Raw genomic sequence first — 114,316 nt, 5'->3', positions numbered from 1 at the left:
GGCGATAGTTCATGGCATCTCAGGAAGTGTTGCTGGCGTTTGTCCAGGCGGCGACTCAAGGTTCGTTTTCGGCGGCGGCGCGCAAACTCGGGCGCAGTCAGTCGACGGTGAGTGCGGCGGTGGCCAGTCTTGAGATCGATCTGGACCTGGTGCTGTTCGACCGCAGCAGCCGCAAGCCGACGCTGACCCCGGCCGGCCACGTGATGCTACAACGGGCCGAGGCGATTCTGTCGGCCACCAGCCGACTGGAAATGACTGCCCGGCAATTGGCCCAAGGTGTTGAGCCGAAACTCACGGTGGCGATTTCCGACACTTATCAGTCCGACCGTTTCGAAGCCGCATTGGTGGGTTTCGAGCAGCGTTATCCGGATCTGGAACTGGAATGCCTGATCGCCGAGTGCGATGACCTGGTCGAACTGGTGCAGCGCGGTCGGGCGCATCTGGCGTTTGCCGAGATGCAGGACAACTACCCGCCGGACCTGGCAACCGCGACCGTCGCCGAGCGCACTGAAATCGCCTTGTTTGTGGGTCGTGGGCATCCGTTGGCGACTCAGGAATCCATCGATCAAACGGTCCTTGAGCAGCATCGCGAACTGCGCCTGGCCACCATCGTCAATCCCTATGACAGTCGCGGCAAAGGCCGGGTGTGGTCGGCACCGAGTTACCTGATGCTGCTGGAAATGGCCGAGAAAGGTTTTGGCTGGGCCCCGCTGCCACGCTGGCTGGTGGAGCGTTTCGGCAATGATTTGCTGGTGGAACTGAAGGTGCGCGGCTGGCCGAAACCGGTGTTCGTCGATGCGCTGTGGTCGCGGCTGTACCCGCCGGGGCCGGCGGGCAGCTGGTTGCTGAGCAAGATGCTGGAATAGCTCAGGCCGCCTCGATGGCTAGCGGGCGGTTCACCTGAAAATACGCGTGCAACCCGCGCATCGTCGGCAACTCCAGCGCTTGCGCTGCATAGCACAATCCCACCCGCCGGGTCGGCGCCGGCAGGTGCAGCGCGCGCACGACGATGCGTTCATGCCTGCTGACAAGCGACTGCGGCAACATCGCCACGCCGACACCCGCCGCCACCATGTGCAACGCCTGTTGCAGTGAACCGGCATGCCCCGCCACCGCTTCCGGCGAGCGTCCGTACAGCGCCATCAACCGCTGATGTGAAGGATGCTGTGGGCAGGTGATCCAGTCCTCGATCGGCGCCCAGCCGGCCTGCGCGTTTGCCATCGGATGATCGAGAGGCAGCGCCATCACATAGGACTCTTCCCACAGCGGCAGGAACAGTTCGTCCTCGCAGCACATTTCCTCGACCGCCAATCGACCATCGCCGTGACAGCCCTCTTCCAGGGTCAGCAACAGATTGGGCAACGCCTGATGGGCCATCCGCACGAAGGCTTCGATGTGACTGGCGGCGATGTCGCCTTCGATGCCGAGGGTCAGCGGCGCACGGTTTTCGCGGCCGCGAAACATCCGGCTCAGTGCCTCGGACTCGGCCACCATCCGCCGTGCCTGCGGGTATAGAAGACGCGCTTCGTCGCTGACTTCCACACCACGGGGCTGACGCACGAACAGCGTCGCGCCGAGTTCTTCTTCCAGCTGTTTGATGGTCACCGACAACGTGGGCTGACTGATGAACAGCCGTTGCGCGGCGGCGGTGATGTTGCGTTCCTCGAACACCGCGAGGAAGGCTTTGAGATGGCGGATATCCATAGGAGATTCCGATAGCAGACAGAGGAATAAGGCATTTTTCAGCCTCCAGCGGACTAAATATACTGCGTCACGAATCTGGTTATTTGTTTTTCTTATCTCAGGAGTTCAACCATGAGCAAGCCATTGATCATCATCACCGGCGCCAGCTCGGGCATCGGCGAAGCCACCGCCCGCCGCTTGAGCGCTGCCGGCCATCCGCTGCTGTTGCTGGCCCGGCGCATCGAACGCCTCGAAGCACTGGCCCTGCCGAACACCCTCAGCCGCCGCGTCGACATCACCGACCGCGCCGCGTTGCTGGCCGCTGTGGCCGAGGCGGAAGCGCAGTTCGGCCCTGCCGATGCACTGATCAACAACGCCGGGGTGATGCTGCTGGGCGAGATGAGCAAGCAGGACCCGGCGCAGTGGGACCAGATGCTCGACGTCAACGTGAAGGGCCTGCTCAATGGCGTGCACGCGGTGGTCGCCGGGATGATCGAGCGCAAGCACGGCACGATCATCAACGTCAGCTCGGTGGCCGGACGCAAGACGTTCCCGAACCATGTGGCGTATGTCGGCACCAAGTTTGCGGTGCATGGGTTGTCGGAGAATCTGCGTGAAGAGTTGTCGCCGCATAACGTGCGGGTGACCACGATTGCGCCGGGTGCGGTGGAGACCGAGTTGCTGAGCCATACCACGGATGAGGCGATCAAGACCGGGTATCAGGCCTGGAAGCAGGACATGGGTGGCACGGTGTTGAGTGCCGAGGATGTGGCGACGGCGATTGCTTATGCGTATGGGCAGCCGCAGGGGGTTTGTATTCGCGAGATTGTGATGGCTGCGACTCGGCAGCAGGCCTAAAAGCTAAAGGCGAAAGGCAAAATCAAAAGCGCCCTCACCCTAACCCTCTCCCGAAGGGAGAGGGAACTGACCGAGGTGTCTTACGTCATACATCGACTTGAAATATCGAGTCGATTATGGATTCAGAGCAAATCTCTCACGTCGGCGCATATCTCCAATATTCCCGGATCGGTTCCCTCTCCCTCCGGGAGAGGGCTAGGGTGAGGGCAAGCGATCCAAAGCCGAAAGCCGCCCCTCGATAAACCGCCGCTCCGGCTCTTGCCGCGTCAATTCCAGGGCACGCCGATAAGCCGCCCGCGCCTCCTCAACCCGCCCCAACTGCCGACAAAACTCCGCCCGCGCCGAATGCGCCAAGTGGTAATCCTGCAATTCTCCACGGTCCAGAATCCCTTCAACCAGGGTCAACCCTGCCAGCGCCCCATCACGTTTGGCCACCGCCACCGCCCGGTTCAACTCGATCACCGGCGACGGCACCGCCCGCAGCAACACGTCATACAGCCCGACGATCTGTTCCCAATCCGTCTCCCCTGCCGTGGGCGCCTCGGCATGCACCGCCGCAATCGCCGCTTGCAGGCAGTACGGCCCGAAACGTCCCGTGGTCAGCGCTTTTTCCACCAGTTCACAGCCTTCGGCAATCAGCTCGGCATTCCACAATCCGCGATCCTGATCATCCAGCAAAATCAGTTCACCGCTTGGCGTCGAGCGCGCCGACCTCCGCGACTCATGCAACAACATCAACGCCAGCAGCCCCATAACTTCCGGATCCGGCAATAACTCCAGCAACAACCGCCCGAGGCGGATCGCCTCGCGGGTCAGGTCTTCGCGGGTCACCTGAGCGCCGCCGGACGCCGAATAACCCTCGTTGAACACCAGATAAATCACCCGCAACACGCTGTCGAGGCGCTCGGGCAATTCGCTCAGGCTCGGCACTTGATAAGGGATTTTCGCGTCACGAATCTTCGCCTTAGCGCGCACGATGCGCTGGGCAATCGCCGCCGGGGCCGAGAGAAATGCGCGGGCGATTTCTTCAGTGGTGAGGTCGCAGACTTCACGCAGGGTAAGCGGTACTTGCGCGTCCGCCGCCAGCGCCGGGTGGCAGCAGGTGAAGATCAGGCGCAGGCGATCGTCTTCCACGTCTTCGGCGTCCCATTCGGACTGTTCCAGTTCTTCCAGTTGCGCCAGCAATAACGGCTGCGAGGCCTTGAACCGTGCGCGGCGGCGCAGCACGTCGATCGCCTTGAAGCGCCCGGTGGACACCAGCCAGGTTCGCGGATTGTCCGGCACGCCGTCGCGCTGCCAGCGCTCGACCGCGACGAAGAACGCCTCGTGCAGGGCTTCTTCGGCGAGGTCGAAATCGCCGAGCAGGCGGATCAGGGTCGCGAGGATCCGTCGCGAGTCTTCGCGATAGACCTGCTCGACCCGCGCCCGGACCTCAGACATTCAACTGGCGCACGGGACGCACTTCGACGCTGCCGACCCGGGCCGCCGGAATGTTGCCGGCGACCTGAATCGCTTCGTTGAGATCCCGCGCGTCGATCAGGTAGAAACCGGCCAACTGCTCCTTGGTCTCGGCGAACGGGCCGTCGGTGATCGACAGCTTGCCGTTGCGCATGCGCACCGTGGTGGCAGTCTGCACCGACTCCAGCGCTTCGGCGGCGACCATCCGGCCGCTGCCCTGGATCGACTCGGCGTAGGCCCAGCACTCGGCATCTTCCGGGCTGTCGGGCGACGAATGCAGCAGGCGCTCATCGCTGTAGACCAGGCATAAATACTTCATGGCGTTCTCCTGAATCGGACGGATCAACTATGGCTGAAGATCAGGGTTGCACATCGAACAGGGTCGCGCCGCTCATCGGGTCGAACGGTGCTGACCAGTGTTCGTGGGCGATCTTCCACGCCCCGCCCACCTGCCGGTAGCACGCGGTGACGCGCATCCAGCAACTCTGGGTTTCGCCCTTTTCATTGGTCCCGCCGCAGTTGGCGACCCAGTGGGCGAAAGCGATGTTGTCGGCGGTCTCGATGGCGATTTCGTGGAATTCGAAAATGTGCGGGCCGGGGCACATTTCCATGCAATCCACCCAGTGCGCGCGGTAGGCCGGTTTGCCCTTGAATTGCAGGGCCTTGATCGCATCGAAGGAGACGATGTCGTCGGCGTACAGGGCCATGACTTTTTCCGCGTCCTTGGTCATCACCGCCTCGCGGTAGGTGTCGATCAGGCTTTGAATCTGCGCTTGCGTACTCATGGGGTTTCTCCCTGGTTTTTGTTGTGAAGACACCCTTAGTCGTTCGGCGATTTGCCGGATCGACAGTTGAAACAAAAAAATTCCGGAGAAGACAAAATCGCTAGAATCCGAGGCTCATCTTTGTAGGAAAAAGGAAATTCCCGTGTCAGCCAAACTCGTACCGTACGAGAGCCTTAACGCCTTGCAGCGTCAGCAAGTCGAAGCGATTGAAATCCACGCCGAGCAGATCAAGTTCTCCGGCGATATCCACGGCGCCCTGCATACGCTGCTGTCGAAACCCGGTCCTGGCGTGAAGGGTTTTGCCCTGCTGGCAGAAGATGAGCCAGTGGCGTTCCTGCTGCTCAAGCGCCCGCCGGTTCTGCCGGACTGGGCCGATGAACACAGCGCCACCCTGCATGCGTTGCAGGTCGATCACCGCGCCCAGGGCAAGGGTTATGGCAAGGCCTGCCTGCTGGCGTTGCCGGAAGTTGCGCGCCAGGCCTGGCCGGAGATCAAAGGGCTGGAACTGTCGGTGGACGCCGACAATGACGCCGCGATTGCGCTGTACGCCAAGTACGGCTTTGTCGACAGCGGCGAAGCGTACAAGGGCCGCATCGGTTACGAGCGGCGCATGGGGCTGTTCTTCTAATCGTCGAGGGAGCAACGATGATCGATTCAACCGAAGCGCTGGAAGCCATCTACGGTTTGCCCCACGAACGAGCGGTGCGCAAGCAGATCGGCTTTCTCAACGAGGACTATCAGGCGATGGTCCGGGTCTCGCCGCTGGTGATTGTCAACTCGGTGGGTGCCGACGGCATCGACGGTTCTCCGCGCGGCGACGCGCCGGGGTTTGTGCGGATCATCGACGAGCGCACCCTGGCCCTGCCGGATCGCCCCGGCAACAACCGCATCGATACCTTGCGCAACGTGCTGCACGATCCGCGGGTGTCGCTGCTGTTCATCATTCCGGGGATTGGCGAAACGTTGCGGGTCAATGGCACGGCGACCATCAGCGCTGATCCCGAATTGCTGGAAAGCTTCGCGGTGAACGGCAAACCGGCGCGCACGGTGTTGCTGGTGGCGGTGGAGGCGGCGTTCTTTCATTGCTCGAAAGCGTTTGTGCGTTCGGATGCGTGGAACCCTGAAACCCACTTGCCGCGCTCGGCGCTGCCGACCGCAGGGGCTTTTCACAAGCGGCTGAATGATGGGCAGTTTGATGCCGAGGCCTATGATCGCGAGGCCCCGGCCAGAGTACGTGACACCCTCTACTGACCCCGCCCACCGATCGTTCCCACGCTCTGCGTGGGAACGATCAGGTCAGGGGTTCTTCTTCAAAGGGTCAGGATCATCTCGTGCCACGCCATCCCGCCGTGGTCGGATTCGGACGGTTTGATGTAGGCAAAACCGAATCCGGCGTACAGCGGGATATGCCGTTCCTTGCACATCAGGTGGATCGTCGCCTTGCCCTGCTCGCGCATGCGTTCGATGAACTCGCCCAGCAGGCGCTTGGCCAGACCCAGGCCCTGATAATCCGGGTGCACCACCACCGACATGATCACCACGTTCGGCCCCGCCGGGTCGTGGCCGATCAGTTCCTTGAATGCCTCGTCGGACATCTGCACATCAAACGCTGCACCGGAGTTGATGAACCCGGCCACCTGCCCGTCCACCTCGGCGACGATGAAACCGTCCGGCCAGGTGGCGATGCGCGTGGCGATCTTCTCGCGGGTCGCGGCTTCGTCGCCCTCGTAGGCGAGGGTTTCGATGGCGTAGCAGCGGTCCAGGTCGGCGGCGGTGACGTGGCGGATGACGGTGTTCATGGCGGCTCGAAATCAGTGGAAACAAGGCCGCCAAGGATAAAGGAATAAGGTGTTCATATCGATCCGCACGGGCAGCGTAAAGCCTGCGTATAAGCGCTTTTCTTCGGAATCGGGACGGTCTATTTCTGACGCCTGTCTCTGATCACCCGAGGAGGGAACCGTTTATGAGCAGCGTGGAAATCGGTTTGTTGATGGTGTTGGGCATCAGCTTCTTCGGCTTCATTACCTTGGGCATCGACCTGTTGCGGGCACGACGGATCAAGGGCAAGTGAAACTCGACCGGCAGCGCGAAGCGGGTTCGCGCTGCCGGTTGCCGATCAGGTTTTCTTTTCCACCGGGACGCAGATTTCCAGCTTGCCGGTATTGAGCTTCGGGTTGAAATCGGCGCTGTAGCGTTCCAGCTCCGGGGCGTTGAGCCCTTTGTATTCGGAATTCGGGAGCCAGGTGTTGTAGATGTAGTCAATGGTCTGCGGCAACTGATCCAGCGAACCCTTGTGTTCGAACACCGCGTACTGACGCGGCAGGACTTCGATCCACGGATACTTTTCCTGCGGGAAGTCGTCCAGCTTGCGGATTTCGACCCCGGCCATGTAATCGAAACCGCCGTTGCCGTCGAAATTGCTGCAGACACCGTAGGTCACTTCACCCTTCTGCCCCGGAATATTTCCGATGTGCGGGATCAGTTTTTCCCACAGCGCAGGGATGTCCTGAACGGTCTCTTGAGTGAAGCGATCGCGAAATCCTGCAATCAGCAGGAAGTGTCCATGTTCGAAGCGAGGTTCAGCCACTTCGACGCGTTTTTGCTCATCCATGACTCGACTCCTTGAACGAAAAAAGTGGGTTCGGCTGGGAGTATAGAAGCCAAACCCGATTCGCACATTTACAGCGTATGCAGGGCCTCGGCGGCGCCGGAACCGACGAACTCGTTATAACCGGATACGATCACGTAGACCGCTAAATAGCAGAAGATCGCTGCAGATGCCATGTAGGAATAGCGCAGGAGTTTGTCGCCCAGCAACTTGCCGCCATGGCTCGCGGCGAAGCACAGGCCTGCCGACCACAACAGCCCGGCGCACAGGAAGCCGCCGAGGAACAGCGCCGAGCTCAAAGGACCGCCGCCGCCGGAACGGGCGATCAACGTGCCGCCCACTGCCGCGAACCAGAGGATGGCGCTGGGTGACGACATGGCGAGAAAGATCCCACGGAAGAATTCCTTGCGATGGGAGTTCTGGCCGACCTCGGCGATCGCCGCCAGTTGCGCCTCGTGGTGGATCGCCGAATAGATCATCTTCGCCGCGAAGTAGATCAACAGCGCTGAACCGCCGATCCACAGCACCCAGCGCACGGTTTCGTATTGCAGCAGAACGGTCATCCCGGCCAGCGCCAGCACCGCGTAGATCAGGTCGCCGACGCAGGTGCCGAGACCCAGTGCGAAGCCCTGAAAATAGCCGCGCTGCATCGCCAGGGTGATCATCGCGATGTTGGCCACGCCGATATCCAGGCACAGCGAAAGGCTCAACAAAAAGCCGCTGGTGAATTCCATTAACCGTTTTCCTTGGGAAAAAATTGTTGTCGTGCACGCTGGACAGTCTGCCATCGCTGCCCTTATCGTCCGCCACAGGTCACCGCAGTGACCAGCGTCGCTCGGACGGTTCCGGGCGCTTACGTTATCCGAGGCAACAATGGCTGAACAAGGTTCGCCGCGCCGCTTTGCGCGCATAGATCGACTCCCCCCTTACGTTTTCAACATCACCGCCGAGCTGAAGATGGCCGCCCGACGTCGTGGCGAAGACATCATCGACTTGAGCATGGGCAACCCCGACGGCGCCACGCCGCCGCACATCGTTGAAAAACTGGTGCAGGTTGCACAACGCGAAGACACCCACGGTTACTCCACGTCCAAGGGCATTCCGCGCCTGCGTCGGGCGATTTCCAACTGGTACAAGGAACGCTACGAGGTCGAGATCGACCCGGAAAGCGAAGCCATCGTCACCATCGGTTCCAAGGAAGGCCTGGCGCACTTGATGCTGGCGACCCTGGATCAGGGCGACACGGTACTGGTGCCTAACCCGAGCTACCCGATTCACATCTACGGTGCCGTGATTGCCGGCGCCCAGGTGCGGTCGGTGCCGCTGGTGCCGGGCGTGGACTTCTTCGCCGAGCTGGAACGGGCGATTCGCGGCTCGATCCCGAAACCGAAGATGATGATCCTCGGCTTCCCGTCCAACCCGACCGCGCAGTGCGTGGAACTCGATTTCTTCGAGCGGGTGATTGCTCTCGCCAAACAGTACGACGTGCTGGTGGTGCACGACCTGGCTTACGCCGACATCGTCTACGACGGCTGGAAAGCCCCGTCGATCATGCAGGTGCCGGGTGCCAAGGACATCGCGGTGGAGTTCTTCACCCTGTCCAAGAGCTACAACATGGCGGGCTGGCGCATCGGCTTCATGGTCGGCAACCCGGAACTGGTCAGCGCTTTGGCGCGGATCAAGAGCTACCACGACTACGGCACGTTCACCCCGCTGCAGGTGGCCGCGATTGCTGCGCTGGAAGGTGATCAGCAGTGCGTACGCGACATCGCCGAGCAATATCGCCAGCGCCGCAACGTACTGGTCAAAGGCCTGCATGAACTGGGCTGGATGGTCGAGAACCCGAAAGCTTCGATGTACGTCTGGGCGAAGATTCCCGAAGCCTACGCGCACCTCGGCTCGCTGGAATTCGCCAAGAAGCTGCTGGCCGAGGCCAAGGTCTGCGTCTCGCCGGGTGTCGGCTTTGGTGAGTACGGCGACGATCACGTGCGCTTTGCGCTGATCGAAAACCAGGACCGGATTCGCCAGGCAGTACGCGGGATTCGCGGGATGTTCCGCGCGGATGGCCTCGTGACCAAATCCTGAGGTGATGATCGTTCCCACGCGGAGCGTGGGAACGATCCAGGCACAAAAAAACCGCATCGCTGCGGTTTTTTTGTGTCTGGCGTTCGAGGTTAAACGAACAGCGACAGCAACAGAATAAAGCCCAAACCCACCACCGACAGGATGGTTTCCATCGCCGTCCAGGTCTTGAAGGTCTCGGCCACGGTCATGTTGAAGTACTGCTTCACCAGCCAGAAACCGGCATCGTTGACGTGGGACAGGATCAGCGAGCCAGCACCGGTGGCCAGCACCAGCAACTCACGGTTCACGCCCGGAATCATCCCCACCACCGGCACCACAATGCCCGCTCCCGTGATGGTCGCCACGGTGGCCGAACCGGTCGCGATGCGGATCACCGCTGCCACCAGCCACGCCAGCAGGATCGGCGAGATCTGCGCGCTGACCGCCATGTGGCCGATCACGTCGCCCACGCCGCTGGTCACCAGCATCTGCTTGAAGCCGCCGCCGGCACCGATGATCAGGATGATCGCGGCAGTCGGCGCCAGGCTCGCGTCGAGCCATTTGAGCATCTGCTGAGAACCGATGCCCTGCTTGTAGCCGAAGGTGTACAGCGACAGTAGCAATGCCAGCAACAGTGCCGAGATCGGGTGACCGATCATGTCCATCCAGGTGCGGAAGAAATGACCGTCCGGCAGCGCCACGTCGGCGAAGGTTTTCAGCAGCATCAGGAACACCGGCAGCAGCACGGTGACCAGGGTGATGCCGAAACTTGGCAGATCCTGCGAGTCCGACTCACGGGCAAGTTGATCGACCAGTTCCTGATTTGGCGTACCGGGAATGTGCTTGGCGATGAACGTACCGAAGATCGGACCGGCAATGATGGCGGTCGGCAGCGCGACGATCAGACCGTACAGAATGGTCTTGCCGATGTCGGCACCGAACACGCCGATGGCCAGCAGCGGGCCCGGGTGCGGCGGCACCAGGCCGTGCACGGCGGACAGGCCGGCGAGCAGCGGGATACCGATCTTGATGATCGACACACCGGTGCGGCGAGCCACGATGAACACCAGCGGAATCAGCAGCACGAAGCCGATTTCGAAGAACAGCGGAATGCCCACCAGGAACGCGGCGAACATCATCGCCCACTGAACCTTGTCCTTGCCAAAGGCGCGGATCAGGGTCTGGGCGATCTGATCGGCACCGCCGGATTCGGCCATCATCTTGCCGAGCATCGTACCCAGCGCAAGGATGATGCCGACGAAACCGAGCACGCCACCGAAGCCGTCCTGGAACGCCTTGATGATGGTGCCGATCGGCATGCCGGACGTCAGGCCGAGGAACGCAGCGGCGATGGTCAGGGCAATGAAGGGATGGAGCTTGAACTTGGTGATCAGGACGATAAGCCCGATCACCGTGACTACTGCATCGAGCAGCAGATAGGCGTCATGGGACATGCCAAACATTGGGGGTGTCTCCTGGTTTGTTGTTGTTATTAAAGCGGGTTAATCAGAAGTCGAAAGGACAGCGCTATCTTCGCAATCACACTCATACCGCCTGTTTCAGGCCATGGGCCTGCCACCAGACGTGGGCTTGCGACGCCAGTTCTTCAACGCTGTGGATCGAAGCATTCAGGGCCAGGGTCAACGGCTCGCCCTTGGGCGATTCGAGGGTGGCGAACTGGCTTTCGATCAAAGTGGCTGGCATGAAATGGCCCGGACGGTGGGACACACGTTCGGCGGCCACTTCAGGCGTCAATTCGAGGAACACGAAGCCCAGGCCCGGCAAGGCGCTGCGCAGACGTTCGCGGTAAATGTGTTTGAGGGCCGAGCAGGTCAGCACCGGGCGTTCGCCCAGGGCATCGACGCGACGCAGTTCATCGCACAGGCTGTCGAGCCAGCCGGCACGGTCTTCGTCATTCAGGGGGATCCCCGCGCTCATCTTTTCGATGTTCGCGGCCGGATGGAAAGTATCGCCTTCAATGGCAGTGGCGCCGCTCAATTGGCACAGGGCCTCGCTGACGCACGTCTTGCCGCAACCGGCAACGCCCATGATGACCAGGGCGGTGATGGGATGATTCATGTAACACCTCAGCGCGCAGACAGCGCTACCTTTGCTAGCTATGACTCTAGTGCACAGGCAGAAGTTGCCGACGCCTTCTTGTCGTTTTTTTGGGTTGCAGCAGGTTTTGTCGGTACGCCAAAAAGCGAGGATCAGGCAGGACCTCGCTTACGCATTTGCAGCTGCATAAGGACAGCGCTACCTTAGTGCCTTGATTTTTGTTTGGCAAGCCGCCCGATGACCACCCCTAAAAACGATAAAAACACCCGCACCACCGGCCGTCCCACCCTCAATGAAGTCGCCCGTCTGGCCGGCGTCAGCCCGATTACCGCCTCGCGCGCCCTGCGTGGGGTCAGCACGGTTGCCACCGAACTGGTGGAGAAAGTCCAGAAAGCCGCGCTGGAACTCAACTATGTGGTCAACCCCGCCGCCCGCGCTCTGGCCTCGGCCCAGAGCCATTCGGTGGTGGTTCTGGTGCCTTCGCTGTCCAACCTGTTGTTCATCGACACCCTGGAAGCCATTCATCGGGTACTGACGCCCAAAGGTTTCGAGGTGCTGATCGGCAACTTCCACTATTCCCGCGATGAAGAAGAAAACCTGCTGCGCAACTACATGGCCTATCAGCCACGCGGTTTGCTGCTCACCGGCTTCGACCGCACTGAAAGCTCGCGGCGGATGATCGAGGCCAGCAACATTCCCTGCGTGTACATGATGGAGCTGGACAGCGCGGCCGGGGTGAACTGCGTCGGTTTCTCCCAGCTCAGCGCCGGGGAAACGGCTGCCGAACATTTGCTGTCCCGTGGCCGCAAGCGTCTGGCGTACATCGGCGCGCAGCTCGATCAGCGCACCCTGCTGCGTGGCGAAGGCTTTCGCAAAGCGCTACAGAAGGCCGGTCGCTACGACCCGGATCTGGAAGTGCTGACCCCGCGTTCATCGTCCGTGGGCCTGGGCGGCGAGTTGTTCCTGCAACTGCTGGCGGCGCATCCGGATGTCGATGCGATCTTCTTCGGTAACGACGACCTGGCTCAGGGCGCCCTGCTCGAAGCGCTGCGCAACGGGATCAGGATCCCCGAGCAAGTGGCGATCCTCGGCTTCAACGACCTGCCGATGTCGGAACACATGGTGCCGCGCCTGAGCAGCATCAACACGCCCCGCGAAGCGATCGGCAAGCGAGCGGCGGAGCAGATGCTGACGCTGATGGCCGGCAATAGCGTGGCGCGGCCGGTCGAAGACATGGGGTTCGAGCTGAAGATTCGCGAGAGCACCTGACCCCGCACGGCAATAACCTGTTGATCGTTCCCACGCAGAGCGTGGGAACGATCACCGGCCGAGTATTTCAACAAGCGCCAGCGCCCCCTTCTGCAACGGCTGGCTCTTGAGCCACACCGCGTGCACCGGCAGCACCAGGCCGTTTTCGATATTGCGGAAGTTCAACCGTTTCAGCCGTCCGCTATCGAGCCACGGCTGCACCACCGACAGCGGAAAATTGCCCCAGCCCAACCCAGCCTCGACCATTTCCAGTGCTGTCTCCAGATTGTCGGTGCGCCAGTGGGATTCGGCCACCAGCGGCCGGGTTTCGCTGATCGGCAAGTCGCGGCTGCCGACGACGATCTGCCGCACATGCACCAGGTCCTCAAGAAACAGATCCTGCCCCTGCAACAACGGGCTGTCCGCCGCCAGCGTGGCGATCATCCGCTCACTGCCGACAAACTGAAAACGCTCCAGCACATTCACGCTTAACCCGGCGAACGCCAGACACACGCTGACCCGGCCACTATGGAGCATCGCCAGCACATCATCCTGCGGCGCGGTCAGCACTTCGATGTAGAGCAGTGGATGACGCTCGCTGAGATCCTTGATCGCCGTCAGCAACCGTCGGCGATCGATATCCGCCGCCACGCCAATCGACAATTTGCTCTCAAGCCCCAGCGACAACTGCACCGCATGCACCTGCAATTGCTTGAGCTGATCGGCGATCAACCGAGCATGGGGCACCAGCGACAGCGCCATTGCCGTGGGTTGCGGTTCGCGGTGACTGCGATCAAACAGCGAGTAACCGAGTTCCGCCTCCAGATTGCCGATGGCCATGCTCACCGCCGACGGGACTCTGCCCAATGCCCTCGCAGCGGCGGAAAACGAGCCGCGTTCGATCACGGCGAGAAACAGCTCGATGCTTTCACTGTTGAAATTCACTTCGCACACCTATCAATAAAACTGAAAGCTACTGACTTTTTCTGTCATCTATATTGAAGCTATCTTTCGTCGCCTTCGCCAGTCCCATTGGCCACAAGTCGCAAGAAAGAGGCAATTCCCCATGCAAGGCGTCAAACGCAAACTGGTCTATGTGTCGCTCTATGAAGTGATCGGCATGACCTTCTCGGCCCTCGGCCTCGCCCTGTTGTCCGGCACATCGCCCGGCAGCACCGGTCCGCTGGCGGTGATCATCACCACCATCGCCGTGACCTGGAACTTCATCTACACCTCGCTGTTCGAGCGCTGGGAAAGCCGCCAGGTGTCACGCACCCGCACGGTGAAACGGCGCATCGCCCACGCCGTCGGGTTCCAGCTGACGCTGATCGTATTCCTGATTCCGCTGATCGCGTGGTGGATGAACATCAGTCTGGTGCAGGCCTTTTTGCTGGATCTGGCGCTGATCGTGTTCATCCCTTGCTACACCTTCGCGTTCAACTGGCTGTTCGACCGGGTATTCGGCTTGCCAGCGTCTGCGCTGCCCGATCCGGCGCCCGCGACATAAATCGTTAATTGGTAAGCGGATATTGCAAGAAATCGGCGGTTTTACCGCGCCAACCACCGATATAAACAATCCTTGATTTCCGATAGCCGGCTAAGCTTTTCCATCAATAAAAAATGGATCAGCCCATGACTGCACACGCCCCCGCCGCGCAACGCGACGGTATCGACCCGATACGCGCCGCCGAGATTTCCGCCCGCATCGACCGCCTTCCGGCCGTCGCCACGATCTGGCGGCTGGTGGCGCTGCTGTCGATCGGTGGTTTCTTCGAACTCTACGACCTGTTCCAGACCGCCTATATCAGCCCCGGCCTGATCCGCGACGGCATCTTCGCCACCGGCAATCAGGGCGTGTTCGGTTTCTCCGATCAGGCTGCGTTCGCCTCGGCGACGTTCCTCGGTTTGTTTCTCGGCGCCAGCCTGCTGAGCCCGATGGCGGATCGGTTCGGGCGGCGCGCGATCTTCACCTTCGCGCTGGTTTGGTACACCGTGGCCACGGTGCTGATGGGCGTGCAGAGTTCGGCACTGGGGATCATCTGCATGCGTTTTCTGGTGGGCATCGGCCTCGGCATCGAACTGGTAACCATCGACGCCTATCTCTCGGAACTGGTGCCCAAACGCATGCGCAGTTCGGCGTTTGCCTTCGCGTTTTTCGTGCAGTTCCTGTCGGTGCCGGCGGTGGCGTTGATGTCCTGGTGGCTGGTGCCGCAGGCGCCGTTCGGGGTGTCCGGCTGGCGTTGGGTGGTGTTGGCGAGCGCGGTGTTTGCGCTGTTCATCTGGTGGCTGCGCAAGCGTCTGCCGGAGTCGCCGCGCTGGCTGGCCCAGCATGGCCGCTTTGATGAGGCCAACCGGATTCTCGACGGCATCGAGGCACGCTGCGAGAAAGATCACCGCCAGCCACTGGACGCGCCGGAAGCGGTAGCCGTCGATGTCGAAGGTAAGGGCCGTTTCGCCGATATCTGGCAACCGCCCTATCGCCGCCGCGCGTTGATGCTGATTGTCTTTCACATCTTCCAGGCCATCGGTTTCTTCGGCTTCGGCAACTGGCTGCCGGCGCTGCTTTCCGGTCAGGGCGTCAGCGTCACTCACAGCCTGATGTACGCGTTCATCATCACCCTCGCTTACCCGCTTGGGCCGTTGCTGTTCGTCAAATTCGCCAACCGCTTCGAGAACAAGTGGCAGATCGTCGGCTCGGCACTCGGTGCCATGACCTTCGGCACCTTGTTCGCGTTGCAGACCAGCGCCTTCGGCCTGATTTTCTGCGGTGTGATGATCACCTTCTGCAACGCCTGGCTGAGCTTCAGTTATCACTCCTATCAGAGCGAACTGTTCCCCACCAACATCCGCGCCCGGGCGGTGGGCTTCTGTTACTCGTTCAGTCGTTTGTCGACGGTGTTCAGCAGCCTGTTGATCGGTCTGTTCCTCGATCACTTCGGCACGCCGGGCGTATTGGCGTTCATCGTCGCCAGCATGCTGATCGTGATGCTGACCATCGGCTACTTCGGCCCTCGCACCCGTAACCTGGCGCTGGAAAACATCGCCCATCGCTGACGGACAACGGTCATCCTCTGCCGCCCTCCGGCAAGGGATGACCGCTTCATCGGGTTATGCTTGAACCCAAACAACTGAAATAAAATGACTTTTTCGAAAGGCACGGTATTTGCTGGCGTAGGACTGACAGTCATTACCTACAGGTCCTTTCATCATGTTGGTCAGTGCAAAACAACAGCAACTCATCCACCTGCCCAAGCATCTGAATGACGATGCAACCACCACCGCAGCGGCCGGTCTGCAAGGCGGACTGCATGGCGCGATGCTGCAGACCCTGCAAAACCAGGCCCAGGCGCAAACCGCCGAAGCCACCGTCAAAGTGCAAGAATCGGCCACCCAACTGGCGACCCAGCAAGTCAGCGAAGCCACACGCATCAGCGACAATGTCGACGAAGCGTTCGCCAAGACCCGAGTCGCCCTGCAAACCTCCGATACTTCGCAGACCAAATCCACAGGCTCATCGGCCCTGGACGAGTTCAAGGACTACATGAGCAAAACGCCGGAACAGCGTCTGCGCGACAGTATCCTCAAGGAGATGGGCCTGACCGAAGACGACATCAAAGCCATGCCGCCGGAGAAACAACTGGCCATCGGCAAAGAGATCGCCGAACGCCTGCAAGACAAGATGAAGCTGGCCGAAGCGGAGAAGCAGAACAAGCAAGACGCCAACTCGGCGAAGATCAGCGACGAGTCGGCAGACAAGTTCCTCGCTTCGCTCTGACCCGCATCACGCTGCGCAGCGGCGCAATAAAAAAGGATCCCCACGGGGATCCTTTTTTTCAGCCGTGAAACCGTCAATTCAACTGCAACGTCTCGTTGAATTGACTGATCGCATCCACCACATGCCGCGAGCCCTGCTGAATCTCCCGGATCGCGTCGCCCGCCTCGTTCGCCAGTTCCACCCCGAGCCCGGTGCGGCTCAGGCTCGACTGCATGCTCGACACTGCGCTCAATGACAACTCGTGGTTCTTGCGCACCACGTCGACGATCTCCAGGGTCGCTTGGCTGGTCCGCGCCGCGAGGCTGCGAACCTCGTCCGCCACCACCGCAAAACCACGCCCGTGCTCGCCCGCCCGCGCCGCCTCGATGGCCGCGTTGAGCGCCAGCAGGTTGGTCTGGTCGGCGATCCCGCGAATGGTCTGAACGATGGTGCCGATGATGTCCGACTGCTTGCTGACTGCATCGATGCTCAGCGCCGCTTCGTTGAGGTCGCGGGAAATGTCCTGAATGATCTGCACCGTTTGCTGCACGACCTGTGAGCCTTTTTGCGCGCAGGCGTCGTTTTGTACCGAAGTGCTGTGGGCCGATTCCGCAGCGGTCTGCAAGGTGGTCATCTGGTGAGTGATGTCGCTGGCGAACTTCACCACTTTGTACAACCGGCCCTTGGCGTCGAACAGCGGGTTGTACGAGGCTTCGAGGTAAACGGTCTGACCGGACTTGTTCTTGCGCTCGAAGCGGTGCGAGTGATATTCGCCGCGATTGAGCGATGCCCAGAAGGCCTTGTATTGCGCAGACTCGGCTTCAACCCGGTGACAGAACAGACTGTGGTGATGACCGACGATTTCGTTGAGCGAGTACTGCATGGTCTTGAGGAAGTTGTCGTTGGCCGTGATCACATTGCCTTCCGGAGTGAACTCGATCACTGCCATCGACCGGCCGATGGCAGCGAGCATGCTTTCTTCTTCCTTTTCCTTGTTCACGCGCGCCGTTATGTCCGACGCCACTTTGATCACACTGCGGACCTGTTTGTCCGGGCCATACACCGGCATGTAACTGGCTTCGAGCCAGATCTCCCGACCGCTTTTGTTCAAGCGCAGGAAAGTCCCGCTGATGGGTTCGCCACGGGCCAGGTCACGCCACAACTTGGCGTATTCCTCGCTGCGATAAAATTCTTCTTCACAAAAAATCCGGTGATGTTTGCCACGCACTTCTTCGGCGCTGTAGCCCATGGTCTTGCAGAAGTTGTCATTGGCATCCAGCACGATGCCCTCGGGGGTGAATTCGATCATTGCCATCGAACGGCTGATCGCCTCCAACTTGGCGTTGGCTTCGGTCAGGGCACAACTGAAACGTTCGATTTCCTGCAGATCAGCCTTGTGATGTAGGTTGAACATGTCTCGATCACCTTCCGCGCGTTCTTTTGATTTGATGAAAGTTCAGGTCTTTCAGAATCCACCACTACGTTCCACAGAACAGGCACACGCCTTCCTCCACGGGAGGAAGTTGTCAGGTGATAAACGATGATTAATCGGAGAGTCCATGCGACGACGCTCTAATCAAGACATCCTTCTCTTGATAGCCCGCGGGCGGGCCATTCCTAACATGCAGAAGAACTTCCATTTAAAAAACAGCTCCTTGTCGGTCAAGTGTCGGTGCCTTGGATTGCGCACTCTGGCAGCTTTGAGATCGGTAACCGCTAGCGGTCGTAGCGCATTGGATGGCGTTCGACATAGTTAGTTATGAATGAGCATAGACAGCACGAAGCCTTGCGCAAGGCCACTAGTCGGCCAGTACTGAGGGAATTCGGACAGGAAGCGGACGAGAAACGGTTCAGCGCAAAAAAGTTTTGTCTGGTCGAACGCCATCGCGGGCAAGCCACGCTCCCACAGGTACCACGCAGGCTTGAACATCGCGCAGAACCTTGTGGGAGCGGGATTGCCCGCGATGGTATCGGTGCAGCACTACAGAAATATCAGAAACGAACTACAGACTCCCGCTCACCTTGTTTGCCACATCACCCGGCACCCAAGGCTTCCACACTTGCGGCTGATCGCGCAGGAACGCCTCGGCCACCTGCCGTGGTTGCTGGCGTTTCTCGCTCATCCCGGCCAGGGTCTGGTTCAGCAGATCGATCGGCAAATCGACTTTCTCAAAGAACGTCACCAGCTCCGGATACTGCGCCTTGAACGGCGCCGACACGCCAATCGCCAGGCTCGCCGGCATCGAGCGGGTGCCTTTCGGGTTGGGGTTGTTGGCGTCGGCCAGGGTTTTCCAGGCTTCGGCGTCGAACGGCGGCTCTTCCAGCTTCACCAGTTTGAAGCGACCGAGCAGTGGCGTCGGCGACCAGTAGTAGAACAGCACCGGTTTGCCGCGCTTGATCGACGACGCCACCTCGGCATCCAGCGCCGCGCCGGAGCCGGTGCGGAAGTTGACGAAGGTGTCGTTCAGCGCATACGCCTTGAGCTTCTGGCTGTTGACGATTTCCGAGGTCCAGCCGGTCGGGCTGTTGAGGAAGCGCCCACGGCTCGGGTCTTCCGGGTCCTTGAACACATCCTTGTAGCGCGGCAGGTCGGCCACCGATTTCAGCTCCGGTGCCAGCGGTTTGATCCCGCGCTCGGGATCGCCCTTGATCACGTACTCCGGCACCCACCAACCCTCGGTGGCGCCCTTCACCGTGTCACCGAGGCCGAACACTTTGCCCTCGGCGGCAGCCTTGACCCACGCCGGACTGCGCCCGGCCCACTCTTCGCCGATCACTTGAATATCGTTTTTCGCCAGCGCCGCTTCCAGGCTGACGGTGCTGCCCGGCAGCGTGTCCGTCGGGTAGCCGTAGCCTTTTTCGACGATCAGGCGCAGCACTTCGGTGATGAAGCTGCCGCTTTCCCAGGTGATGTCGCCGAAGTGGATCGGCGCGGTTTTTTCCGCTGCCACGACGTGCCCGGCAGTCAGGGTCAGGGCCAGCAGCGAACTGCCGAGCAGGGTTTTGATCGATCTCATGCGGACCTCTTGTTCTGGGAGGAAATCAGGGTTTGGTTGGCGCTATGGCGGTTGCACAGGGCCTGGGAACGGGTCATGTACAGGCTCACCGAACGCTGGGAGATGCCCAGTTCGGCAGCGATTTGCGGGTAGGTCAGGCCGTCGATGCGCGCCAGCAGAAAGGTCGAGCGCACCTTGCCTGGCAGGCGCCGGAGTGTCCGGTCCAGGTGCTTGAGGCTCTGCGACAGGTCGGCGAGTTCTTCGGGAGACGGCGCGTGATCGAGGTCACCTTGTTGCAGTTGGTGCAGATGCCGACGCTCCAGATCGCCCCGCCGCCAGCGCTCATACAGCAGACGTTGGGCGATGGTGGTGAGCAAGGCGCGGGGTTCGCGGATGGCGGTCAGGCCGGGGGCTTCGAGCAGTTGCGCGAAGGTTTCGGCGGCGATGTCTTCGGCCGTGGCCGCATCATTCGATTGCCGACGCAGACGTGTGCACAACCACTGGTAGTGGTCGCGAAACAACGTGTTCACATGATTGCGATGGGATGAGTCGGCGCCGGACATGGGGGCTCCTTGGTAAAGGGTCGCTGAATGTCCGGTCGTCCGGTGGCGCGATCCTAGCAAGGTGCCTTATGCGTTAAAAATACTTAAAAAGAATTTTTATATTCCATTAGTGAATTACAAGAAGTCGCTAACGCAAGCGGCCATAACCCAGTTCTTCGGCCTCGCGCTGGTAATCCAGCAAGACGAGGTAATCGCTTTCGCTGGCGGGCAATACTTCGGGCAAACCGAGGGTGCGGGCCACATCGGGCAGGTCTTGAAGACTGCGGTTCATGGCCCGGCGCAGGTGTTCGATCTGTCCGTCAGTCGTGCTGGCCGAAGTGATGAAGGGCAATGTCGGACTGAACGCGCTGCGCGCTACCACTCGCAATCCGCTGACCTCTTCGGCGGCGTACTGCGCCAGGTACGCAAAGGTCACGCTGTCGATGGCCGCCAGATCGGCACGGTCTTCGCGCAACCAAAGCAGGCTTTCGCGGTGACCGCCACTGATGCCGACCGAGGCGAAAAACTGGCCGTCCCGGTGCAACGGCGCCAGACGCTGACGCAACAGGTTCATGCCGCTGTTGGAGTCTTCGCTGTTGATCACCCCGCGACTGTCGAAGAACTCCGCCAGGCTGCGGCGTGGATCATCGGCGCGGGCGAGGATCAGGCTGCAATGATTGCCGGCGCTGGCGTCCGGCAATTCGTAGCGCGGACGGCCGACAATCCTCACCTGCCCACGCAGCGCGGTCATCAGCGGATAGCCGCAGGTCTGGGTCAGCAGCAACTCAGGCGAGCGCCAGAGTTCGAGCAACGACTGACCGTCGGCATCAAGCCGCGAACGGCCGAGGTGTTCAAGGATCCGCGCCAGCCACTGCTCGTTCGCCGCGCGGATCGGCTCGGGTGCGATGTACATCAACAGCTCTGCGTAACCTGACGTCATGGTCGCCTCAAATAAACGGATGCTGCGGGCTGTCGATCGGCTTGATGCCGTGCCGGCGCCACAGTTGCCCATAACCTTGCACCAGAAATCCGCCGCTGCGCGCCACCCATTGTTCCCGGCGCATGCGGTAGGCCTCGGGCAAGTCGTACCACGAAAGCTTCGGCAAATCGTGGTGCACCAGATGGAAATTCAGGTTCAGGAACAGCCAGCGCCACGGCCATCCGGCTTCGTTGAGCACCGTGCGCTGCTCCGGTTGCGTGTGCGGCCGGTGTTCATAGTAGGAGCGGATCATCGCGATCGACAGCGCCGGCACGCTGATCAAAAACAGGTAATGCCAGATCGGCAACACGCTGTAGCGGGCGATGAAAAACAGCATCAGCACGGTCAGGGCGCCGTGGGTCAGCCACATCAGCCAGGCCTGGCGTTCACGGTTTTTCAGGCGTTGCAGTTCTTCGCCGGCCAGCGCCAGCAACGCCAGCGGCGCGCCAAGAATGAAGCGGCCCAATACGGTTTTGTTCAGCCAGTGCAGGCTGCGTTCGAACAGCGAACTGCCCTGCCAGCGTTCGGCGCTCAGATAACGGCTTTCGGGATCGACGCCGGGAATCGTCAGGTCCTCATCGCGATGGTGCTGCAAATGGCTGTCGCGATAGAGCGTGTACGGATACCACACCGCGAATGGTGCATAGCCGAGGACTTTGTTGACGAAGGTCCAGCGCGTCGGATGTCCGTGGAGCAATTCGTGCTGAGCCGACAGCCACAACACCAGCAACGGAATCAGCAGCAGCGTGCTCCACCAGAGGCCAAGCCATTCGCTGCCCAGCACAATCGCAAACCAGCCGCCGTACACGCCGACCAGCAGCAGCCAGGTCGGCCACTCGGTGCGGGCGGTGAAGCGCTGGCGCAGGGTTTCGATTTGCTGACGATGCTGATCGTCAAAGTAATGGGCCATGGCGTTGCTCGGAAAAGGAGTCCATTCCTTCTGTGCAACGACAACGGAAATTCTTGCAGTTTATTTTTTCAGTCTGTTTTCAAGGACAAGACAGGAGCCCGGATCCGGGCTCCCGAACGGCGTGATCAATGGCCAAAGATGTCGACTTTCTTCGCCCTTTTCTCGTGGCGTTTTTCGATGGCGGTCTTGGCCGGTTTCTTCTTCGCGGCTTTCTTCGAATCCATACCTTTGGACATGATGCGTACTCCACTCAGAGGGGATGTGAGATCAGGTATACACCTATCCCGGCGGGCACGTTGTTTTATAATCCGCGGCTTTTGCACCGGCAGTCCGATTCATGACCGACATCCGTTACAGCCAGCTCGACGACCTGTCCTGGCCCTTGATGAACAAGTTCTACCGCCAGCATCAATCGTCGATGAAAGCGGTGCGCGAGGCGCAATTGTGGGTGGCGCGGCGGGAGGAAATCGTGGCGGCGCTGTGTCTGCGACCGGTGTTCGGCGGGCATTGGCTGACCGGACTGTTTGTTGATCCGGCCTACCGTGAGCAAGGCATCGCCGCGCAGTTGATTGCCGAAGCAGTGAAGGGTGTCGAGGCGCCGGTATGGCTGTTCTGCCACCCGGACTTGCGCGGTTTCTACGAGCGGCGCGGCTTCACTTTCGACCCCGCCCTGCCCCAAGCCATGGCCGAGCGCTTGAGCCGTTATGCGCGGAGCAAGCCGATGATTGCCATGGAGCTGGCACCGCGCGCGGACTAGTCAGTCATCGGCGTTGGGATCGAGGTCCGGGAACATCACTTCGGTGAAACCGAACTTGCTGAAATCGGTAATGCGCGACGGGTACAGCCGCCCAATCAGGTGATCGCACTCATGCTGCACCACCCGCGCATGGAATCCCGAGGCCACACGCACAATCGGCTCGCCCTTCGGATCCACGCCTTCGTAACGAATCTGCTGATAACGATCCACCGCGCCCCGCAGGCCAGGCACCGACAGGCAGCCCTCAAAACCCTCTTCCATCAGCGGACTGAGCGGCGTGATCAGCGGGTTGATCAGGATCGTCTGCGGCACCGCTTCGGCGTCCGGGTAGCGTTCGCTGTGCTCGAAACCGAAGATCACCAGTTGCAGGTCGACACCGATCTGCGGCGCGGCCAGGCCGACCCCGCCGACGCTTTCCATGGTCTGGAACATGTCGTCGATCAGTTGCCATAGTTCCGGGCTGTCGAGCATTTCGGCGGGCACTGGCGGGGCGATGCGCAGCAGGCGTTCGTCGCCCATCTTCAGGATTTCACGGATCATGATCAGGCTTCGTCAGTGTTCGGCTTGAGCGAGTGATCGCGCCCTAGGCCGGAAACGTGTTGTTTGGGATGTTCATCGAGTTCGCCGGGGACTTTCTCGCCCGAATCCTTGCCCTCGCTGGACATATGTTCGATTACCGCATTCATCTCCGCGCCGAGCAGCAACACGGCGGCGGAAATGTAGAAATACAGCAACAGCACGATGATCGCACCGATGCTGCCATACATGGCGTTGTAGTTGGCGAATGTCTTGACGTAGAACGCGAACCCCAGGGACGCGATGATCCACACCACCACCGCCAGCACCGAACCCGGGGTGATGAAGCGAAACTCCTGTTTGACGTCTGGCATCACGTAGTAGATCAGCGCCACGGCCACCATCATCAGGATCACGATCACCGGCCAGCGGGCGATCGTCCACAAGGTGACGATGACTTCTTCCAGCCCGACCTGCGCGGCGATCCAGCCCATCACCTGCGGCCCGAGCACCATCAGCGCCGCGGCCACCAGCAACATGCCGGCGATGCCGACGGTGTAGATGATCGACAGCGGGAAGCGCTTCCACAGGGGCCGGCCCTCGACCACGTCGTAGGCGGCGTTCATCGCGCTCATCATCAGGCGCACGCCGGCGGACGCGGTGTACAGGGCGATGACGATACCCACCGAAAGCAGGCCGCCCTTGGATTGCTGCAACTGATCGATCACCGGGTTGACCTGCTCCAGCGCCTGGGGCGGCAACACCAGCTCCGATTGCAGGCGCAACCAGGAGAAGAAGTCCGGCAGGTGCAGGAAACCGATCAGGGCAATAAGAAACAGAATGAACGGGAACAGCGAGAACAGCATCTGGTAGGCCAGTGCCGAGGCATAGGTCGACATCTCGTCGTCGACGAATTCAGTGACCGTGCGCACCATCACCCGGTGCAGGGGCAGACCTTTCATGTCGGGAAAAATCATTCGCGTCTCCTTTCGCCGCAAAACAGGTTGAAGTCGTGGCGACTCAGGGGCCGTTTTTCTCTCATCAAAGTAGCTTACTTGGCGACTTTGAAACACTGTGATCCGTGACCGCATATGAACGGGACACGAAAACGGCCATCCTTGGATGGCCGCTTCGTTGTTTCGTTCAAGGCTCTATCAAGCCTTGTCGACGCCTTTCTTGACCGCGTCCTTGGCTTTGCCCACCGCTTGCTGGGCCTCGCCTTTCTTCTCTTGCACTTTGCCTTCGGCCTGCAGTTTGGTGTTGTCGGTGGCTTTGCCGACACCTTGCTTGATGTTGCCGACGGCTTCGTTGGCCATGCCTTTCACTTTATCGCTCGTGCTACCCATGGTGATTCTCCTTGGAACATTAACGGGGAAAGTCAGTACGTAATGATTGACTGGCCCGGTTTGCGCCAAGTTTCATTTATTTTCACGGCTTCATTTCGTCGCGGCGTGCAGGTTGGGCTTTATGTTTGCGAGCGTACCCCCGAGAATGCCCACCATAAGGGCGCCATGCGCCACAGAACCGATCCCGCAGGAATGTTATGAAACTCGATAAAAAGCAGGCCATCGCCCGTCGCAACCAGGAACTGGGCGGTGCCGTGCTCGGCACCAACAACTGCCACTTCGCCGAACTGAACCGCAACCGCAACATCTGGTGGTTCGACTTGCCGGTGTCGCGCCTGGCCATCGGTCAGTACGAGTGGATTCACCTGTTGATGCACACCCCGGCCACCGACGAACTGCTGCACCTGAAAGTGCCGACCGTGTTCCTGCGCGAAAAGCTCGAAGGCCTGGTGATCCGCAATGAAGGCAAACGCAAGGCAGCCCTGAGCCTGGAACTGAGCGCCGACAAGGACTCGTACCTGCAGGACATGCGTCCGGCGGGCACCAATGTGAACTTCGCGCCGTTCCGCCAGTAAGATTTCGGGGGCCCCTCCCCCCTCACCCTAGCCCTCTCCCAGAGGGAGAGGGGACCGACCGAGGTGATTGGACAAGGTACGTCGACCTGAGATATCGAGCCGAACTCGGGTTTTGAACAGCCCCCCCGATCGGCTCCCTCTCCCTCGGGAGAGGGCTGGGGTGAGGGGCAGGTTCACCGCATAATCCAGGCCCTGCTCTGCACCAACAAAAAGCCCCGCATCTGCGGGGCTTTCTGTTTTATGCGGCGCTTTTCGCCTTGATCTTCTTCAGCTCTTCGTCGCGCAGTTCGCGACGCAGGATCTTGCCGACGTTGGTGGTCGGCAACGCATCGCGGAACTCAACGGAACGCGGCACCTTGTAGCCGGTGACATTGGCGCGCATGTGCTCCATCACCTGTTCCTTGGTCAGCGTGACACCCGGTTTGGCGACGATGAAGATCTTGATCGCCTCGCCGGACTTCTCGTCCGGAACGCCGATGGCTGCGCACTGCAACACGCCCGGCAGGGCCGCCAGCACGTCTTCCAGTTCGTTCGGATACACGTTGAAACCGGACACCAGAATCATGTCTTTCTTGCGATCGACGATGCGCATGTAGCCGTCCGGCTGGATCAGCGCGATGTCACCGGTTTTCAGCCAGCCTTCGCTGTCGAGCATTTCATCGGTGGCTTCCTGACGCTGCCAGTAACCCTTCATCACTTGCGGGCCCTTGACGCACAGCTCGCCGATTTCGCCCAGCGGCTGCTCGACACCGGCATCGTCGATGACTTTGCACAGGGTCGACGGCACCGGAATGCCGATGGTGCCGATCTGGATGTTCTGGATCGGGTTGACCGTGGCCACCGGGCTGGTTTCGGTCATGCCGTAACCCTCGCAGATCGGGCAACCGGTGACCGCTTTCCAGCGCTCGGCCGCGGCCAGTTGCAGGGCCATGCCGCCGGACAGGGTGACTTTCAGCGCCGAGAAATCCAGCTTGCGGAAACCTTCGTTGTTGCACAGGGCCACGAACAGCGTGTTGAGGCCAACGAAGCCACTGAACTTCCACTTCGACAGTTCCTTGACCATCGCCGGCAGGTCGCGCGGGTTGCTGATCAGGATGTTGTGGTTGCCGATCAGCATCATCGCCATGCAATGAAAGGTGAACGCATAGATGTGGTACAGCGGCAGCGGGGTGATCAGGATCTCGCAACCTTCATTGAGGTTGGAGCCCATCAGCGCCTTGCACTGCAGCATGTTGGCGACGAGGTTGCGATGGGTGAGCATCGCGCCCTTGGCCACGCCGGTGGTGCCGCCGGTGTATTGCAGCACCGCGACGTCGCCGCTGTCCGGGTTGGCTTCGGCGACCGGCTGGCCCTGGCCCTTGCTCAGCACGTCGTTGAACTTGACGGCTTTTGGCAGGTGATAGGCCGGAACCATTTTCTTCACGTACTTGATGACGCTGTTGATCAGCAGGCGCTTGATCGGCGGCAGCAGGTCGGCGACTTCGGTGACGATGACGTGCTTGACGCCGGTTTTCGGCACCACGGCTTCGGCCAGGTGCGCCATGTTCGCCAGGCACACCAGCGCCTTGGCACCGGAGTCGTTGAATTGGTGTTCCATTTCCCGCGCGGTATACAGCGGGTTGGTGTTGACCACGATCAGCCCGGCGCGAATGGCACCGAAGACGGCGACCGGGTACTGCAACACATTAGGCAGTTGCACGGCGATTCGATCACCGGGCTGCAAATCGGTATGCTGTTGCAGATAAGCGGCAAACGCACCGGACAACTCGTACAGTTCACCGTAGGTGATGGTCTTGCCCAGGTTGCTGAACGCCGGTTTGTCGGCGAAGCGTTGGCAGGATTGCTTCAACACTGCCTGAATATTCGGGTACTCGTCTGGATTGATGTCGGCAGCAATTCCAGCGGGGTACTTATCCTTCCAAAAGTCTTCGATCATGGAAGCCCACTCCTCAGCAACGCGAATTCAGCACCGCATTTGATGCGATTATTATTGGTGTTTGTTTATTGGTGAGTCTGGCTTTTTACAAGGCCGAGAAGTCACAAAGCGCGCCGAGAGTAGCAGCTTTGCCAAGGGTCGACTAGAGCCAAAAGCGGCCCCTACAGTCATTTTAATGACTCAAGAACTACTGGCAGTCATTTTAGAGCAAAAATCCTATAACACCTTGAAAGTCCCGGTTTTCGGGGACAACGTCGCGGATAGAAAGCAAAAATCGCAGCCTCCCGCAGCTTGAGGTAGCCGCCAGAGACTGCGATCTTTCGTGCTCAACGGGTACGCATCACCGATCAGGCGATATCGCGCAACTCTCTGCGCAGGATTTTCCCGACGGGCGTCATCGGCAACGACTCACGCAGCACGATGTGTTTCGGCACCTTGTACGCCGTGAAATTCTCTTTGCAGTAAGCCTTCAGCTCTTCCAGGCTCACCCCGGTTTCCCGCGCCACCACAAACAGCTTCACCGCCTCACCGGAACGCTCATCCGGCACGCCGATCACTGCGCAGTTGGCGACTTTCGGGTGAGCCATCACCACATCTTCGATTTCGTTCGGGTACACGTTGAAACCCGAGACGATGATCATGTCCTTCTTGCGGTCGACGATGCGCACGAAACCGTCCGGGTCGATTACCGCGATGTCGCCGGACTTGAACCAGCCCTCGGCATCCAGCACTTCGGCGGTGGCCTCGGGCTTGTTCCAGTAGCCCTTCATGATCTGCGGGCCCTTGATGCACAACTCGCCGCGCTCGCCCAGCGGCTGCTCGACGCCGTCGTCATTGATGACTTTCAAGCGGGTGCCCGGCACTGGCAGGCCGACCGTGCCGATCCGCGACAGCTCGCCGTACGGGTTGGTGCAGGCCACCGGCGAGGTTTCGGTCAGACCGTAGCCTTCGGTGATCCGGCAACCGGTGATCTGCTCCCAGCGCTCGGCGGTGGCCTTGACCAGCGCGGTGCCGCCGGAGTTGGTGAGCTTGAGGGTGGAGAAGTCCAGTGTCTTGAAGTCCGGGTGATCCATCAACGCGACGAACAGGGTGTTGAGCCCCAGCAGCGCCGAGAACTTCCAGTTCTTCAGCTCCTTGATGAAGCCGCCGATGTCACGCGGGTTGGTGATCAGTACGTTGTGATTGCCCGACACCATCATGCACATGCAATTCGCGGTGAACGCATAGATGTGGTAGAGCGGCAGCGGCGCGATCATCACCTCCTGCCCTTCGCGCAACAACGGCTGGCCGTCGCTGCCGAACTGACCGAGACAGGCACGCACCTGCTGCATGTTCGCCACCAGATTGCCGTGGGTGAGCATCGCGCCCTTGGCCAGGCCGGTGGTGCCGCCGGTGTATTGCAGAACGGCGATGTCATCCAGGCCGACCTTCAACGGCTTGATGCCCAGGCCCCGGCCCATGCGCAACGCGCTCTTGAAGGAAATCGCCTGGGGCAGCGAATACGCCGGGACCATTTTCTTCACTTTGCTGACCACGGTGTTGACCAGCCAGCCCTTGGCGGTGGGCATCAGGTCGCCCATCTTCGCTTCGATCAAGTACTGGATGTCGGTGTCCGGCAGCACTTCCTGAACCTTCTGACCGAACATGTTCAGGTACACCAGCGCCCGGGCGCCGGAGTCCTTGAACTGGTGACGCATCTCCCGCGCGGTGTACAGCGGGTTGGTGTTGACCACGATCAGCCCGGCACGCAAGGCGCCGAACACGGCAATCGGATAATGCAGGACGTTGGGCATCTGCACCGCGATGCGATCCCCCGGCACCAGGTCGGTGTGGGCTTGCAGATAACCGGCGAACGCGGCGCTCTGGCGCTCCAGCTCGGCATAGGTCAGGGTCACGCCCATGTTGCTGAACGCCGGGCGATCAGCGAATTTCTTGCAGGAACGCTCGAACACCTCGATCACCGACTTGAACTCACCCGCGTCGATGTCCAGGGGTACGCCCGCCGGGCGTTTGTCATTCCAGAAATCAGGTTGCATTGTTCTTGTCCTCTTTACCTGAGCCGATCCGGGGCCGCTTCGCTGTCATTTCTTTCTGTCCCTGAAAAAGTCGAGAGCAAAAAGCGGGGCTTCACGGACACTAGCAGCTATGGTCAATCAGGCAAATATGGGCAAGGTCGTCATTGATCGTGTGAATCTTCCTGCCGTGGCATGAGCTGATCGGACGCGCTATACAATGCAACCTCTGCACGACGCTTGAGCAAAAACAGGCCGCAAAAGGAATCGCCATGATCCACGACACCTTCTGGCTGGACGCGAGTGACCGCAGCCGCCTCTACGTCAACCTGTGGCTGCCGAACGCGCCGCTGAAGGCGGTGATTCTGCTGGCCCACGGCATGGCAGAACACAGTGCCCGCTATGCAAGGCTGGCAGAAGCATTCTGTGCTGAAGGCTACGGCGTGTACGCGCCCGACCAGCGCGGCCATGGCAAAACCGCCGATCATGGGACGCTGGGGCATTTCGCCGATGACGATGGCTGGTGCAAGGTGGTCGGTGATCTGGCCAGCCTCAACCAGCACATCGGCCAGCGCCATCCGGGGGTGCCGATCGTGCTGCTCGGGCACAGCATGGGCAGCTACATCGCCCAGGCTTATCTGCTGCATCACAGCGCCAGCCTGCATGGCGCGATTCTCAGTGGCTCGAATTTCCAGCCGGTTGCGCTGTATCGCGCGGCCCGGCAGATCGCCCGGTTCGAAAAGCTGCGCCAGGGCGCCAAGGGTCGCAGCGCGCTGATCGAATGGCTGTCGTTCGGCTCGTTCAACAATAAATTCAAACCGGCGCGCACCGCGTTTGACTGGCTGAGTCGCGACCCGGCCGAGGTCGACAAGTACGCCACCGACCCGCTGTGTGGCTTTCGCTGCACAAATCAACTATGGATCGACTTGCTCGGCGGGTTGCAGCAAATCAGCAAAGCGTCCAATCTCGCCCAGATCGATCCGGGCCTGCCGCTGCTGGTGATCGGCGGCGAATGTGATCCGGTGAGCGAAGGCAAGCGTCTGACTGATCTGGCCAACGCCTTGCGCGCGGCCGGCAGCCAGAACCTGCAACTCAAGATCTACCCGCAGGCGCGGCACGAATTGTTCAACGAGAGCAACCGCGACGAAGTGACCGCCGATGTGCTGGTCTGGATCGACCAGGCCCTGAGCCATCGCCGGCCGCACCGCAGCGAATAATTTTTTGTGGATTCATTTCATCCGTCACAGGAATTCAGACCCATGACCCAGGTTACCAATATCCCTTACGAAGCCCTCGAAGTGGGCCAGACCGCGAGCTACAGCAAGACTGTCGAGGAACGCGACATTCAGCTGTTCGCCGCGATGTCCGGCGACCATAACCCGGTGCACCTGGACGCCGAGTTCGCCGCCGCCAGCATGTTCAAGGAACGCATCGCCCACGGCATGTTCAGCGGCGCGCTGATCAGTGCGGCAGTGGCTTGCGAGCTGCCAGGACCGGGCACCATTTATATCGGCCAGCAGATGAGCTTCCAGAAGCCGGTGAAGATCGGCGACACCCTGACCGTGCGCCTGGAAATCCTCGAGAAACTGCCGAAGTTCCGCGTGCGCATCGCCACTCGCGTATTCAACCAGCGCGATGAGCTGGTAGTAGATGGCGAGGCCGAAATTCTGGCGCCGCGCAAGCAGCAGACTGTTACCCTGCCGACGTTGCCGGCCATCAGCATCGGCTGATCGTCCTCGGTTAAATCCGGACACAAAAAAACGCCAGACCAGCTGGCGTTTTTTGTGGGCTTCGAACGCTTACGAGCGTGCGCGAGCCTGGTTACGCAGCGCCTTCACCTGATCGTGATTGCGTTGTACGCCGTGGTACTGGCGTTCGACCAGATCACGAATGCCGACCAGGTTGTGCTTGTTGATCTTCTCGATCGCTTCACGATAAGCCTTCAGGGCGTGGTCTTCACCGCGCTCGGCTTCGTTGAGCACCGCTTCTTCATCTTTGCCGGTGAACATCGCTTTGACGTCGACCCAGCGACGGTGCAAATCACCGCTGACACTGGTCGAGGTTTCCGGATCGCCACCCATCGAACGCACCGCGGCTTGCAGCTCGGCCGCAGCCGTTGCGCAATCGGCGGAGCGTTTCACGAACAGGGTTTTCAGCTCTGGGTGCTTGATGTCTTCAGCGCAGGTCTTGAAGCCTTCCTGACCGTCCTTGCTGGTTTCGATCAGGTCGTTGAGGACGGAGATGGCTTCTTTATTCATGTCAGTCATTTTTCAATTCCTTGCGTGGGTGAAAGATGCAAGGAGTATTGCAGTGGTCATGCCAGCTTTTCGAAAAGAAATTAATCGTTAATTTTCAATAACTTATAAATAAAACGAAAATCTGTATGCCTGTTATTTGCATGATCTGTCATTTGGCCTGCATGCAGAATGCCTGTATTTTCCGAAGTGTTTTCAAAGCCAGACGATTCCAACGATGAACCCTGAAAAGCTCGAACTGCTGATCACCCGCGAAATGCCCTTCGGCAAATACAAGGGCCGGATCATTGCCGACCTGCCGGGCCCCTACCTGAACTGGTTTGCCCGGGAAGGATTTCCCCATGGCGAACTGGGCGGGCTGTTGGCATTGATGCAGGAAATCGATCACAACGGCCTGTCGGAACTGCTCGAACCGCTGCGCGCCAAACACGGCAAACCTGCCCCACGCCACTAAGGCGTCACCCTGATCCGAGTCGAGTCGACCATGCCCGATAACACCCGCCGTGCCCGAGACGAAGCCTTCTGGCAAACCTTCGCCGACCGTTACGACCGCCACCCCGGCCCCGTGAATCTGGAGAATGGCTACTTCGGGCGCATGTCGCGCACGGTGGTCGAGGAGTACCAGCGCAACATCGAGCTGATCAACAACAGCAACTCGATCTACGTGCGACAGCGTTTCGAGCAGCACGACAGCCTCGACATCCGCGCGCAACTGGCCGAGCTGATCGGCGTCCGCGCGCAAAGCGTGGCGTTCACCCACAACGCCACTGCCGGCCTGCAATCGCTGATCCGCAACTACAACCGTCTGCAGTTTGGCGACCAGGTGCTGATCTGCGATCTGGAGTACGACACGGTCAAGGGCGCCATGCGCTGGCTGGCAAAGCATCGCGGGGTCGAGGTGATCGAGATCGAGCACGCCCACCCCGCCACCTTCGACAGCCTGCTGGCGACTTACCGCGAAGCCTTCATCCGCTATCCGAAGCTCAAGCTGATGGCGCTGACCCACGTCACCCACCGCACCGGGCTGGTGATGCCGGTGCAGGCCATTGCGTCGCTGGCCAAGGAGCACGGCGTCGATATCATCCTCGATGGCGCCCATGCCCTTGGTCAGATCGAGTTCGACCTGGAAGCGCTCGGCATCGCCTTCGCCGGGTACAACCTGCACAAGTGGATCGGCTCGCCGCTGACCCTCGGCTTTATCTACATCGCTCCACAGCGCCTGGCCGACATCGATCCGGACATGGGCGAGATGCATTTTTCGGCTGGCGACATCCGTTCGCGCACGCCTTACAGCACGCCGAACATTCCGGCGCTGATGACCTTGCCACTGGTGTTCGAGGAACACCGCGCACTGGGTGGCGCGGCCGCCAAAGGCGCGCGGGTGAATTACCTGCGCAACCTGTGGGTCAGCGCCGTGCGCAATCTGCCGGGCATCGAAGTCACGACCCCGGACGATCCGCGCCTGTACTGCGGCATCACCTCTCTGCGCTTTACCCGTCATGCCGACCAGCAGGCGATGGTCGAACGCCTGCTCAACGACTACGACCTGTTCACTGTCGTGCGCAACGGCGCAGCCTGCGGGCCGTGCATCCGTGTCACGCCGTCGCTGACCACCACGGCGGCGGAGATTCAGTCGCTGATTCAGGCGCTGAACGAACTGCGTTAAACCGTGTACTTGTCGAAGTCCTCGGGCTTGATCTGCGACGACACAGCAAAGGTGTCGATGCCGATCGTGAGGTGGCCGAAGTAACCGTCCTCGTGCGAATCGCGGCTGATCGGCCACACCGTCAGGGTCGACTCTTCACCGCCCATGTTGGCGTAATAGGCATCGTCGGTGTTGCACACCGGCAGCGAGCTGCGCCCGCGATAGGCCTTGGCATTGAGCACGCCACGGGACACCATCTCCGGAAAATAAAGCTGCCCGACCCAGGCCACGTTGCGCTCCTCGAGGTACTCATTGCCGGCAACGATGCGTACCGCCACGTGAATGTGCAGCGCTCGCCCGGCATAGAAACCCGGATAGATCGTGGTGAAGCGCACCCTGCCCTTGTGGTCGCTGAACTGGCCGCCGCGCAGATAGGTGTCGTCGTCGGTTCGCGGGATCGCGCCAATGTCCTCGACGTCGACTTCCAGATCCGGGTTCACCCGACTCCAGCCGGAATACGCGCCGCGTGCGTTGCAGTGCCAGATATCCACCAGCGCACCGCTGACCGGCTCGGCGGTCATGGCATCGACGATGGTCAGGCGCAGCAACAGCGGCAGGCCTTCGGCGCCTTCACTGATGTTGCGGCGCAGCAGTTTGGGATTGCGGAAATACGGCCCGGCGACTTGCTCGGGGGCCAGTTGATAAACCGATGGAGCTGAAGGCTGGTTATCCATGACGCGTTCTCTCTTCCTTAAGATGAACGCAGGTTAACGCCACGCGCGCAGCCAGGTGCGGTAACTATGTATCTCCAAATAACGTATCTCCAGATAACGAAGTTTTTTACGGGCAAAAAAAAACGGTGCACCGACCAAGCGCACCGTAAAGCCGTAGAACACACAACGAAGTGTCGGGTGAAGCGATCAGTCCAGCAGCGCCAACGCCTCGGCGGTGCATTCCTGAATACGGGCCCAGTCGCCGTTCTTGATCCACTCAGGATCGAGCATCCAGCTACCGCCCACGCACATGACGTTTTTCAGCGCCATGTAGCTCTTGATGTTGGCAGGGCCGACGCCGCCGGTCGGGCAGAATTTCACTTCGCCGAACGGGCCGCCGAGTGCCTTGATTGCAGCCACGCCGCCGCTGACTTCCGCCGGGAACAGCTTGAAGCGGCGATAACCCAGGCCATAACCTTCCATGATGCCGGAGGCATTGCTGATGCCCGGCAGCAGCGGGATCGGGCTTTCGACGCTGGCTTCCAGCAGGTCACGGGTGATGCCCGGAGTGACGATGAATTGCGAACCGGCGGCTTCGGCCGCAGCCAGCATGTTGCGGTCGAGCACGGTGCCGGCACCGGTCACCAGTTCCGGGCGCTGTTCGCGAAGGATCTGGATCGCCTTGAGGCCGAACTGCGAACGCAGGGTCACTTCCAGCGCGGTCAGACCACCGGCGGCCAGGGCGTCGGCCAGCGGCAGCACGTCCTGTTCACGGGCGATGGTAATCACCGGCAGGATCCGCGCCTTGGCGCAGAGGCTGTCGATCAGGGCAACTTTGTCCGCCATGGAAACGGTCGGGGATGGGGTTTTCATAGCGGCTGTTCCTTGGCTCATGGGCACCAGTAAATCTCTAACGTAGGTTGCAGAAACGCGCGAACCGGCATGGCGGCGACGTCGTTGGATGCCAGTGCGGCATTCAGGGTGGTCAGTTTCGACTGACCGGAAATCGACAGAATCTTGTGCCGGGCCGAGGCCAGCAGTGCGCGGCTCATGGTCAGGCGCTGACGCGGCACGCTTGGCGCGAGCATCGGCCAGCAGCGACGGGTGCCGTCGGCTTGCAGGGCTTTGGCCAGGTTCGGGCTGTCCGGGAACAGCGACGCGGTGTGACCGTCATCGCCCATGCCCAACACCAGCACGTCGATCGGCGGCAACTCGGCGAGCAAACGATCGGCCTGCTCCGCAGCCTGCTCGACGTTGGCCGCCGCGCTGTAGAGGCTGAGGAACTGCGCCTTGGCCGCCGGGCCCTTGAGCAGATACTGCTTGAGCAGACCGGCATTGCTGTCGGCATGTTCGACCGGTACCCAGCGCTCGTCAGCCAGAGTCACGACGACCTTCGACCAGTCCAGTTCCTGCTTGGCCAGGTGCTGGAAAAACGCCACCGGGCTACGACCGCCGGACACCACCAACACGGCGTTGCCACGTGCCGCCAGCGCTTCGCTCAATTGCTTGGCGACATTCAGCGCCAGGCCTTCGGCGAGCAGCACCGGGCTCTTGAATTCGCGGGCATTCACGCCCTCGGGCAATTTCACATCAGATATCGCCATACCACGACCTCCCGTCCCGCGTGATCAAGGCAATGGAGCTCATCGGCCCCCACGACCCGGCCGCATACGGCTTGGGCGCGTCACCGGATTTTTTCCACCCGGCGATCAGCTGGTCACACCATTTCCACGCGGCTTCGATTTCATCTTTACGGACAAACAGGTTCTGATTGCCGTTCATCACTTCCAGCAACAACCGCTCGTAGGCATCGGGGATCCGAGCGCTGCGCCAGGTGTCGGAAAAATTCAGTTGCAGCGGGCCGCTGCGCAGTTGCATGCCCTTGTCCAGGCCTTGCTCTTTGGTCATCACGCGCAAGGAAATACCTTCGTCCGGTTGCAGGCGGATGATCAGTTTATTGCTGATCTGCAGGCGCTGCTCGGGGGCGAAGATGTAGTGCGACGGTTCCTTGAAGTGGATGACGATCTGCGACAGTTTTTGCGGCATGCGCTTGCCGGTACGCAGGTAGAACGGCACGCCGGCCCAGCGCCAGTTGCGGATGTCGGCACGCAGGGCAACGAAGGTTTCGGTGTCGCTCTGGGCGTTGGAATTCGGCTCTTCAAGGTAGCCCGGCACGGACTTGCCTTCGCTGTGCCCGGCGATGTACTGGCCGCGCACCACTTGCGTGGTCAGGCCTTCCGGACTGATCGGCGCCAGGGCTTTGAGCACTTTCACTTTTTCATCACGGATGCTGTCGGCGGACAGATCGGCCGGCGGATCCATGGCGATCAGGCAGAGCAGTTGCAGCAGGTGGTTCTGGATCATGTCCCGCAGCTGACCGGCCTTGTCGAAGTAACCCCAGCGGCCTTCGATGCCGACCTTCTCGGCCACGGTGATTTCCACGTGGGAGATGTAGTTCTGGTTCCACTGGGTTTCGAACAGGCTGTTGGCGAAACGCAGGGCGATCAGGTTCTGAACGGTCTCTTTGCCCAGGTAGTGGTCGATGCGGTAGGTGCGGTTCTCCGGGAAGAACTGCGCCACGGCGTCGTTGACCTTGCGCGAGGATTCCAGGTCGGAACCGATCGGCTTTTCCAGCACCACGCGGGTGTTTTCCGCCAGACCGACGTTCGCCAGGTTCTCGCAGATCGCGCCGTACACCGCCGCCGGGGTGGCGAAGTAGGCAATCATGCGTTGCGTGCTGCCGGCCAGTTCGGCCAGCGCCACATAATCTTCAGCCTTGAGGAAGTCGACGTGCAGGTAGGTCAGACGCGCCAGAAAGCGCTCGGCCACGGCCTCGTCCAGTTCCTTGCCCACGTAACGGCGCAACTCCGCGGCGATGAACGCCAGGTGCTGCTGCTCGGTGCCCGCCTCACGGGCCAGTGCGATAATGCGCGTGTCCTCGTGCAGCAGGCCGGCGCCATCAAGGTGATAAAGGGCAGGAAACAGCTTGCGCAGGGCCAGATCGCCCAAGGCGCCGAACAAGGCGAAGGTGCACGGTTCAACCGTAATCGAAGGCATGATGTTTGTTCTTTTATCAAGTTAAGCTACAAATACCTTTTTTCAAGGCATCACTCAAGGGAAAATGTAGTAATAACCACAACATTTTCGCAAAATACAGATTCCGAGTGGTGGTCGGTCGGAGCCATCAGTAGGATAGGCCACCGTCACGGGCCACATCAAAGGCCCAATTTGCATAGCCGCGCGCTTATCGGCGTCGGTGAATCTAGGAATTCTTATGGACCGCGTGCGAAATTTACTGGAACAGATCCAGAGTCGCCTTGAAGAGCTGAACAAGGCCGAACGCAAAGTCGCCGAAGTGATCCTGCTCAACCCACAGCAGGCCACCCGCTTCAGCATCGCCGCCCTCGCCCAGGCGGCGTCGGTCAGTGAACCGACGGTCAACCGTTTCTGCCGTTCGTTCGGCGTCAGCGGCTACCCCGAACTCAAGCTGCAACTGGCCCAGAGCCTGGCCAGCGGCGCGGCGTATGTCAGCCGCGCAGTAGAAGCCGACGACAACCCCGAGGCCTACACGCAGAAGATTTTCGGCAGTGCGATCGCGTCTTTGGACAGCGCTTGCCAGGCGCTGGACCCGAATCTGATCAGCCGCGCCGTCGACCTGTTGATCCAGGCCCGGCAGATCCACTTCTTCGGCCTCGGCGCATCCGCCCCGGTAGCTTTGGATGCGCAGCACAAATTCTTCCGTTTCAACCTGGCGGTCACCGCCCACGCCGACGTGCTGATGCAACGGATGATTGCTTCGGTGGCGCACACCGGCGAGCTGTTCGTGATCATTTCCTACACCGGCCGCACCCGCGAACTGGTGGAAGTGGCGCGCATCGCCCGGGAGAACGGCGCTTCGGTACTGGGCCTGACGGCAGAGAATTCGCCACTGGCGAAGGCCAGTACGCTGAGCCTGAATATTCCGCTGCCGGAAGACACCGACATCTACATGCCGATGACCTCGCGGATCATTCAGTTGACCGTGCTGGATGTACTGGCGACGGGGATGACGCTGCGTCGCGGGGTGGATTTCCAGCCGCATTTGCGCAAGATCAAAGAGAGTTTGAATGCGAGCCGGTATCCGGTGGGTGACGAGTTCAACTGAAGATCAAAAGCCCCTCACCCTAACCCTCTCCCGGAGGGAGAGGGGACTGACCGAAGTGTCTTGCGCTATACATCGACTTGAAAGATTGGGTCGATTATGGATTCAAAGACATTCGTTCAATTCGGTGAATCTCTTGAATATCCCCCAATCGGTCCCCTCTCCCCCTGGGAGAGGGTTAGGGTGAGGGCAGCGGTCGAACTGACACACTCAAGCCCCAGCCCAAGCCTGCAAACTCAAATGCGCCTTCTCCCCCGGCGCCAGATGCAGGCTGTCCGTCCCGCCCGCCGCCGCTTCAACACAGACAAATTCCGAGATCTCATCCCAGCTCACGCCCAGCAACGGCCGCGCACCCGGATGCCACACCACCGTGTCCGCGCTGTCACCGGTATCGATGCACAATTCGCGCTGCCAGGCGTGATCCTTGAGCTGCAATTCGCCGTCGTGCTGAAACACTCGCTGACAGCCGCCATCAACCCGCAATTCGCCTTCCTGCTGGCAAACTTCACGGTTCAACTGGTCATAACCCTGCGCCCCTTCGAGCCCAGACAGCGCTATCTCACTCACGTCGCCAATACGCCAGTAAGCGTGCAAAGCCTGGCTCAACTGGCACGGCATGTCGTCCTGATGCTCGGTGCTCAGGCGCAATTCCATGCGTTCGCCCAGGTGCGCGTGCAGGTCCACCTGCCAGTCGCACAACTGCAATTGCCAATGCAGGCGCACGCCGTCCTCGCCGGTGCTGCTGTCGAGCAGTTTCCAGTCCAGCAGTCGCGCCCAGCCATGGGACGGCCACGCGTTTTCGCTCGGGTGGCGGCCATACCACGGCCAGCATACCGGCACGCCGCCGCGAATCGCGCCGACATGCGGCCATTTCGCCGCGCACCACAGCCACGGTTTCTGCCCGCGCGGCTGAAAGTGCAGCAACTGCGCACCCTGACGACTGAACACCGCCTGACACAGCGGATGATCGATCACCAGCACATCGCGCATCTGATAGCGCTCCCAGGCGAACACCGGACGTTCGCGCAAGGATTTGAAGAAGCGTTGCAGCGGATGCTCATGCATGGGCCACGGTTCCAGATTCAACTTTCATGGGCTGCGACACCCCTGTCCAAAAAAAAGCGGACAGCCTTGGCTGTCCGCAAATATGCGCACATAGAGAGGAGCTTATCGCAGACGCGTCAGAACGTAGACTGAATTTTCAGGCCAGCGACCAAAGCGTTATCCACTTCATCCACACCGCCCGGATGAGTGATGTATTGCAGGTTCGGGCGTACGGTCAGCCAGTTGGTCACGTGGAAGCCGTAGTTGATCTCGTAGTTGTATTCGGTTTCACGAATCGGCGAGAACACCGGATTGTCGTAGTCCGAAACACCGTTGGCGACGTTGAGCAGCTCGGCGTTTTTCTTCACGTCATTGTTCACGTGAATACGTGCCGCACCGATACCGACGTCATCTTTCGGACGTGCGTCGAACGGGCCTTTGTACACAAACATCAAGGACTGGTAGTTGTCGATGAAGTTGGTGTCCTTGTCATGGAACGTGGCGTTGGCAGCGATGTTCAGACCACGGCTCTTGTCACCGTTGTGGCTGGTGAGTTGTTGCTGTGCAACGAACCAGTAACCGTGCTTGCTGCTGTGGGTGCGGTAGGCGTCACCGGTGGTTGCCGCGTCGAAACCGTTGACGTCTTCGCGAACGTCGTCGGCATCGGCCGTGCTCTTGTAGTAACCGACACGGTATTCGCCCGGCAGGCCGTTCGGGTTAGGCAACCAGACCAGTTCCACAGGCAACACGGTGCCTTTGGTGCCGCTGCCGCTCAACTTGAAGCCGTTGCCGTGTTCCAGTTGCGACGGGTTCTGGTTGTACGCACCAATCTGCGCGTAGAGCTCGTCGTTGATGTTGTATTTGACGCGAATGGCCGCCTGGCTGACCGGCCAGTTGTACCAGATGTTGGTCGCCCAGTTACCCACTTGCGAACCGCAGAACGCCAGGTTCTGGAACTCGCACGGGAAGGTGTTGAAGTCTTCGCCTTCGCCGAAGTAACCGGCCTTGATGTCGAGTTTGTTGTCGAAGAACTGATGTTTGATCCACAACTGGGTCAGACGCACCATGTGGCCACGACCGTAGACTTCCTGCGAGGAGCTCAGGGTGCCGGCACGCGGATCGCCAACGCGATCGTTGGAAATGTTGTAGCCGTTACGGTTGGTGAACTGGATCTTGGCCTGGGTGTTGTCCCAGCCCCACAGTTTTTGCAGATCCAGCGCCACGCCCAGACCGAACTGGTCGGCGTAACGCGCTGTCTTGTCGTCGTTGAAACCGCCGTGAAGGTTGCCGCCCACTTCACCGACGTAGTCCATCTTGATGTCGATACCCTGCTCGATCAGCTTGGTACGTTCGCCACCCCAGTCCCCGGTCATCCACTCCGAATCGGAGCTGAACGCGTCAGCCGCGTGGACGCTACCGGCCAGCATCATTGCCGCAACTGCTGACAACTGGCCGATTCGCTGAGCGTTGTTGTTCTTCTTCATCCCTACATCCTCGTTTTATTGTTATTAACTGTTCTTCTTATTTAACGCGGTTTACATCTGATGCGGCGCGCGACAGGCCACGCACCGCGTGCTCCCTGCAGGAACGGGCGAACCCGCTCCCGCATTGGTTGATCAGCGACCCTTGAACTGGGCCACGTTGGCGCTGTGCGATTCGGTTTTCGGCAGGCCTGCACCCCCAAGGCGCTCACCGGATTTGGCGTCGAACAGCAGCACTTTCGACGGATCGAATTGCAGGGTCAGGGTTTCGCCCACCTGCGGCGCCACGTCCGGCGCCAGACGGCAGCAGACCTTGGTGTCGTTGAGGTTGACGAACACCAGGGTGTCCGGACCGGTCGGCTCGGTGACCTGCACTTCAGCCTTGATGCTCGGCAGGCCATTGCCCTCGCCGTAGGCCAGAGCAATCTGCTCCGGGCGCAGGCCGAGGATCACTTCACGGTCTTCAAGACCGGCGTCCTGCATTGCCATCGGCAATTCGCAACGGGCCTGGCCGCTGTCGAGCAGCGCCACCAGACGGCCGTCCTTGCGTTGCAGACGCAGCGGGATGAAGTTCATCGGCGGCGAACCGATGAAGCTCGCGACGAACAGGTTGGCCGGGTCGTTGTAGATCTCTTTCGGCGTACCGAACTGCTGGATGATCCCGTCCTTCATCACCGCCACTTTGTCGCCCAGGGTCATCGCTTCGATCTGGTCGTGGGTCACGTAGACCGTGGTGGTTTTCAGGCGCTGGTGCATCAGTTTCATTTCGGTGCGCATCTCGACACGCAGCTTGGCGTCGAGGTTGGACAGCGGTTCGTCGAACAGATAGATCTTCGGCCGACGCGCCAGGGCACGGCCCATCGCCACGCGCTGTTGCTGGCCGCCAGAGAGCTGACCCGGCTTGCGATTGAGCAGGTGCTCGATCTGCAGCAGCTTGGCCACGCGGGCGACTTCTTCGTCGATCGCCGACTGGCTCATCTTTCGGATCTTCAGACCGAACTCGATGTTCTCGCGCACGCTCATGGTCGGGTACAGCGCGTAGGACTGGAACACCATGGCGATGTCACGATCTTTCGGGCTCATGCCGCTGACGTCCTGGTCACCGATCATGATCGCGCCGCCGGTGATGGTTTCCAGGCCGGCGATGCAGTTCATCAGGGTCGACTTGCCGCAGCCCGAGGGCCCGACGAGGATCAGGAACTCACCGTCCTTGATCGACAGTTCGATGTTCTTCAGGATGTCCGGCAGGCCGGTACCGTAGGTCTTGTTTACATTGCGAAGTTCGAGCGTAGCCATGATTACCCCTTGACTGCGCCGGCCGTCAGCCCGCGCACGAAATACTTGCCTGCGACCACATAGACCAGCAGGGTCGGCAGCCCGGCGATCATCGCCGCCGCCATATCCACGTTGTATTCCTTGGCCCCGGTGCTGGTGTTGACCAGGTTGTTCAGCGCCACCGTGATCGGTTGCGAATCACCGCTGGAGAACACCACGCCGAACAGGAAGTCGTTCCAGATCTGGGTGAACTGCCAGATCAGGCAGACCATGATGATCGGAGTGGACATCGGCAGGATGATCTGGCGGAAGATCGTGAAGAACCCCGCGCCATCGAGACGCGCGGCCTTGATCAGCGCATCCGGAATGCTCACGTAGTAGTTACGGAAGAACAGCGTGGTGAACGCCAGACCGTAGACCACATGGATGAACACAAGGCCCGTGGTGGTGCTCGCCAGGCCCATCTTGCCGAGGGTGAACGACGCCGGCAGCAGCACGGTCTGGAACGGCAGGAAGCAGCCGAACAACAGCAGACCGAAGAACAGCTGCGAACCGCGGAAGCGCCAGAACGACAGCACATAACCGTTCAACGCACCGATGGCGGTGGAGATGATCACGGCCGGAACGGTGATCTTGATCGAGTTCCAGAAGTAGCCGTCAACGGTGGCCCAGGCTTTCACCCAGCCGATGCCGCTGACCACGGTCGGCCAGCTCAGCAGGTTGCCGGTGGAGATGTCTTCCGGGGTCTTGAAGCTGGTCAGCAGCATGACCACCAGCGGTACCAGATACAGCAGGACCGCAAGGATCAGCACCGCGTAGATCGCGATGCGACTCAGGCTGATGGCCGGTTTGGAGGCGAGACTAGTCATGACGCTTGGTCCTCAGCTCGGAGTACAGGTAAGGCACGATGATCGCGAGGATCGCACCGAGCATCAGGATTGCACTGGCCGAGCCCATGCCCATTTGTCCACGGCTGAAGGTGAACGAGTACATGAACATCGCCGGCAAATCGGAGGAATAACCCGGGCCGCCGGCCGTCATGGCCGCCACCAGGTCGAAGCTCTTGATCGCGATGTGCGCCAGGATCATCACCGCACTGAAGAACACCGGACGCAGGCTTGGCAGCACCACTTTCCAGTAGATGCGCGGCATGCTCGCGCCGTCGATCTGGGCGGCACGGATGATCGATTGATCGACGCCACGCAGACCGGCGAGGAACATCGCCATGATGAAGCCCGAGGCTTGCCAGACCGCCGCGATCACCAGGCAATACACCACGCGATCCGGGTCGATCAGCCAGTCGAGACGGAAGCCTTCCCAGCCCCAGTCCCGCAGCAATTTGTCCAGGCCCATGCCCGGGTTGAGCAGCCATTTCCACGCAGTACCGGTCACGATCATCGAGAGCGCCATCGGGTACAGGTAAATGGTGCGGATAAAGCCTTCACGACGGATTTTCTGGTCGAGGAAAATCGCCAGTGTCACGCCGATTACGAGGGTGATGCCGATGAACATGCCGCCGAACACGGCCAGGTTCTTGCTCGCCACCCACCAGCGGTCGTTGTCGAACAGACGCTCGTATTGCGCCAGGCCTGCCCACTTGTAGTTCGGCAGGAACGTCGACGTGGTGAACGACAGGACAAACGTCCAGAGGATATAGCCATAGAAGCCCACCAGAACGATGAACATGCTCGGCGCCAGCACCAGTTTCGGTAGCCAGCGCTGCAATGCGTCGAACGGCGAGGCCTTGCTGAACACAGCAACAGAACTCATGGGAAGATCCAATAAAAAAAGAGAAGAGCAGCTACGAGTTGAGAGCTGCAAGACCAGCAGAGCAGCGCTCTTGTCTCGCAGCTTGTAGCTCGCAGCTCGTCGCTACCGCTTACTTGGCAGCCTTGATGGCAGTGCCGAGTTTTTTGGCAGCGTCGGCCGGGTCGGCTTTCGGGTCGTTGATGTAGTTGGTCACGACATCAAAGAACGCACCCTGCACGGCCAGCGTGGTCGCCATGTTGTGCGCCATGCTCGGTTGCAGGCCGCCGTTCTTGGCGTCTGCCAGGAAGTCCTTGGCAGCGGTCTGGGCGCAGGAGTCGAAACCGTACTTGCCCATGTCGGCGAGCATGTCGTTACGCACCGGGATCGAGCCCTTGTTGATGCTGAAGACTTTCTGGAAGTTTTCACCCAGCACGACTTTGGCGATGTCCTGCTGACCGGCCGCGGTGCCCGCGTCCTTCTGCTTGAACACGGCCAGCGAGTCGATGTTGTAGGTGAACGCCTTGTCGGTGCCCGGGAAGGCTACGCACTCGTAGTCCTTGCCGGCGACTTTCTTGGCGGCGGTCCATTCGGACTTGGCCCAGTCACCCATGATCTGCATGCCGGCCTTGCCGTTGATGACCTTGGCCGCTTCCAGGTTCCAGTCCTGGCCTTTGCCGTCCTGGTCCATGTAGGTCGCGACTTTCTTCAGCTCGGTCAGGGCCTTGACCATTTCCGGGCCGGTCAGGGCAGCGTTGTCCAGGTCGACCAGGGCTTTCTTGTAACCATCAACGCCCATCACCGACAGCACGACCGCTTCGAACACGGTGCTGTCCTGCCAAGGCTGACCGCCATGGGCCAGCGGGATGAAGCCCGCCGCTTTCAGCTTGTCGCCGGCGGCGTAGAATTCTTCGAGGGTGGTCGGGGCTTTTTCGATACCGGCTTTCTTGAAGACTTCCGGGTTGATCCACAGCCAGTTCACGCGGTGAATGTTCACCGGTACGGCCACGTAATCACCTTCGAACTTCACGGTGTCGGAGACTTTCTTGTCGAGCAGGCTGTCCCACTTCTCGGACTTGGAAACGTCCTTCAGGACGTCAGTGTCAAGCAGACCGGTCGACGCCCATTCCTGGATGTCCGGGCCTTTGATCTGGGCAACGCCTGGCGGGTTGCCGGCTACCGCGCGGCTTTTCAGCACGGTCATGGCAGTCGCACCGCCACCACCGGCGACAGCGCCGTCTTTCCAGGTGAAACCGTCTTTCTCGACTTGTGCCTTGAGCACATCGACGGCAGCTTTTTCGCCACCGGACGTCCACCAATGCACGACTTCCACCGAACCTTTGGATTCGGCAGCGGAAACACTCAGGGGCAGCACAGCGAGCGGGAACAGGGAGGCGACAGAAATGACAGTAGCGAGGCGAGAAATCGCATTCATCTGAGATGTACCTTTCTTGTTGTTATGCATGCAAGTCTGGTGCTTGCGCTGCACACGAGTTTAAACAGAGCGTTTCCCCTCGCAGGTAACGAAGGGACGCGCGAATGTCACCACATGGTTACACAGGAACGCTTCGGGAAAGCTGTGCCAGAGCACTGGCCATGCTCGGCGCCAGCGGCAGACGCGGAATCAGCACGGCCTGCCAGGCGTGGTACAGATCCGGTTTGCCCGCCCAGATATCGGCACTTGGGCGGTTCTGCGGATCGAGTTCGTGGTGCCAGCTGCCGTCGCAGCGGTCGATGAAATACGTTTCGCAAAATTCCCAGAACAGGCGATACCAGGTTTCGTACTGCGCATCGCCGGTGCGTTTGAGCAAGGCACTGGCGGCAGCGCTGGCTTCGGCGTGAGTCCAGTGCAGGCGATGACGCACCACCGCTTTGTTGTTCCAGTCGAGGGTGTAGACGATGCCTGGCGCGCCATCGACGTCCCAGCCATGACGGCAGTTGTTCTCGAACAGCTTTTGCGCGTCAGTGGCCAGCCAGCCGGGCGTGAGCATGCCGGCCTGAACCCGCGCGGCTTCGAGGTGCAGCAACAGCCGCGCCCACTCGAAACCGTGGCCCGGCGTGGTGCCGTAGGGACGGAAACCGTCGGCGGGATTGTCATGGTTGTATTCACGCAGCGGCTGCCAGTCGCGGTCGAAATGCTCGATCACCAGGTAATCGTTGGCGGCAGCGTGACCGTGAATCACCCGCTCGACGATGCGTTGCGCACGCACCAGCCAGCGCGGGTCTTCGGTGACATCGGCCAGCGCAAGGAAGGCTTCGGTGGCGTGCATGTTGCTGTTGGCACCGCGGTAGGCTTCTTCTTCGCGCCAGTCGCGATTGAAGAATTCGCGCATGGCGCCCTCTTCTTCGCTCCAGAAATAGGTGTCGATGATGTCGACGGCGTCATCCAGCAATGCCTGCGCACCGGGGCGTTGCGCGACCACCGCGGAACTGGCCGCCAGCGCGACGAAAGCATGCAGATAAGCGTTCTTGCCGGTGTTGCCGTCACGGTGCTCGGCGACAGCGAACCAACCGCCGTGCAGCGCATCACGCAACGGGCCGCGCAGGGCCGCGATGCCGTGATCGATCAGCTCGGCGAATCCCGGCAGGCCCTGAATGTGGGCCATGGCGAAGCTGTGGGTCATGCGCGCGGTATTCATGGTTTCGGCTTGCGCGCCGGCCTGAAGCTGGCCGCGCTCATCGAGATTGCCGAAGCCTTCGGGCAACCGTGAAGCCTTGGCAAATGCCAGCAGGCGCAGGCCTTCATCGGCGAGCCATTGCTGGTGGGCAGGGGCGTTCAGCCAACTGCTGAAGCCCGGATTGAAGTGATCCATGGGTGGCCTTTTTTGTTGTTATGACTGCGGGCAGTCTAAACAACGGGCCGGGAGGGGCTTGTAACGAAGGGGGCGGGTTTTGTCACCGAGTCGTGACAAAGAGCCAGCCCTCACCCCAGCCCTCTCCCGGAGGGAGAGGGGGCCGACCGAGGGATATTGCAGAGGTACGCCGACCTGAACGATTCGCTTTGAATCCATAATCGATAAGGCCTTTCAGGTCGATGTATGACGCCAGACACCTCGGTCGGTCCCCTCTCCCTCCGGGAGAGGGCTAGGGTGAGGGCAAGCTTTTGACTTAATCCGCCGAACGCGGCAATTGCAGGGTCACGCGCAATCCACCCTCACGCAGATTCTGCAACGTCACCTCACCGCCATGGCTATGGGCAATGTTGCGGGCGATCCCCAAACCGAGACCGTAACCCTGCTGCTGCCCCGCCAACCGGAAGTGCGGCTCGAACACCTGCTCCAACCGCTGTTCCGGCACCCCCGGACCTTCATCATCGACATGCAGCACGAATGCGCTTTCGTCGTCATCGATGTGCAAGTGCGCGTTCTGGCCGTACTTCAACGCGTTGTCGATCAGGTTGCCGATGCAGCGCTTGAGCGCCAATGGCTTGCCCGGATAAGCCGCCAACGCCCGTCCCTGCTGGGTCACGCGACCGTTGCCGTTGGGTGCCAGATACGGCTCCACCAGACAGTCGAGCACATGGTTCAGGTCCACCGGCTCGATGTTTTCGTGGATGTCGGTGTCCTTCACGCATTGCAGCGCGCCTTTGACCAGCAGCTCCAGCTCATCCAGATCGCGGCCGAACTTGGTTTGCAGTGTTTCGTCTTCCAGCAGTTCGACCCGCAGCCGCAGGCGGGTGATCGGTGTACGCAGGTCATGGGAAATCGCGCTGAACAGCTGACTGCGCTCGGTGAGGTAACGGCTGATCCGCTCGCGCATGGTGTTGAAGGCGCGGCCCACTTCGACCACTTCGCTGCCGCCGCCCTCGGCCACCGGCTCGACGTCGGCGCCCAGCGACAAATCCCGCGCGGCCCGCGCAAGACGCTTGAGCGGCCGACTCTGCCAGTGCACCAGCAGGCCGATGAACAACAACAGGAAACCGCTGGTGAAGACGATGAACCACACCTGCTGAGTCGGCAGGCCCTGTTCTTCAAGACTGGTGTAGGGTTCGGGCAGCAGTGAGGCGATGTACAGCCATTCACCCGGCGCCAACTGAATCTGGGTCACCAGCACCGGCGGATTCACCGGTTCCAGCGTCAACGCGTAATGCGCCCACGAACGTGGCAACTCATCGAGTTTCAACCCGGCGTTGAAGATCCGCAGGTCATCAGGGCTGACGAAGGTCACCAGAATGTCGGTGTCCTGGCCCAGCGACTGACGCAGCACTTCATCCACCGCTTTCAACACCGCTGCCTTGCGCGGTGTCACCGGCAGTACTTCCATGCCCAGCGGCTTGTCGTTCAGCGTCACCACAAAACGCGTGCCGCCCATACTGCGCAACTGATCGAGCACCAGCGGCCGATAGGCCACCGGCAACGAGCGGAAGTAACTGACACTGGCGGTCATCGAATGGGCGAGGCTGCGAGCGCTGGTGACCAGGCCTTCGAGCTGGGTCGCGCGCAATTGGGACACCCAGATCACGCTGGACAGGGTCTGGGCGAACAACACCGCGAGCAACGTCAGCAGCAACATCCGGCCGAGCAACGAACGCGGCATCGGCACTTTGCGCGCGGTGGTGCGCAGGAACTCAGTGACCATTGCCGGCAACCACATTGGCTGCCAGCTGGTAGCCGCTGCCACGCACGGTGCGGATCAGCCGTGGCGGTTTTTCGGTGTCGCGCAGACGCTGGCGCAAACGGCTGACGGCCATGTCGACGATGCGATCGAGGGGCATCAGGTCGCGGCCACGGGTGGCGTTGCCGATGGTGTCGCGGTCGAGGATTTGCTGAGGGTGATCGAGGAACAGTTTCAGCAGGGCGAAGTCGGCGCCGGAAAGAATCACTTCCTCGCCGTCGGTGTGGAACAGCCGATGGCTGACCATGTCCAGTCGCCACTCATCGAACGCCAGCACTTCACTGCCGCCGCGTTCCTGACCGAATTGGGCGCGACGCAGCAGGGCCTTGATCCGGGCTTGCAGTTCGCGGGGGCTGAAAGGTTTGCCGAGGTAGTCGTCGGCGCCTAGCTCCAGACCGATGACACGATCGGCTTCGTCGGAACTGGCGGTAAGCATGATGATCGGCACCTGGGCCTGACGCGGATGCTGGCGCACCCAGCGGCACAGGCTGAAGCCGTCTTCATCGGGCAGCATCACATCGAGGATCACCAGATCGCTCGGCGCTTCGTTCAACGCCTGACGAAAACCGGCGCCATCCGCCGTGGCCCGAACCTGAAAACCCGCGCGGGTCAGGTAGGTTTCCAGCAACTCGCGTATCTCCTGGTCGTCATCGACCAACAAAATCGACTTGTTGACTGAGCTCACTTCGAAGGCATCCTTGTTGTTGGAATTGGGCGGATTATGCCTGATGTGTCGAGGGTTCCCACGCTCGGCGTGGGAATGATCATTTACCGGATTGTTCGAGCGCCACTCCTGCACCGACGAGCCCGGAATACGGCGCCGTCACCAGCCACACCGGAATCCCCTTGAAGTAATCGCTCATGCAGCCCTTGTCGGCGAAGCTGCGGGCGAAACCGCTTTCGAGGAAGAAGTCGGCAAAGCGCGGAATCACGCCACCCACGATGTACACCCCACCACGGCCGCCGGTGGTCAGCACGTTATTGCCGGCCACGCGACCGAGCCAGCAGCAGAATTGCTCCAGTACTTCCAGGGCAATCGGGTCGCCTGCAAGTCCCGCCGCAGTGATGGCCTCCGGCGTATCGAGTTTCGGTTCATGACCATCCACCGCGCAGATCGCCCGGTACACCCGAGGCAAGCCGCCGCCGCTCAACGCGGTTTCCGCGCTGACGTGGCCGATTTCGTTGTGGATGTGCTGCCAGAGCTGGGTTTCACGCAGACTGCTCAGCGGCAGATCGACGTGACCGCCCTCTCCCGGCAACGCGGCAAATCGACCTTCACCGAGATCGAGCAACGTGCCGACGCCCAGGCCAGTGCCCGGACCGATCACCACTGCCGGACGCAACGGCTCCGGCGTGCCTTCGCAAACCACGCGGAATTCGCCGGGCTGCAAACGGGTCATGCCCAGCGCCATCGCCGAGAAATCGTTGATCAGCAACAACTGATCGACCTGCAAGGTCTGGCAGAACGCCTTGCGACTCAGGCGCCAGTGGTTGTTGGTGAACTTGAACTCATCGCCGCTCACCGGCCCCGCCACCGACAGGCACACCGAGCCGATAGCGCCCGGCGCCAGACCGAGCCCGCTGAGGTAGAGGCTGATCGCCTCTTCCGGGCTGGCATGGTCGGCCGTGGCCAGCACCTGAACCGATTCGAGCTGCTGATCTTTCCACAACGCGAACCGCGCGTTGGTGCCTCCGATGTCACCGACCAAAGCCAGTTTCAATTAAGCGTCTCCAGGGCAGAAGTGAAGGCGCTGGCGCCCTGCTCCGCCGAGCTGAAGGCCAAACGCATGAAGCCAAACAGTTCGCGACCGCTGCCGATGTTGTTGCCCAACAGGCCTTTGGCGGGTTCGCGCGCTGCGAATTCGGCGGCGTCCACCTTGAGTTCCAAAGTGCCTTTGACGCCATCGACGCGGATGATATCGCCCTCTTGCACCCGCGCCAAAGCGCCGCCGACATAAGCTTCGGGGCTGACATGAATGGCCGCCGGAATTTTCCCGGATGCGCCGGACATACGTCCGTCAGTTACCAGCGCAACCTTGAAGCCGCGATCCTGCAGCACGCCGAGGAACGGCGTCATCTTGTGCAGCTCAGGCATGCCGTTGGAACGCGGACCCTGGAAGCGCATCACCGCGACAAAATCCTTCTCCAGCAGACCGGCCTTGAAAGCGTCCGCCAGATCCTGCTGATCCTGGAACACCATGGCCGGTGCTTCGACGATCTGGTTTTCCAGCGCCACGGCGGACACCTTCATCACGCCGCGACCGAGGTTGCCCTCCATCACGCGCAAGCCGCCTTCTGCCGAAAACGCTCGGGCCACCGGACGCAGAATGTTTTCATCAAGGCTGTCGGTCGGGCCTTCGCGCCACACCAGCTTGCCGTTATCGAGGAACGGCTCCTTGGTGTACTGGCTCAGGCCGTGGCCGAGCACCGTGTTGACGTCTTCGTGCAGCAGGCCGGCTTCGAGCAGTTCGCGGATCAGGAACGACATGCCGCCCGCGGCCTGGAAGTGGTTGATGTCGGCCTTGCCGTTCGGATAGACGTGGCTCAGGGTCGGCACGACTTCGGAGAGGTCGGCCATGTCCTGCCAGGTCAGTTGAATGCCCGCCGCCATGGCGATGGCCGGCATGTGCAGGGTGTGGTTGGTCGAACCGCCGGTGGCGTGCAGCGCGACGATCGAGTTGACCAGCGCCTTCTCGTCGACGATTTCGCCGATCGGCATGAAGTTGCCGTTCTGTTTGGTCAGGCGGGTGACCTGATGCGCGGCTTCGCGGGTCAGGGCGTCACGCAGCGGCGTGTTCGGGTTGACGAACGACGCGCCCGGCAGGTGCAGACCCATGACTTCCATCAGCAACTGGTTGGTGTTGGCAGTGCCGTAGAACGTGCAGGTGCCCGGGCTGTGGTAGGACTTCATTTCCGATTCCAGCAGCTCTTCGCGGGTCGCCTTGCCTTCGGCGTACTTCTGCCGCACGTCGGCTTTTTCCTTGTTGGAAATCCCCGAGACCATCGGCCCGCCCGGTACGAAGATCGTCGGCAGGTGACCAAAACGCAGCGAGCCCATCATCAGGCCCGGCACGATCTTGTCGCAGATGCCGAGCATCAGCGCGCCGTCGAACATGTTGTGGGACAGCGCCACCGCCGTCGACATCGCGATCACTTCGCGGCTCGGCAGGCTCAGCTCCATGCCCGGCTCGCCCTGGGTCACGCCGTCGCACATGGCAGGCGTGCCGCCGGCGAACTGGCCGACCGAGCCGATTTCGCGCAGGGCGTTCTTGATTTGTTCCGGGAAGACTTCGTACGGCTGGTGCGCCGAGAGCATGTCGTTATATGACGAAACAATTGCGATGTTCGCCGAGTTCATCATCCGCAGGCTGTGCTTGTCTTCGCTGCCACACCCGGCCACGCCATGGGCGAAGTTGGCGCATTGCAGTTTGCCGCGCATCGGCCCGTCAGTTGCAGCGCCGCGAATCAGCGCAAGGTAAGCCTGACGCGTGGCGCGGCTGCGGGCGATAAGCCGTTCGGTGACCTCAAGAACGCGGGGATGCATGTGTAGAACTCCAGGCTAACGGATGTGGCGACCTGATTGTCTATGCTGATCAGAAGCCCGTTCGCGTGGGATGACGAACGGTTTTCTTGATCATTCGGACCAGTTGATTCAGGTCACTCGTTGTAGATAAAACAAAATATTGCCACTAAAAAGGCTTGTTTTCTATTTTTATGCGAATAATCTTGTAATTCCAACAACAAAACGACGGCGGCGCTGTTCAATGACTCTTCGAATCGCAATCAATGGTTTTGGCCGCATCGGCCGTAATGTCCTGCGCGCACTCTATACCCAAGGCTATCGTCAGGATTTGCAGATCGTCGCCATCAACGATCTGGGCGACAGCGCGATCAATGCGCATCTGCTCAAGTACGACACCGTTCATGGCACATTCGACGCCGAAGTGGCTCATGACAACGAGAGCCTGACCGTCAACGGCGACCGCATTTCGGTCAGCGCCATCCGCAACCCGGCCGACCTGCCATGGGCCGCGGAAAAGATTGATGTGGTATTCGAATGCACCGGTCTGTTCACCGACCGGGCCAAAGCCGCCGCGCATATTACCGCCGGCGCACGCAAAGTGATTATCTCGGCCCCGGCCAAAGGCGCCGATGCCACCGTCGTTTACGGTGTGAACCACGACATTCTGCGCCAGTCGCACCAGATCATTTCCAACGCGTCGTGCACCACCAACTGCCTGGCCCCCGTGGCTCAGGTGCTGCACCGCGAACTGGGCATCGAAAGTGGTCTGATGACCACGATTCACGCCTACACCAACGACCAGAACCTGACCGACGTCTACCACACCGACCCGTACCGCGCCCGCTCCGCCACCCAGAACATGATCCCGAGCAAGACCGGCGCTGCCGAAGCCGTGGGCCTGGTGCTGCCGGAACTGGCGGGCAAGCTGACCGGCATGGCCGTGCGTGTGCCGGTGATCAATGTGTCGCTGGTGGACCTGACCGTGCAGCTGAAGCGCGAAGCCTCGGCCGATGAGGTCAATGCACTGATGAAAGCGGCGAGCCAGCATTCGAAGATCCTCGGCTACAACACCCTGCCGCTGGTATCGAGCGACTTCAACCACAACCCGCTGTCGTCGATCTTCGACGCCAACCACACCAAAGCCAGCGGCAAACTGCTGAAAGTACTGGCCTGGTACGACAACGAGTGGGGCTTCTCCAACCGTATGCTCGATAACTGCCTGGCCCTGTGCAACGCGGAATAAAACCGCTGGCGCCGTTTTGAGAGCGGGCAAAAGCTTTACCAACCTTTGACAAATCAACACTTGACCACTCGGGCGGATGATAAGCATTATCATTCGCTCGAAATGGATCAGGTCTTCCCGTGAGTCAATCACACTTCAACCACGTCTTCCTCGCCCAGCGCACCTCGCTGCTGCGGACGCTGGAACGGATGGTCAACAACCACAGCACCGCCGAAGACCTGTTGCAGGAAACTTACCTGCGCGTCACCCGGGCGCTGAGCGAACGGGCCATCGATCACCTTGAACCCTTTGTCTTCCAGACCGCGCGCAACCTGGCACTGGATCATTTGCGTGCGCGCAAGATTCATTCGCGGACCATGGTCGACGACGTGCCGCAGGACGTGGTGCACAGCGTCGCCGCCCCCGCCAGCAGCGCCGAAGACGCCGCCCACGCCGAACAATTGCTGGAGCGCCTGAACGTGAGCCTCGGTGAACTCAGCCCCCGCCAACAGCAAATCTTCATCCTCAGCCGCCTGCACGGGCACAGCTATCAGGAAATCGCCGAAGAACTGAGCGTATCCCTCAGCACGGTGCAGAAAGAACTCAAACTGATCATGACCATCTGCATCGGTGTCGCCGAGCGCCTGAACGGCGACTGATCTGCAAGCCTTGTCGGTATTCGACAGGATCGACTGCACTGATCATCGGGCTTTGTTACCCTTGCCCGACTTTTACGCTTCACTAAAAAAACAGCCGTGCACAGACACTGCCGAGGAAACACCGTGACGGACACCCACCGCTCCCCTTCGCCTTCATCGGCGCAGGACGCCGCCAGCGCAATGGACCAGGCTCTGGACTGGCTCATCGTGCTCGGCAGTCCGGACGAGGAGCAGACCCGGCAATTCCATGCCTGGCTGGCGGCCGATCCGTTGAATGCCGAGGCGTTCGCCAAGGCTCAGGCAATCTGGGACGGCCCGCAGATCGCTCAGTGCGCGCAAAACCTCGCGGCCAAACCGAAGAAAGTTACCGTCCTCACTCGCCTGCGTCCGCACTGGAAACCGCTGGCCACCGCCGCGGTGCTGCTGCTCGGGCTGTTCAGTTTCAGCAACCTGCCGATGCGTCTGCAGGCCGATCACCTGACCGTGGTCGGCGAGCGTCAGCGCCTGCAACTCGAGGACGGTTCGAAAGTCCTGCTCAACACCAATTCCGCGTTCTCCAGCACCATCAACGATCAGCAGCGAATCGCGCGGCTGTATCAGGGCGAAGCGTTTTTCGAGATCCCGGCCAGCCGCAGCCAGCCGCTGGAAATCGACGCCGGGCCGGTGAAGGCAAGCGTGCGCGACACCGCGTTCGCCGTGCGTTATCTGGACGGCGTGGCGCAGGTGCGGGTGCAGCGCGGCGATGTCGATCTGCGGGCGACCCGTGACGATGCCCGTGTGCGGCTGTCCGCCGGGGAAAGCATCCGCATCGGCCCGAACGGTTTCGACCGTCCGGCCAAGGTCGACGCCGCCACCGATCTGGCCTGGGTGCAGGGTCGGCTGATCTTCGAGAACTGCCCGCTGAACCAGGTGCTGGCCGAACTGCGCCGCTACTACCCGGGCTTCATCATCAACACCAACGATCAGTTGGCCGACGTCGCCGTCACCGGCAATTACCGTCTCGACCAGCCGCTGGACGTGGTGCGTTCGCTCGCTCATATCACCTCGGCCAAGCTTCGGGAATTCCCGGCGCTGGTGATCTTGAACTAAATGAGAATTATTTTTACTCGATAGTCGAAGCTCGTTCGTCTCGTTATAGCCAATGCAATTGATTCGCATCTCGCGAGATCAATCAGCACCTATAAAGATTCGTGCGACACGGAGCGCTATCGATGTCCTCTCGCCTTACCCGCCAGACTTCTTCCCCTTCCCGCGTGCTGTCGCTGCTGACCGCCGCCATTCTGATGGCCGGCACCGCGCCGCTGATGGCCGCCACCGAACAGCCGACGCGCAACATGGGCGACTACTCGTTCGCCATTGCCCAGCAGCCGCTGGTGTCGGCGCTCAATGCGTTCACCGCGGTCACCGGCTGGCAGGTCGGTTTGCCGGCGGAACTGGGGCAGGACGTGTCGTCGCCGGGCGTGCGCGGTTCGCTGCCACCGGAAAAAGCCCTGGAGCGTCTGTTGGTGGGGACCAACCTGAGCTTCCGCAAACTGAGCAACAACAACGTCGTGCTGGAAAAACGCGCCAGCAGCGGCGCGCTTAACCTCGACCAGGTGACCATCAGCGCCACCCGTCAGGAACAGTCGATCAACAGCGTGCCGGCCACTGTCACCGTGCAGACCCGTCAGGATCTGGACCGCAACAACGTCAACACCATCAAGGATCTGGTGCGCTACGAGCCGGGCGTATCCGTGGGCGGCGCCGGCCAGCGTGGCGGGATCAGCGGCTACAACATTCGCGGCATCGACGGCGACCGGATTCTGACTCAGGTCGACGGCGTCGAAGTGCCGGACGGTTTCTTCAATGGTCCGTACGCCAAGACTCAGCGCAATTACGTTGACCCGGAAATCGTCAAACGCGTCGAAATTCTTCGCGGCCCGGCCTCGGTGCTGTACGGCAGCAACGCCATCGGCGGCGCCGTCAGCTACTACACCCTCGACCCGGACGACATCATCAAGCCCGGCAAAGACGTCGGTGCCCGCCTGAAAACCGGCTACAGCTCCGCCGATGAGAGCTGGCTGAAATCCGCCACCGTCGCCGGTCGCGCCGACCAGTTCGACGGTTTGCTGCACTACAGCCAGCGCGACGGCCACGAAACCGATTCCTACGGCAGCAACAACGGCACCGGTCTTGAGCGTACCGCCGCCAACCCGGAAGACGTGAAAGCCACGAACGTGCTGGCCAAGATCGGCTGGAACTACAACGAAGGTTCGCGCCTGGGCCTGACCTACGAAAAGTACAAGGATGATCGCGACACCGATCAGAAAAGCGCCTACGGCGGCCCGTACTTCAACGGCGCCCCGACGATCCCGAACAGCGTGCTGCCCGGCGGCATGTACCAGTGGCGCACCGGCAACGACACCATCACCCGCGAGCGTTTCGGCCTGGAGCACAACTTCGAGCTCGACAGCCTGCTGGCGGACAACGTGAAGTGGAGCCTCAACCACCAGACCGCCAAGACCGACCAGAGCACCGACGAGTTCTATTACCCGATCACCCGTAAAGTGCTGCGCACCCGCGACACGATCTACGAAGAAAAACAGTGGGTCTTCGACGCGCAACTGGACAAGGCATTCGCCATCGGTGACACCGATCACGTGCTGACTTACGGCACCACAATCAAGCAGCAGAAAGTTACCGGCTCGCGCAGCGGCGACGGCAAGTGCCTGGCGGTCGGTCGCGGCTGCACCGCCATCGGCGCCACCAGCGCAGCCGACGTGCTGAAAAAATCCAGTGACTTCCCGGACCCGACCATCAACACCTACAGCCTGTTCGCCCAGGATCAGATCAGCTGGAACAACTGGACCTTCCTGCCAGGCCTGCGCTACGACTACACCCAGCTCAAGCCGCACATCACCCAGGAATTCCTCAACACCGTGGCAGCCGACGGCAACGGCACGGTCAGCGACGAGAACAAGACCTGGCATAAAGTCTCGCCGAAATTCGGCCTGACCTACGCACTGACCGACAACTACACCTGGTACGGCCAATACGCCGAAGGCTTCCGCACCCCGACCGCGAAAGCGCTGTACGGCCGCTTCGAGAACAGCACCACCGGCTACAACGTGGCGCCGAACCCGGACCTGGAACCGGAAAAGAGCAAAAGCTATGAAACCGGCCTGCGCGGCAACTTCGAGCAAGGCTCGTTCGACGTGGCGGTGTTCTATAACAAGTACCGCGACTTCATCAACGAAGACGCCGTCACCCCGGGCTACAGCGAGCTGACGTTCCAGTCCAGCAACATCAAGCACGCCACCATCAAGGGTGCCGAAGTCAAAGGTCGTCTGAACCTGGATTCCTTCGGCGCGCCGCAAGGCTTGTACACCCAGGGTTCGATCTCCTACGCCTATGGACGCAACAACGACAACGGCGAGCCTTTGAACAGCGTCAACCCGCTGACCGGCGTGTTCGGCCTCGGTTATGACCAGGACAACTACGGCGGCCTGCTGAGCTGGACCGTGGTCAAGAAGAAGGATCGCGTCGACGACAGCAACTTCAAATCGCCGGACGGTGTCAGCAGTCAATTCAAGTCGCCGGGCTTCGGCATTCTCGATCTGGCCGGTTATTACAAGGTCACCGACGACGTCACCGTCAGCGGCGGCATCTACAACCTGACCGACAAGAAATACTGGCTGTGGGATGACGTGCGCGGTTACGACAGCGTCGGCGAAGCCTCGGTGACACAACCGGCCAACCTCGATCGCCTGACCCAGCCGGGTCGCAACTTCGCGATCAACCTGGTCTGGGATATCTGATCCGGATGACCTCACGGCGCGCATGCATTGCCGCGCCGTGAGGTTTTTTTACTGTCCGGCGCTTGCCCGTACGTCTCGTTATCAAGCGCCTCTTCTTTTCAAGGACATCTCATGAGCACCCCGGAAAAAGCCCTGCGTTCGCAACGCCTGAACCAGATCACCCACGAGCCGCACAGCAAGCTCGATGCCCTGGTCAAGGCCCACGCGCCGTTCGAGACCCGCGCCAACTTCGCCCGTTTCGTGGTCGCGCAGTACCTGTTCCAGTCGGAACTGGTGTCGCTGTACAACGATGCCGAACTGACCGCCATCGTCCCAGACCTGCCGGCCCGCTGCCGCGCCGAAGCGGCCAGGGCCGACCTCGCCGACCTTGACACCGAAGTGCCTGCGCCAGTCGCCGGCGCCGTAAAAAACCCGAGCAAGGCCCGCGCCCTGGGCTGGATCTTCGTCTCCGAGGGTTCCAAGCTCGGCGCTGCGTTCCTGATCAAACGCGCGGTCGCGCTGGACCTGAGCGAAACCTTTGGCGCCCGTCATCTGGGCGAGCCTGAAGGCGGTCGCGCCGAAGGTTGGAAGAGCTTTGTGCGTACCCTCGATTCGCTGCAATTCAGTGCTGAAGAAGAAGCGGAAGTGGAGCAAGGCGCGATCGATGCGTTCAACCGCTTCACCGTGCTGCTGGAACAGGCTTACGCCACAGAAACCGAACCGGCCTGATCCCAGCCACACCGTAAAACCTGTGGGAGCTGGCTTGCCAGCGATGACGGCGTGTCAGACAACATCCCTGTCGACTGACCGGACGCTATAGCTGGCAAGCCAGCTCCCACAAGGAGTTGCGTAAGTCTGTAAGATTCCCACCTTGTCACATAAGCCTCTCGCTGAGCCCATGCCCCAACCCGCCGCCTCCCGACTCGCCCGCCTGCTGTTCGGTCTGCTTGCCTATGTCAGTCTCGGCATCGGTCTGATCGCCATCGTCGTGCCCGGCCTGCCGACCACCGAGTTCATCCTGCTCGCCGCCTGGGCCGCGACCCGCAGCTCGCCGCGCCTGAGTGCCTGGCTGGAAAACCATCGGCTGTTCGGGCCGATCCTGAGTAACTGGCGCAACGGCAAGATCATCGCCCGCAAAGCCAAGGTCAGCGCCACCGTCAGCATGTTGCTGTGCGCCACGCTGATGCTGGTGATGCTCGATCACGGCTGGCCGATCTATCTGGCGATTGCCGGGATGACGATGGGCAATCTGTGGATCTGGTCGCGACCGGAAGCGCTGCCGAAGATTTCCTGATTTTTCTCTTGTTTTCAGGGCATTTACTCGCGCAAACGTTTAGCCGTGACCGTTCGTCGGCTTGCAACTCATGCGTACCCGCCTCGCGCCGATGAGCATTGAATGGCGCTGAATGGATTTGGCGAACCGGGCACCTTCCTGCCTCTTAGCCAACAGCTCATCCATTCGCGAGAACGTCCCATGTTCGACTCTCTGTCCATTCGCCTGAAAATCGTCCTGCTCTCCGGCCTCTGCCTGCTCGGTGTGGTCGCGCTGATCGTTGGCATCAACATTTACCAGACCAACCAGAACGACGAACTGGTCAGTGCTTCCAGCAGCAAGATGCTCACCGCCAGCGTGCAGGACCTGTTGCAGGCCAAGGCTGCCGAGCAAGCGGTGCGGGTGCAGAAAACCTTCGGCGAGAGCCTGTTGGTGATCACCGCCCTGGCAGACCAGATCAAGGACATGCGAGTGATGGCCGCCAAGCGTTCGCTGGACGCCGGCGCCCTGCGTGAAGAGTTGAACCAGAGCCTGAAAACCGCCTTCGAGCGCAACAGCAAGGTGCTTGGCATCTGGCTGGCGTTCGAACCCAACGGACTGGACGGCAAGGACAGCGAATTCGCCAACGATGCCGCGCGCCAGTCCAACGAGGCGGGACGTTTCGCCAGTTACTGGAGCCGTGCTGCGGGTCCGTCGCTGAACACGATCATGGTCGAAGACGACATGAACAAGACCACCCTCAGCGTCAGCGGCACGCCTTACAACAGCTGGTACACCTGCCCTCGCGACAACAAACGTACCTGCCTGCTTGATCCTTACGCCGACACCGTGGGCGGCAAGGAAATGCTCATGACCACCATTTCCGTGCCCCTGCTGGTGGACGGCAAGGCCATCGGCGTGGTCGGTGTCGACATCGCCCTCGACGCCCTGCAAGCGGCGGCCGTGGACTCTCAGCGTGACCTGTTCAACAGCGCCGGGCACATGCTGATCGTCTCCGGCAGCGGCGTGCTCGGTGCCTACAGCGCGGATGCCGGCAAGGTCGGCAAGAGCATCGGCGACACCCTCGGCGCCGAGGGCAAGGACGTGCTGCAACTGCTGAGTGCCGGCACACCGAAGATTCTCGAGCGGGGCGACCTGATCCGCGCCGTGTATCCGGTCAACCCGATTGCCGACTCCAAGGCCTGGGGCGTGGTCATCGACCTGCCGAAACAAGTGCTGCTGGCCGACTCGGTCAAGCTCCAGGCTGTGCTCGACGACGCGCAGCAAACCGGCACGATTACCGCATTGGCGGTGGCCGTGATCGCCGGCCTGATCGGTCTGTTGCTGATCTGGCTCACCGCCTCCGGCGTGACCCGTCCGATCAACAGCGTCGCCGAAATGCTGAAGAACATCGCCAGCGGTGAAGGTGATCTGACGCAGCGCCTGAACTACACCAAGAAAGATGAACTGGGCGAACTGGTGAACTGGTTCAACCGCTTCCTCGACAAGCTGCAACCGACCATCGCCCAGATCAAACAGAGCATCACCGAGGCCCGTGGCACCGCCGATCAGTCATCGGAAATCGCCCGCCAGACCAGCGAAGGCATGCAGGTGCAGTTCCGCGAGATCGATCAGGTAGCGACCGCCTCCAACGAAATGAGCGCCACCGCTCACGACGTGGCGAACAGCGCGTCGAATGCGGCCAACGCGGCGAAAGGCGCCGATCAGTCGGCCAAGGACGGGATGTCGATCATCGAGCGCAGCACCCGCGACATCAACCAACTGGCCGATGAAGTCAGCAAAGCCGTGACCGAAGTCGAAGAGCTGGCAGTCAACAGCGAGCAGATCGGTTCGGTGCTAGAAGTGATCCGCAGCATTGCCGAGCAGACCAACCTGCTGGCGCTGAACGCCGCGATCGAAGCGGCCCGTGCCGGTGAAAGCGGTCGTGGTTTTGCGGTGGTGGCAGATGAAGTCCGTAACCTCGCCAAGCGCACCCAGGATTCGGTCGAAGAAATCCGCGTGGTGATCGAGCGCATCCAGACCGGCACCCGTGGAGTGGTCGCGACCATGCACTCGAGCCAGACCCAGGCTCACAACAACGCCGGGCAGATCCGCCAGGCCGTGGACGCCCTCGGCAAGATCAGCGACGCGGTTACCGTGATCAGCGACATGAACCTGCAGATCGCCAGCGCCGCCGAACAGCAAAGCGCCGTGGCCGAAGAGGTCAACCGCAACGTCTCGGCGATCCGTACCGTCACCGAAACCCTGACCGAACAGGCCACCGAATCGGCGGCGATCAGTAGCCAGCTCAACGCCCTGGCCAGCCAGCAGATGAAATTGATGGATCAGTTCCGCGTCTGATTTGATCTATGATCAGGCCCTCTTCCGGAGGGCCTTCGATGACTGATCTGCTCATGTCCATTCAAGCCGCAATCGGCTTGTCCCCCACGCCGATTCCGTTCACTGGCGAGGGCGCCCTACCTTCGGCGTTTGCCGTCACCGACCTTGCCTGCGCGAGCATCGCCGTTGCCGGGCAAGCTGTCGCCGAACTCCTTCAGCAGCAAACCGGCGACTTGCCCACTGTAGAAGTCGACCGCCGCCTCGCCTCGTTCTGGTTCGCCACCTCGCTGCGACCGATCGGCTGGGAAGTGCCGCCGCTGTGGGATCCGGTGGCCGGCGACTACGCAACCCGAGACGGCTGGATCCGCCTGCACACCAACGCCCCGCATCACCGCGCCGCCGCTGAACGCGTGCTCGGTGCCTGTGCCGACCGCGCGGCAATGGCGGCGAAAGTCGCGCAGTGGGCCAGTGCCGATCTGGAGCGAGCGGTGGTCGAGGCCAAGGGCTGTGCGGCTGAAATGCGCAGCTGGGAACAGTGGCAGAAGCATCCCCAAGGGCTGGCGGTGAATGCCGAACCCTTGGTGCATTTCAGTGATGAGAAAAACGTAAGTCATCAACCCTGGCAAGGCTCGGTGGAGCGGCCATTGGCCGGGCTCAAGGTGCTCGACCTGACTCGCGTACTGGCTGGCCCGACCGCCAGCCGCTTTCTTGCAGGGCTGGGCGCCAACGTGCTGCGCATCGACCCGCCGACCTGGAATGAACCCGGCGTGGTGCCGGAAGTGACCCTCGGCAAACGTTGTGCGCGACTGGATCTGCATGCTCCGGCAGATCGCGCAGTATTCGAAAGCCTGCTCAAGGATGCCGACATTCTTCTGCACGGTTATCGCGCCGACGCCCTTGAACATCTTGGCTTCGGCGCTGAACGCCGCCGGCAACTGGCGCCGGGGCTGATCGATGTCTGCCTCAACGCCTACGGCTGGAGCGGCCCGTGGCAGAACCGTCGGGGCTTCGACAGTCTGGTGCAGATGAGCAGCGGGATTGCCGAGGCCGGACAGCGCTGGAAGCAAGCGGACAAACCGACACCGCTGCCGGTGCAGGCGCTGGATCATGCGACGGGGTATCTGATGGCGGCGAGTGTGATTCGGTTGCTGGCTGAACGGTTACGCAGTGGTCGAGGTGGATCGGCACGGTTGTCGCTGGCGCGGACGGCGAAGTTGTTGGTTGAGCGTGGGGCTGGGACGGACGAAGCGTTGCGTCCGGAGGAGGCAAAGGACCAGAGCTTACAGATGGAACACACGCCATGGGGGCCGGCACGTCGGCTTCAAACGCCGCTGCGTATTGCTGGAGCGCCGTTGCAGTGGGCTTTGCCGGCGACTGAGTTGGGGTCGCATCGTCCGCAGTGGTTTTGAGATTTGTGCATGGTTTGAGATCGCTGCCCTCACCCCAGCCCTCTCCCGGGGGGAGAGGGAGCCGATTGGGGAATATTTGAGAAGTACACCGACTTGACCCTTTCTCGCCGAATCCAAAATCGACTCGATTTTTCAGGTCGATGGATGATGCGAGACAACTCGGTCGGCTCCCTCTCCCTCCGGGAGAGGGCTGGGGTGAGGGCATGGGTTTCAAGTCGAAAACGAAAAACTCAGTCGAATCGGCTCAAAGAAGCCCACAACACCTGCGCCGCATACCCCCGAAACGGCCGCCAGGCTTCAGCCCGAACAGACAACTCCCGCGCCGTCACCCGTTCCCCCTCCAGCACTTCCAGCGCCCGCAGCAACCCCACATCGCCAGTCGGAAACCCGTCCATGTCCCGCAACTGGCGCAGGGCAATGTACTGCGCCGTCCAGTCGCCAATCCCGTGCAGCGCCAGCAACCGCGCCGTCCCGGAGGCAAACAGCAGCGGATCGTCCAATGACGCCTGCGCCACCCCGGACAAGGTCCGCCCGCGACTTTTCGGCATGCCCAGCGCCGCCAGATCAGCGTTTGCCAAAACCTTTGCCTGAGGAAAGACGTGGGTCAGGCCCGGCACTGAAGAACGCAAAGGCTCGCCATACTGCGCCACCAGTTTCCCCGCCAGTCGAATCGCCGCCACCACGGTGATCTGCTGCCCCAGCACCGCGCGAAACGCCAGTTCCAGACCATCCCACGCCCCCGGCACCCGCAACCCCGGCCGTTCGGCGATCAGCCGCGCCAGCAGCGGATCTACCGCCAGATGCCGCTACATCGTGGGTAGATCCGCATCCAGATCAAACATCCGTCGCAAACGCGCAACAATCTCGGGAACCGCCGACGGATCCGGGAAATCCAGCTCCACCTCCAGCGCATCACCGTCACCGGGCCAGACCGAAACCGTGCCGTGAAACCCGTTCAACCCGATGCTGCGCGAATACACGCCATCGGCCACCGTCTCCATCCCGACCACTGCGCGGGCCGCGAGAAACTCGAGCATTGCCGGCCAGTCGCAGGATCCCTGATAGTCGAGCCGCAATCTCACAGGGATAACACGCCGCTGTACAACCCATACGCCGCGAGCCCGGCCCCGGCGATCACGCAGGTGAAAATCCCCTTCTCGAGCGTGGTGAACAGCGGCTCGCCCTGCTCATGTTTGGCCTTGGCGAACAGGATCACCCCCGGCGCATACAGCAGCGCCGACAGCAGCAGGTATTTCACCCCGCCGGCATACAACAGCCACACCGCGTAACACAGCGCGATGCCGCCGATCAGCAGATCCTTGGTGCGTTCGGCGGAGGCATGTTCATAGGTTTCCCCCCGTCCGCTGAGCAATACGGCGTAGGCCGCCGACCACAGATACGGCACCAGAATCATCGAGGAGGCGAGGTAAATCAGGCTGGTGTAAGTGCCGGCGGAAAACAGCGTGATCAGGAGGAAAATCTGGATCATCACGTTGGTCAGCCACAACGCATTGACCGGCACATGGTTGGCGTTTTCCTTCTTCAGGAACGCCGGCATCGTGTTGTCCTTGGCGGTGGCGAACAGGATCTCCGCGCACAACAGCGCCCACGACAGCAACGCACCGAGCAACGAAATGGCCAGGCCCACGCTGATCAGCAGTGCGCCCCATGGCCCGACGATGTGTTCCAGTACGGCGGCCAGCGACGGGTTCTGCAAGGTCGCCAGTTCCGGCTGGCTCATGATCCCCAGCGACAACACATTGACCAGCACCAGCAGCGCCAGCACACCGATGAAACCGATCACCGTGGCCCGGCCCACATCCGAGCGCTTCTCCGCCCGTGCCGAGTAAACGCTGGCGCCTTCGATACCGATGAACACGAACACGGTGACCAGCATCATGTTGCGCACCTGATCCATCACGCCGCCGAAATTCGGGTTGCTGCGGCCCCAGATGTCGCGGGTAAACACGTCCGCCTTGAAGGCCACGGCGGCGATGACCACGAACATGATCAACGGAATGATCTTGGCCACCGTGGTCAGCTGATTGATCAGCGCTGCCTCCTTGATCCCGCGCATCACCAGAAAGTGCACGGCCCACAGCAACACCGAAGCGCAGCCGATGGCAATCGGCGTATTGCCCTGGCCGAAGACCGGAAAGAAGTAGCCGAGGGTGCTGAACAGCAACACGAAATACCCGACGTTACCCAGCCAGGCGCTGATCCAGTAACCCCACGCCGAAGAGAACCCCATGTAGTCGCCGAACCCGGCCTTGGCGTAGGCATACACGCCGGAGTCCAGTTCCGGTTTGCGATTGGCCAGGGTCTGGAACACGAAGGCCAGGGTGAGCATGCCGATTGCGGTGATGCCCCAGCCGATCAGGATGGCCCCGGCATCAGCCCGGGCTGCCATGTTCTGCGGCAGGGAAAATATCCCCCCGCCAATCATCGAACCCACCACCAGGGCGATCAGTGCGCCAAGGCGCAGCTTTTGCGTCGGTTGCGACATTCCAGCGTCTCCAAGTTCCAGAGCGGCGAATGCCGCGAAACCGTTATGCAACCGGCTTTTAACTAAATGGATAAAGCGTAATGACGTTTATTGAATAACGCCAACTTGCGCCCTTTATATATAGCCATTGGCGCTAACGCCGTAGCACGCTCAGACAGTTTTGTGCGCGAATCCTAATAAATCAATTCTGTACTGAAAACAGCGGTGAAAAATTTGCCAAAACCTGAAAAGGAACTAGCGTGATAATTCGAAAGTAATAGGATCCATTCTTAACCACTTTTGACAAAACGCCTCTAGGACGGGCCTTCCAGACAATAGCTTTATGCCTTCAGACGTTTCATAAGTCATTCATTAACAATGGAATGTGACCATGCACTGATCTAAGTCAGCTGTTTGAAAAGCCAACAGAACTACGCTGTGAACTCTTCTCTCCTGCAATGGAGTCATGCAATGTCTGAAGCTCCCGGAAAACTACGACTAGGTGCACTGGTTGCATTGGTAGTCGGTTCAATGATCGGTGGCGGGATATTCTCTTTGCCACAAAACATGGCCGCCAGTGCCGACGTCGGCGCGGTCCTGATTGGCTGGGCCATCACCGCAGTCGGCATGCTCACCCTCGCTTTCGTCTTTCAAACCCTCGCCAATCGCAAGCCTGACCTGGACGGCGGTGTCTACGCCTACGCCAAGGCCGGTTTCGGCGATTACATGGGTTTCTCTTCGGCCTGGGGTTACTGGATCAGCGCCTGGCTGGGCAACGTCGGTTACTTCGTTCTGCTGTTCAGCACCCTCGGCTACTTCTTTCCGGTTTTTGGGGAAGGCAACACCGTTGCTGCCGTGATCGGCGCCTCTGTCCTGCTGTGGGGCGTGCACTTTCTGGTGCTGCGCGGGATCAAGGAAGCGGCGTTCATCAACCTCGTGACCACTGTCGCCAAGGTCGTGCCGCTGCTGCTGTTCGTGCTGATCGCGATCTTCGCCTTCAAACTGGACATCTTTACCGCTGACATCTGGGGCGTGAAAAACCCGGATCTGGGCAGCGTGATGAACCAGGTGCGCAACATGATGCTGGTCACCGTGTGGGTGTTCATCGGCATCGAAGGCGCGAGCATCTTCTCGGCCCGGGCGGAAAAACGTTCGGACGTGGGTAAAGCCACCGTGATCGGTTTCATCACCGTGCTGCTGTTCCTGGTGCTGGTGAACGTGCTGTCGCTGGGCATCATGACTCAGCCGGAACTGGCCAAACTGCAGAACCCGTCGATGGCCGCCGTGCTGGAGCACGTGGTCGGTCACTGGGGCGCGGTGCTGATCAGCGTCGGTCTGATCATCTCGCTGCTTGGGGCGTTGCTGTCGTGGGTGCTGCTGTGTGCGGAGATCATGTTCGCCGCCGCCAAGGACCACACCATGCCGGAGTTCCTGCGCAAGGAGAACGCCAACCACGTGCCGGTCAACGCCCTGTGGCTGACCAACGCGATGGTGCAGCTGTTCCTGATCATCACCCTGTTCTCGGCCAGCACTTACCTGTCGCTGATCTACCTCGCCACTTCGATGATTCTGGTGCCGTACCTGTGGTCGGCGGCCTACGCCCTGCTGCTGGCGGTGCGCGGCGAAAGCTACGAAGGCTTCGCGGCCGAACGGCGCAAGGACCTGATCATCGGCGCCATCGCCCTGATCTACGCGGTGTGGCTGCTCTACGCCGGCGGCGTGAAGTACCTGCTGCTGTCGGCCCTGCTCTATGCCCCCGGCGCGATCCTGTTCGCCAAGGCCAAGCTCGAACTCAAACAACCGGTTTTCACCAACGTCGAGAAGCTGATTTTCGCCGCAGTGGTCGTGGGCGCCCTGGTGGCAGCCTACGGACTGTATGACGGCTTCCTGACTCTGTAATTGCCCAACGTTTTCTCTCTGGAGGATCACTGAAATGACCACGGAAAAAGTTAAGTACGGCGTCCATTCCGAAGCCGGCAAACTGCGCAAAGTCATGGTTTGCTCCCCAGGTCTGGCCCATCAGCGGCTGACCCCGAACAACTGCGATGAACTGCTGTTCGATGACGTGCTGTGGGTCGCCCAGGCCAAGCGCGACCACTTCGACTTCGTGACCAAGATGCGTGAGCGCGGGATCGACGTGCTGGAAATGCACAACCTGCTGACCGACATCGTCGGCAACCCCGAAGCACTGGACTGGATCCTCGATCGCAAGGTCACCGCCGATTCGGTGGGCCTGGGCCTGATCAACGAAGTCAAATCCTGGCTGAAAAGCCTGGAGCCGCGACACATCGCCGAATTCCTGATTGGCGGCGTGTCCGCCGACGACCTGCCGGACAGCTTCGGTGGCAAGACCATCCAGATGTTCCGCGACTTCCTCGGCCACTCCAGTTTCATTCTGCCGCCGCTGCCGAACACCCAGTTCACCCGCGACACCACCTGCTGGATTTACGGTGGCGTGACGCTGAACCCGATGTACTGGCCGGCGCGTCGTCAGGAAACGCTGCTGACCACCGCCATCTACAAATTCCATCCGCAGTTCACCAACGCCGAGTTCGAGATCTGGTACGGCGATCCGGACAAGGATCACGGCAGCTCGACCCTCGAAGGCGGCGACGTCATGCCAATCGGCAACGGCGTGGTGCTGATCGGTATGGGCGAGCGTTCATCCCGTCAGGCCATCGGCCAACTGGCACTGAACCTGTTCAAGAACAAGGCCGTGGAAAAAGTCATCGTCGCTGGCCTGCCGAAGTCTCGAGCGGCGATGCACCTGGATACCGTGTTCAGCTTCTGCGACCGCGACCTCGTCACGATCTTCCCGGAAGTGGTCAACCAGATCGTAGCCTTCACCCTGCGCCCTGACGAAAGCAAACAGGGCGGCATCGACATCCGTCGCGAAGAAGGCACCTTCCTCGACGTCGTGGCCAAAGCCCTCAACCTGCCGAAACTGCGCGTCGTCGAAACCGGCGGCAACAGCTTCGCCGCCGAACGCGAGCAATGGGATGACGGCAACAACGTGGTGGCCGTGGAGCCGGGCGTGGTCATCGGCTACGACCGCAACACCTACACCAACACCCTGCTTCGCAAGGCGGGCGTGGAGGTCATCACCATCAGCGCCGGCGAACTCGGTCGTGGCCGCGGCGGCGGCCACTGCATGACTTGCCCGATCATCCGCGACCCTATCGATTACTAAACGACCATCTCCCCGGCCGCACCTATCCCGTAGCGGCCGGGCCGATTACCGAATCCAAGGAGAATCATCATGGCGTTCAACATTCACAACCGTAACCTGCTCAGCCTGGAACACCACACCCCACGTGAGCTGCGCTACCTGCTCGACCTGTCCCGCGACCTCAAGCGCGCCAAGTACACCGGCACCGAGCAGCAACACCTGAAGGGCAACAACATCGCCCTGATCTTCGAAAAAACCTCGACCCGCACCCGCTGCGCGTTCGAAGTCGCCGCTTATGACCAGGGCGCCAACGTCACCTACATCGACCCGAACTCCTCGCAAATCGGCCACAAGGAAAGCATGAAGGACACAGCCCGCGTGCTGGGTCGCATGTACGACGCCATCGAGTACCGTGGCTTCAAGCAGGAAATCGTCGAAGAGCTGGCCAAGTTCGCCGGCGTGCCGGTGTTCAACGGCCTGACCGATGAATATCACCCGACCCAGATGATTGCCGACGTGCTGACCATGCGTGAGCACGCCGACAAGCCGATCCACGAGATCAGCTACGCCTACCTGGGCGACGCGCGCAACAATATGGGCAACTCGCTGCTGCTGATCGGCGCCAAACTCGGCATGGACGTGCGCATCTGCGCGCCGAAAGCCCTGTGGCCGCACGACGATCTGGTCGATCGCTGCAAAAAATACGCAGAGGAAAGCGGCGCCCGCATCACCCTGACCGAAGACCCGAAAGCGGCGGTCAAAGGCGTGGACTTCATCCACACCGATGTCTGGGTATCGATGGGCGAGCCGGTGGAAGCCTGGGCCGAGCGAATCCAGCAACTGCTGCCGTATCAGGTCAACGCTGAGCTGATGAAAGCCACCGGCAACCCGCGCACCAAGTTCATGCACTGCCTGCCGGCGTTTCACAACAGCGATACCAAGGTCGGCAAACAGATCGCCGAACAGTATCCACACCTGAAAAACGGCATCGAAGTGACCGACGACGTGTTCGAGTCGCCTGCCTGCATCGCCTTCGAGCAAGCGGAAAACCGCATGCACACCATCAAGGCGATTCTGGTGTCGACTTTGGCAGACCTGTAACTGGCTGAAGATGATCGTTCCCACGCTCCCGCGTGGGAATGCATCCGGTGACGCTCTGCGTCACAGCGGACGCGGAGCGTCCGTGGCGGCATTCCCACGCGGACGGTTCGACGCCTCGACGTGGGAACGATCAGCGATCAACACGAAAAAAGGACATGCACCATGCGTATCGTCGTAGCTCTGGGCGGTAACGCCCTGCTCCGCCGTGGTGAGCCGATGACCGCTGACAACCAGCGCGCCAACATCCGCATCGCCACCGAGCAAATCGCCAAGATCCATCCCGGCAACCAACTGGTCATCGCCCACGGCAATGGTCCGCAAGTCGGCCTGCTGTCGTTGCAGGCGGCGGCCTACACTTCCGTCACCCCTTACCCGCTGGACGTGCTCGGTGCCGAAACCGAAGGCATGATCGGCTATATCATCGAACAGGAACTGGGCAACCTGCTGGACTTCGAAGTCCCGTTCGCCACCCTGCTCACCCAGGTCGAAGTCGATGCCAACGACCCGGCTTTCAAGAATCCGACCAAACCGATCGGCCCGGTCTACGAGAAGGCCGAAGCAGAAAAACTCGCCGCTGAAAAAGGCTGGGCCATCGCCCCGGACGGCGACAAGTTCCGCCGTGTGGTGGCCAGCCCGCGGCCGAAACGCATCTTTGAAATCCGCCCGATCAAGTGGCTGCTGGACAAGGGCAGCATCGTGATCTGCGCCGGTGGTGGCGGCATCCCGACCATGTATGGCGCTCACGGCAAGCTGCAAGGCATCGAAGCGGTGATCGACAAGGACCTGTGCTCGGCGCTGCTGGCCGAACAGCTGGAGGCGGACTTGCTGGTGATCGCCACCGACGTCAACGCGGCGTACATCGACTTCAAGAAACCCACCGAGAAAGCCATCGCCCAGGCCCACCCGGACGAACTCGAACGCCTGGGCTTCGCCGCCGGCTCCATGGGGCCGAAGGTGCAGGCAGCCTGTGAATTTGCACGCCATACTGGCAAGGTCGCGGTGATCGGTTCGCTCTCGGACATCGAAGCCATCGTCCAGGGCACCGCCGGTACGCGGGTCAGCACGGCAGCGCCGGGCATCACCTACCGATAAAAAGAAACTCCGGGGGCAGACTTCATGTCTGCCCTTCTCCCATGCCTTGAAAGGAGAAACCCATGGCCCAGTTCGAACCCGGTCATTTGCATATTGAGCGGCATGCGTTGACTGACGACGACGTCAATTACAACGTGCACCTCGACTATGAAGTGTTCACCGATCCCCAGAAAGGCAAAGGGATACAGTTCACCCTGCATGGCAGCATGCAGGGCAAAGAGGTCAACGAACCGTTCTTTCTGCCCAAGGAGGAAGCTTATAACTTCGCTCGTAACGTGACGCAGATCGCCGAAAAGTACGGGATCCCCAAGAGCCACAGCCAGATCGGCTCGGTGCACAAGCATTACGACCTGATGTTTGAAGACATCCGCATGAAGTTGAATATGAAATCCGGGGATCCGGTCAATCCCGAGCATTTCGAGTAACCCCCAAAAGCCCCTCACCCTAACCCTCTCCCGGAGGGAGAGGGGACTGATCCGGGGATATTTCAGAGTTACGCCGACCTGAACCTGCTTTACCGAATCCATAATCGACTGGTTCTTTCAGGTCGATGTCAAACCTCAGACACCTCGGTCAGCTCCCTCTCCCTCCGGGCGGTCCGACGCTTCGGGAGGGCTGGGGTGAGGGTGCTTTTGATTTAAGGCATACTTGCCCCCCTCCGCACTCCAGAACCCAGAACCGCCCCATGCGTATCCACGTCAGCTTCATCGACCGCGTCGGCATCACCCAGGAAGTCCTGGCTATCCTCGGTGGGCGCAATCTCAATCTGGATGCGGTGGAGATGATCCCGCCCAACGTCTACATCGACGCCCCGACCTTGAGCCCGCAAGTACTCGAAGAACTGAAAGATGCGCTGTTTCGCGTGCGTGGTGTAGAAGCAGTAACCGTGGTCGACATCCTCCCCGGCCAGCGTCGGCACTTGCAGCTCGACGCGTTGCTCGCGGCAATGACCGACCCGGTGCTGGCGCTGGACAGCGCCGGCAAGGTGCTGCTGGCCAACCCGGCACTGATCGCCCTGTACGGCCGTGAGCCGGCGGGTGAAAGCGTTTCGGAACTGTTCAACGATCCGGGCCTGCTCGAAACCCTGCTCGAACAAGGCTTCCGCCTGCCGCTGCGAGAAATCACCGTCAACGGCCAGACCCTGTTGCTCGACGCCACGCCGATCACCGACGCCGGCGCGCTGCTGACCCTGTATCAGCCGAACCGCATCGGCGAACAACTCTCGGCGCTGCATCACGATCACGCCGAAGGTTTCGATGCGCTGCTCGGTGAATCGCCGCCAATCCGCACCCTCAAGGCCCGCGCCCAGCGCGTCGCGGCCCTCGATGCGCCGCTGCTGATCCAGGGCGAAACCGGCACCGGCAAAGAACTGGTGGCCCGCGCCTGCCACGCCATCAGCGCCCGGCACAGCGCGCCATTCCTCGCGCTGAACTGCGCGGCCCTGCCGGAGAACCTCGCCGAGAGCGAACTGTTCGGCTACGCCCCCGGCGCCTTTACCGGCGCACAACGCGGCGGCAAACCGGGGCTGATGGAACTGGCCAACCAGGGCACGGTGTTCCTCGACGAGATCGGCGAGATGTCGCCGTACTTGCAGGCCAAACTGCTGCGTTTTCTCAATGACGGCAGCTTCCGTCGGGTCGGCGGCGATCGTGAGGTGAAGGTCAACGTGCGGATCCTCAGCGCGACCCACCGCGACCTGGAAAAAATGGTCAGCGAAGGCCTGTTCCGCGAAGACCTGTTCTACCGCCTCAACGTGCTCAACGTTGAAGTGCCGCCGTTGCGCGAACGCGGTCAGGACATTCTGTTGCTGGCGCGCTATTTCATGCAGCAGGCCTGCGCGCAGATCCAGCGCCCGGTCTGCCGCCTCGCACCGGGCACCTACCCGGCGCTGCTCGGCAACCGCTGGCCGGGCAACGTGCGGCAATTGCAGAACGTGATCTTCCGCGCCGCCGCCATCTGCGAAAGCAGCCTGGTGGACATCGGCGACCTCGATATCGCCGGCACCTCCGTGGCACGCCAGACCGACACCGACGTCGACAGCCTCGAAGAAGCCGTCGAAGCCTTCGAGAAATCGCTGCTGGAAAAACTCTACGTCAGCTATCCCTCGACCCGCCAACTGGCCAGCCGCCTGCAAACCTCGCACACCGCAATTGCCCATCGGCTGCGCAAGTACGGGATTCCGGACAAAGCCTGAGACCGCGCCAAAAACGACCTCCATCTGTACTGAAAGCGCTACAGCGGAACGATATCGCTACACCCTCCTTCGATCACCGCTGTGCAAGGCTTTGATCCGGTTCAGCTTTTTTCTTCGCCTCACGCTGTAGCGATTTCGCTACAGCCAACGTGATCGCGCTCGCTCACAAATCGATCAAACCATTGATTTATAACGATATTTTTATTTTGGCCGCGTTCTTGCTAAGTAACCGCTCATAAAATCAGGGCATTGCCGCCCGAGTATTCCACCGCGTCCACCAGACGAGTCTGGCCCCTAGGAGATTCCATGAGCGAGTTGCGTTTTACTGAAGATCACGAATGGCTGCGCGCCGAAGCCGATGGTTCTGTCACCGTTGGCATCACCGCTTTTGCGCAGAACGCCCTGGGCGACGTGGTGTTCGTGCAACTGCCTGAATTGCAGGCGTACGAGAAAGGCGCCGAAGCCGCCACCGTGGAATCGGTAAAAGCCGCCAGCGGCGTTTACATGCCACTGGACGGTGAAGTCCTGGCCACCAACCCGGCCCTGGAAGACAGCCCTGAGCTGGTCAACGAAGATCCGCTGGGCGAAGGCTGGTTCTTCCGCTTCAAGCCAGCCGACGCTTCCGCCGTCTCCAAGCTGCTGGATCAGGACGCCTACGACCGCCTGATCAAAGCCCAAGCCGAAGCCTGAGGAACCTGACATGACCCAAGTAAATCTCGGCACTGCCAACGAATTCATCGCCCGTCACATCGGCCCGCGCGCCGGTGACGAGCAAGCCATGCTCAACAGCCTCGGCTTCGACTCGCTCGAAGCCCTGAGCGCCAGCGTCATCCCGGAAAGCATCAAGGGCACCAGCGTGCTCGGCCTCGACGACGGCCTGAGCGAAGCCGATGCCCTGGCGATGATCAAAGGCATCGCCGGCAAGAACCAACTGTTCAAGACCTACATCGGCCAGGGCTACTACAACTGCCATACGCCATCGCCGATCCTGCGCAACCTGCTGGAAAACCCGGCCTGGTACACCGCTTACACCCCGTACCAGCCGGAGATTTCCCAGGGCCGTCTCGAAGCGCTGCTGAACTTCCAGACCCTGATCAGCGACCTCACCGGCTTGCCGATCGCCAACGCCTCCCTGCTCGACGAAGCCACCGCCGCTGCCGAAGCCATGACCTTCTGCAAACGCCTGAGCAAGAACAAGGGCAGCCACCAATTCTTCGCCTCGATCCACAGCCACCCGCAAACCCTCGACGTACTGCGCACCCGTGCCGAGCCACTGGGCATCGACGTGGTCGTGGGCGATGAACGCGAACTGACCGACGTGACGCCGTTCTTCGGCGCGCTGCTGCAATACCCGGCCAGCAACGGTGATGTGTTCGACTACCGCGAACTGACCGAACGCTTCCACGCCGCCAACGCACTGGTGGCCGTGGCCGCTGACCTGCTGGCGCTGACCCTGCTGACCCCGCCGGGCGAGTTCGGCGCGGACGTGGCGATCGGCAGCGCCCAGCGTTTCGGCGTTCCGCTGGGCTTCGGTGGCCCGCACGCGGCTTATTTCTCCACCAAAGATGCGTTCAAGCGCGACATGCCCGGCCGTCTGGTCGGTGTTTCGGTTGACCGCTTCGGCAAACCGGCCCTGCGTCTGGCGATGCAGACCCGCGAGCAACACATCCGCCGCGAGAAAGCCACGTCGAACATCTGCACCGCGCAAGTGCTGCTGGCCAACATTGCCAGCATGTACGCCGTGTATCACGGCCCGAAAGGCCTGACCCAGATCGCCAACCGCGTGCATCACCTGACCGCGATCCTGGCCAAGGGCCTGAGCGCACTGGGCGTGACCGTCGAGCAAGCCAGCTTCTTCGACACCCTGACCCTGGCCACCGGTGCGCAAACTGCCGCGCTGCACGACAAGGCTCGCGCCCAACAGATCAACCTGCGGGTGATCGATGCCCAGCGCCTGGGCCTGTCGGTCGACGAAACCACCACCCAGGCCGACATCGAAACCCTGTGGGGCCTGTTCGCCGACGGCAAGACCCTGCCGGATTTCGCTGCGCTGGCCGCTGCCGCGCAAAGCACGATTCCAGCCGCGCTGGTGCGTCAGTCGCCAATCCTCAGCCACCCGGTGTTCAATCGTTATCACTCGGAAACCGAGCTGATGCGCTACCTGCGCAAACTGGCGGACAAGGACCTGGCACTGGACCGCACCATGATCCCGCTGGGTTCGTGCACCATGAAACTCAACGCTGCCAGCGAAATGATCCCGGTGACCTGGGCCGAATTCGGCGCCCTGCACCCGTTCGCCCCGGCCGAGCAAAGCGCCGGTTACCAGCAACTGACCGACGAGCTGGAAGCGATGCTTTGTGCCGCCACCGGTTACGACTCGATCTCGCTGCAACCGAACGCCGGTTCCCAAGGTGAGTACGCAGGTCTCCTGGCGATCCGCGCCTATCACCAGAGCCGTGGCGAAGACCGTCGCGACATCTGCCTGATCCCGTCGTCCGCCCACGGCACCAACCCGGCGACCGCCAACATGGCCGGTATGCGCGTGGTCGTGACCGCGTGCGACGCCCGTGGCAACGTGGACATCGAAGACCTGCGCGCCAAGGCCATCGAGCACCGCGAACACCTCGCGGCGCTGATGATCACCTACCCGTCGACCCACGGCGTGTTCGAAGAAGGCATCCGCGAAATCTGCGGCATCATTCATGACAACGGCGGCCAGGTGTACATCGACGGCGCCAACATGAACGCGATGGTCGGCCTCTGCGCACCGGGCAAGTTCGGCGGCGACGTGTCGCACCTGAACCTGCACAAGACTTTCTGCATTCCGCATGGCGGTGGCGGCCCGGGCGTCGGCCCGATCGGCGTCAAGTCGCACCTGACCCCGTTCCTGCCGGGCCACGGCCACATGGAACGCAAGGAAGGCGCGGTCTGTGCAGCACCGTTCGGCAGCGCGAGCATTCTGCCGATCACCTGGATGTACATTCGCATGATGGGTGGCGCAGGTCTCAAACGCGCTTCGCAACTGGCGATCCTCAATGCCAACTACATTTCCCGTCGCCTGGAAGAGCACTACCCGGTGCTGTACACCGGCAGCAACGGTCTGGTGGCGCACGAGTGCATTCTGGATCTGCGTCCGTTGAAAGACAGCAGCGGCATCAGCGTCGATGACGTCGCCAAGCGTCTGATCGACTTCGGCTTCCACGCCCCGACCATGTCGTTCCCGGTGGCCGGCACGCTGATGATCGAGCCGACCGAAAGCGAATCCAAGGAAGAACTGGATCGCTTCTGCGACGCCATGATCCGCATCCGCGAAGAAATCCGCGCAGTGGAAAACGGCACCCTGGACAAGGACGACAACCCGCTGAAGAACGCTCCGCACACCGCAGCGGAACTGGTTGGCGAGTGGACTCACCCGTACAGCCGCGAACAGGCGGTGTACCCGGTGGCGTCGTTGATCGAAGGCAAATACTGGCCGCCGGTCGGTCGCGTCGACAACGTGTTCGGCGACCGCAACCTGGTCTGCGCCTGCCCGTCGATCGAAAGCTACGCTTGACCTGTAAAGGGGCGGGTTAGCCCGCCCCTTTCATGCGTGCCTGATGTGCCTATAACAAGAAACCGGAGAACAACCATGTCGTTAAGCGTGTTCGACCTGTTCAAGATTGGCATCGGCCCCTCCAGCTCCCACACCGTCGGCCCGATGCGCGCAGCTGCGCGCTTCGTCGAAGGCCTGCGTCGGGAAAACCTGTTGTCGGCCACCACCAGCGTCAGGGTCGAGTTGTACGGATCCCTCGGCGCCACTGGCAAGGGTCACGGCAGCGACAAGGCCGTGCTGCTGGGCCTGGAAGGTGAACACCCGGACACCGTGGATACCGAAACCGTCGCCGCCCGTCTCGCGGAGATTCGTGGCAACGGGCGTTTGAACCTGCTCGGTGAACACAGCATTGCGTTCAACGAGAAAGAACACCTGGCAATGATCCGCAAGCCGTTGGCCTATCACCCCAACGGCATGATCTTCCGCGCCTTCGATGCGGCGGGATTGCAGATCCGCAGCCGCGAGTACTACTCGGTCGGCGGTGGGTTTGTGGTCGACGAAGACGCGGCCGGCGCCGACCGGATCGTCGAAGACGCCACCCCGCTGACCTTCCCGTTCAAAAGTGCCAAGGACTTGCTCGGTCACTGCGCCACCTACGGGCTGTCGATCAGCCAGGTGATGCTGACCAACGAAAGCGCCTGGCGCCCGGAAGCGGAAACCCGCGCCGGCCTGCTGAAAATCTGGCAAGTGATGCAGGACTGCGTGGCCGCCGGCTGTCGCAACGAAGGCATCCTGCCGGGTGGGCTCAAGGTCAAGCGGCGGGCGGCGGCGTTGCACCGGCAACTGTGCAAGAACCCGGAATCGTCGCTGCGCGATCCGCTGTCGTTGCTGGACTGGGTCAACCTCTACGCCCTCGCCGTCAACGAAGAAAACGCCAACGGCGGGCGCGTGGTCACGGCACCAACCAATGGCGCAGCGGGGATCATCCCTGCGGTGCTGCATTACTACATGCGCTTCATTCCCGGTGCGAACGATGACGGCGTGGTGCGCTTCCTGCTCACCGCCGCGGCCATCGGCATTCTGTACAAGGAAAACGCCTCGATCTCCGGTGCCGAAGTCGGTTGTCAGGGCGAGGTCGGCGTGGCCTGTTCGATGGCGGCCGGCGCGTTGTGCGAAGTCCTTGGCGGCAGCGTGCAACAAGTCGAAAACGCCGCTGAAATCGGCATGGAACACAACCTCGGCCTGACCTGTGACCCGATTGGCGGGCTGGTGCAGGTGCCGTGCATCGAGCGCAACGCCATGGGTTCGGTCAAGGCGATCAACGCCGTGCGCATGGCCATGCGCGGAGACGGGCAGCACTTCGTCTCCCTCGACAAGGTCATCCGCACCATGCGCCAGACCGGCGCCGACATGAAAAGCAAATACAAGGAGACCGCCCGTGGCGGTCTGGCGGTCAACATTATCGAGTGCTGATCGCGCCATAAACTCGCTCTCCCTTTGGGAGAGAACACAAAACTGGCCCCCTCTCCCTCCGGGAGAGGGTTGGTGTGAATCAAGGAGTCACGCATGTCCACCGAACAACTGTCGAAAACCCCGCTGCACGCTCTGCACATCGAACTCGGCGCCCGCATGGTGCCGTTCGCCGGCTACGACATGCCGGTGCAATACCCGCTGGGCGTGATGAAAGAACACCAGCACACCCGTGAGCAGGCCGGGCTGTTCGATGTCTCGCACATGGGCCAGATCCGCCTGACCGGCGCCAATGCCGCCAAAGCCCTGGAAACCCTGGTGCCGGTGGACATCATCGACCTGCCGGTGGGCATGCAGCGCTACGCGATGTTCACCAACGAAACCGGCGGCATCCTCGATGACCTGATGGTCGCCAACCTCGGCAATGACGAGCTGTTCCTGGTGGTCAACGCCGCGTGCAAGGACCAGGACCTGGCCCATCTGCAGAAACACATCGGCGACCAGTGCAAGATCGAGCAACTGTTCGAAGAACGCGCCCTGCTCGCCCTGCAAGGCCCGGCTGCCGTGACCGTGCTGGCGCGCCTGGCGCCGGAAGTGGCGAAAATGACTTTCATGCAATTCACCCGCGTGAAGCTGCTGGGCGTTGACTGCTTTGTCAGCCGTTCGGGCTACACCGGTGAAGACGGTTTCGAAATCTCGGTTCCGGCAGCCGACGCAGAAAAACTCGCCCGCGCCCTGCTCGCCGAACCGGAAGTCGCCGCCATCGGCCTCGGCGCCCGTGACTCGCTGCGCCTGGAAGCCGGCCTGTGCCTGTACGGCCACGACATGAACACCGAGACCACCCCGATCGAAGCCAGCCTGCTGTGGGCAATCTCCAAGCCTCGGCGTGCCGATGGTGCACGTGCCGGTGGTTTCCCGGGTGCAGAACAGGTCTTCGCTCAACAGCACAACGGCGTTCAGCGCAAACGCGTCGGCCTGCTGCCGCAAGAGCGTACGCCGGTCCGTGAAGGTGCAGAGATCGTCAACGACGCTGGCGAAATCGTCGGCAGCGTGTGCAGCGGCGGTTTCGGCCCGACCCTGGGCGGTCCGTTGGCCATGGGTTACCTGGACAGCGCCTACGTCGCACTCGACACGCCAGTTTGGGCGATTGTTCGTGGGAAAAAGGTGCCATTGCTTGTAAGCAAAATGCCATTTGTTCCACAACGCTACTATCGCGATTGATTGACTGTTTCTATAAGTAACGCGATTGCGTTATGCGTGCACTAATGTGTAACGCGATCGCCATAAAACAGTGCACTCCGTTTACATTCGATTCGAATATGAACTTGGCTTATAACGTTCGAAAACAATTGAACAAGCCAATCGAATAAGCCGGACTAGTGGACCGACTAAGTACCAGCAAGCGCAGGAAAACCGGGGCCTTCGCGGGGCTTGTTTTTCCTCCCGTAGTTGGCGTAGAGTTTGTCCACTGTGTTTGCATGGGTCAGCTTGGAATCGTGACCTGGGCAGTAGCCTACAAGTTAGCTACATCCCGTTCGACGTCTTCTTACTCTCCTGCAACCAGCCCCAGTACTCTTTCATGAGAAGGAGACTGTCATCAATTTTTGCGTCAAAGGAAATAAGAAATGTCCCAACGTCAGAGCGGTACCGTCAAGTGGTTTAACGACGAGAAAGGTTTTGGTTTTATCACTCCAGAAAGCGGTCCGGATCTGTTCGTGCATTTCCGCGCCATTCAGGGCAACGGCTTCAAGAGCCTGAAAGAAGGCCAGAAAGTGACCTTCGTTGCAGTGCAAGGCCAGAAAGGCATGCAAGCTGACGAAGTCATCGCAGAAGCCTGATTTTCTGTAACGAAAAAGCCCCTGATATTGATATCAGGGGCTTTTTTGTGGGCGCAAATCCGTAAAATGGCGCTTCACTTTCCGTCCAGAGGCTGCCATGTCGAAACACCTGCTCACTCCCCAGGGCGATTTCCCCGCCGTCGGCCTGGGCCGTCGTCTGGCAGCGATGTTCTATGACTTTCTGCTGTGCACCGCCCTGCTGATCGTGACAGGTGGCGTCTACAAGATGATTCAGGCCGCGATCATCGGTGAAGAGCGTCTGCGGGTTCTGACCGACGCCGGGCAACTGGATGGCGATCCACTGTACTCCACGGTGCTGCTGCTGGTGTTGTTCGGCTTCTTCGCCAAGTTCTGGACTTACGCCGGACAGACCCTGGGCATGCAGGTCTGGGGCATTCGCGTGCAGAACGCCGATGGCACCGCGATCAGCCTGTGGCAGGCGTTGCTGCGATTCATGGTGTCGATTGCGTCGTGGCTGTGCCTGGGCCTGGGGTTCTTCTGGTCGCTGTTCGACAAACAGAAACGCGCCTGGCATGACATCTACTCCGACACGAAGCTCGTGCGAATTCCGAAGAAAACCAAGTAATCGTCCAGATGCAAAAACGCCCCGATCCAATCGGGGCGTTTTTGTTTGCGTCTCAAGGTCAGGCGTTGCCGGCCAGTTTCATGCGCGCGGCTTGAGTGAAATCGAGCATGCGCTTGAGCGGGCGGATCGCCTGGGGAATGAGAGCCGGGTCGACGAAGATCTCGTTCGAGCCCTCCTTCAGGCACTTGAGCGTGCGCTCAAGGGTGTTCATGGCCATCCACGGGCAATGTGCGCAACTGCGACACGCCGCGCCGTTACCGGCGGTTGGCGCTTCGATGAAGACCTTGTCCGGGCACAGCTGCTGCATCTTGTAGAAGATGCCGCGGTCGGTAGCGACGATCAGAGTCTTGTTCGGCAGCGATTGCGCGGCAGCAATCAACTGACTGGTGGAGCCGACGGCGTCCGCCAGTTCGATCACCGAGGTCGGCGACTCCGGGTGCACCAGAATGGCGGCGTCCGGGTACAGCGCTTTCATGTCTTCCAGCTGCTTGGACTTGAACTCTTCGTGGACGATGCAGGCACCGTCCCAAAGCAGCATGTCGGCGCCGGTTTTACGCTGGATGTAGGTGCCCAGATGCTTGTCCGGGCCCCAGATAATGGTTTCGCCGTTGTCCATCAGGCTCTCGACGATTTCCAGTGCGCAACTGGAGGTCACTACCCAGTCGGCGCGGGCTTTGACCGCGGCCGAGGTGTTGGCATACACCACCACGGTGCGCTCCGGATGCTGATCGCAGAACGCCGAGAACTCATCCACCGGGCAACCCAGATCCAGCGAGCAGGTCGCTTCCAGAGTCGGCATCAGCACGCGCTTTTCAGGATTGAGAATCTTCGCGGTCTCGCCCATGAATTTCACGCCGGCAACCACTACGGTCTTGGCCGGATGGGCGTTGCCGAAGCGAGCCATTTCCAGGGAATCGGAAACGCAACCGCCGGTTTCTTCGGCGAGGGCCTGGATGATCGGATCGCAATAAAAGTGGGCAACCAGCACCGCGTCCTGAGCCTTGAGCTCGGCGGCGATGGCGGAACGGTAATAAGCCTCTTCCTCGGCCGTCAGCGGCTTGGGCTGCTTGGCGTCGAGGTGGGCTTGTACCAGAAGGCGTTCGGAAATCTGCGTCATGTTCGCAAGACCTGCAGGCGCATTCGCGCGAAAGTCGAGTATACACCCGGCTCCGGACCGCTTGAGGGTACCGCCGGGAGAGTGAGTATTATCAGGCACGGACAGCGTTGGAGCTGCGCAAGGCTACAGAATATCCCGTTGATACAAAAGATGATTCTGACCTGCGTCACGGCGGGAAGAAACGAAGGGAGGGATGCCCGAATCGCAGGCAAAAAAAAACCCGGAAATCCTCACTTTCGTGGGCCTTCCGGATTTTCTAAACCGCCAAATATGGTGGGTCGTGTGGGATTCGAACCTACGACCAATTGGTTAAAAGCCAACTGCTCTACCAACTGAGCTAACGACCCGCTGTGTGGTGGCGCGTATAATACTGATTTTTAAGGACTATTCAACACCTAATTTGAAAAAAATCAAAAATAAGGTGTCGGGTCGCTGATTCCGGCCGCTGCGAAGCCTTCTGCACGCAGTCGGCAGCTGTCGCATTTGCCGCAAGCGCGGCCATCATCGTCGGCCTGATAGCAGGAAACAGTCAGCCCGTAATCAACGCCAAGCTTCACGCCCGCCTGGACGATCTGCGCCTTGCTCAGGTTCTGCAGCGGTGCCTGGATGCGGAAACCATTGCCTTCGACGCCAGCCTTGGTTGCCAGATTGGCCATGCGCTCGAACGACTCGATGAACTCCGGACGGCAATCCGGGTAACCGGAGTAGTCCACCGCGTTGACGCCGATAAAGATGTCACGGGCGCCGAGCACTTCAGCCCAGCCCAGAGCCAGCGACAGGAAAACCGTGTTGCGCGCCGGCACGTAAGTCACCGGGATGCCTTCGCCCAGCTCTTCCGGGATGTCGATACTGGTGTCGGTCAAGGCCGAACCGCCCATGCCGTTCAGGTTCAGGCCGATCACCTTGTGCTCGACCACGCCCAGATCGCGGGCAACGCGAGCAGCAGCATGCAGTTCGGCGTTGGAACGCTGACCGTAATCGAAACTCATGGTGTAGCAGGCGTAGCCTTCAGCGCGGGCCATGGCCACGACAGTGGCGGAATCCAGACCACCCGACAGCAGGATTACCGCACGTTTCTGGCTAGTGTTCAGTTGTTCAGTCATCTCAGCGCCCCGGCTCATCATTCCATAGATATTTATGCAGCTGCAGTTGCAGGCGCACTGGCAGGTTATCCGCCACCACCCAGTCCGCCAGATCCCGAGCGTTCAGGTCGTGGTGACTTGGAGAAAACAGCACTTCACCCGCACGTCGCTCAAGACCGTACTGGATCAGCTTCGATACCGCCCAGTCGTAGTCCTCCCTCGAGCAGATGACAAACTTCACCTGATCGTTGGGCGTCAGCAGTTCGATGTTCTCGTAACGGTTGCGATGGGCTTCTTTGGAGTCAGGCGTCTTCAGGTCGACCACCCGACTGACTCGCGGATCGACCGCCGAAATATCGAGGGCGCCGCTGGTTTCCAGCGAGACTTCGTAGCCGGCATCGCACAACTGCTTGAGCAAAGGGATGGCATTGGGTTGTGCCAGCGGCTCACCGCCAGTGACACAGACGTAGCGCGGGCGAAAGCCGGCCACTTGCTCGAGGATGTCGTCGAGGGTACGGATCGTGCCACCGCTGAACGCGTAGGCGCTGTCGCAGTATTGGCAACGCAACGGGCAACCGGTCAGGCGCACGAAAACAGTGGGCAGCCCGGCAGTCCGCGTTTCCCCCTGCAACGAGTAGAAAACTTCGGTGATTCTCAATGTGTCTTGCATAGTCGCCACGGGCGTAACAGCTAAACAGGCTGTCCGCCTCCGTCAGGCACTTCAGGCAACCCCGCCAACGCGTAGATCACCAGAAGCGTGTTTCATAAAAGGGCGTGAATTCTAACGAAAAAACCCGCGACAAGCGCGGGTTTCTTCCAAACGGGTCAAAGCTGTTACATGCGTTGCAGATCGCGCTGGGCCAATTGAGCGGCGGAGGTACCCGGATACTGGGCCACCACCTGCTGCAGAATGCCTTTGACCTTGTCGGTATGACCGAGGCGCCGTTCTACGTCAGCCAGCTTGTACAGCGAATCCGGCACTTTGGCGTGCTTGGGATACAGCTGCGACACCTTGGCGAAAGCCTGACCTGCACCTTGCAGATCGCCTTTGGCCAGGTTCACTTCACCCAACCAGTACTGGGCGTTGCCCGCGTATTGGCTGTTCGGGTATTTACGCAGGAAAGCGGCAAACGCCTGGCTGGCCTTGTCGAAATCCTTGGCCTTGATCAGGTCGAAAGCTGCATCGTAATACAGCTTTTCCTTGGCCGGATCAGCCGGTTCGCTACCTGCGGCAGGTGCCTGGGCGGCCGCAGCGGCCCCGGCTCCAGCGGCGGCACCGGCAGCAGCACTTGCATCGCCACCGGCAGAAGAATTCTCGGGAGTCGCGGCAGGTGCAACGCCGGATCCTATGCGCCGATCAAGATCCTGGTATCGCTCCAGGGATTCCTGCTTCATGCGCGAAACTTGGTTCTGCAGTTCTTCGATCACGCCTTGCTGGCGCGATATCTGATCCTGCATTTGTTGCAGTTGGTTGAACAGCATGCCGTTTGCCGAGGCAGGGGCCGAAGCCGCTCCCCCGGCATAGGCGCCGTTCGTACCGTAACCTGCAGGCGGATAACTGCTCCCGCTATTGTTATAACCGGAGTTGTCATCGACCACAGGAACCGCAGCCCATGCCGCAAGCGGCGCGAGGCTGAGAGCCAGAACAGTTACAGCACGACGGCACGTTCGCATATCGAATTACTTACGCAGTTCGACGCGACGGTTTTGAGCCCAGGACTGCTCGTCGTTGCCGGTAGCAACTGGACGCTCTTCGCCGTAGGAAACCAGTTCCAGCTGAGCTGGGGAAACACCTTGCAGTACCAGGTAGCGCTGAACGGCTTTCGCACGACGCTCGCCCAGTGCCATGTTGTACTCACGAGTACCACGTTCGTCGGTGTTGCCTTCCAGAACAACGCGAGCGCCGTTTGCTTTCAGGTCTTTGGCGTGAACGTCCAGAGCGCGCATGGCTTCTGGCTTCAGGTCCGAGCTGTCGTATTCGAAGTAGAAGGTGGTGATTGCGCGCAGAGCAGCTTCTTCGCTCAGGGAACCGTCAACTGCACCAGTGTTTGCGCCGTAACCAGCGTTTGGATCAACAGCGCCTTCACCGGCGTTGTCGCCGCCTTTGGACGAGCAACCTACAGCTACAGCCATGGCCAGAGCCAGCGCAGCAAATTTACCAAACTTCAGCATTTCCATCGTGAAACTCCTAATGAACCCCAGTGTGTTAAGTAAAACGTAAAGCGCCGCGTCAGTTCAGGTAAGGGGACCAGGACGGTTCTCTGACTTCGCCTTGAGCGGTAGGAAGCGGGAGCCTCACGCGTCCATTAATGGACACGAGCATCAAGACTCCCCGGCCCTGCTGGCGGGTGGCGTAGATTACCATGGTGCCGTTGGGCGCAACAGTAGGCGACTCGTCCAGAGTGCTATCAGTGAGGATTTTTACACTTCCGCGCTGCAAATCCTGGGCCGCCACTTTGAAATTGGTGAAACCGTCCTGACGATGGATCATCACCAGGGTCTTTTCATCCGCCGAAAGCTTGGGGTTGGCGTTGTAGTTGCCCACGAACGTCACACGCTCGGCACCACCGCCACCGGCACTGGTCTTGTAGATCTGCGGCTTGCCACCACGGTCGGAGGTGAAGTAGATGGTCGAACCATCCTTGCCCCAGTACGGTTCGGTGTTGATGCCAGGACCTGCGGTCACACGGGTGATCTGACGCGAACCGAGGTTCATCACGTAGATGTCCGGGTTACCATCTTTCGACAGCACGAACGCCAGGCGATTGCCGTCCGGCGACCAGGCTGGCGCGCCATTCAGGCCTTCGAAGTTGGTGATCTGCTCGCGGCGACCGGTGTCGATGTTCTGCATGAAGATGCGCGGACGCTTCTGCTCGAACGACACGTAGGCGATACGCTTGCCGTCCGGTGCAAAACGCGGCGACAGGATCGGCTCGCGCGATTGCAGCAGGGTCACGGCGCGGGCGCCGTCATAGTCCGAGCGCTGCAGGGTGTAACGGGTGTTCTTCTCGGAGAAACGCTCGGCTGTGACGTACAGCAGGCGAGTCGAGAATGCACCTTTAATACCGGTCAGCTTTTCGAACGACTGATCGGAGATGAAGTGCGCCATGTCACGCAGTTGTTCGGTGGTACCGGACACACTGCCGTCAGCCACTTTCTGCTCGGTGGCGACGTTGAACAGAGCCCACTGCACCTGCAGACGGCCACCGGCCGGCGCGATGCTGCCGACCATCATGTATTGCGCGCCCACCGCCTTCCAGTCACGGAAGATGATTTCGCTCGGCTGGCTTGGCTGGCTGATCATGTTTTGCTTTGGAATCGGCGAGTAATAGCCCGAGTTGCGCAAATCGTTACCAATGATTTCAGCCATGTCATCCGGCAGGACGGCACCGCCCTGAAAACCGAACGGTACGACGGCGATCGGCGTTGCCCGATCGCTGCCGCTGGTGACCAGAATGTTCTTTTCATCCGCCATCGCGATCCCTGCCATGCAGCAGATCACGACCAGCATTCCTCGAAGAAGGTTTCTCACAAGGCTAGATCCTCAGGTGTGAATGTCATCTTGAATGAACGATACGGAGCGAAATCGCTCGGCTTGATTCCCTGCATTTCCGTCAAACGTCCAATATTCTTGACCGCTGCCACTGCCGACGCATCGAACGGACCGTCGCCACTGGACTTGGCCACGCTGACCGAAGTCACCGTACCGTCCGGCAACATGCCGATCTGCAGCACAACCGTCATGCCTTTGCGTGCCGAAGGTGGACGTGCCCAGCCTTCCGCTGCCCGCGCACGAATCAGGTCATCGAAACTCCCCGCGACTTCATCGCCCTGCTCATCGGCCAAGGCCTGCTGGCGCTGCGGCGTGTCGGAAAGCAAATCTGCCAGGGCCTGAGCCTTTTTGTCTTCGGCGGATTTACGTGCCGCGTCCTGCGCTTTCTTCTTCGCAGCATCGGCAGCAGCTTTCTTCTTCGCGTCTTCGGCGACTTTCTTCTTCGCCTCTTCAGCTTCAGCTTTCTTCTTGGCGTCTTCGGCGGCTTTCTTCTTCGCGTCTTCGACGATCTTCTTCTTGGCTTCTTCAGCGGCCGCTTTCTTGGCCTCTTCTTCAGCAGCCTTCTTGGCTTCTTCTTCGGCTTTCTTCTTGGCTATATCAGCCAATTGTTTCTCTTCTGCCTTCTTGGCTTCGGCGGCTTTCTTCGCGTCGTCGGCTTTCTTGGCTTCATCAGCCTTCTTCGCCTCGTCCGCTTTCTTCGCCTCATCGGCCTTCTTGGCTTCCTCGGCCTTTTGAGCCGCTTCTTCTTTCTTTTGTTCCGCAGCCTTCACCGCTTCCTGCTCGACCTTTTTCTGCTCCATCTGCTCGACTTCGGTCTGGCGTGCGGCGGATTTCTTCGCCTCACCCGCAATCTTCTGATTGGTCTGGGTGGTTGCCTGACTTTTCGATTTCAGCTGGTACAGGGTCGCTTGGACAATCGGCTTGGCCGGCGGCAGCTCCGGAGTCAGGGCGAAACTGACGAATAGCATGCCGAACACCAGCACGTGCAAGCCAATCGCCCAGACACTAGGCCAGAAGTAGCTTTCCGAGGCGGACGGCTCTCGCTGTTGCTGCATCAGGGCGCCTCGGTGATCAAGCCAACGTTACCGACCCCGGCTTTCTGCAACCCGCCCATGGCGCCCATGACGGAGCCATAATCGACGGACTTGTCGCCACGGATGAAGACCTGGGTACGCTTGCCGCCTTCAGTGCCGGCGCGAATGATCTTGGTCACCGCGTCGGTCATCTGTGGCAGGGTCATGGCCCGGTCCTGCTGCTTCTCGGTGTCGACTTCGCTGCCAAGGTTCCAGTAGTAGGTCTTGTCCGACTTGATCGAAATGGTCAGCACCTGGGTGTTGTTGTCCTGCGGCAAGGCTTCGCTGGAAACCTTGGGCAGATCCACTTTCACGCCCTGATTGAGCATCGGCGCAGTCACCATGAAGATGACCAGCAGCACCAGCATCACGTCGATGTAAGGCACTACGTTCATCTCGGCGACCGGCTTGCGCTTGTGTCGGGCTCGAGTGATTAAAGCCATCGGGAAATACCTGCTTATTCTTCGCTGGTGTGCACTTTGCGGTGCAGGATCGCCTGGAATTCATCGGCGAAGGTGTAGTAGCGGCTCAGCAAGGTTTCGCTGCGGGCAGAGAAACGGTTGTAAGCGATAACGGCCGGGATCGCGGCGAACAGACCGATCGCGGTGGCGATCAGGGCTTCGGCGATGCCGGGTGCGACGGTGGCCAGAGTGGCCTGCTGGGCGCTGGCCAGACCACGGAAGGAGTTCATGATCCCCCAGACGGTACCGAACAGACCGATGTACGGGCTGACGGAACCGACGGTGGCGAGGAACGGCAGGCTCTGCTCGAGCTTTTCTTCTTCACGGGAGATGGCGACGCGCATGGCACGGGCCACACCTTCCATTACCGCTTCAGGGTCGACACCTGGCTGCTGACGCAGACGGGAGAACTCCTTGAAGCCGGCACGGAAGATCTGCTCGACACCCGAATCCGGATCCGGGTTGCTGCCGGCCTGACGGTAGAGTTTGGACAGGTCGATACCCGACCAGAAGCGCTCCTCGAAGCTCTCCAGGGCACGTCGACCGGCGCGCAGCAGGTTGCTGCGCTGAAAGATCATGATCCATGAGGTCACCGATGCGGCTACCAGGGTCAACATTACCAACTGCACCACGATGCTGGCATTGCTGACCAGGCTCCACATGGAGGAATGGTCGACGACGTTAGCTTCCACGCTTTATCTCCTGCTTTGAGTGTGTACCCGTGCCGACCGCGTCGGCAAAGGCCGCACGCAGGTCTTCGGGAAGGGCCCGGGGTTTCAAACTGTTAGTGCGCACACAGGCCACCAGAAACTGCCCTTCGCAGAGCAGCACATTATCCGTTGCCCGCCTGACCTGCTGTCGAAAGCGCAGGCTGACACGGTTCAATTCGATTACATCAGCGCTTACCAGAAGCTCGTCGTCCAGTCGCGCCGGCGCGTGATAACGCGCTTCGCTGGAATGCACGACGAACAACAGGTCCTCCCCTGCCAGCGCCGACTGGGCAAAGCCCAGCTCCCGGAGCCGCTCGGTTCGAGCCCGTTCCATAAACTTGAGGTAATTAACGTAATACACGATGCCGCCCGCATCGGTGTCCTCGTAATAAACGCGACAACGATGTGCGAACGGCTCAAGCCCGTTTTGCGCGCGCATACTCTAGTGCTTACTCCTCGGGTTGCCAATCCGGCCAGGCAACTGTTTTTCATTGTTCGAAGGCTTTACCGCAAAAGTACCGTCCTGAGACAGTACAAACGCTGAATAAATCGACAATAAATGTGTATTAATCGTCCACGGCATCGAGAAACTCGTCTACCACGGGCATCTCGCCCATTCGTGTCGGAATGTTTAAACCAAAATGCAAGTACGCGTGACGAGTAACCACCCTGCCCCGCGGCGTCCGCATGATGTAACCCTGCTGAATCAGATATGGCTCCAGCACGTCTTCAATGGTGTGCCGTTCTTCGCTGATCGCTGCCGCCAGACTGTCGATGCCCACCGGACCACCGTCGAATTTCTCGATCATGGTCAACAGCAGACGCCGGTCCTGATGATCGAAGCCATGTTCGTCGACATCCAGCAGGTTCAGCGCCAGATCCGCGACAGCCTTGGTGATGTGGCCCTTGGCGCGGACTTCGGCGAAATCCCGCACCCGGCGCAACAGTCGGTTGGCGATCCGCGGCGTACCACGGGCGCGGCGGGCAATCTCGAACGACCCTTCCGGATCCAGCGGCAGGCCGAGGATGCTCGCCGAACGGCTGACAATCGTTGCCAGGTCTGCGGTGCTGTAGAACTCGAGACGCTGGACGATACCGAAACGGTCGCGCAACGGGTTGGTCAGCATGCCCGCCCGCGTGGTCGCACCGACCAGAGTGAACGGCGGCAGATCGAGCTTGATCGAACGCGCCGCCGGCCCTTCACCGATCATAATGTCGAGCTGGAAGTCTTCCATCGCTGGGTACAGCACTTCTTCGACGATCGGCGAGAGGCGATGGATTTCATCGATGAACAGCACGTCGTGCGGCTCAAGATTGGTCAAGAGCGCCGCCAGATCCCCCGGACGTTCCAGCACCGGGCCGGAAGTGCTCTTGATCGACACGCCCATTTCCTGGGCGATGATGTTGGCCAGCGTGGTTTTACCCAACCCCGGCGGACCGAAGATCAGGGTGTGGTCGAGGGATTCGCTACGGCCACGGGCGGCCTGGATAAACAGTTCCATCTGCTCGCGAACGGTCGGCTGGCCGATGTATTCGGCCAGGCTGACGGGACGTATCGCCCGATCCTGGACTTCTTCGCGCTCACGCGGACTGTGCGTGGCGGCGATCAGACGATCAGCTTCAATCACTTAAATCATTCCCTTCAGGGCGCGTCGAATCATGTCTTCGCTGCTCAGGCCTTTCTCTTTGATCGCGGAAATCGCCTTGCTCGCTTCCTGTGGCTTGTAGCCCAGGGAAATCAGCGCGCTGACCGCATCGTTCTCGGCGGTGTTGACCGGCGCCGGGCCGTCCGGCTGGTTCGGCACCAATGCGAACATGGCCGGCGAGGTTTCCCAGGCCTTGAAGCGATCCTTGAGTTCGACCAGAAGACGCTCGGCAGTTTTCTTGCCCACGCCCGGCACCTTGGTCAACGCCGAGGTGTCCTGGGACTGCACGCAGCGGATCAGCTCGTCGACTTCCAGACTCGACATCAAGGCCAGGGCCAGTTTCGGCCCCACACCATTGAGACGGATCAACTCGCGAAAAAAGTCTCGCTCACGCTTGCCGGCAAAACCATAGAGTAACTGCGCGTCTTCGCGTACGACCAAATGGGTGTGCAAGGTCAGCGGTTCACCGACCGACGGCAGACGATAAAGGGTGGTCATGGGCACTTCCAGCTCATACCCGAGGCCGTTTACATCCAGAATCAGGTGCGGCGGCTGTTTCTCAGCCAGAGTGCCGCGCAAGCGTCCAATCACGTTTCAGATCCTTGAGCGTTGGCCAGCCGTGGGCTGGCGACCGACAGAACATGGATTGACGGCCGACGACCCAGGCGCGAAATCCACATTCCGTGAAATTGACTGCTGATGCTATCAGAGACGCAGGCGCCCGCCACGACTGCGTGCCGCTCCCAAGCCGTGCGGCAACAGACTGGAGCGGGTGTGGGCGTGACAAATGGCAATCGCCAGGGCATCCGATGCGTCGATTTGCGGTTTGCTGGTCAGCTTGAGCATGTGCATGACCATCATCTGCACCTGCTCTTTATTGGCAGCGCCAGTCCCCACCACAGCCTGCTTGACCTGGGTGGCCGTGTACTCGGCGATTTCCAGGCTTTCTTCGGCGCCGGCAACGATAGCGGCCCCACGGGCCTGCCCGAGCTTCAGCGCCGAATCGGCGTTTTTCGCCATGAACACCTTTTCGATGCCCATGGTGACCGGGCCGTAGGTCTGGATGATTTCCCTCACGCCGCGATAGACGATCTGCAACCGCTCATGCAGCTCGCCGGCACCGGTGCGGATACAACCCGAGGCGACATAGATACAACCGCCGCGTCCGGTATCGCGAACAATGCCGTAACCGGTAATGCGCGAACCGGGGTCGATACCAAGAATTAAAGTCATAAGCCTGCTGGTTCGAAAAAACACAAAAACAAATGTGGGAGATTCCGGGTTTGAGGGAAAGCCTCAGACCCGGAATCTCCCACATTGAATCGTAGTCGCTCTCAACCGAGCTGAGCGGCCACGTCTTCCGGAATATCCGCGTTGGAGTAGACGTTCTGCACGTCGTCCAGGTCTTCCAGCATGTCGATCAGCTTGAGCACCTTCTCGGCGCCCTCCAGATCCAGTTCGGCGCTGGTGGTCGGCTGCATGACGATTTCCGCGTCATCACCCTTGAAGCCAGCGGCTTCCAGGGCATTGCGTACCGCGTAGAAACTGGTGAACGAGGTGAACACGTCGATCGAGCCGTCTTCGTGGCTGACCACATCGTCAGCATCGGCTTCCAGCGCCGCTTCCGTCAGCGCATCTTCGTCAACGCCCGGGGCAAAGCTGATCTGACCCTTGCGTTCGAACAGATAGGCTACCGAACCGTCGGTACCGAGGTTGCCACCACACTTGCTGAACGCATGACGCACGGCCGCTGCGGTGCGGTTGCGGTTGTCGGTCATGCACTCGACCATCACCGCCACGCCACCCGGGCCGTAACCTTCGTAGGTCAGCTCTTCAACGTTGTCGGCTTCGGTCGCGCCGGCGCCACGGGCCACGGCACGGTCGATGATGTCGCGGCTCATGTTGGCGCCCAGTGCCTTGTCCAGTGCCAGACGCAGACGCGGGTTGGAGCCCGGATCACCGCCGCCCTGACGGGCCGCCACGGTCAGCTCGCGGATCCACTTGGTGAAGATCTTGCCTCTCTTGGCATCCTGGCGTTCTTTGCGGTGCTTGATGTTCGCCCACTTGGAATGACCTGCCATAACTCGCTCCGAATTCTCTTGAACAATGCCCGCCATGCAAGTGCATCGGCCAGCAAAAAAATCTTGTTTTCAATCACTGCAGAAAGAAAAAAGGCGCATCCGAAGATGCGCCTTCAGGCCCGTCTTACTCGGCCTTTGGCGTTTCGCGCAAACGAATGTGCAATTCGCGCAATGCCTTCGCATCCACGACACCCGGCGCCTGCGTCATCACGTCGGCAGCACTCTGGGTTTTCGGGAAGGCGATCACTTCACGGATCGACTGGGCGCCGGTCATCAGCATCACCAGACGGTCCAGACCGAAGGCCAGACCACCGTGCGGCGGCGCGCCGTATTTCAGGGCGTCGAGCAGGAAGCCGAACTTCTCTTCCTGTTCCGCTTCGTTGATGCCCAGCAGACGGAACACCGCCTGTTGCATCTCTTTACGGTGGATACGGATCGAACCGCCGCCCAGCTCGGTGCCGTTCAGCACCATGTCGTAGGCACGGGACAGAGCGCCGGCCGGGTTGGCTTCCAGCTCTTCCGGCGAGCACTTCGGCGCGGTGAACGGGTGGTGCAGCGCCGAGAAGCTGCCGTCGTCGTTCTCTTCGAACATCGGGAAGTCGACGACCCACATCGGCGCCCATTCGCAGGTCAGCAGCTTCAGGTCGTGACCGAGCTTGATACGCAGCGCGCCCAGGGCTTCGCTGACGATCTTGGCCTTGTCGGCGCCGAAGAACACGATGTCACCGTCGACTGCGCCAACGCGATCGAGGATCACGTTCAGGTTGGCTTCCGGGATGTTTTTCACGATCGGCGATTGCAGACCGTCAACACCGGCAGCACGCTCGTTGACCTTGATGTACGCCAGGCCCTTGGCACCGTAGATGCCGACGAACTTGGTGTAGTCGTCGATCTGCTTGCGCGGCATGCTCGCCCCGCCTGGTACGCGCAGTGCGGCGATACGGCATTTCGGATCGTTGGCAGGGCCGCTGAAGACCTTGAAATCAACTTCTTTCAGCTGATCGGCCACGTCGACCAGCTCCAGCGGGTTACGCAGGTCCGGCTTGTCGGAACCGTAACGGCGCATGGCTTCTTCGAACGTCATGTGCGGGAATTCACCGAATTCCAGATCCAGCACTTCCTTGAACAGGTTGCGGATCATGCCTTCGGTCAGGCCCATGATGTCTTTTTCGTCGAGGAAGCTGGTCTCGATGTCGATCTGAGTGAACTCAGGCTGACGGTCGGCACGCAGGTCTTCGTCGCGGAAGCACTTGGCGATCTGGTAGTAGCGGTCGAAGCCGGCAACCATCAGCAGTTGCTTGAACAGCTGTGGCGATTGCGGCAGCGCGAAGAACGAACCGGCGTGGGTACGGCTCGGCACGAGGTAGTCGCGCGCGCCTTCCGGCGTGGCACGGGTCAGGATCGGCGTTTCGACGTCGAGGAAGCCGTTCTCGTCCAGGTAGCGACGGATGCTGGTGGTCATGCGCGAACGCAGACGCAGCTTCTCGGCCATTTCCGGACGACGCAGGTCCAGGAAGCGATAGCGCAGACGGGTTTCTTCGCCAACGTCGGAGAACTCGTTCAGCGGGAACGGCGGGGTTTCCGACTCGTTCAGCACTTCGAGTTCGTAGCCCAGCACTTCGATCATGCCCGACGCCATGTTGGCGTTGGTGGCACCGGCCGGACGCAGACGCACCTTGCCGGTGATCTTCACGACGTATTCGCTGCGCACGCGATCGGCGGCGGCGAAGCTCTCGGCGCGATCCGGATCGAACACTACCTGGGCCAGACCGTCACGATCACGGATATCGAGGAAAATCACCCCGCCGTGGTCGCGACGACGGTGAACCCATCCGCAAAGGGTAATTTCCTGGCCTTCCAGGCTTTCGTTCAGTTGGCCGCAATAATGGCTGCGCATCATGGTAGTGGTTCGCTTCTCGTAATTCGAAATTCGGTGGAGATCCCGCTGCACTCAAGCACTGTGCAACTAGTGGAAACTCGCGCGTGTCGTTCGACCTGGGTTTGAACCCTAGTCAGATTTGTCGCCACCGGCCAGATTCTTCTTCGCGCCGGTCTTGAAATCGGTTTCGTACCAGCCGCTGCCGCTGAGGCGAAAGCCCGGCATCGACAGCTGCTTCTTGAGTTCCGGCGCCTGGCAGGCAGGACAATCGACCAGTGGTGCGTCGCTGATCTTTTGAATGGCTTCCAACTGATGACCACAGGAAGCACATTGGTAATCGTACATCGGCATGGGGTTGTCTCGGCAATCAGATTGCCAGCACGCGCAGGGCTGTGCGGCGAAAGAGCGGGATTATATCCATTAAATGCGGCCTGTGCAGCCGGAAGACTGCACAGGCCGTCTCGTCAGTGACATCCCGCGCCGTGCATCCCCGGAGAATCCCGTAGACCATGCACCACACACACCACCCGTATCAGACCGCTGAAGTTTTTCACCCCGCCATGGCGCAGGTGAACTTCACGATCGACACGGGACAACAGCGTGCCGACCGAACAGCAATTGTCCTCGGCCATCCGGCCCAGGATGTTCCAGTAAACCTACTCCAGCCGCATGCAGGTCGCGAACCCGTTCAAGCGTACCGATCGGGACAACGGCCGGATCAGCTCCATGTCGAACCCGCCGAGAAACGGCTCCTCGAACTTGTCCTGCTGTAAAACGACAGCAATGTCGCCTCGCCTGTCTCCACCTTCCATATTGCTGACACTCCTTTGTCATTTCTGCGCCTGTGATCAAGGCGAAATCCTGAGATCTCATTAAAAGCGCAGGTGCAAAGGCAGATCCAGATGACTTTTTGACCATCCACGTAGGATAAGCCAACGCGATACGGAGGATCATGGAGCGGTGGGGTGTCTTCCTTGTTTCCTACCGTCGTGAGTGAAATTTCCGGGGGAACAAGAGAACAGCGCACGAACCATGAATGTCCATGCGCTTCCCTTCATCAAGCCTCGAGCAGTGCGCGCAACATCCACGCGGTTTTCTCGTGAACCTGCATGCGCTGGGTCAGCAGGTCGGCGGTTGGCTCATCGCTGACTTTATCCAGCAAAGGGAAAATCCCCCGCGCCGTGCGGGTGACTGCTTCCTGACCTTCGACCAGCTGCTTGATCATGTCTTCGGCACTCGGCACGCCCACCTCTTCTTTAATGGAGGAAAGACGTGCATAAGTCGCATAGGCGCCCGGCGCTGGGAAACCCAGCGCCCGGATGCGTTCGGCGATCGAGTCGACCGCCAGTGCCAGTTCGTTGTATTGCTCCTCGAACATCAGATGCAGGGTCCGGAACATCGGCCCGGTGACGTTCCAGTGGAAGTTGTGAGTCTTCAGATACAGCACGTATGTGTCGGACAGCAGGCGCGAGAGCCCTTCGACGATGGATTTGCGGTCTTCTTCACTGATACCGATATCGATTGCCATGCTTACCCCCTAACGGCGATTGAAATTCATCCAGCAGGTGTCGGTTCACTGTAGCAAGGCCACCCCCACCCCGCAGCCCCCGTATCGACCCGATAGAGGCGACAAATCGTCCCACGCGTTGCCGCTGGCCGGCGTGATTTGAGTAGCCGCAGGCTTTGCTGTTAAATAGGCAGTGTGTCGCTACGCCCCGTTTTCCGGGCCTGCGCATAGGCTGATGCCGTGCACGTGTCCAACGCCTCTTATTGTTCCGAAGCGAACCGTGCGCCTTCAGCTCTTCCTTGTGAGCCGTCATAACGTGAGTCAATAAAAATGTTGAAAATCGTCCACCTGCTAATGGGCGCAGCAGCCTTGCTGCTGTCCTTCATACCCAGCCTGAAGTCCGAAGCGGTACCTTACCTGCAACAACCCGATGCACTTTACCTGGCCTTTTTCGGCCTGCTGAACCTGATCCTTGCACCAGTTATCCCTTACTGGAACAAAGGTCCGCGCCAGCATCTGCAAAATCTGGTCAGCGCCCTGCTGGTCCTGACCGTTGTCCTGCAAACACTGACCCTGATCGCGCCGATGCCTGTCATCGCCGGCCAGCCAGCCGTGCTGTTCAGCCTGGTGATCGCACTGGTCGCCGTGGTTCTGCACCTGGCCGTCAGCTTCTACAAATCCTCCCCGGCCGCCGCCGCGCAAAGCTACGACATGAGCAACCGCGATACCGGCACCGTCAAGTGGTTCAATACCTCCAAGGGCTTCGGCTTTATCTCCCGGGATTCCGGCGATGATATTTTCGTGCACTTTCGCGCCATCCGTGGCGAAGGCCACCGCGTTCTGGTCGAAGGCCAGCGCGTGGAGTTCTCGGTGATGAACCGTGACAAGGGCCTGCAGGCCGAGGACGTGATCGCCGCCCTGCCGCGTCGCTGATCCAAGTCTCCCGCAATAAAAAAACCGCGAACAGCCAGGCTGTTCGCGGTTTTTTAATGAATGCGGTTTTTAACGGGAGCACGCCCGCGCACTTCTCAATAGTGTGGCGGCGGTGCGTCTTCTTCGAAAGAACCGAACTGGCCCACCATCTCTTCCTGGCGCTTGAGTACCGCTGCCATCTGCAATTGCAGACGCTCGACCACTCGCTGCTGCTCCACCAGCACATCGTTCAATGCCTGAATGGTGTCGTCCTGAAACGCCAAGCGACTTTCCAGCTCGGTAACACGTTGTTCGAGGCTCATCACTCAGCCCTCCAGAAAGGTGAAATCTTCGTCCAGCACCAGACGCAGGCGCTCGCGGATCGCGGCCACTTGCTCGGCAGTGTAAGGCCTGGCGGGATGTTTGCCCCAGACCGGTGCCGGCCAGGCCGCATCGTCCCGCTTACGCACGATCACATGCATATGCAGTTGGCTGACCACATTACCCAGGGTCGCGACATTCATCTTGTCGGCGTCGAAGGAATCCTTGAGCACCTCGGCCAGGGCCGTGGTTTCCTGCCACAGGCGCTGCTGGTCGGCGACATCCAACTGAAACAACTCGCTGATATCGTCGCGGCGAGGCACCAGGATGAACCACGGGTAGTTGGCGTCGTTGGACAACAGCAGTCGGCAAAGCGGGAAATCGCCGATAGTCAGCGTGTCCTGTTGAAGTCGTGGATCTAAAGCAAACACTGCGCGCACTCCCGGCGAAATGACCTGTTTTCAGCTTAGCGCCCCGCTGTGAAAGCAGCGCGCCAAGCGACTGGACGGCAGCATACCTGCGATTGGAGTGACCTTCACGGCGAACAGCGTTGCCACAAGAATTCCTCCACGCCCCGGAATGTGACATTTATGCCTCGCGTGCACCAGGACAGAACCGGAAATGCGAATAAATCGAGCAAAATGACCGGCGCACACCTCAGCGTTTACGTTCATCCAGCGACCCAACTGTATGAATTCAGTACAGCCTTTGAATTTTTTTGCACCAAAACCGCACAGTGCGTCTACGCTCAGTGCGTCGGGCATCCGCCGAATACTCACCGACGGGGTGAACCGGTAACGTTTTTGGTTGTCGCGCTGCGACTTTCAGGGAGCAACACCATGCGAAGGACGGCGTCAAGCCTGTTTGAAAGGCCCTCGAAGCCCCCGGTTTTATGAGGTTTTTACAGCGTCAGACGCGCACCTTGAAAAAAACCGGAACAATTCAGCGGTTTGTGCACGCTTGTTGCATTCATACCCATATGGACTATAAGCGCACCACAAGAAGTGGATGCCTTGAGCCCCATAAAAACAGTGGCAGGGTTGCCCGATGGAGATTCAAGCGTTTTGCCAAGGGACTCTTTTTTACCGATGCTCAAGCTCTGTAAAACAGCGCTGAAGTTGTCAGTCCCATTGCATTTGGACTGTAAATTTGCGACATCTACCAAGCCGTTTGCGACACGCTCGTAAAGAAGCTGAAAGGTTGGATTCGCAAGTATCGCCAACATGGTCGGCGTGATATAAGTTTGCGCCGACACAAAAAGAAAGAGCCGCCCAGATAATAAAACAGGTGGGACGGCAGTACTCTTCTAAAACCAAAGGAGCAAATCACGATGCGCGTGATGAAGTGGAGCATGATCGCACTGGCAGTTGCTGCAGCTGCCAGTACTCAGATGGCTACGGCCGCACCGTTCGTAAGTGACCAGGCTGAAGCCAAAGGCTTTGTTGAAGACGCGAAAGCTGATTTGCTGATTCGCAACTATTACTTCAACCGTGACAACAAAGACCGTGCCCGGGACGTGAAAGACTGGACCCAAGGTATCTGGGGCAACTTCAGTTCCGGTTACACCCAAGGCACTGTTGGTGTCGGCGTTGATGCATTCGGTTACCTGGCCATTAAACTGGACGGCGGTGATGGCACCAGCGGTTCGGGCAACATGAGCCGTAGCGACACCCGCAACGCCAATGGTAGCCGCGACGTAAACGACAGCCAGGGTAAAGCCGGCGCTGCTGTTAAATTCCGCGTCTCCAAAACCGAGCTGAAATTCGGCGAAATGAGCCCGAGCACCTCTCCAGTGTTCGCTATTGGCGGTTCCCGTATCCTTCCTCAAGTGGCTACCGGCTTCCAACTGCAGAGCAGCGAAGTCAAAGACCTTGATCTCGAAGCCGGTCACTTCTACTCGGCTTCCAGCCAGGACAAAAACGATAGCCGCGGCGATCTGTATGCAACCTACGCGAATGGTGGCAGTGGTGTTGCAGCCAAGTCGATCGACTATTTCGGTGGCAAGTACGGCATCACCGAAAATCTTTCCGCATCGTTGTATGGCTCCAAGCTGGAAGACATTTGGAACCAGTACTACGCCAACGTGAACCTCACCACCCCGTTCGGTGGTGACACGTCGCTGAACACCGACTTCAACATCTACCGCACCACCGATACCGGTAAAGCGAACGCGGGCGACATCAGCAACACAACGTTCTCGCTGGCTACTGCTCTCTCGTTCCTGAAAGCACACACCATCACCCTGGCCTTCCAAAAGGTTAACGGCGATACCCCGTTCGACTACATCGGTGTGGGCAAGAACAACCGCGGCGGCGACTCGATTTTCCTCGCCAACTCCATCCAGTACTCCGACTTCAACGCTCCTAACGAGAAATCTGCCCAGATCCGTTATGACTTGAAAATGGCCGAGTACGGCGTTCCAGGTCTGAGCTTCATGACCCGTTACGTGAAAGGTTGGGACATCGACGGTACCAAAACTCCAGCAAACAGCACTTACGCCGGTATGTACGGTGAAGACGGCAAGCACAACGAAACCAACTTCGAAGCCAAGTACGTTGTTCAGTCCGGCCCGGCCAAAGACCTGTCCTTCCGTCTTCGTCAAGCCTGGCACTTCGCTAACGCCGACGAAGGTGAAGGCGACGTGAAAGAGTTCCGTCTGATCGTCGACTACCCGCTGTCGCTTTTGTAATCGCACCGAGTTAGTTGCGGTAACAAAACAAAAAGGCCCATCTTCGGATGGGCCTTTTTTATTGCCTGTCACTTGTAATAGATGCCTGACCGATAAGTCAGGCAATTAATTAGCAACCTATCATTACACCGCCGATTCCTGAACCACACGAATCACTCGTTGCGGAAAAGGAATATCAATGCCTGCAGTCTTTAAACGATCACGGGACTGTTCGTTAAACATGAACATCACATCCCAGTAATCCGCGGTTTTAACCCAGACGCGCAGAGAAACAGTGATCGAACTGTCACCCAGTGTCGAAATAACAGCCTGAGGTGCCGGATCCTGCAGAACACGATCATCCTTGGCCAGATCCAGCAGCACCTGACGGGCCTTTTGCAGATCGGCTTCGTAATCCACACCTACGTCGAACACAACCTTGCGGGTCGGCTGACGGTTGGTGTTGGTGATGATGCCGTTCGACAGGTTGCCGTTCGGCACGATGATGGTCTTGTTGTCACCGGTGCGCAGCACGGTGTGGAAGATCTGGATGCTGTCGACAGTACCCGCCACACCCTGGGCTTCGATCCAGTCACCGATGCGGAACGGACGGAACAGCAGAATCAGCACGCCGCCGGCGAAGTTCGCCAGGCTGCCCTGCAACGCCAGACCGATGGCTAGGCCGGCCGCACCGATCGCCGCGACGAACGAGGTGGTCTCGACGCCGATCATCGATGCCACGCTGACAATCAGCAGTACCTTGAGAATGATGTTGGCCAGGCTGCTGATGAAACCTTGCAGGGCCAGGTCGGCATTGCGCAGGGCCAGCAGGCCGCCGAGCTTTTGCGTGACCTTGTTGATCAGCCACCAGCCGATGGCCAGGGTAATCACCGCCAGCAACACGCGGCTGCCGTATTCCATGATCATCGGAATCCACGCCTGGGACGCCTTGACCAGGTTGTCCACCTCAGCATTCAAATCCATCTTTTATCTCCTGATTGCCGGCTTCCCGGGCTGTAAAAAACCAGCGGCAGAAAGACCGGGCCGTAAAGGGCTCAATCGTTTCTGCCGTTGCTTGGGCCTCGGACGCTGTAAACGCCGAGAGGTTCCCGACCGAAAAGCTTAGTCGCGGAAGTTGTTGAACTGCAGTGGCATGCCGAATTCCTTGGCACGCAGGGCCGCGATGGCTTCCTGCAGGTCGTCACGCTTCTTGCCGGTCACACGCACCTGCTCGCCCTGAATGGCGGCCTGTACCTTGAGCTTGGCTTCCTTGATGTGGCCGACGATCTTCTTCGCCAGTTCCTTGTCGATGCCTTCCTTGAGGACGGCGTCCTGCTTCATCAGCTTGCCCGAGGCGAAGGAGTCTTTGACTTCGAGGCACTGCACATCGATCTTGCGCTTGACCAGGGCCAGCTTGAGGATCTCGATCATCGCTTCCAGCTGGAAATCGGCTTCAGCGGTCAGGTGGACGGTCAGGTCCTTTTCCTTGAATTCAAAGCTGCCCTTGCCTTTCAGGTCATAACGACGATCGAGTTCCTTCACGGCGTTCTCGACCGCGTTGGTGAGTTCGTGTTTGTCCAGTTCGGATACCACGTCGAACGACGGCATGTAATCTCTCCAATAAAAAGGCGCGCTCGTACGGGACGCGGCGCGCTTGGCTTGCGGTTAAAATCGGGCTCATTATAACGGGTCTTTTCCCACCGACACGGCGAGCCTTGCATGCCTGTACCTTACCGAGTGAAAAACTGATGTCCACCCCCTGGCACGTCCTCGGCGCCGGAAGTCTGGGCACGCTCTGGGCCACACGTCTGGCCCGGGCCGGATTGCCGGTCCGGCTGATCCTGCGCGACCTCGACCGCCTGCACGACTATGCAACGGCGGGCGGCCTGACCCTCGTCGAACAGGGCGTGGCCAGCCATTACGCGATCCCCGGCGAAACCCCGGACAGTCCCGGCCCCATCCGTCGCCTGCTGGTGGCCTGCAAAGCCTACGACGCCGAAGCGGCCGTGGCCGGGCTTGCCCATCGCCTGGCACCGGACGCCGAACTGATTCTTTTGCAGAACGGCCTCGGCAGCCAGGAAGCAGTCGCCGCGCGAGTCCCGCAGGCCCGCTGCATCAGCGCCTCCAGCACCGAAGGCGCGTTTCGCGACGGCGACTGGCGCGTGGTATTCGCCGGCCACGGCTACACCTGGCTCGGCGACGCCGGTCATCCTGTCGCGCCGATCTGGCTGGACGATCTTGAGGCGGCAAAAATCCCCCATGAATGGAGCGCCGACATCCTCACCCGCCTGTGGCGCAAACTGGCGCTCAACTGTGCGATCAATCCGCTGACGGTGCTGCACGACTGCCGCAACGGCGGCTTGCAGCAACATCACTGCGAAGTCGCCACGCTGTGCGGCGAACTGACCGAGCTGCTCGAACGCTGCGGGCAACCGGCGGCGGCGGACAACCTGCAACAGGAAGTGGAGCGGGTGATCCAGGCCACGGCGGCGAATTTCTCGTCCATGTATCAGGACGTGGCCAGCAAACGCCGCACCGAGATCAGCTATTTGCTTGGGCATGCCTGCAAGGTTGCAGAGCGTCATCAGTTGAACCTGCCGCATCTCAAGCAGTTGCAGCAGCGCCTGACTGCCCATCTGCACAGTCTCGGATTGCCCGTCGACTGAGCAGCGGCTACGCTGGCCACTTGTTCCTTTGCTGCGATAAACCTGATGCCATTGCGCCAGCGTCTTGAAAACCTGCCGGTCGGCCAGAAACTGCTGGCCGCCCTGCTGGTGCTGTTGACCACCGTATTGCTGGTCGCCAACCTGACCTTTATCAGCGCCGCCTATTACATTTCCCAGGAAAGCATGGCGCCCCAGGCGTTGCAGACCATCGGCCGGCTGGTGTCCAACCCGAGTCTGGTGGCCGAAGCCTTGCAGTCGCCGCAAAGCGCCGAGCGCCTGCTCAAGGAGCTCGACAGCTATTCCCCGCTGCGTGCCGCCGCTTTATATGACGGCAAAGGCGAACGTCTGGCGCAACTGCAACACGGCGACAAACTCAAACTGCCGGAACGCTACCGGCACATCGAAGCCTGGCAACTGACCGAGTTTCGCAGCAACCAACTCATCACCCTGCCCCGCCCCGGCACTGCACCGGGCCACCTGCTGTTGGTGGCCAGCAGCGAACTGCCAGTCGCGTTCTACACCGGCACGCTCACGGCCAGTCTGGGGATCCTGATTTTCAGTGTGCTGCTGTGGCTGGTCATCGCCCGGCAGATCAAGCGTCTGATCACCCGGCCGATCCATCAGCTGGAAGAACTGTCCCGCCAGGTGACCCGCGAGGAGAACTACGCCCTGCGCGCCTCCCGGGGCAACCATGACGAAATCGGCAGCCTCGCCGAAGCATTTAACACCATGCTTTCGCGCATCGAGGCCCGGGAGCAGCAACTCAAGCGCGCCCGCGATGACTCGCAAGCAGCTTACGATCAGGCCCAAGGTCTGGCTGAAGAAACCCGCCACACCAACCGCAAGCTGGAGCTGGAAGTCCAGGTGCGCAGCAAGATCGAGAAAAAACTCACCGGGTTCCAGAACTACCTCAACAGCATCATCGACTCCATGCCCTCGGCGCTGATCGCCCTCGACGAACAGCTCTACGTGACGCAGTGGAACCAGGAGGCCAGCGCCCTTTCCGGTACACGGCTTGACGAAGCGCTGAACCAGCCGATCTTCCTCGCCTTCGAGCCGCTCAAGCCGTTTCTGCCGCAACTCAAGCAGACCGTCGAACAACACACGGTGGCGAAAATCGAGCGGGTGACGTGGTTCAAGGACGACGAGCCCAAGCACTACGCCCTCACCTTCTACCCATTGATGGGCGGCGCCGGGCGCGGCGTGGTGATCCGGATCGACGACATTACCCAGCGCCTGTCGCTGGAAGAAATGATGGTGCAGTCGGAGAAAATGCTGTCCGTGGGTGGCCTTGCCGCCGGCATGGCTCACGAGATCAACAACCCGCTGGGGGCGATCCTGCACAACGTGCAGAACATCCGCCGACGCCTGTCACCAGACCTGCCGAAGAACCTCGAACAGGCCGAACAACTGGGCATCGAACTCGATACCGTGAACCGTTATCTGCAAGGTCGGGAAGTCCCGCAACTGCTTGACGGCATCCAGCAGGCCGGCGCCCGGGCGGCGAAGATCGTCACCCACATGCTCAGTTTCAGTCGCCGCAGCAACCGCCAGATGGCACCGTGCGACCTGCCGGCGCTGATCGATCAAGCGGTGGAAATCGCCGGTAACGACTTTGACCTGGCCATCGGCTTCGACTTCAAGGGTCAGGCGATCATTCGCCAGTTCGACCCGGCGCTGGGCCCGGTGCCCGGCACCGCCAACGAACTCGAACAGGTGCTGCTCAACCTGTTGAAGAACGCCGCGCAGGCGATCCACCAGCGCGAAGATGACAGCGAGCCGGGGCGAATCACCTTGCGCACCCGGCTCAATCCGCCCTGGGCCGAGATTCAGGTCGAGGACAACGGCATCGGCATGAGCGAGAACGTGCGCAAGCGCACCTTCGAGCCATTCTTCACCACCAAGGAAATCGGCCAGGGTACGGGCCTCGGCCTGTCGGTGTCGTACTTCATCATCACCAACAACCACAAAGGGCAGATGGAAGTGCAGTCGGCGCCGGGGCAAGGCACCTGCTTCACCCTGCGCCTGCCACTGGCGCAACCGGCGCCCATCGCCGCCGAAACCAATCAACTACCGAGGTAAACCATGGGCTTTCGCTTGTCGAAGATCTACACCCGCACCGGCGACAAGGGCGAAACCGGACTCGGCGACGGCCGCCGGGTGCCCAAGGATCACCCGCGCATCGAGGCCATTGGCGAGGTCGATACGCTGAACAGTCAGGTCGGCGTGCTGCTGGCCGGATTGATCGCCGAGCGCGAAACCTGCCCCGGGCTGAATGAGCTGATCGACGTGTTGGCGCCCTGCCAACATCGGCTGTTCGACCTTGGCGGTGAACTGGCGATGCCGGAATATCAGGCATTGAACGCAGCAGAAATCGAACGGCTGGAAGCCGCGATCGATCTGTGGAACGAGGAATTGGGGCCGCTGGAGAACTTCATTCTGCCGGGCGGTTCGATACTGATTGCCCAGGCCCATGTCTGTCGCAGCCTGGCGCGCAGTGCCGAGCGGCGTTGCCAGCATTTGAATGCGATAGAGCCGTTGGCCGGGGTTGGCGTGGCGTACATCAATCGCTTGTCTGATCTGTTGTTTGTGGCGGCCAGGCTGATCGCCCGGCGCCAGGGTATTGCCGAGATTCTGTGGCAACCGGCGGCGAAACCTTCAGATCAGTAGCGCCTGTCAGGCCCCCTTCGCGAGCCCGCTCGCGAAGGGGTCAGTCGCATCAATGCTAATTCAGGCCTCAGGCCAGAACGCCCGAATCCCCGCCACACCCTGAGCCCCGGCATTCCACGCTTTCTCGCGCTCCGCCGGGCCGACTCCGCCCAACAGAAACACCGGTTTGCTGAAGCCTTCGATCAGCGTCGAAGCCTGCTCCCAGCCCAACGGCTGTGCATCCGGGTGAGTCAGGGTCGGCTGCACCGGCGACAGGGTGACGAAATCCACGCCCATCTGCTCGGCCAGCGCCAGTTCTTCAGCGTTGTGGCAGGACGCCGCCAACCAGCGCTCCGCCGGCAGCGGACGCCCCGCGGCCGCGTACTTGCGCAACTGCGCCGAAGTGATGTGCCAGCCCGCGGCCGGGAAATCGCCCAGCCACTCGAACGGACCCTTGATCATCAACTGCGCCTTGCCGGCGCACAGTCCGACCGCGTCTACCGCAAGGTCGCGGTATTTCGGGTCATAACCATTGGGCGCACGCAGCTGGATCAGCTTGATGCCACCGGCGATTGCCTTCTGGATGCCGCGCAGCAAGGCCGGGGTTTCCAGGTCTTCCGGGGTGATCAGGTATTCGGCGGGCAGACGCGCGGCCGCGACGATCGGCTGGTTGGCCGCCGGGAATTCGTAATCCGTCAGCTCCTTGGCCGAAACCCAGGCCAATGGCTGGCCTTCGGCACCATGGGGTTCGCCGGTAAAGCTCGAGACTTCCCAGACATCCAGCAACACCTGTTTGTCCGGGTAATCGTGGCGCACCTTGATCAGCGGCCGCGCGGCGCCGACGACAATGCCCAACTCTTCGTGCAGCTCGCGGGCCAATGCTGTTTGCACCGACTCATCGGCTTCGACCTTGCCACCGGGAAATTCCCAGAGGCCGCCCTGATGCTGGGTATCGGCACGCCGGGCGATCAGAATCTTGCCGCTGCCGTCACGAATGACGGCGGCGGCGACGTGTACACGTTTCACGACTGCAATTCCTCCAGTCCTGCCTTTTGCCAGGCCTTGAAGGCCGGCCACTGGTAGACGGTTTCAACATAGGCTTCATCCTCGGCCGGCAACTTCACCTGATAGGTGCGCAGGCGCACGGCAATCGGTGCGAAGAACGCATCGGCCAGCGACACCCGACCAAACAGGTAAGGCCCAGGCTCGGTCGCGACGGCGCGGCATTCGGCCCACAGCGCGAGCATGCGCTCGACATCGACCTTCACTTCCGGCGGCACCGGGTTGAGCGGCGCGTCGTGGCTCAGGTTGAACGGCATGTGGTTGCGCATGGCGAAGAAGCCGCTGTGCATCTGCGCGCAGGCGGATCGCGCCTGGGCTCGGGCGAAGATATCGGTCGGCCAGAGTTGTTCGGAAGGAAACTGCTCGGCCAGGTATTCGGCAATCGCCAGAGAATCGGCGACGGTGCCACGGGCGGTTTTCAGCAGCGGCACCTTGGCGGTCGGCGAGTGCGCCAGCAGCCGCTCGCGGGTGTCGGGCTTGCCGAGTTTGACCAGTTCTTCGGTGTAGGGCGCGCCGGTCAGTTCAAGCGCCAGTGCCGCGCGCAGGGACCAGGAGGAAAGCAGTTTGTCGCCGATGATCAGGTGAAGGCTCATGTTCGGGTCCTTTCATGGGACAGAAGAAAAGGAGGTCCGCAGACCTCCCTCTTCGGCAGGGATCAGGTGCGGTATTCGGCGTTGATCTTCACGTACTCGTGGGACAGGTCGGTGGTCCAGATGGTTTCGCTGCAATCGCCGCGACCCAATTCGATACGGATGGTGATTTCTTCCTGCTGCATCACCGCCGAGCCCTGGGCTTCGGTGTAGGTCGCGGCGCGGGCGCCACGGCTGGCGATGCACACGTCACCGAGAAACACGTCGATCTTGCTCACGTCCAGATCCGGCACGCCGGCACGGCCGACGGCGGCGAGGATGCGGCCCCAGTTCGGGTCGGAGGCGAACAGTGCAGTCTTGATCAGCGGCGAGTGGGCCACGGTGTAGCCGACGTCCAGGCATTCCTGGTGATTGCCGCCGCCGTTGACTTCAACGGTCACGAACTTGGTCGCGCCTTCGCCGTCACGCACGATGGCCTGGGCCACGTCCATGCACACCTCGAACACGGCCTGTTTCAGCTTGGCGAACAGCTCGCCTTCGGCACGGGTGATTTCCGGCAGCGCAGCCTTGCCGGTGGCGATCAGCATGCAGCAGTCGTTGGTCGAGGTGTCGCCGTCGATGGTGATGCGGTTGAACGACTTGTTGGCACCGTCCAGCATCAGGTTTTGCAACATGTCGCGGGAGACTTTGGCGTCGGTGGCGATGTAACCGAGCATGGTCGCCATGTTCGGACGGATCATGCCCGCGCCTTTGCTGATGCCGGTGACGGTGATGGTCACGCCGTCATGCTGGAACTGGCGGCTGGCGCCTTTTGGCAGCGTGTCGGTGGTCATGATGCCGGTGGCGGCCGCTTCCCAGTTGTTTTCCGACAGATCGTCCAGCGCGGCCTGCAAGGCGCCTTCGATCTTCTCGACCGGCAGCGGCTCGCCGATCACGCCGGTGGAGTAAGGCAGGATCTGGCTGGCATCAACGCCGGCCAGTTCAGCCAGTTTGGCGGTGGTGCGCTCGGCAGCAGCCAGGCCCGGCTCGCCGGTGCCGGCGTTGGCATTACCGGTGTTGGTCAACAGGTAGCGCACCGGGTTCTGCACGCGTTTCTTGGCCAGGATCACCGGCGCTGCACAGAAAGCGTTCAACGTGAACACGCCCGCCACGGTGGAGCCTTCGGCGCAACGCATCACGACGACATCCTTGCGCCCCGGGCGCTTGATGCCGGCCGAAGCGATACCGAGTTCAAAACCGGCAACCGGGTGCAACGTTGGCAAAGGACCAAGACCAACAGCCATGAATGCGCTCCTTACTCAATGATGTCAGCACCGCCAAGCGTAGTGACGGTGGTGTAAATGGCAAAACGCCGCGACGGCTGGTGCCGGTCGCGGCGCGGGTATTTCAGCGATTGAAACGGGTTTTACTGGATCTGCCCGTGGCAATGCTTGAATTTCTTGCCCGAACCGCAGTAGCACAGTTCGTTGCGGCCCAGCTTCTGCTCGTTGCGCACCGGGGCGGTGGCGAGGGCCACATCGACCTCTTCACCGACCAGTTCCGGTTGCGCTTCCAGGCCAGGAGCCTCGGCGTGTTCGAACTGCATGCGGGCGGCCAGCGCTTCGGCTTCCTGACGCAGGCGTTGTTCTTCTTCGGCCGGATCTTCGCGGCGAACCTGAACGTGCGACAGCACACGGATCGAGTCGCGCTTGATCGAATCCAGCAGCTCGGAGAACAGCGTGAAGGACTCGCGCTTGTATTCCTGCTTCGGGTTCTTCTGCGCATAACCACGCAGGTGGATGCCGTGACGCAGGTGATCCATGGTCGACAGGTGGTCTTTCCACAGGTCGTCCAGAACGCGCAGCACGATCTGCTTCTCGAACGAACGCAGGGCTTCGGCGCCCGCCTGGTCTTCTTTTTCGTTGTACGCGGCGATCAGCTCGTTCATCAGCTTCTCGCGCAGGGTTTCTTCGTACAGGTGATCGTCTTCGTCGAGCCATTGCTGGATCGGCAGCTTCACGCCGAAATCGCTGGCGATCGACGCTTCCAGACCGGCCACGTCCCACTGCTCTGGCAGCGATTGCGGCGGAATGTGCGCGCTGACAGTGGCGTTCAGGACGTCCTGACGGAAATCAGCGATGGTTTCGCCGATGTTGTCCGCGGCCAGCAACGTGTTACGCATGTGATAGATCACTTTACGCTGTTCGTTGTTGACGTCGTCGAACTCGAGCAGTTGCTTGCGGATGTCGAAGTTGCGGCCTTCAACCTTGCGCTGCGCCTTCTCGATGGCGTTGGTCACCATACGGTGCTCGATGGCCTCGCCAGGCTGCATCCCCAGGGCTTTCATGAAGTTCTTCACCCGGTCAGAGGCGAAGATGCGCATCAGGCTGTCTTCCAGCGACAGGTAGAAGCGGCTGGAACCGGCATCGCCCTGACGGCCGGCACGGCCACGCAGCTGGTTATCGATACGACGGGATTCGTGACGCTCGGACGCGATCACCTGCAGACCGCCGGACTCCAGCACTTGCTGGTGACGCTTCTGCCAGTCGGCCTTGATCTGGGCGATCTGCTCAGGGGTCGGGTTTTCCAGCGACGCGACTTCAACTTCCCAGTTGCCGCCCAAAAGGATGTCGGTACCACGACCGGCCATGTTGGTAGCGATGGTCAGGGCGCCCGGACGACCGGCCTGCGCGATGATTTCAGCTTCTTTTTCGTGGAACTTGGCGTTCAGAACCTTGTGTTCGATGCCTTCCTTCACGAGCAATGCGGACATGTGCTCGGAGGTTTCGATGGTCGCAGTACCCACCAGTACCGGACGACCGGCAGCCATGCTTTCCTTGATGTCGTTGACGATCGCCGCATATTTCTCTTCGGCGGTCAGGAACACCAGGTCGTTGTAGTCCTTACGGGCCAACGGTTTGTTCGGCGGAATGACCATAACGTCCAGACCATAGATCTGGTGGAATTCGAATGCTTCGGTATCAGCGGTACCGGTCATGCCGGACAGCTTGGTGTATAGACGGAAGTAGTTCTGGAACGTGGTCGATGCCAGAGTCTGGCTTTCGGCCTGGATATTCAGGTTTTCCTTGGCTTCGATGGCCTGGTGCAAGCCTTCGGACAGACGACGACCCGGCATGGTGCGACCGGTGTGCTCGTCGACCAGCACGACCTGGCCGTCTTGCACGATGTATTCGACATTGCGGTTGAACAGCTTGTGCGCACGCAGGCCGGCGTAAACGTGAGTCAGCAGACCCAGATTATGCGCCGAGTACAAGCTCTCGCCTTCAGCCAGCAGGCCAACACTGGCGAGTTGCTCTTCGATGAACTGGTGACCGGCTTCGTTGAGTTCGACCTGACGGGTCTTCTCGTCGACGGTGAAATGGCCTTCCTGGGTGACTTCGCCTTCGACTTCTTCGACGTGCAGCTTGAGTTTCGGGATCAGCTTGTTGATCTCGATGTACAGCTTGGAGCTGTCCTCGGCCTGACCGGAAATGATCAGCGGGGTACGCGCTTCGTCAATGAGGATGGAGTCGACTTCGTCGATCACGGCAAAGTTGAGTTCGCGCTGGAATTTCTCTTCCATGCTGAACGCCATGTTGTCGCGCAGGTAGTCGAACCCGAATTCGTTGTTGGTGCCGTAGGTGATGTCGGCGGCGTAGGCGGCGCGCTTCTCTTCCGGCGGCTGGAACGGCGTCACGATGCCGACGCTCAGACCGAGGAATTCATACAGCGGACGCATCCAGTTGGCGTCGCGGCGGGCCAGGTAATCGTTCACGGTCACAACGTGCACGCCCTTGCCGGACAGCGCGTTGAGGTAAACGCCCAGAGTACCCACCAGCGTCTTGCCCTCACCGGTGCGCATTTCGGCGATCTTGCCTTCGTGCAGGGTCATGCCACCGATCAGCTGGACGTCAAAGTGGCGCATGCCCATGACACGCTTGCCGGCTTCACGGGCGACCGCGAAGGCTTCGGGCAACAGCTTGTCGAGGGTCTCCCCCTTGGCAATGCGGTCCTTGAACTCTGCGGTCTTGGCGCGCAGTTGATCGTCCGAGAGGGCGACCATCTTCTCTTCGAAGGCATTGACGAGCTGCACCGTCTTGAGCATGCGTTTGATTTCACGCTCGTTCTTGCTTCCAAAAAGTTTCTTTAACAAAGGCGCAAACATATCGGCAGGATCTTCCACACTAAAGGGATGGAGGGCGGCCCCGTGAGTCGCCCGTGCAGCCCTCATGGCCGCATGCGAACGAGCATTCTACCCGGAAACGGTGGTGAGGAAAGTGGGGATATTCCACGATGCTGGCACTGCGCTTTGACGGGGCTCACTTAAAATAGGGGCGTTTTGCTCAACTTCAAGCCGTACAGCGAAGAAGTTAGTCGTTGATTTAATGGGCAAAGCAGGGACAAAAGCAATGGGCGAGTGAAATGGCTGCCATCTGCTACCATGGCGCCTCTGTCACTTCAGGTCCTAGATCATGGCATTTCGCCCTCTCACAGCCAGAGCGCCCGCCGTTCTGCTACGCGAAGCCAGACCGCTGAAAGCCATCCTCGGTCATGCCCAGCGCCTGGCCCATCTGCAACGTCTGCTCGAAAGCCAGCTGCAACCTGCCGCCCGTGAACACTGCCGCGTAGCCAAGTGGCGCGAAGGCGAACTGTTGCTGATCGTCACCGACGGCCATTGGGCCACGCGCCTGCGCTATCAACAGAAGCGCCTGCAACGGCAACTGCAGATGTTCGACGAGTTCGCCAATCTGACGCGAATCAAGTTCGCCGTACGGCCACCGACCATCCAGCGCGAAGCGAGCGGGCCGACGATCGACCTGTCAACGGATGCGGCGGCGACCATCCAGGCCACCGCCGACGGGATCAGCGATCCGAATCTGCGAGCGGCACTGGAACGACTGGCCGCCCACGCCAAACCCAAAACCTGAGCCTTGTTGATCAGCGGCGTTTGCTGCCGCCGAGCAATGAACCCATCAGACCGCGCACCAACTGTTTACCCAGCGAATTCGCTGCCTGGCGCATCGCCGACTTGAGCGCCTGTCCCGCCGCCGTGCCGAGGAATTCTCCGGCCTTGTCCGCCAGACTCGGCTCTTCAGCGGCCGGTTTGCCCGGCGCCGCTTCAGCCTCGGGTGCCAGCCCCTTGCGCCCCATCAGGATTTCATAGGCCGACTCGCGATCGATCGGCTTGTCATAACGGCCCTTGAACGGCGAACCGGCAATCAGCACCGTGCGCTCGGTCTCGGTCAACGGCCCGATCCGCGATTGCGGCGGCGCTACCAGCACTCGCTGGACCATTTCCGGCGTGCCCTTCTCCTGCAAGGTGCCGACCAGAGCCTCGCCAATCCCGAGTTCGGTGAGCACCGACAAGGTGTCGAACGCCGGATTCGGCCGGAAGCCGTCCGCCACCGCCCGCAGGGATTTCTGTTCCTTGGCGGTGAACGCGCGCAGGCCGTGCTGGATCCGCAGTCCCAGTTGCGCCAGCACATCGTCCGGCAGATCGCCCGGCGACTGAGTGACGAAATACACACCCACACCTTTGGAACGGATCAGCCGCACCACTTGCTCCAAGCGTTCCTGCAACGCCTTGGGCGTGTCGCCGAAAAGCAAATGCGCCTCATCGAAAAACAGCGCCAGCAGCGGTTTGTCGGCATCGCCGCGCTCCGGCAGTTGCTCGAACAGTTCGGCCAGCAGCCACAGCAGGAAAGTCGCGTAGACCTTCGGCGCCTCATGCACCAGACGACTGGCATCCAGCAGATGGATGCGGCCGCGACCGTCAGCGGTCGGTTGCAGAATGTCTTCCAGTTGCAGCGCCGGTTCGCCGAACAACGCCTCGGCGCCCTGCTGCTCCAGCGTGGCCAGACGCCGCAACAGCGCCTGGCTGGAGCCGGTGGTGAACAGCGCGGCGTCTTCGCCCAACAGCTGCGGATTGTCCTTGAGGTGATTGAGCAGCGCCTTCAGGTCTTTGAGATCCAGCAGCAACAGGCCTTCGCGATCCGCCACCTTGAACGCTGCGTACAACGCCGATTGCTGGCTGTCGGTCAGTTCCAGCAGGGCGCCGATCAGCAGCGGGCCCATTTCACTCAACGTAGTGCGCAACGGATGACCGGACTGACCGTGAATGTCCCACAGGGTCACGGGATACGCCTGAGGCGTGTGCTTGAGCCACGGCATGCCGGCGATGCGCTCGGCGATCTTGCCCTGGGGGTTGCCGGCAGCACCGAGGCCGCACAGGTCGCCCTTGACGTCGGCGGCGAACACCGCGACCCCGGCGTCGCTGAACGCCTCGGCCAGACGCTGCAGGGTGACGGTTTTGCCGGTACCGGTTGCGCCGGCCACCAGTCCGTGACGGTTGGCCAGACGCATGGCCTGGGCGATCGGTTGCCCGGCGAGGTCAGCGCCGATTACAAGTTGCGAAGATTCAGGCATTTGGTCACCCAATGGTTAATCTTTGATCGAGCATGGCCGATAGCTAAAGGTGACAGATGCGACTGACATCCGCATCGGAGATTTCCCTAAGGAGAAGCGGAAATACCTGCTTGTACCCATCAAGCCCACCTGGCGAGTATCTATAGAAGCACGCCCTGAATAATAAGACCTTAGCGGAACCCCAAGCCATGAACAAAAATCTGCGTTTCAGCCATAAAATCCTGCTTGCCGCCGCCCTCATCGTCATTGCCGCCTTCGCCTCGTTCACGCTGTACAACGACTGGTTGCAACGCAATGCGATCCGCGAGGACCTGGACAATTACCTCAACGAGATGGGCGAGGTCACAGCCGACAATATTCAGACCTGGCTCAGCGGGCGCATCCTGCTGATCGAGAACGCGGCCCAGAACATCGCCATCAACCCCGACCCTGCCGCCGTCGCCAGCCTGCTGGAACAGAAAGCCCTGACGTCGACCTTCATGGCGTCTTACCTCGGCGACGCCACCGGGCACTTCACCATCCGCCCGGATGCGAAGATGCCGGACGGTTTCGATCCACGTGTTCGTCCTTGGTATAAAGGTGCGGAAAGCAGCAGCTCTTCGACCCTGACCGAACCGTACATCGACGCCGCCACCGGCCAGACCATCATTTCCATCGCCACCGCCGCGAAAAAGGCCGGTCAGAGCGTGGGCGTGGTGGGCGGCGACCTGAGCCTGCAAACCCTGATCAACACCCTCAGCGCCCGGGACTTCTCCGGCATGGGCTACGCGTTCCTGGTCAGTGCCGACGGCAAGATTCTGGTGCACCCGGACAAGGCCCTTGTGATGAAGTCACTGAAGGAAGCCTATCCGCAGGACACCCCGCGCATCAGCAGTGACTTCAGTGAAGTCACCGTCGACGGCAAGACCCGCATCGTCAACTTCACCCCGATCAAAGGCCTGCCGTCGGTGAACTGGTACATCGGCCTGTCGGTGGACAAAGACAAAGCCTTCTCGATGCTCAGCGAATTCCGCGCTTCGGCCGTGATCGCGACCGTGATTGCGGTGGCGATCATCATTGCCCTGCTCGGCATGCTGATCCGTATCCTGATCCAGCCGCTGCACGTGATGACTCGTGCCATGGAAGACATCGCCGACGGCGAAGGCGACCTGACCAAGCGTCTGACCATTCAGAATCAGGACGAATTCGGCGTGCTCGGCACCGCGTTCAACCGTTTCGTCGAGCGTATTCACGGCTCGATTCGCGAAGTGTCATCGGCCACCGGCCAGGTCAACGAAGTCGCCCTGCGGGTGGTCGCGGCCTCGAACTCGTCGATGTACAACTCCGACCAGCAAGCCTCGCGCACCAACAGCGTGGCTGCGGCGATCAACCAGCTCGGCGCCGCCGCCCAGGAAATCGCCCGCAATGCCGCCCAGGCCTCGACCCAGGCCAGCGACGCCCGCGGCCTGGCTGAAGACGGCCAGCAAGTGGTGGAGCGCAGCATCAAGGCCATGAATCAGCTTTCGAGCATGCTCAGCGCATCGAGCAGCAATATCGAATCGCTGAACAGCAAGACCGTGAACATCGGCCAGATCCTGGAGGTGATCACCAGCATTTCCCAGCAGACCAACCTGCTGGCGCTCAACGCGGCCATCGAGGCAGCACGTGCCGGTGAAGCCGGTCGCGGCTTTGCGGTGGTGGCGGACGAGGTGCGCAACCTCGCCCACCGCACCCAGGAATCGGCGCAACAGGTACAAACCATGATCGAGGAGCTGCAAGTCGGCGCCCGCGAATCCGTGAGCACCATGAGCGACAGCCAGCGCCACAGCCAGGACAGCGTGGACATCGCCAACCTCGCCGGCGAACGCCTGAACAGCGTGACCCAGCGCATTGGTGAAATCGACGGGATGAACCAGTCGGTGGCCACCGCGACCGAGGAACAGACGGCTGTGGTCGAGTCGATCAACGTGGATATCACCGAGATCAATACGCTGAACCAGGAAGGTGTCGAGAACCTGCAGGCGACGTTGCGGGCTTGCTCGGATCTGGAGCAGCAGGCTTCGCGCTTGAAGCAGTTGGTCGGTAGTTTCCGAATCTAAGATCAAGATCAAAAGCTTATCCCCTCACCCCAACCCTCTCCCCCAAGGGGGCGAGGGGGAAAGGGAGCAGATCGGGGTTAATTCAAAACCTGAGTTCGGCTCGATATCTCAGGTCGATGTATAGCGAAAGAACAACCCGGTCAATTCCCTCTCCCTCTGGGAGAGGGTTAGGGTGAGGGCCTGGCGCCCTCAACCCCACCACAAATCCC

At 60.6% G+C, this 114,316-nt stretch carries 106 protein-coding genes, 1 tRNA gene and 6 pseudogenes; 45 read left to right on the top strand and 68 right to left on the bottom strand.

Annotation, left to right across the window (positions count from 1 at the left end; all coding sequences use genetic code 11):
* The first annotated feature begins 11 nt into the window (after positions 1-11).
* Positions 12-866 (top strand): LysR family transcriptional regulator, encoded by an 855-nt coding sequence (locus tag L6D82_RS24220; protein ID WP_129974171.1) that lies wholly within the window; start codon positions 12-14, stop codon positions 864-866.
* 1 nt (position 867) lies between these two features.
* On the opposite strand, the gene L6D82_RS24215 is transcribed toward L6D82_RS24220, so the two are convergent.
* Positions 868-1,704: a LysR family transcriptional regulator gene (locus L6D82_RS24215; protein ID WP_236191815.1), complete on the bottom strand. Its 837-nt coding sequence runs from the start codon at positions 1,702-1,704 to the stop codon at positions 868-870.
* Between the two features lie 111 nt (positions 1,705-1,815).
* Here L6D82_RS24215 and L6D82_RS24210 point away from each other — a divergent pair, with 111 nt between their 5' ends.
* A complete protein-coding gene (locus L6D82_RS24210) occupies positions 1,816-2,541 on the top strand; it encodes an SDR family oxidoreductase (protein ID WP_011335572.1) in 726 nt (241 codons plus the stop codon).
* Positions 2,542-2,736: 195 nt separating this feature from the next.
* On the opposite strand, the gene L6D82_RS24205 is transcribed toward L6D82_RS24210, so the two are convergent.
* From L6D82_RS24205 to L6D82_RS24195, 3 genes are read right to left on the bottom strand one after another with little or no spacing between them, the layout of a single operon-like run.
* Positions 2,737-3,981, bottom strand: a complete 1,245-nt coding sequence (locus tag L6D82_RS24205) for an RNA polymerase sigma factor (RefSeq protein ID WP_236191814.1) — start codon at positions 3,979-3,981, stop codon at positions 2,737-2,739.
* On the bottom strand, positions 3,974-4,318 hold the full coding sequence (locus tag L6D82_RS24200; protein ID WP_007951101.1) for a YciI family protein: 345 nt from the start codon (positions 4,316-4,318) through the stop codon (positions 3,974-3,976). Before L6D82_RS24200 ends, L6D82_RS24205 begins: the two co-directional genes overlap by 8 nt.
* Positions 4,319-4,358: 40 nt before the next feature.
* Positions 4,359-4,784 (bottom strand): YybH family protein, encoded by a 426-nt coding sequence (locus L6D82_RS24195; protein WP_129974174.1) that lies wholly within the window; start codon positions 4,782-4,784, stop codon positions 4,359-4,361.
* 142 nt (positions 4,785-4,926) lie between these two features.
* Between L6D82_RS24195 and L6D82_RS24190 the strand changes: the two genes are divergently transcribed.
* Both L6D82_RS24190 and L6D82_RS24185 read left to right on the top strand, forming a co-directional pair.
* Positions 4,927-5,412, top strand: coding sequence for a GNAT family N-acetyltransferase (locus L6D82_RS24190; protein ID WP_129974175.1), 486 nt, complete (start codon positions 4,927-4,929; stop codon positions 5,410-5,412).
* A gap of 17 nt (positions 5,413-5,429) precedes the next feature.
* On the top strand, positions 5,430-6,035 hold the full coding sequence (locus L6D82_RS24185; protein ID WP_236191813.1) for a pyridoxamine 5'-phosphate oxidase family protein: 606 nt from the start codon (positions 5,430-5,432) through the stop codon (positions 6,033-6,035).
* Between the two features lie 59 nt (positions 6,036-6,094).
* Here the strand turns inward: L6D82_RS24185 and L6D82_RS24180 are convergent, their stop codons facing one another.
* From L6D82_RS24180 to L6D82_RS24170, 3 genes are all read right to left on the bottom strand, one after another.
* Positions 6,095-6,583, bottom strand: a complete 489-nt coding sequence (locus L6D82_RS24180) for a GNAT family N-acetyltransferase (RefSeq protein ID WP_007951113.1) — start codon at positions 6,581-6,583, stop codon at positions 6,095-6,097.
* Between the two features lie 317 nt (positions 6,584-6,900).
* Positions 6,901-7,395 carry a GyrI-like domain-containing protein gene (locus tag L6D82_RS24175; protein WP_085745162.1) on the bottom strand — a complete coding sequence of 165 codons (495 nt, stop codon included), beginning with the start codon at positions 7,393-7,395 and terminating at the stop codon, positions 6,901-6,903.
* Positions 7,396-7,463: 68 nt separating this feature from the next.
* Positions 7,464-8,126 (bottom strand): LysE family translocator, encoded by a 663-nt coding sequence (locus tag L6D82_RS24170; protein WP_236191812.1) that lies wholly within the window; start codon positions 8,124-8,126, stop codon positions 7,464-7,466.
* 139 nt (positions 8,127-8,265) lie between these two features.
* Here L6D82_RS24170 and alaC point away from each other — a divergent pair, with 139 nt between their 5' ends.
* A complete protein-coding gene (gene alaC, locus L6D82_RS24165) occupies positions 8,266-9,477 on the top strand; it encodes an alanine transaminase (RefSeq protein WP_085606535.1) in 1,212 nt (403 codons plus the stop codon).
* A gap of 89 nt (positions 9,478-9,566) precedes the next feature.
* On the opposite strand, the gene L6D82_RS24160 is transcribed toward alaC, so the two are convergent.
* Both L6D82_RS24160 and L6D82_RS24155 read right to left on the bottom strand, forming a co-directional pair.
* Complete coding sequence (locus L6D82_RS24160) at positions 9,567-10,919, bottom strand: GntP family permease (RefSeq protein WP_102717287.1); 1,353 nt, start codon at positions 10,917-10,919, stop codon at positions 9,567-9,569.
* Between the two features lie 82 nt (positions 10,920-11,001).
* Positions 11,002-11,535, bottom strand: a complete 534-nt coding sequence (locus L6D82_RS24155; protein WP_007951121.1) for a gluconokinase — start codon at positions 11,533-11,535, stop codon at positions 11,002-11,004.
* Between the two features lie 216 nt (positions 11,536-11,751).
* Here L6D82_RS24155 and gntR point away from each other — a divergent pair, with 216 nt between their 5' ends.
* Positions 11,752-12,783: an HTH-type transcriptional regulator GntR gene (gene gntR, locus L6D82_RS24150; protein ID WP_039766142.1), complete on the top strand. Its 1,032-nt coding sequence runs from the start codon at positions 11,752-11,754 to the stop codon at positions 12,781-12,783.
* Positions 12,784-12,834: 51 nt separating this feature from the next.
* Here gntR and L6D82_RS24145 read toward each other — a convergent pair whose 3' ends face one another.
* Positions 12,835-13,707, bottom strand: a complete 873-nt coding sequence (locus tag L6D82_RS24145) for a LysR family transcriptional regulator (protein WP_102717286.1) — start codon at positions 13,705-13,707, stop codon at positions 12,835-12,837.
* A 121-nt stretch (positions 13,708-13,828) separates the two neighbouring features.
* On the opposite strand from L6D82_RS24145, the gene L6D82_RS24140 reads away from it, so the two are divergent.
* The 3 genes from L6D82_RS24140 (at position 13,829) to L6D82_RS24130 (ending at position 16,537) form a co-directional block, all read left to right on the top strand.
* A complete protein-coding gene (locus L6D82_RS24140) occupies positions 13,829-14,269 on the top strand; it encodes a PACE efflux transporter (RefSeq protein WP_102687278.1) in 441 nt (146 codons plus the stop codon).
* Between the two features lie 125 nt (positions 14,270-14,394).
* Entirely contained in the window at positions 14,395-15,816 is a 1,422-nt protein-coding gene (locus tag L6D82_RS24135; protein ID WP_007951130.1) for an MFS transporter, read from the top strand.
* Positions 15,817-15,970: 154 nt separating this feature from the next.
* On the top strand, positions 15,971-16,537 hold the full coding sequence (locus tag L6D82_RS24130; RefSeq protein ID WP_236191811.1) for a hypothetical protein: 567 nt from the start codon (positions 15,971-15,973) through the stop codon (positions 16,535-16,537).
* A gap of 73 nt (positions 16,538-16,610) precedes the next feature.
* Here L6D82_RS24130 and L6D82_RS28770 read toward each other — a convergent pair.
* From L6D82_RS28770 to L6D82_RS24105, 6 genes and pseudogenes are all read right to left on the bottom strand, one after another.
* Positions 16,611-17,039, bottom strand: a pseudogene (locus L6D82_RS28770) (methyl-accepting chemotaxis protein); the annotation flags it as partial.
* A gap of 120 nt (positions 17,040-17,159) precedes the next feature.
* Positions 17,160-17,930, bottom strand: a pseudogene (locus L6D82_RS28765) (PAS domain-containing protein); the annotation flags it as partial.
* Between the two features lie 589 nt (positions 17,931-18,519).
* Positions 18,520-19,533, bottom strand: a complete 1,014-nt coding sequence (locus L6D82_RS24120) for an ABC transporter substrate-binding protein (protein ID WP_085745170.1) — start codon at positions 19,531-19,533, stop codon at positions 18,520-18,522.
* Positions 19,530-20,075, bottom strand: coding sequence for a sigma-70 family RNA polymerase sigma factor (locus tag L6D82_RS24115; RefSeq protein WP_085745171.1), 546 nt, complete (start codon positions 20,073-20,075; stop codon positions 19,530-19,532). The genes L6D82_RS24120 and L6D82_RS24115 overlap by 4 nt, the downstream gene beginning before the upstream one ends.
* Before the next feature lie 127 nt (positions 20,076-20,202).
* A complete protein-coding gene (locus tag L6D82_RS24110) occupies positions 20,203-20,994 on the bottom strand; it encodes a phosphate/phosphite/phosphonate ABC transporter substrate-binding protein (RefSeq protein ID WP_085745172.1) in 792 nt (263 codons plus the stop codon).
* Between the two features lie 7 nt (positions 20,995-21,001).
* The gene (locus L6D82_RS24105; RefSeq protein ID WP_236191809.1) at positions 21,002-21,943 is read right to left on the bottom strand and encodes a fatty acid desaturase; all 942 of its coding nucleotides are present in this window, start codon (positions 21,941-21,943) and stop codon (positions 21,002-21,004) included.
* A 337-nt stretch (positions 21,944-22,280) separates the two neighbouring features.
* Here L6D82_RS24105 and L6D82_RS24100 point away from each other — a divergent pair, with 337 nt between their 5' ends.
* Entirely contained in the window at positions 22,281-22,700 is a 420-nt protein-coding gene (locus tag L6D82_RS24100; RefSeq protein ID WP_236191808.1) for a GNAT family N-acetyltransferase, read from the top strand.
* Here L6D82_RS24100 and def read toward each other — a convergent pair whose 3' ends face one another.
* From def to L6D82_RS24085, 3 genes are all read right to left on the bottom strand, one after another.
* Positions 22,701-23,240, bottom strand: a complete 540-nt coding sequence (gene def / locus L6D82_RS24095; protein ID WP_007951144.1) for a peptide deformylase — start codon at positions 23,238-23,240, stop codon at positions 22,701-22,703.
* Positions 23,241-23,242: 2 nt separating this feature from the next.
* Positions 23,243-24,193: a YihY/virulence factor BrkB family protein gene (locus L6D82_RS24090; protein WP_039766115.1), complete on the bottom strand. Its 951-nt coding sequence runs from the start codon at positions 24,191-24,193 to the stop codon at positions 23,243-23,245.
* 177 nt (positions 24,194-24,370) lie between these two features.
* Positions 24,371-24,562, bottom strand: coding sequence for a CsbD family protein (locus tag L6D82_RS24085; RefSeq protein WP_102687273.1), 192 nt, complete (start codon positions 24,560-24,562; stop codon positions 24,371-24,373).
* A 197-nt stretch (positions 24,563-24,759) separates the two neighbouring features.
* Here L6D82_RS24085 and L6D82_RS24080 point away from each other — a divergent pair, with 197 nt between their 5' ends.
* A complete protein-coding gene (locus tag L6D82_RS24080) occupies positions 24,760-25,137 on the top strand; it encodes a hypothetical protein (RefSeq protein ID WP_007951149.1) in 378 nt (125 codons plus the stop codon).
* Positions 25,138-25,375: 238 nt separating this feature from the next.
* Here L6D82_RS24080 and fadD1 read toward each other — a convergent pair whose 3' ends face one another.
* Positions 25,376-27,073 carry a long-chain-fatty-acid--CoA ligase FadD1 gene (gene fadD1 / locus L6D82_RS24075; RefSeq protein ID WP_064598913.1) on the bottom strand — a complete coding sequence of 566 codons (1,698 nt, stop codon included), beginning with the start codon at positions 27,071-27,073 and terminating at the stop codon, positions 25,376-25,378.
* Positions 27,074-27,420: 347 nt separating this feature from the next.
* Positions 27,421-29,109 (bottom strand): long-chain-fatty-acid--CoA ligase FadD2, encoded by a 1,689-nt coding sequence (gene fadD2 / locus L6D82_RS24070; protein WP_236191807.1) that lies wholly within the window; start codon positions 29,107-29,109, stop codon positions 27,421-27,423.
* A gap of 248 nt (positions 29,110-29,357) precedes the next feature.
* On the opposite strand from fadD2, the gene L6D82_RS24065 reads away from it, so the two are divergent.
* Complete coding sequence (locus L6D82_RS24065; protein WP_221533973.1) at positions 29,358-30,302, top strand: alpha/beta hydrolase; 945 nt, start codon at positions 29,358-29,360, stop codon at positions 30,300-30,302.
* Positions 30,303-30,344: 42 nt separating this feature from the next.
* The gene (locus L6D82_RS24060) at positions 30,345-30,815 is read left to right on the top strand and encodes a MaoC family dehydratase (protein WP_003227420.1); all 471 of its coding nucleotides are present in this window, start codon (positions 30,345-30,347) and stop codon (positions 30,813-30,815) included.
* 69 nt (positions 30,816-30,884) lie between these two features.
* Here the strand turns inward: L6D82_RS24060 and L6D82_RS24055 are convergent, their stop codons facing one another.
* Complete coding sequence (locus L6D82_RS24055; protein ID WP_007951153.1) at positions 30,885-31,352, bottom strand: PA2169 family four-helix-bundle protein; 468 nt, start codon at positions 31,350-31,352, stop codon at positions 30,885-30,887.
* Between the two features lie 205 nt (positions 31,353-31,557).
* On the opposite strand from L6D82_RS24055, the gene L6D82_RS24050 reads away from it, so the two are divergent.
* The gene (locus tag L6D82_RS24050) at positions 31,558-31,794 is read left to right on the top strand and encodes a DUF3820 family protein (RefSeq protein ID WP_003213031.1); all 237 of its coding nucleotides are present in this window, start codon (positions 31,558-31,560) and stop codon (positions 31,792-31,794) included.
* 30 nt (positions 31,795-31,824) lie between these two features.
* Positions 31,825-33,006, top strand: a complete 1,182-nt coding sequence (locus tag L6D82_RS24045; protein WP_236191806.1) for an aminotransferase class V-fold PLP-dependent enzyme — start codon at positions 31,825-31,827, stop codon at positions 33,004-33,006.
* Here the strand turns inward: L6D82_RS24045 and L6D82_RS24040 are convergent.
* The 4 genes from L6D82_RS24040 to zwf form a co-directional block, all read right to left on the bottom strand.
* On the bottom strand, positions 33,003-33,719 hold the full coding sequence (locus L6D82_RS24040; RefSeq protein WP_085745180.1) for an intradiol ring-cleavage dioxygenase: 717 nt from the start codon (positions 33,717-33,719) through the stop codon (positions 33,003-33,005). The two genes, L6D82_RS24045 and L6D82_RS24040, sit on opposite strands and share 4 nt — an antisense overlap.
* Positions 33,720-33,905: 186 nt before the next feature.
* Positions 33,906-34,571 carry a bifunctional 4-hydroxy-2-oxoglutarate aldolase/2-dehydro-3-deoxy-phosphogluconate aldolase gene (locus L6D82_RS24035; protein ID WP_064383724.1) on the bottom strand — a complete coding sequence of 222 codons (666 nt, stop codon included), beginning with the start codon at positions 34,569-34,571 and terminating at the stop codon, positions 33,906-33,908.
* 17 nt (positions 34,572-34,588) lie between these two features.
* The gene (gene pgl / locus L6D82_RS24030) at positions 34,589-35,302 is read right to left on the bottom strand and encodes a 6-phosphogluconolactonase (RefSeq protein WP_236191805.1); all 714 of its coding nucleotides are present in this window, start codon (positions 35,300-35,302) and stop codon (positions 34,589-34,591) included.
* Positions 35,289-36,755 carry a glucose-6-phosphate dehydrogenase gene (zwf, locus tag L6D82_RS24025; protein ID WP_011335604.1) on the bottom strand — a complete coding sequence of 489 codons (1,467 nt, stop codon included), beginning with the start codon at positions 36,753-36,755 and terminating at the stop codon, positions 35,289-35,291. The genes pgl and zwf overlap by 14 nt, the downstream gene beginning before the upstream one ends.
* Before the next feature lie 226 nt (positions 36,756-36,981).
* On the opposite strand from zwf, the gene L6D82_RS24020 reads away from it, so the two are divergent.
* On the top strand, positions 36,982-37,842 hold the full coding sequence (locus tag L6D82_RS24020) for a MurR/RpiR family transcriptional regulator (RefSeq protein ID WP_169842436.1): 861 nt from the start codon (positions 36,982-36,984) through the stop codon (positions 37,840-37,842).
* A gap of 207 nt (positions 37,843-38,049) precedes the next feature.
* Here the strand turns inward: L6D82_RS24020 and L6D82_RS24015 are convergent, their stop codons facing one another.
* From L6D82_RS24015 to edd, 11 genes are all read right to left on the bottom strand, one after another.
* Entirely contained in the window at positions 38,050-38,904 is an 855-nt protein-coding gene (locus tag L6D82_RS24015) for a D-hexose-6-phosphate mutarotase (protein WP_236191804.1), read from the bottom strand.
* Positions 38,905-39,020: 116 nt separating this feature from the next.
* Positions 39,021-40,367, bottom strand: coding sequence for a carbohydrate porin (locus tag L6D82_RS24010; protein ID WP_085745182.1), 1,347 nt, complete (start codon positions 40,365-40,367; stop codon positions 39,021-39,023).
* 132 nt (positions 40,368-40,499) lie between these two features.
* Positions 40,500-41,660 carry an ABC transporter ATP-binding protein gene (locus L6D82_RS24005; RefSeq protein ID WP_236191803.1) on the bottom strand — a complete coding sequence of 387 codons (1,161 nt, stop codon included), beginning with the start codon at positions 41,658-41,660 and terminating at the stop codon, positions 40,500-40,502.
* Between the two features lie 2 nt (positions 41,661-41,662).
* Positions 41,663-42,508, bottom strand: coding sequence for a carbohydrate ABC transporter permease (locus L6D82_RS24000; RefSeq protein ID WP_007951164.1), 846 nt, complete (start codon positions 42,506-42,508; stop codon positions 41,663-41,665).
* Entirely contained in the window at positions 42,501-43,409 is a 909-nt protein-coding gene (locus tag L6D82_RS23995; RefSeq protein WP_007951166.1) for a carbohydrate ABC transporter permease, read from the bottom strand. The genes L6D82_RS24000 and L6D82_RS23995 overlap by 8 nt, the downstream gene beginning before the upstream one ends.
* Positions 43,410-43,518: 109 nt before the next feature.
* The gene (locus L6D82_RS23990; RefSeq protein ID WP_007951167.1) at positions 43,519-44,820 is read right to left on the bottom strand and encodes an ABC transporter substrate-binding protein; all 1,302 of its coding nucleotides are present in this window, start codon (positions 44,818-44,820) and stop codon (positions 43,519-43,521) included.
* Positions 44,821-44,938: 118 nt separating this feature from the next.
* Positions 44,939-46,198, bottom strand: a complete 1,260-nt coding sequence (locus tag L6D82_RS23985; RefSeq protein ID WP_236191802.1) for a D-mannose isomerase — start codon at positions 46,196-46,198, stop codon at positions 44,939-44,941.
* Between the two features lie 295 nt (positions 46,199-46,493).
* Complete coding sequence (locus L6D82_RS23980) at positions 46,494-47,921, bottom strand: ATP-binding protein (RefSeq protein ID WP_162803872.1); 1,428 nt, start codon at positions 47,919-47,921, stop codon at positions 46,494-46,496.
* A gap of 31 nt (positions 47,922-47,952) precedes the next feature.
* Positions 47,953-48,684 carry a response regulator gene (locus L6D82_RS23975; protein ID WP_007951171.1) on the bottom strand — a complete coding sequence of 244 codons (732 nt, stop codon included), beginning with the start codon at positions 48,682-48,684 and terminating at the stop codon, positions 47,953-47,955.
* A 79-nt stretch (positions 48,685-48,763) separates the two neighbouring features.
* Positions 48,764-49,720, bottom strand: coding sequence for a glucokinase (locus tag L6D82_RS23970; RefSeq protein ID WP_085745186.1), 957 nt, complete (start codon positions 49,718-49,720; stop codon positions 48,764-48,766).
* Entirely contained in the window at positions 49,717-51,543 is a 1,827-nt protein-coding gene (gene edd, locus L6D82_RS23965) for a phosphogluconate dehydratase (protein WP_085606582.1), read from the bottom strand. Before edd ends, L6D82_RS23970 begins: the two co-directional genes overlap by 4 nt.
* A gap of 220 nt (positions 51,544-51,763) precedes the next feature.
* On the opposite strand from edd, the gene gap reads away from it, so the two are divergent.
* The 9 genes and pseudogenes from gap (at position 51,764) to L6D82_RS23925 (ending at position 62,180) form a co-directional block, all read left to right on the top strand.
* Complete coding sequence (gene gap / locus L6D82_RS23960) at positions 51,764-52,765, top strand: type I glyceraldehyde-3-phosphate dehydrogenase (protein ID WP_085689348.1); 1,002 nt, start codon at positions 51,764-51,766, stop codon at positions 52,763-52,765.
* A 119-nt stretch (positions 52,766-52,884) separates the two neighbouring features.
* Positions 52,885-53,403 carry an RNA polymerase sigma factor gene (locus L6D82_RS23955; protein WP_007951175.1) on the top strand — a complete coding sequence of 173 codons (519 nt, stop codon included), beginning with the start codon at positions 52,885-52,887 and terminating at the stop codon, positions 53,401-53,403.
* A gap of 123 nt (positions 53,404-53,526) precedes the next feature.
* Positions 53,527-54,492, top strand: a complete 966-nt coding sequence (locus L6D82_RS23950) for a FecR family protein (RefSeq protein WP_236191801.1) — start codon at positions 53,527-53,529, stop codon at positions 54,490-54,492.
* 122 nt (positions 54,493-54,614) lie between these two features.
* On the top strand, positions 54,615-57,200 hold the full coding sequence (locus L6D82_RS23945; protein WP_236191800.1) for a TonB-dependent receptor: 2,586 nt from the start codon (positions 54,615-54,617) through the stop codon (positions 57,198-57,200).
* Between the two features lie 111 nt (positions 57,201-57,311).
* Complete coding sequence (locus L6D82_RS23940; RefSeq protein ID WP_236191799.1) at positions 57,312-57,908, top strand: biliverdin-producing heme oxygenase; 597 nt, start codon at positions 57,312-57,314, stop codon at positions 57,906-57,908.
* Positions 57,909-58,077: 169 nt separating this feature from the next.
* Positions 58,078-58,473: a YbaN family protein gene (locus L6D82_RS23935; RefSeq protein WP_108563072.1), complete on the top strand. Its 396-nt coding sequence runs from the start codon at positions 58,078-58,080 to the stop codon at positions 58,471-58,473.
* A 102-nt stretch (positions 58,474-58,575) separates the two neighbouring features.
* Positions 58,576-59,934, top strand: a pseudogene (locus L6D82_RS28760) (methyl-accepting chemotaxis protein); the annotation flags it as partial.
* A gap of 102 nt (positions 59,935-60,036) precedes the next feature.
* A complete protein-coding gene (locus tag L6D82_RS28755; protein WP_371320921.1) occupies positions 60,037-60,792 on the top strand; it encodes a methyl-accepting chemotaxis protein in 756 nt (251 codons plus the stop codon).
* Positions 60,793-60,830: 38 nt separating this feature from the next.
* Complete coding sequence (locus L6D82_RS23925; RefSeq protein ID WP_236191798.1) at positions 60,831-62,180, top strand: CoA transferase; 1,350 nt, start codon at positions 60,831-60,833, stop codon at positions 62,178-62,180.
* A 230-nt stretch (positions 62,181-62,410) separates the two neighbouring features.
* Here the strand turns inward: L6D82_RS23925 and L6D82_RS23920 are convergent.
* Positions 62,411-63,262 (bottom strand): annotated as a pseudogene (locus L6D82_RS23920) (DNA-3-methyladenine glycosylase family protein).
* Positions 63,259-64,686 carry an arginine-ornithine antiporter gene (gene arcD, locus L6D82_RS23915; protein WP_007951183.1) on the bottom strand — a complete coding sequence of 476 codons (1,428 nt, stop codon included), beginning with the start codon at positions 64,684-64,686 and terminating at the stop codon, positions 63,259-63,261. The pseudogene L6D82_RS23920 and the gene arcD (L6D82_RS23915) overlap by 4 nt, the downstream one beginning before the upstream one ends.
* Positions 64,687-65,136: 450 nt before the next feature.
* Here arcD (L6D82_RS23915) and arcD (L6D82_RS23910) point away from each other — a divergent pair, with 450 nt between their 5' ends.
* From arcD (L6D82_RS23910) to L6D82_RS23855, 12 genes are all read left to right on the top strand, one after another.
* Positions 65,137-66,564 carry an arginine-ornithine antiporter gene (arcD, locus tag L6D82_RS23910; RefSeq protein WP_085745194.1) on the top strand — a complete coding sequence of 476 codons (1,428 nt, stop codon included), beginning with the start codon at positions 65,137-65,139 and terminating at the stop codon, positions 66,562-66,564.
* Positions 66,565-66,598: 34 nt separating this feature from the next.
* On the top strand, positions 66,599-67,855 hold the full coding sequence (arcA, locus tag L6D82_RS23905; RefSeq protein WP_236191797.1) for an arginine deiminase: 1,257 nt from the start codon (positions 66,599-66,601) through the stop codon (positions 67,853-67,855).
* Between the two features lie 69 nt (positions 67,856-67,924).
* The gene (locus tag L6D82_RS23900) at positions 67,925-68,935 is read left to right on the top strand and encodes an ornithine carbamoyltransferase (protein ID WP_011335626.1); all 1,011 of its coding nucleotides are present in this window, start codon (positions 67,925-67,927) and stop codon (positions 68,933-68,935) included.
* Between the two features lie 162 nt (positions 68,936-69,097).
* Entirely contained in the window at positions 69,098-70,027 is a 930-nt protein-coding gene (arcC, locus tag L6D82_RS23895; protein ID WP_007951187.1) for a carbamate kinase, read from the top strand.
* A 62-nt stretch (positions 70,028-70,089) separates the two neighbouring features.
* Positions 70,090-70,452, top strand: a complete 363-nt coding sequence (locus L6D82_RS23890) for a DUF5064 family protein (protein ID WP_011335628.1) — start codon at positions 70,090-70,092, stop codon at positions 70,450-70,452.
* Positions 70,453-70,712: 260 nt separating this feature from the next.
* Entirely contained in the window at positions 70,713-72,221 is a 1,509-nt protein-coding gene (locus L6D82_RS23885) for a sigma-54-dependent transcriptional regulator (RefSeq protein WP_085745196.1), read from the top strand.
* 306 nt (positions 72,222-72,527) lie between these two features.
* Entirely contained in the window at positions 72,528-72,911 is a 384-nt protein-coding gene (gene gcvH, locus L6D82_RS23880) for a glycine cleavage system protein GcvH (protein WP_102687258.1), read from the top strand.
* Between the two features lie 10 nt (positions 72,912-72,921).
* On the top strand, positions 72,922-75,774 hold the full coding sequence (gcvP, locus tag L6D82_RS23875) for an aminomethyl-transferring glycine dehydrogenase (RefSeq protein WP_102687257.1): 2,853 nt from the start codon (positions 72,922-72,924) through the stop codon (positions 75,772-75,774).
* A gap of 75 nt (positions 75,775-75,849) precedes the next feature.
* On the top strand, positions 75,850-77,226 hold the full coding sequence (locus L6D82_RS23870) for an L-serine ammonia-lyase (protein ID WP_236191796.1): 1,377 nt from the start codon (positions 75,850-75,852) through the stop codon (positions 77,224-77,226).
* A gap of 93 nt (positions 77,227-77,319) precedes the next feature.
* On the top strand, positions 77,320-78,444 hold the full coding sequence (gene gcvT / locus L6D82_RS23865; RefSeq protein WP_236191795.1) for a glycine cleavage system aminomethyltransferase GcvT: 1,125 nt from the start codon (positions 77,320-77,322) through the stop codon (positions 78,442-78,444).
* A 404-nt stretch (positions 78,445-78,848) separates the two neighbouring features.
* Complete coding sequence (locus L6D82_RS23860) at positions 78,849-79,061, top strand: cold-shock protein (RefSeq protein ID WP_011335634.1); 213 nt, start codon at positions 78,849-78,851, stop codon at positions 79,059-79,061.
* A gap of 97 nt (positions 79,062-79,158) precedes the next feature.
* Complete coding sequence (locus L6D82_RS23855; RefSeq protein ID WP_236191794.1) at positions 79,159-79,647, top strand: RDD family protein; 489 nt, start codon at positions 79,159-79,161, stop codon at positions 79,645-79,647.
* 58 nt (positions 79,648-79,705) lie between these two features.
* Here L6D82_RS23855 and nadA read toward each other — a convergent pair whose 3' ends face one another.
* The 19 genes and pseudogenes from nadA to L6D82_RS23760 all read right to left on the bottom strand — a co-directional run bounded on the left by nadA (position 79,706) and on the right by L6D82_RS23760 (position 94,777).
* On the bottom strand, positions 79,706-80,764 hold the full coding sequence (nadA, locus tag L6D82_RS23850) for a quinolinate synthase NadA (protein ID WP_085689392.1): 1,059 nt from the start codon (positions 80,762-80,764) through the stop codon (positions 79,706-79,708).
* Between the two features lie 271 nt (positions 80,765-81,035).
* Positions 81,036-81,111, bottom strand: a tRNA-Lys gene (locus tag L6D82_RS23845).
* Positions 81,112-81,174: 63 nt separating this feature from the next.
* Complete coding sequence (gene queC, locus L6D82_RS23840) at positions 81,175-81,867, bottom strand: 7-cyano-7-deazaguanine synthase QueC (protein WP_236191793.1); 693 nt, start codon at positions 81,865-81,867, stop codon at positions 81,175-81,177.
* Between the two features lies 1 nt (position 81,868).
* Positions 81,869-82,516 carry a 7-carboxy-7-deazaguanine synthase QueE gene (queE, locus tag L6D82_RS23835; protein WP_007951198.1) on the bottom strand — a complete coding sequence of 216 codons (648 nt, stop codon included), beginning with the start codon at positions 82,514-82,516 and terminating at the stop codon, positions 81,869-81,871.
* 164 nt (positions 82,517-82,680) lie between these two features.
* Positions 82,681-83,520 (bottom strand): tol-pal system protein YbgF, encoded by an 840-nt coding sequence (ybgF, locus tag L6D82_RS23830; RefSeq protein WP_102717265.1) that lies wholly within the window; start codon positions 83,518-83,520, stop codon positions 82,681-82,683.
* Between the two features lie 6 nt (positions 83,521-83,526).
* Complete coding sequence (gene pal, locus L6D82_RS23825) at positions 83,527-84,024, bottom strand: peptidoglycan-associated lipoprotein Pal (protein ID WP_003178634.1); 498 nt, start codon at positions 84,022-84,024, stop codon at positions 83,527-83,529.
* A gap of 52 nt (positions 84,025-84,076) precedes the next feature.
* A complete protein-coding gene (tolB, locus tag L6D82_RS23820) occupies positions 84,077-85,357 on the bottom strand; it encodes a Tol-Pal system beta propeller repeat protein TolB (protein WP_162831782.1) in 1,281 nt (426 codons plus the stop codon).
* A 17-nt stretch (positions 85,358-85,374) separates the two neighbouring features.
* Positions 85,375-86,454 carry a cell envelope integrity protein TolA gene (gene tolA, locus L6D82_RS23815; RefSeq protein ID WP_236191792.1) on the bottom strand — a complete coding sequence of 360 codons (1,080 nt, stop codon included), beginning with the start codon at positions 86,452-86,454 and terminating at the stop codon, positions 85,375-85,377.
* Complete coding sequence (tolR, locus tag L6D82_RS23810) at positions 86,454-86,906, bottom strand: protein TolR (RefSeq protein ID WP_162130475.1); 453 nt, start codon at positions 86,904-86,906, stop codon at positions 86,454-86,456. The genes tolA and tolR overlap by 1 nt, the downstream gene beginning before the upstream one ends.
* Before the next feature lie 23 nt (positions 86,907-86,929).
* Positions 86,930-87,625, bottom strand: coding sequence for a protein TolQ (gene tolQ / locus L6D82_RS23805; protein ID WP_007912733.1), 696 nt, complete (start codon positions 87,623-87,625; stop codon positions 86,930-86,932).
* Positions 87,615-88,082, bottom strand: a complete 468-nt coding sequence (gene ybgC, locus L6D82_RS23800; RefSeq protein WP_236191791.1) for a tol-pal system-associated acyl-CoA thioesterase — start codon at positions 88,080-88,082, stop codon at positions 87,615-87,617. The genes tolQ and ybgC overlap by 11 nt, the downstream gene beginning before the upstream one ends.
* A 127-nt stretch (positions 88,083-88,209) precedes the next feature.
* Positions 88,210-89,271 carry a Holliday junction branch migration DNA helicase RuvB gene (gene ruvB / locus L6D82_RS23795; RefSeq protein ID WP_085745203.1) on the bottom strand — a complete coding sequence of 354 codons (1,062 nt, stop codon included), beginning with the start codon at positions 89,269-89,271 and terminating at the stop codon, positions 88,210-88,212.
* A complete protein-coding gene (ruvA, locus tag L6D82_RS23790; protein ID WP_007951205.1) occupies positions 89,272-89,880 on the bottom strand; it encodes a Holliday junction branch migration protein RuvA in 609 nt (202 codons plus the stop codon). It abuts the gene before it with no gap.
* A gap of 114 nt (positions 89,881-89,994) precedes the next feature.
* Entirely contained in the window at positions 89,995-90,522 is a 528-nt protein-coding gene (gene ruvC, locus L6D82_RS23785; RefSeq protein ID WP_007912737.1) for a crossover junction endodeoxyribonuclease RuvC, read from the bottom strand.
* A gap of 101 nt (positions 90,523-90,623) precedes the next feature.
* Positions 90,624-91,370, bottom strand: coding sequence for a YebC/PmpR family DNA-binding transcriptional regulator (locus L6D82_RS23780; protein ID WP_003227527.1), 747 nt, complete (start codon positions 91,368-91,370; stop codon positions 90,624-90,626).
* A 124-nt stretch (positions 91,371-91,494) separates the two neighbouring features.
* Complete coding sequence (gene aspS, locus L6D82_RS23775; protein ID WP_007951209.1) at positions 91,495-93,270, bottom strand: aspartate--tRNA ligase; 1,776 nt, start codon at positions 93,268-93,270, stop codon at positions 91,495-91,497.
* Between the two features lie 108 nt (positions 93,271-93,378).
* Complete coding sequence (locus L6D82_RS23770; protein WP_007951210.1) at positions 93,379-93,600, bottom strand: FmdB family zinc ribbon protein; 222 nt, start codon at positions 93,598-93,600, stop codon at positions 93,379-93,381.
* Positions 93,601-93,713: 113 nt separating this feature from the next.
* Positions 93,714-94,061: pseudogene (locus L6D82_RS23765) on the bottom strand (ribbon-helix-helix domain-containing protein).
* Between the two features lie 245 nt (positions 94,062-94,306).
* Positions 94,307-94,777 carry a Dps family protein gene (locus L6D82_RS23760; RefSeq protein WP_039766007.1) on the bottom strand — a complete coding sequence of 157 codons (471 nt, stop codon included), beginning with the start codon at positions 94,775-94,777 and terminating at the stop codon, positions 94,307-94,309.
* Positions 94,778-95,086: 309 nt separating this feature from the next.
* Here L6D82_RS23760 and L6D82_RS28575 point away from each other — a divergent pair, with 309 nt between their 5' ends.
* Positions 95,087-95,689: a cold-shock protein gene (locus tag L6D82_RS28575; RefSeq protein ID WP_007951213.1), complete on the top strand. Its 603-nt coding sequence runs from the start codon at positions 95,087-95,089 to the stop codon at positions 95,687-95,689.
* A gap of 95 nt (positions 95,690-95,784) precedes the next feature.
* Here L6D82_RS28575 and L6D82_RS23750 read toward each other — a convergent pair whose 3' ends face one another.
* The 3 genes from L6D82_RS23750 to L6D82_RS23740 form a co-directional block, all read right to left on the bottom strand.
* Positions 95,785-95,991 carry a SlyX family protein gene (locus L6D82_RS23750; protein ID WP_007951214.1) on the bottom strand — a complete coding sequence of 69 codons (207 nt, stop codon included), beginning with the start codon at positions 95,989-95,991 and terminating at the stop codon, positions 95,785-95,787.
* A gap of 3 nt (positions 95,992-95,994) precedes the next feature.
* Positions 95,995-96,420, bottom strand: a complete 426-nt coding sequence (locus tag L6D82_RS23745; RefSeq protein WP_236191790.1) for an HIT family protein — start codon at positions 96,418-96,420, stop codon at positions 95,995-95,997.
* Positions 96,421-96,890: 470 nt separating this feature from the next.
* The gene (locus tag L6D82_RS23740; RefSeq protein ID WP_127799562.1) at positions 96,891-97,244 is read right to left on the bottom strand and encodes a hypothetical protein; all 354 of its coding nucleotides are present in this window, start codon (positions 97,242-97,244) and stop codon (positions 96,891-96,893) included.
* A gap of 75 nt (positions 97,245-97,319) precedes the next feature.
* Between L6D82_RS23740 and L6D82_RS23735 the strand changes: the two genes are divergently transcribed.
* A complete protein-coding gene (locus tag L6D82_RS23735; RefSeq protein ID WP_236191789.1) occupies positions 97,320-98,678 on the top strand; it encodes an OprD family porin in 1,359 nt (452 codons plus the stop codon).
* A 123-nt stretch (positions 98,679-98,801) separates the two neighbouring features.
* Here L6D82_RS23735 and L6D82_RS23730 read toward each other — a convergent pair whose 3' ends face one another.
* The gene (locus tag L6D82_RS23730; RefSeq protein WP_007951217.1) at positions 98,802-99,641 is read right to left on the bottom strand and encodes a mechanosensitive ion channel family protein; all 840 of its coding nucleotides are present in this window, start codon (positions 99,639-99,641) and stop codon (positions 98,802-98,804) included.
* Between the two features lie 138 nt (positions 99,642-99,779).
* The gene (locus L6D82_RS23725) at positions 99,780-100,265 is read right to left on the bottom strand and encodes a YajQ family cyclic di-GMP-binding protein (RefSeq protein ID WP_007951218.1); all 486 of its coding nucleotides are present in this window, start codon (positions 100,263-100,265) and stop codon (positions 99,780-99,782) included.
* 140 nt (positions 100,266-100,405) lie between these two features.
* Here L6D82_RS23725 and L6D82_RS23720 point away from each other — a divergent pair, with 140 nt between their 5' ends.
* The 3 genes from L6D82_RS23720 to L6D82_RS23710 are packed head-to-tail and all read left to right on the top strand — an operon-like array spanning position 100,406 to position 103,993.
* Entirely contained in the window at positions 100,406-101,323 is a 918-nt protein-coding gene (locus L6D82_RS23720; RefSeq protein ID WP_085745208.1) for a putative 2-dehydropantoate 2-reductase, read from the top strand.
* A 45-nt stretch (positions 101,324-101,368) separates the two neighbouring features.
* On the top strand, positions 101,369-103,405 hold the full coding sequence (locus L6D82_RS23715) for a sensor histidine kinase (protein ID WP_085745209.1): 2,037 nt from the start codon (positions 101,369-101,371) through the stop codon (positions 103,403-103,405).
* Positions 103,406-103,408: 3 nt separating this feature from the next.
* Entirely contained in the window at positions 103,409-103,993 is a 585-nt protein-coding gene (locus L6D82_RS23710) for a cob(I)yrinic acid a,c-diamide adenosyltransferase (protein ID WP_236191788.1), read from the top strand.
* A gap of 60 nt (positions 103,994-104,053) precedes the next feature.
* Here L6D82_RS23710 and L6D82_RS23705 read toward each other — a convergent pair whose 3' ends face one another.
* From L6D82_RS23705 to secA, 4 genes are all read right to left on the bottom strand, one after another.
* Positions 104,054-104,998: a Nudix family hydrolase gene (locus L6D82_RS23705; protein ID WP_236191787.1), complete on the bottom strand. Its 945-nt coding sequence runs from the start codon at positions 104,996-104,998 to the stop codon at positions 104,054-104,056.
* Complete coding sequence (locus L6D82_RS23700) at positions 104,995-105,627, bottom strand: glutathione S-transferase family protein (protein WP_236191786.1); 633 nt, start codon at positions 105,625-105,627, stop codon at positions 104,995-104,997. Before L6D82_RS23700 ends, L6D82_RS23705 begins: the two co-directional genes overlap by 4 nt.
* 62 nt (positions 105,628-105,689) lie before the next feature.
* Positions 105,690-106,907 carry a bifunctional glutamate N-acetyltransferase/amino-acid acetyltransferase ArgJ gene (gene argJ, locus L6D82_RS23695; protein WP_236191785.1) on the bottom strand — a complete coding sequence of 406 codons (1,218 nt, stop codon included), beginning with the start codon at positions 106,905-106,907 and terminating at the stop codon, positions 105,690-105,692.
* A gap of 122 nt (positions 106,908-107,029) precedes the next feature.
* Positions 107,030-109,768, bottom strand: a complete 2,739-nt coding sequence (secA, locus tag L6D82_RS23690) for a preprotein translocase subunit SecA (RefSeq protein ID WP_085745213.1) — start codon at positions 109,766-109,768, stop codon at positions 107,030-107,032.
* A gap of 307 nt (positions 109,769-110,075) precedes the next feature.
* Between secA and L6D82_RS23685 the strand changes: the two genes are divergently transcribed.
* Positions 110,076-110,531, top strand: coding sequence for a DUF721 domain-containing protein (locus L6D82_RS23685; protein ID WP_236191784.1), 456 nt, complete (start codon positions 110,076-110,078; stop codon positions 110,529-110,531).
* Positions 110,532-110,541: 10 nt separating this feature from the next.
* Here the strand turns inward: L6D82_RS23685 and L6D82_RS23680 are convergent, their stop codons facing one another.
* On the bottom strand, positions 110,542-112,029 hold the full coding sequence (locus tag L6D82_RS23680) for a helicase HerA-like domain-containing protein (RefSeq protein ID WP_102717299.1): 1,488 nt from the start codon (positions 112,027-112,029) through the stop codon (positions 110,542-110,544).
* Between the two features lie 188 nt (positions 112,030-112,217).
* Between L6D82_RS23680 and L6D82_RS28750 the strand changes: the two are divergent.
* Both L6D82_RS28750 and L6D82_RS28745 read left to right on the top strand, forming a co-directional pair.
* Positions 112,218-113,249 (top strand): annotated as a pseudogene (locus L6D82_RS28750) (HAMP domain-containing protein); the annotation flags it as partial.
* Positions 113,250-113,342: 93 nt separating this feature from the next.
* Complete coding sequence (locus tag L6D82_RS28745) at positions 113,343-114,107, top strand: methyl-accepting chemotaxis protein (RefSeq protein WP_371855245.1); 765 nt, start codon at positions 113,343-113,345, stop codon at positions 114,105-114,107.
* Positions 114,108-114,316: the final 209 nt, after the last annotated feature.

Origin of the sequence: Pseudomonas paraglycinae, from assembly GCF_021601625.1 — a bacterium.
Lineage (GTDB): Bacteria > Pseudomonadota > Gammaproteobacteria > Pseudomonadales > Pseudomonadaceae > Aquipseudomonas > Aquipseudomonas paraglycinae.
The sequence above is the reverse complement of the archived record's forward strand: the minus strand, read 5'-3'. Positions and strand labels throughout refer to the sequence as shown.

Coding starts and splice junctions, on each gene's coding strand:
- L6D82_RS24220 (WP_129974171.1), top strand. CDS start 12: ATGGCATCTCAGGAAGTGTTGCTGGCGTTTGTCCAGGCGGCGACTCAA.
- L6D82_RS24215 (WP_236191815.1), bottom strand. CDS start 1,704: ATGGATATCCGCCATCTCAAAGCCTTCCTCGCGGTGTTCGAGGAACGC.
- L6D82_RS24210 (WP_011335572.1), top strand. CDS start 1,816: ATGAGCAAGCCATTGATCATCATCACCGGCGCCAGCTCGGGCATCGGC.
- L6D82_RS24205 (WP_236191814.1), bottom strand. CDS start 3,981: ATGTCTGAGGTCCGGGCGCGGGTCGAGCAGGTCTATCGCGAAGACTCG.
- L6D82_RS24200 (WP_007951101.1), bottom strand. CDS start 4,318: ATGAAGTATTTATGCCTGGTCTACAGCGATGAGCGCCTGCTGCATTCG.
- L6D82_RS24195 (WP_129974174.1), bottom strand. CDS start 4,784: ATGAGTACGCAAGCGCAGATTCAAAGCCTGATCGACACCTACCGCGAG.
- L6D82_RS24185 (WP_236191813.1), top strand. CDS start 5,430: ATGATCGATTCAACCGAAGCGCTGGAAGCCATCTACGGTTTGCCCCAC.
- L6D82_RS24180 (WP_007951113.1), bottom strand. CDS start 6,583: ATGAACACCGTCATCCGCCACGTCACCGCCGCCGACCTGGACCGCTGC.
- L6D82_RS24175 (WP_085745162.1), bottom strand. CDS start 7,395: ATGGATGAGCAAAAACGCGTCGAAGTGGCTGAACCTCGCTTCGAACAT.
- L6D82_RS24170 (WP_236191812.1), bottom strand. CDS start 8,126: ATGGAATTCACCAGCGGCTTTTTGTTGAGCCTTTCGCTGTGCCTGGAT.
- alaC (WP_085606535.1), top strand. CDS start 8,266: ATGGCTGAACAAGGTTCGCCGCGCCGCTTTGCGCGCATAGATCGACTC.
- L6D82_RS24160 (WP_102717287.1), bottom strand. CDS start 10,919: ATGTTTGGCATGTCCCATGACGCCTATCTGCTGCTCGATGCAGTAGTC.
- L6D82_RS24155 (WP_007951121.1), bottom strand. CDS start 11,535: ATGAATCATCCCATCACCGCCCTGGTCATCATGGGCGTTGCCGGTTGC.
- gntR (WP_039766142.1), top strand. CDS start 11,752: ATGACCACCCCTAAAAACGATAAAAACACCCGCACCACCGGCCGTCCC.
- L6D82_RS24140 (WP_102687278.1), top strand. CDS start 13,829: ATGCAAGGCGTCAAACGCAAACTGGTCTATGTGTCGCTCTATGAAGTG.
- L6D82_RS24135 (WP_007951130.1), top strand. CDS start 14,395: ATGACTGCACACGCCCCCGCCGCGCAACGCGACGGTATCGACCCGATA.
- L6D82_RS24130 (WP_236191811.1), top strand. CDS start 15,971: ATGTTGGTCAGTGCAAAACAACAGCAACTCATCCACCTGCCCAAGCAT.
- L6D82_RS24120 (WP_085745170.1), bottom strand. CDS start 19,533: ATGAGATCGATCAAAACCCTGCTCGGCAGTTCGCTGCTGGCCCTGACC.
- L6D82_RS24115 (WP_085745171.1), bottom strand. CDS start 20,075: ATGTCCGGCGCCGACTCATCCCATCGCAATCATGTGAACACGTTGTTT.
- L6D82_RS24110 (WP_085745172.1), bottom strand. CDS start 20,994: ATGACGTCAGGTTACGCAGAGCTGTTGATGTACATCGCACCCGAGCCG.
- L6D82_RS24105 (WP_236191809.1), bottom strand. CDS start 21,943: ATGGCCCATTACTTTGACGATCAGCATCGTCAGCAAATCGAAACCCTG.
- L6D82_RS24100 (WP_236191808.1), top strand. CDS start 22,281: ATGACCGACATCCGTTACAGCCAGCTCGACGACCTGTCCTGGCCCTTG.
- def (WP_007951144.1), bottom strand. CDS start 23,240: ATGATCCGTGAAATCCTGAAGATGGGCGACGAACGCCTGCTGCGCATC.
- L6D82_RS24090 (WP_039766115.1), bottom strand. CDS start 24,193: ATGATTTTTCCCGACATGAAAGGTCTGCCCCTGCACCGGGTGATGGTG.
- L6D82_RS24085 (WP_102687273.1), bottom strand. CDS start 24,562: ATGGGTAGCACGAGCGATAAAGTGAAAGGCATGGCCAACGAAGCCGTC.
- L6D82_RS24080 (WP_007951149.1), top strand. CDS start 24,760: ATGAAACTCGATAAAAAGCAGGCCATCGCCCGTCGCAACCAGGAACTG.
- fadD1 (WP_064598913.1), bottom strand. CDS start 27,073: ATGATCGAAGACTTTTGGAAGGATAAGTACCCCGCTGGAATTGCTGCC.
- fadD2 (WP_236191807.1), bottom strand. CDS start 29,109: ATGCAACCTGATTTCTGGAATGACAAACGCCCGGCGGGCGTACCCCTG.
- L6D82_RS24065 (WP_221533973.1), top strand. CDS start 29,358: ATGATCCACGACACCTTCTGGCTGGACGCGAGTGACCGCAGCCGCCTC.
- L6D82_RS24060 (WP_003227420.1), top strand. CDS start 30,345: ATGACCCAGGTTACCAATATCCCTTACGAAGCCCTCGAAGTGGGCCAG.
- L6D82_RS24055 (WP_007951153.1), bottom strand. CDS start 31,352: ATGACTGACATGAATAAAGAAGCCATCTCCGTCCTCAACGACCTGATC.
- L6D82_RS24050 (WP_003213031.1), top strand. CDS start 31,558: ATGAACCCTGAAAAGCTCGAACTGCTGATCACCCGCGAAATGCCCTTC.
- L6D82_RS24045 (WP_236191806.1), top strand. CDS start 31,825: ATGCCCGATAACACCCGCCGTGCCCGAGACGAAGCCTTCTGGCAAACC.
- L6D82_RS24040 (WP_085745180.1), bottom strand. CDS start 33,719: ATGGATAACCAGCCTTCAGCTCCATCGGTTTATCAACTGGCCCCCGAG.
- L6D82_RS24035 (WP_064383724.1), bottom strand. CDS start 34,571: ATGAAAACCCCATCCCCGACCGTTTCCATGGCGGACAAAGTTGCCCTG.
- pgl (WP_236191805.1), bottom strand. CDS start 35,302: ATGGCGATATCTGATGTGAAATTGCCCGAGGGCGTGAATGCCCGCGAA.
- zwf (WP_011335604.1), bottom strand. CDS start 36,755: ATGCCTTCGATTACGGTTGAACCGTGCACCTTCGCCTTGTTCGGCGCC.
- L6D82_RS24015 (WP_236191804.1), bottom strand. CDS start 38,904: ATGCATGAGCATCCGCTGCAACGCTTCTTCAAATCCTTGCGCGAACGT.
- L6D82_RS24010 (WP_085745182.1), bottom strand. CDS start 40,367: ATGAAGAAGAACAACAACGCTCAGCGAATCGGCCAGTTGTCAGCAGTT.
- L6D82_RS24005 (WP_236191803.1), bottom strand. CDS start 41,660: ATGGCTACGCTCGAACTTCGCAATGTAAACAAGACCTACGGTACCGGC.
- L6D82_RS24000 (WP_007951164.1), bottom strand. CDS start 42,508: ATGACTAGTCTCGCCTCCAAACCGGCCATCAGCCTGAGTCGCATCGCG.
- L6D82_RS23995 (WP_007951166.1), bottom strand. CDS start 43,409: ATGAGTTCTGTTGCTGTGTTCAGCAAGGCCTCGCCGTTCGACGCATTG.
- L6D82_RS23990 (WP_007951167.1), bottom strand. CDS start 44,820: ATGAATGCGATTTCTCGCCTCGCTACTGTCATTTCTGTCGCCTCCCTG.
- L6D82_RS23985 (WP_236191802.1), bottom strand. CDS start 46,198: ATGGATCACTTCAATCCGGGCTTCAGCAGTTGGCTGAACGCCCCTGCC.
- L6D82_RS23980 (WP_162803872.1), bottom strand. CDS start 47,921: ATGCCGCGTTCGTTGCTCGGCCGGATGTTGCTGCTGACGTTGCTCGCG.
- edd (WP_085606582.1), bottom strand. CDS start 51,543: ATGCATCCCCGCGTTCTTGAGGTCACCGAACGGCTTATCGCCCGCAGC.
- gap (WP_085689348.1), top strand. CDS start 51,764: ATGACTCTTCGAATCGCAATCAATGGTTTTGGCCGCATCGGCCGTAAT.
- L6D82_RS23945 (WP_236191800.1), top strand. CDS start 54,615: ATGTCCTCTCGCCTTACCCGCCAGACTTCTTCCCCTTCCCGCGTGCTG.
- L6D82_RS23940 (WP_236191799.1), top strand. CDS start 57,312: ATGAGCACCCCGGAAAAAGCCCTGCGTTCGCAACGCCTGAACCAGATC.
- L6D82_RS23935 (WP_108563072.1), top strand. CDS start 58,078: ATGCCCCAACCCGCCGCCTCCCGACTCGCCCGCCTGCTGTTCGGTCTG.
- L6D82_RS28755 (WP_371320921.1), top strand. CDS start 60,037: ATGCAGGTGCAGTTCCGCGAGATCGATCAGGTAGCGACCGCCTCCAAC.
- L6D82_RS23925 (WP_236191798.1), top strand. CDS start 60,831: ATGACTGATCTGCTCATGTCCATTCAAGCCGCAATCGGCTTGTCCCCC.
- arcD (WP_007951183.1), bottom strand. CDS start 64,686: ATGTCGCAACCGACGCAAAAGCTGCGCCTTGGCGCACTGATCGCCCTG.
- arcD (WP_085745194.1), top strand. CDS start 65,137: ATGTCTGAAGCTCCCGGAAAACTACGACTAGGTGCACTGGTTGCATTG.
- arcA (WP_236191797.1), top strand. CDS start 66,599: ATGACCACGGAAAAAGTTAAGTACGGCGTCCATTCCGAAGCCGGCAAA.
- L6D82_RS23900 (WP_011335626.1), top strand. CDS start 67,925: ATGGCGTTCAACATTCACAACCGTAACCTGCTCAGCCTGGAACACCAC.
- arcC (WP_007951187.1), top strand. CDS start 69,098: ATGCGTATCGTCGTAGCTCTGGGCGGTAACGCCCTGCTCCGCCGTGGT.
- L6D82_RS23890 (WP_011335628.1), top strand. CDS start 70,090: ATGGCCCAGTTCGAACCCGGTCATTTGCATATTGAGCGGCATGCGTTG.
- L6D82_RS23885 (WP_085745196.1), top strand. CDS start 70,713: ATGCGTATCCACGTCAGCTTCATCGACCGCGTCGGCATCACCCAGGAA.
- gcvH (WP_102687258.1), top strand. CDS start 72,528: ATGAGCGAGTTGCGTTTTACTGAAGATCACGAATGGCTGCGCGCCGAA.
- gcvP (WP_102687257.1), top strand. CDS start 72,922: ATGACCCAAGTAAATCTCGGCACTGCCAACGAATTCATCGCCCGTCAC.
- L6D82_RS23870 (WP_236191796.1), top strand. CDS start 75,850: ATGTCGTTAAGCGTGTTCGACCTGTTCAAGATTGGCATCGGCCCCTCC.
- gcvT (WP_236191795.1), top strand. CDS start 77,320: ATGTCCACCGAACAACTGTCGAAAACCCCGCTGCACGCTCTGCACATC.
- L6D82_RS23860 (WP_011335634.1), top strand. CDS start 78,849: ATGTCCCAACGTCAGAGCGGTACCGTCAAGTGGTTTAACGACGAGAAA.
- L6D82_RS23855 (WP_236191794.1), top strand. CDS start 79,159: ATGTCGAAACACCTGCTCACTCCCCAGGGCGATTTCCCCGCCGTCGGC.
- nadA (WP_085689392.1), bottom strand. CDS start 80,764: ATGACGCAGATTTCCGAACGCCTTCTGGTACAAGCCCACCTCGACGCC.
- queC (WP_236191793.1), bottom strand. CDS start 81,867: ATGACTGAACAACTGAACACTAGCCAGAAACGTGCGGTAATCCTGCTG.
- queE (WP_007951198.1), bottom strand. CDS start 82,516: ATGCAAGACACATTGAGAATCACCGAAGTTTTCTACTCGTTGCAGGGG.
- ybgF (WP_102717265.1), bottom strand. CDS start 83,520: ATGCGAACGTGCCGTCGTGCTGTAACTGTTCTGGCTCTCAGCCTCGCG.
- pal (WP_003178634.1), bottom strand. CDS start 84,024: ATGGAAATGCTGAAGTTTGGTAAATTTGCTGCGCTGGCTCTGGCCATG.
- tolB (WP_162831782.1), bottom strand. CDS start 85,357: ATGCTGGTCGTGATCTGCTGCATGGCAGGGATCGCGATGGCGGATGAA.
- tolA (WP_236191792.1), bottom strand. CDS start 86,454: ATGCAGCAACAGCGAGAGCCGTCCGCCTCGGAAAGCTACTTCTGGCCT.
- ybgC (WP_236191791.1), bottom strand. CDS start 88,082: ATGCGCGCGCAAAACGGGCTTGAGCCGTTCGCACATCGTTGTCGCGTT.
- ruvC (WP_007912737.1), bottom strand. CDS start 90,522: ATGACTTTAATTCTTGGTATCGACCCCGGTTCGCGCATTACCGGTTAC.
- L6D82_RS23780 (WP_003227527.1), bottom strand. CDS start 91,370: ATGGCAGGTCATTCCAAGTGGGCGAACATCAAGCACCGCAAAGAACGC.
- aspS (WP_007951209.1), bottom strand. CDS start 93,270: ATGATGCGCAGCCATTATTGCGGCCAACTGAACGAAAGCCTGGAAGGC.
- L6D82_RS23770 (WP_007951210.1), bottom strand. CDS start 93,600: ATGCCGATGTACGATTACCAATGTGCTTCCTGTGGTCATCAGTTGGAA.
- L6D82_RS23760 (WP_039766007.1), bottom strand. CDS start 94,777: ATGGCAATCGATATCGGTATCAGTGAAGAAGACCGCAAATCCATCGTC.
- L6D82_RS28575 (WP_007951213.1), top strand. CDS start 95,087: ATGTTGAAAATCGTCCACCTGCTAATGGGCGCAGCAGCCTTGCTGCTG.
- L6D82_RS23750 (WP_007951214.1), bottom strand. CDS start 95,991: ATGAGCCTCGAACAACGTGTTACCGAGCTGGAAAGTCGCTTGGCGTTT.
- L6D82_RS23735 (WP_236191789.1), top strand. CDS start 97,320: ATGCGCGTGATGAAGTGGAGCATGATCGCACTGGCAGTTGCTGCAGCT.
- L6D82_RS23730 (WP_007951217.1), bottom strand. CDS start 99,641: ATGGATTTGAATGCTGAGGTGGACAACCTGGTCAAGGCGTCCCAGGCG.
- L6D82_RS23725 (WP_007951218.1), bottom strand. CDS start 100,265: ATGCCGTCGTTCGACGTGGTATCCGAACTGGACAAACACGAACTCACC.
- L6D82_RS23720 (WP_085745208.1), top strand. CDS start 100,406: ATGTCCACCCCCTGGCACGTCCTCGGCGCCGGAAGTCTGGGCACGCTC.
- L6D82_RS23715 (WP_085745209.1), top strand. CDS start 101,369: ATGCCATTGCGCCAGCGTCTTGAAAACCTGCCGGTCGGCCAGAAACTG.
- L6D82_RS23710 (WP_236191788.1), top strand. CDS start 103,409: ATGGGCTTTCGCTTGTCGAAGATCTACACCCGCACCGGCGACAAGGGC.
- L6D82_RS23700 (WP_236191786.1), bottom strand. CDS start 105,627: ATGAGCCTTCACCTGATCATCGGCGACAAACTGCTTTCCTCCTGGTCC.
- argJ (WP_236191785.1), bottom strand. CDS start 106,907: ATGGCTGTTGGTCTTGGTCCTTTGCCAACGTTGCACCCGGTTGCCGGT.
- secA (WP_085745213.1), bottom strand. CDS start 109,768: ATGTTTGCGCCTTTGTTAAAGAAACTTTTTGGAAGCAAGAACGAGCGT.
- L6D82_RS23685 (WP_236191784.1), top strand. CDS start 110,076: ATGGCATTTCGCCCTCTCACAGCCAGAGCGCCCGCCGTTCTGCTACGC.
- L6D82_RS23680 (WP_102717299.1), bottom strand. CDS start 112,029: ATGCCTGAATCTTCGCAACTTGTAATCGGCGCTGACCTCGCCGGGCAA.
- L6D82_RS28745 (WP_371855245.1), top strand. CDS start 113,343: ATGTACAACTCCGACCAGCAAGCCTCGCGCACCAACAGCGTGGCTGCG.